Annotated in this window: 119 protein-coding genes (2 of these 119 cut by a window edge); 71 read left to right on the top strand and 48 right to left on the bottom strand. The window is 73.7% G+C overall.

What is annotated here, in order from left to right; all coding sequences use genetic code 11:
• Nucleotides 1-1,224, bottom strand: the start of a protein-coding gene (locus tag IE207_RS13975; protein WP_229873710.1) for an ATP-binding protein. The gene continues 2,163 nt to the left of window position 1, outside the view; the window shows 1,224 of its 3,387 coding nt (coding positions 1-1,224); the start codon lies at nt 1,222-1,224; its stop codon lies beyond the left edge, outside the window.
• 238 nt (nt 1,225-1,462) lie between these two features.
• Here IE207_RS13975 and IE207_RS13970 point away from each other — a divergent pair, with 238 nt between their 5' ends.
• The 6 genes from IE207_RS13970 to IE207_RS13945 all read left to right on the top strand — a co-directional run bounded on the left by IE207_RS13970 (nt 1,463) and on the right by IE207_RS13945 (nt 6,856).
• Entirely contained in the window at nt 1,463-2,161 is a 699-nt protein-coding gene (locus IE207_RS13970) for a hemerythrin domain-containing protein (protein ID WP_229873709.1), read from the top strand.
• The gene (locus tag IE207_RS13965) at nt 2,158-3,096 is read left to right on the top strand and encodes a pyridoxamine 5'-phosphate oxidase family protein (protein WP_190184470.1); all 939 of its coding nucleotides are present in this window, start codon (nt 2,158-2,160) and stop codon (nt 3,094-3,096) included. The genes IE207_RS13970 and IE207_RS13965 overlap by 4 nt, the downstream gene beginning before the upstream one ends.
• Before the next feature lie 272 nt (nt 3,097-3,368).
• Nucleotides 3,369-4,694 (top strand): molybdopterin-dependent oxidoreductase, encoded by a 1,326-nt coding sequence (locus IE207_RS13960; protein ID WP_190184469.1) that lies wholly within the window; start codon nt 3,369-3,371, stop codon nt 4,692-4,694.
• Entirely contained in the window at nt 4,691-5,182 is a 492-nt protein-coding gene (locus IE207_RS13955) for a hypothetical protein (protein ID WP_229873708.1), read from the top strand. Before IE207_RS13960 ends, IE207_RS13955 begins: the two co-directional genes overlap by 4 nt.
• Nucleotides 5,183-5,627: 445 nt before the next feature.
• On the top strand, nt 5,628-6,311 hold the full coding sequence (locus tag IE207_RS13950) for an esterase/lipase family protein (RefSeq protein WP_190184467.1): 684 nt from the start codon (nt 5,628-5,630) through the stop codon (nt 6,309-6,311).
• A gap of 149 nt (nt 6,312-6,460) precedes the next feature.
• Nucleotides 6,461-6,856 (top strand): DUF2267 domain-containing protein, encoded by a 396-nt coding sequence (locus IE207_RS13945; RefSeq protein WP_190184466.1) that lies wholly within the window; start codon nt 6,461-6,463, stop codon nt 6,854-6,856.
• Between the two features lie 17 nt (nt 6,857-6,873).
• Here the strand turns inward: IE207_RS13945 and IE207_RS13940 are convergent, their stop codons facing one another.
• Both IE207_RS13940 and IE207_RS13935 read right to left on the bottom strand, forming a co-directional pair.
• Nucleotides 6,874-7,638, bottom strand: a complete 765-nt coding sequence (locus IE207_RS13940; protein ID WP_190184465.1) for a hypothetical protein — start codon at nt 7,636-7,638, stop codon at nt 6,874-6,876.
• Nucleotides 7,639-7,756: 118 nt separating this feature from the next.
• Complete coding sequence (locus IE207_RS13935) at nt 7,757-9,130, bottom strand: MFS transporter (protein ID WP_229873746.1); 1,374 nt, start codon at nt 9,128-9,130, stop codon at nt 7,757-7,759.
• Between the two features lie 239 nt (nt 9,131-9,369).
• On the opposite strand from IE207_RS13935, the gene IE207_RS13930 reads away from it, so the two are divergent.
• The 5 genes from IE207_RS13930 (at nt 9,370) to IE207_RS13910 (ending at nt 14,753) form a co-directional block, all read left to right on the top strand.
• Nucleotides 9,370-10,224: an MmyB family transcriptional regulator gene (locus IE207_RS13930; RefSeq protein WP_190184464.1), complete on the top strand. Its 855-nt coding sequence runs from the start codon at nt 9,370-9,372 to the stop codon at nt 10,222-10,224.
• A gap of 67 nt (nt 10,225-10,291) precedes the next feature.
• Nucleotides 10,292-11,146 (top strand): DMT family transporter, encoded by an 855-nt coding sequence (locus IE207_RS13925; protein WP_190184463.1) that lies wholly within the window; start codon nt 10,292-10,294, stop codon nt 11,144-11,146.
• A 112-nt stretch (nt 11,147-11,258) separates the two neighbouring features.
• A complete protein-coding gene (locus IE207_RS13920) occupies nt 11,259-11,813 on the top strand; it encodes a hypothetical protein (RefSeq protein ID WP_190184462.1) in 555 nt (184 codons plus the stop codon).
• Entirely contained in the window at nt 11,810-11,965 is a 156-nt protein-coding gene (locus tag IE207_RS13915; RefSeq protein ID WP_190184461.1) for a hypothetical protein, read from the top strand. The genes IE207_RS13920 and IE207_RS13915 overlap by 4 nt, the downstream gene beginning before the upstream one ends.
• Nucleotides 11,966-12,356: 391 nt before the next feature.
• Entirely contained in the window at nt 12,357-14,753 is a 2,397-nt protein-coding gene (locus tag IE207_RS13910) for an ATP-binding cassette domain-containing protein (protein ID WP_190184460.1), read from the top strand.
• Between the two features lie 58 nt (nt 14,754-14,811).
• On the opposite strand, the gene IE207_RS13905 is transcribed toward IE207_RS13910, so the two are convergent.
• Nucleotides 14,812-15,843 (bottom strand): YncE family protein, encoded by a 1,032-nt coding sequence (locus IE207_RS13905; RefSeq protein WP_190184459.1) that lies wholly within the window; start codon nt 15,841-15,843, stop codon nt 14,812-14,814.
• A 109-nt stretch (nt 15,844-15,952) separates the two neighbouring features.
• On the opposite strand from IE207_RS13905, the gene IE207_RS13900 reads away from it, so the two are divergent.
• The 4 genes from IE207_RS13900 (at nt 15,953) to IE207_RS13885 (ending at nt 19,526) form a co-directional block, all read left to right on the top strand.
• Nucleotides 15,953-16,894 carry a LysR family transcriptional regulator gene (locus IE207_RS13900; protein WP_229873707.1) on the top strand — a complete coding sequence of 314 codons (942 nt, stop codon included), beginning with the start codon at nt 15,953-15,955 and terminating at the stop codon, nt 16,892-16,894.
• Between the two features lie 27 nt (nt 16,895-16,921).
• Nucleotides 16,922-17,791 carry a DUF72 domain-containing protein gene (locus tag IE207_RS13895; protein WP_190184458.1) on the top strand — a complete coding sequence of 290 codons (870 nt, stop codon included), beginning with the start codon at nt 16,922-16,924 and terminating at the stop codon, nt 17,789-17,791.
• Between the two features lie 414 nt (nt 17,792-18,205).
• The gene (locus IE207_RS13890; RefSeq protein ID WP_229873706.1) at nt 18,206-18,727 is read left to right on the top strand and encodes a SixA phosphatase family protein; all 522 of its coding nucleotides are present in this window, start codon (nt 18,206-18,208) and stop codon (nt 18,725-18,727) included.
• A gap of 64 nt (nt 18,728-18,791) precedes the next feature.
• Nucleotides 18,792-19,526 carry an SOS response-associated peptidase gene (locus IE207_RS13885; protein ID WP_190184456.1) on the top strand — a complete coding sequence of 245 codons (735 nt, stop codon included), beginning with the start codon at nt 18,792-18,794 and terminating at the stop codon, nt 19,524-19,526.
• Here the strand turns inward: IE207_RS13885 and IE207_RS13880 are convergent.
• From IE207_RS13880 to IE207_RS13845, 8 genes are all read right to left on the bottom strand, one after another.
• Entirely contained in the window at nt 19,471-20,310 is an 840-nt protein-coding gene (locus IE207_RS13880) for an alpha/beta fold hydrolase (RefSeq protein ID WP_190184455.1), read from the bottom strand. The genes IE207_RS13885 and IE207_RS13880 overlap by 56 nt on opposite strands.
• Before the next feature lie 53 nt (nt 20,311-20,363).
• On the bottom strand, nt 20,364-20,663 hold the full coding sequence (locus IE207_RS13875; RefSeq protein ID WP_190184454.1) for a DUF6479 family protein: 300 nt from the start codon (nt 20,661-20,663) through the stop codon (nt 20,364-20,366).
• Nucleotides 20,664-20,769: 106 nt separating this feature from the next.
• Entirely contained in the window at nt 20,770-21,522 is a 753-nt protein-coding gene (locus tag IE207_RS13870) for a metallophosphoesterase family protein (RefSeq protein ID WP_190184453.1), read from the bottom strand.
• Entirely contained in the window at nt 21,519-21,782 is a 264-nt protein-coding gene (locus IE207_RS13865; protein ID WP_190184452.1) for a hypothetical protein, read from the bottom strand. The genes IE207_RS13870 and IE207_RS13865 overlap by 4 nt, the downstream gene beginning before the upstream one ends.
• Nucleotides 21,783-21,810: 28 nt before the next feature.
• Nucleotides 21,811-22,533, bottom strand: a complete 723-nt coding sequence (locus IE207_RS13860; RefSeq protein ID WP_229873705.1) for a nucleotidyltransferase family protein — start codon at nt 22,531-22,533, stop codon at nt 21,811-21,813.
• Between the two features lie 490 nt (nt 22,534-23,023).
• Complete coding sequence (locus IE207_RS13855; protein WP_190184450.1) at nt 23,024-24,490, bottom strand: aminotransferase class I/II-fold pyridoxal phosphate-dependent enzyme; 1,467 nt, start codon at nt 24,488-24,490, stop codon at nt 23,024-23,026.
• 94 nt (nt 24,491-24,584) lie between these two features.
• Nucleotides 24,585-26,306, bottom strand: a complete 1,722-nt coding sequence (locus tag IE207_RS13850) for a PP2C family protein-serine/threonine phosphatase (protein WP_190184449.1) — start codon at nt 26,304-26,306, stop codon at nt 24,585-24,587.
• Nucleotides 26,303-27,289, bottom strand: coding sequence for an LLM class F420-dependent oxidoreductase (locus IE207_RS13845; RefSeq protein ID WP_190184448.1), 987 nt, complete (start codon nt 27,287-27,289; stop codon nt 26,303-26,305). The genes IE207_RS13850 and IE207_RS13845 overlap by 4 nt, the downstream gene beginning before the upstream one ends.
• 155 nt (nt 27,290-27,444) lie before the next feature.
• Here IE207_RS13845 and IE207_RS13840 point away from each other — a divergent pair, with 155 nt between their 5' ends.
• The 6 genes from IE207_RS13840 (at nt 27,445) to IE207_RS13815 (ending at nt 35,318) form a co-directional block, all read left to right on the top strand.
• Complete coding sequence (locus tag IE207_RS13840; RefSeq protein ID WP_190184447.1) at nt 27,445-28,098, top strand: 2Fe-2S iron-sulfur cluster-binding protein; 654 nt, start codon at nt 27,445-27,447, stop codon at nt 28,096-28,098.
• Nucleotides 28,095-29,096: an FAD binding domain-containing protein gene (locus IE207_RS13835; protein ID WP_190184446.1), complete on the top strand. Its 1,002-nt coding sequence runs from the start codon at nt 28,095-28,097 to the stop codon at nt 29,094-29,096. Before IE207_RS13840 ends, IE207_RS13835 begins: the two co-directional genes overlap by 4 nt.
• 31 nt (nt 29,097-29,127) lie before the next feature.
• Nucleotides 29,128-31,275, top strand: a complete 2,148-nt coding sequence (locus IE207_RS13830) for a xanthine dehydrogenase family protein molybdopterin-binding subunit (protein ID WP_190184445.1) — start codon at nt 29,128-29,130, stop codon at nt 31,273-31,275.
• A 282-nt stretch (nt 31,276-31,557) separates the two neighbouring features.
• Nucleotides 31,558-32,376: an SDR family oxidoreductase gene (locus IE207_RS13825; protein WP_190184444.1), complete on the top strand. Its 819-nt coding sequence runs from the start codon at nt 31,558-31,560 to the stop codon at nt 32,374-32,376.
• Between the two features lie 80 nt (nt 32,377-32,456).
• The gene (locus IE207_RS13820; protein WP_190184443.1) at nt 32,457-32,690 is read left to right on the top strand and encodes a DUF6480 family protein; all 234 of its coding nucleotides are present in this window, start codon (nt 32,457-32,459) and stop codon (nt 32,688-32,690) included.
• A 114-nt stretch (nt 32,691-32,804) separates the two neighbouring features.
• Entirely contained in the window at nt 32,805-35,318 is a 2,514-nt protein-coding gene (locus IE207_RS13815; RefSeq protein ID WP_229873704.1) for a SpoIIE family protein phosphatase, read from the top strand.
• 25 nt (nt 35,319-35,343) lie between these two features.
• Here the strand turns inward: IE207_RS13815 and IE207_RS13810 are convergent, their stop codons facing one another.
• Nucleotides 35,344-37,656 (bottom strand): catalase, encoded by a 2,313-nt coding sequence (locus IE207_RS13810; protein WP_190184442.1) that lies wholly within the window; start codon nt 37,654-37,656, stop codon nt 35,344-35,346.
• A 68-nt stretch (nt 37,657-37,724) separates the two neighbouring features.
• Nucleotides 37,725-38,054 (bottom strand): hypothetical protein, encoded by a 330-nt coding sequence (locus IE207_RS13805; RefSeq protein ID WP_229873703.1) that lies wholly within the window; start codon nt 38,052-38,054, stop codon nt 37,725-37,727.
• Nucleotides 38,055-38,324: 270 nt separating this feature from the next.
• Here IE207_RS13805 and IE207_RS13800 point away from each other — a divergent pair, with 270 nt between their 5' ends.
• Both IE207_RS13800 and IE207_RS13795 read left to right on the top strand, forming a co-directional pair.
• Nucleotides 38,325-38,657, top strand: coding sequence for a hypothetical protein (locus IE207_RS13800; RefSeq protein ID WP_229873702.1), 333 nt, complete (start codon nt 38,325-38,327; stop codon nt 38,655-38,657).
• Between the two features lie 132 nt (nt 38,658-38,789).
• Nucleotides 38,790-39,464, top strand: coding sequence for a DUF6766 family protein (locus tag IE207_RS13795; RefSeq protein ID WP_190184441.1), 675 nt, complete (start codon nt 38,790-38,792; stop codon nt 39,462-39,464).
• Between the two features lie 51 nt (nt 39,465-39,515).
• On the opposite strand, the gene IE207_RS13790 is transcribed toward IE207_RS13795, so the two are convergent.
• A complete protein-coding gene (locus IE207_RS13790) occupies nt 39,516-40,262 on the bottom strand; it encodes an SDR family oxidoreductase (protein ID WP_190184440.1) in 747 nt (248 codons plus the stop codon).
• A 560-nt stretch (nt 40,263-40,822) separates the two neighbouring features.
• Here IE207_RS13790 and IE207_RS13785 point away from each other — a divergent pair.
• Nucleotides 40,823-42,106 carry an MFS transporter gene (locus IE207_RS13785; protein ID WP_229873744.1) on the top strand — a complete coding sequence of 428 codons (1,284 nt, stop codon included), beginning with the start codon at nt 40,823-40,825 and terminating at the stop codon, nt 42,104-42,106.
• A 5-nt stretch (nt 42,107-42,111) separates the two neighbouring features.
• Here the strand turns inward: IE207_RS13785 and IE207_RS13780 are convergent, their stop codons facing one another.
• The 10 genes from IE207_RS13780 to IE207_RS13735 all read right to left on the bottom strand — a co-directional run bounded on the left by IE207_RS13780 (nt 42,112) and on the right by IE207_RS13735 (nt 53,134).
• On the bottom strand, nt 42,112-43,143 hold the full coding sequence (locus tag IE207_RS13780) for a glycosyltransferase family 9 protein (protein WP_190184438.1): 1,032 nt from the start codon (nt 43,141-43,143) through the stop codon (nt 42,112-42,114).
• Between the two features lie 28 nt (nt 43,144-43,171).
• On the bottom strand, nt 43,172-44,572 hold the full coding sequence (gene rfaE2, locus IE207_RS13775) for a D-glycero-beta-D-manno-heptose 1-phosphate adenylyltransferase (protein WP_190184437.1): 1,401 nt from the start codon (nt 44,570-44,572) through the stop codon (nt 43,172-43,174).
• Entirely contained in the window at nt 44,569-45,246 is a 678-nt protein-coding gene (locus IE207_RS13770) for a D-sedoheptulose-7-phosphate isomerase (protein ID WP_190184436.1), read from the bottom strand. Before IE207_RS13770 ends, rfaE2 begins: the two co-directional genes overlap by 4 nt.
• Nucleotides 45,247-45,443: 197 nt before the next feature.
• Nucleotides 45,444-46,688 (bottom strand): glycosyltransferase, encoded by a 1,245-nt coding sequence (locus IE207_RS13765; protein ID WP_190184435.1) that lies wholly within the window; start codon nt 46,686-46,688, stop codon nt 45,444-45,446.
• Nucleotides 46,685-47,650, bottom strand: coding sequence for a glycosyltransferase (locus IE207_RS13760; RefSeq protein ID WP_190184434.1), 966 nt, complete (start codon nt 47,648-47,650; stop codon nt 46,685-46,687). Before IE207_RS13760 ends, IE207_RS13765 begins: the two co-directional genes overlap by 4 nt.
• Complete coding sequence (locus tag IE207_RS13755) at nt 47,647-48,726, bottom strand: glycosyltransferase family 9 protein (RefSeq protein WP_190184433.1); 1,080 nt, start codon at nt 48,724-48,726, stop codon at nt 47,647-47,649. Before IE207_RS13755 ends, IE207_RS13760 begins: the two co-directional genes overlap by 4 nt.
• A complete protein-coding gene (locus tag IE207_RS13750) occupies nt 48,723-49,358 on the bottom strand; it encodes a D-glycero-alpha-D-manno-heptose-1,7-bisphosphate 7-phosphatase (protein ID WP_190184432.1) in 636 nt (211 codons plus the stop codon). Before IE207_RS13750 ends, IE207_RS13755 begins: the two co-directional genes overlap by 4 nt.
• Nucleotides 49,355-50,431 (bottom strand): glycosyltransferase family 2 protein, encoded by a 1,077-nt coding sequence (locus IE207_RS13745; RefSeq protein WP_190184431.1) that lies wholly within the window; start codon nt 50,429-50,431, stop codon nt 49,355-49,357. The genes IE207_RS13750 and IE207_RS13745 overlap by 4 nt, the downstream gene beginning before the upstream one ends.
• Nucleotides 50,428-52,104, bottom strand: a complete 1,677-nt coding sequence (locus tag IE207_RS13740) for a carbamoyltransferase family protein (RefSeq protein WP_190184430.1) — start codon at nt 52,102-52,104, stop codon at nt 50,428-50,430. The genes IE207_RS13745 and IE207_RS13740 overlap by 4 nt, the downstream gene beginning before the upstream one ends.
• Nucleotides 52,105-52,171: 67 nt before the next feature.
• The gene (locus tag IE207_RS13735) at nt 52,172-53,134 is read right to left on the bottom strand and encodes a UDP-glucuronic acid decarboxylase family protein (RefSeq protein ID WP_190184429.1); all 963 of its coding nucleotides are present in this window, start codon (nt 53,132-53,134) and stop codon (nt 52,172-52,174) included.
• Between the two features lie 258 nt (nt 53,135-53,392).
• On the opposite strand from IE207_RS13735, the gene IE207_RS13730 reads away from it, so the two are divergent.
• From IE207_RS13730 to IE207_RS13710, 5 genes are all read left to right on the top strand, one after another.
• A complete protein-coding gene (locus tag IE207_RS13730) occupies nt 53,393-54,379 on the top strand; it encodes an SDR family NAD(P)-dependent oxidoreductase (RefSeq protein WP_190184428.1) in 987 nt (328 codons plus the stop codon).
• A 78-nt stretch (nt 54,380-54,457) separates the two neighbouring features.
• On the top strand, nt 54,458-54,913 hold the full coding sequence (locus IE207_RS13725; RefSeq protein ID WP_190184427.1) for an SRPBCC family protein: 456 nt from the start codon (nt 54,458-54,460) through the stop codon (nt 54,911-54,913).
• Nucleotides 54,900-56,492 carry a phytoene desaturase family protein gene (locus IE207_RS13720; RefSeq protein WP_190184426.1) on the top strand — a complete coding sequence of 531 codons (1,593 nt, stop codon included), beginning with the start codon at nt 54,900-54,902 and terminating at the stop codon, nt 56,490-56,492. The genes IE207_RS13725 and IE207_RS13720 overlap by 14 nt, the downstream gene beginning before the upstream one ends.
• Before the next feature lie 98 nt (nt 56,493-56,590).
• Nucleotides 56,591-57,826, top strand: a complete 1,236-nt coding sequence (locus tag IE207_RS13715) for a PP2C family protein-serine/threonine phosphatase (RefSeq protein WP_190184720.1) — start codon at nt 56,591-56,593, stop codon at nt 57,824-57,826.
• Between the two features lie 61 nt (nt 57,827-57,887).
• The gene (locus IE207_RS13710) at nt 57,888-58,250 is read left to right on the top strand and encodes an STAS domain-containing protein (RefSeq protein WP_190184425.1); all 363 of its coding nucleotides are present in this window, start codon (nt 57,888-57,890) and stop codon (nt 58,248-58,250) included.
• A 4-nt stretch (nt 58,251-58,254) separates the two neighbouring features.
• On the opposite strand, the gene IE207_RS13705 is transcribed toward IE207_RS13710, so the two are convergent.
• Genes IE207_RS13705 through IE207_RS13695 form a run of 3 tightly spaced genes read right to left on the bottom strand, consistent with a single transcriptional unit; the run spans nt 58,255 to nt 60,832 of the window.
• Complete coding sequence (locus tag IE207_RS13705) at nt 58,255-58,758, bottom strand: metallophosphoesterase family protein (RefSeq protein WP_190184424.1); 504 nt, start codon at nt 58,756-58,758, stop codon at nt 58,255-58,257.
• 15 nt (nt 58,759-58,773) lie between these two features.
• Nucleotides 58,774-59,967 carry an amidohydrolase gene (locus tag IE207_RS13700; RefSeq protein WP_190184423.1) on the bottom strand — a complete coding sequence of 398 codons (1,194 nt, stop codon included), beginning with the start codon at nt 59,965-59,967 and terminating at the stop codon, nt 58,774-58,776.
• 13 nt (nt 59,968-59,980) lie between these two features.
• Nucleotides 59,981-60,832 carry an SDR family oxidoreductase gene (locus tag IE207_RS13695; protein WP_190184719.1) on the bottom strand — a complete coding sequence of 284 codons (852 nt, stop codon included), beginning with the start codon at nt 60,830-60,832 and terminating at the stop codon, nt 59,981-59,983.
• Nucleotides 60,833-61,142: 310 nt separating this feature from the next.
• On the opposite strand from IE207_RS13695, the gene pgm reads away from it, so the two are divergent.
• The 4 genes from pgm (at nt 61,143) to IE207_RS13675 (ending at nt 64,333) form a co-directional block, all read left to right on the top strand.
• Complete coding sequence (pgm, locus tag IE207_RS13690; RefSeq protein ID WP_190184422.1) at nt 61,143-62,783, top strand: phosphoglucomutase (alpha-D-glucose-1,6-bisphosphate-dependent); 1,641 nt, start codon at nt 61,143-61,145, stop codon at nt 62,781-62,783.
• Between the two features lie 56 nt (nt 62,784-62,839).
• Nucleotides 62,840-63,730 carry an oxygenase MpaB family protein gene (locus IE207_RS13685; RefSeq protein WP_190184421.1) on the top strand — a complete coding sequence of 297 codons (891 nt, stop codon included), beginning with the start codon at nt 62,840-62,842 and terminating at the stop codon, nt 63,728-63,730.
• 112 nt (nt 63,731-63,842) lie between these two features.
• Nucleotides 63,843-64,109, top strand: a complete 267-nt coding sequence (locus IE207_RS13680; RefSeq protein WP_190184420.1) for a DUF4235 domain-containing protein — start codon at nt 63,843-63,845, stop codon at nt 64,107-64,109.
• A 47-nt stretch (nt 64,110-64,156) separates the two neighbouring features.
• Nucleotides 64,157-64,333, top strand: coding sequence for a CsbD family protein (locus tag IE207_RS13675; protein WP_190184419.1), 177 nt, complete (start codon nt 64,157-64,159; stop codon nt 64,331-64,333).
• A gap of 77 nt (nt 64,334-64,410) precedes the next feature.
• Here IE207_RS13675 and IE207_RS33120 read toward each other — a convergent pair whose 3' ends face one another.
• The 3 genes from IE207_RS33120 to IE207_RS13660 form a co-directional block, all read right to left on the bottom strand.
• On the bottom strand, nt 64,411-64,944 hold the full coding sequence (locus IE207_RS33120) for a DUF5133 domain-containing protein (protein WP_229873701.1): 534 nt from the start codon (nt 64,942-64,944) through the stop codon (nt 64,411-64,413).
• Between the two features lie 119 nt (nt 64,945-65,063).
• Complete coding sequence (locus tag IE207_RS13665) at nt 65,064-65,468, bottom strand: ATP-binding protein (protein WP_190184418.1); 405 nt, start codon at nt 65,466-65,468, stop codon at nt 65,064-65,066.
• 203 nt (nt 65,469-65,671) lie between these two features.
• Nucleotides 65,672-66,232, bottom strand: coding sequence for a hemerythrin domain-containing protein (locus IE207_RS13660; protein ID WP_190184417.1), 561 nt, complete (start codon nt 66,230-66,232; stop codon nt 65,672-65,674).
• 166 nt (nt 66,233-66,398) lie between these two features.
• On the opposite strand from IE207_RS13660, the gene IE207_RS13655 reads away from it, so the two are divergent.
• Nucleotides 66,399-67,631 carry an FUSC family protein gene (locus IE207_RS13655; protein WP_190184416.1) on the top strand — a complete coding sequence of 411 codons (1,233 nt, stop codon included), beginning with the start codon at nt 66,399-66,401 and terminating at the stop codon, nt 67,629-67,631.
• A 107-nt stretch (nt 67,632-67,738) separates the two neighbouring features.
• On the opposite strand, the gene IE207_RS13650 is transcribed toward IE207_RS13655, so the two are convergent.
• The 7 genes from IE207_RS13650 to IE207_RS13620 form a co-directional block, all read right to left on the bottom strand.
• Complete coding sequence (locus IE207_RS13650; RefSeq protein WP_190184415.1) at nt 67,739-68,005, bottom strand: GlsB/YeaQ/YmgE family stress response membrane protein; 267 nt, start codon at nt 68,003-68,005, stop codon at nt 67,739-67,741.
• A 16-nt stretch (nt 68,006-68,021) separates the two neighbouring features.
• Nucleotides 68,022-68,555: a type 1 glutamine amidotransferase domain-containing protein gene (locus tag IE207_RS13645; protein ID WP_190184414.1), complete on the bottom strand. Its 534-nt coding sequence runs from the start codon at nt 68,553-68,555 to the stop codon at nt 68,022-68,024.
• An 81-nt stretch (nt 68,556-68,636) separates the two neighbouring features.
• Nucleotides 68,637-68,852, bottom strand: coding sequence for a hypothetical protein (locus IE207_RS13640; RefSeq protein ID WP_190184413.1), 216 nt, complete (start codon nt 68,850-68,852; stop codon nt 68,637-68,639).
• Nucleotides 68,853-68,941: 89 nt separating this feature from the next.
• A complete protein-coding gene (locus tag IE207_RS13635) occupies nt 68,942-69,097 on the bottom strand; it encodes a hypothetical protein (RefSeq protein ID WP_190184412.1) in 156 nt (51 codons plus the stop codon).
• Nucleotides 69,098-69,167: 70 nt separating this feature from the next.
• Nucleotides 69,168-69,386: a hypothetical protein gene (locus IE207_RS13630; RefSeq protein WP_190184411.1), complete on the bottom strand. Its 219-nt coding sequence runs from the start codon at nt 69,384-69,386 to the stop codon at nt 69,168-69,170.
• 187 nt (nt 69,387-69,573) lie between these two features.
• Nucleotides 69,574-70,107 carry a hypothetical protein gene (locus IE207_RS13625; RefSeq protein WP_190184410.1) on the bottom strand — a complete coding sequence of 178 codons (534 nt, stop codon included), beginning with the start codon at nt 70,105-70,107 and terminating at the stop codon, nt 69,574-69,576.
• A 153-nt stretch (nt 70,108-70,260) separates the two neighbouring features.
• Complete coding sequence (locus IE207_RS13620) at nt 70,261-70,647, bottom strand: VOC family protein (protein WP_190184409.1); 387 nt, start codon at nt 70,645-70,647, stop codon at nt 70,261-70,263.
• A 105-nt stretch (nt 70,648-70,752) separates the two neighbouring features.
• On the opposite strand from IE207_RS13620, the gene IE207_RS13615 reads away from it, so the two are divergent.
• Nucleotides 70,753-71,766, top strand: coding sequence for a DNA topoisomerase IB (locus tag IE207_RS13615; protein WP_190184717.1), 1,014 nt, complete (start codon nt 70,753-70,755; stop codon nt 71,764-71,766).
• 49 nt (nt 71,767-71,815) lie between these two features.
• On the opposite strand, the gene IE207_RS13610 is transcribed toward IE207_RS13615, so the two are convergent.
• Nucleotides 71,816-72,091 (bottom strand): isoamylase early set domain-containing protein, encoded by a 276-nt coding sequence (locus tag IE207_RS13610; protein ID WP_190184408.1) that lies wholly within the window; start codon nt 72,089-72,091, stop codon nt 71,816-71,818.
• Between the two features lie 253 nt (nt 72,092-72,344).
• Here IE207_RS13610 and IE207_RS13605 point away from each other — a divergent pair, with 253 nt between their 5' ends.
• The 3 genes from IE207_RS13605 to IE207_RS13595 all read left to right on the top strand — a co-directional run bounded on the left by IE207_RS13605 (nt 72,345) and on the right by IE207_RS13595 (nt 73,597).
• On the top strand, nt 72,345-72,653 hold the full coding sequence (locus IE207_RS13605) for a plasmid stabilization protein (protein ID WP_190184407.1): 309 nt from the start codon (nt 72,345-72,347) through the stop codon (nt 72,651-72,653).
• 115 nt (nt 72,654-72,768) lie between these two features.
• The gene (locus tag IE207_RS13600; RefSeq protein ID WP_190184406.1) at nt 72,769-73,143 is read left to right on the top strand and encodes a hypothetical protein; all 375 of its coding nucleotides are present in this window, start codon (nt 72,769-72,771) and stop codon (nt 73,141-73,143) included.
• 91 nt (nt 73,144-73,234) lie between these two features.
• Complete coding sequence (locus IE207_RS13595) at nt 73,235-73,597, top strand: GvpU-like protein (protein ID WP_190184405.1); 363 nt, start codon at nt 73,235-73,237, stop codon at nt 73,595-73,597.
• Between the two features lie 30 nt (nt 73,598-73,627).
• On the opposite strand, the gene IE207_RS13590 is transcribed toward IE207_RS13595, so the two are convergent.
• A complete protein-coding gene (locus IE207_RS13590; RefSeq protein WP_190184404.1) occupies nt 73,628-73,828 on the bottom strand; it encodes a hypothetical protein in 201 nt (66 codons plus the stop codon).
• A 149-nt stretch (nt 73,829-73,977) separates the two neighbouring features.
• Here IE207_RS13590 and IE207_RS13585 point away from each other — a divergent pair, with 149 nt between their 5' ends.
• The 4 genes from IE207_RS13585 to IE207_RS13570 are packed head-to-tail and all read left to right on the top strand — an operon-like array spanning nt 73,978 to nt 76,264.
• Nucleotides 73,978-74,475, top strand: a complete 498-nt coding sequence (locus tag IE207_RS13585; RefSeq protein WP_229873700.1) for a DUF5709 domain-containing protein — start codon at nt 73,978-73,980, stop codon at nt 74,473-74,475.
• Nucleotides 74,476-74,503: 28 nt separating this feature from the next.
• The gene (locus IE207_RS13580) at nt 74,504-75,424 is read left to right on the top strand and encodes a Rieske (2Fe-2S) protein (RefSeq protein ID WP_229873699.1); all 921 of its coding nucleotides are present in this window, start codon (nt 74,504-74,506) and stop codon (nt 75,422-75,424) included.
• Nucleotides 75,425-75,469: 45 nt separating this feature from the next.
• Nucleotides 75,470-75,871 carry a hypothetical protein gene (locus tag IE207_RS13575; protein ID WP_190184403.1) on the top strand — a complete coding sequence of 134 codons (402 nt, stop codon included), beginning with the start codon at nt 75,470-75,472 and terminating at the stop codon, nt 75,869-75,871.
• 36 nt (nt 75,872-75,907) lie between these two features.
• On the top strand, nt 75,908-76,264 hold the full coding sequence (locus IE207_RS13570; protein ID WP_190184402.1) for an STAS domain-containing protein: 357 nt from the start codon (nt 75,908-75,910) through the stop codon (nt 76,262-76,264).
• 73 nt (nt 76,265-76,337) lie between these two features.
• Here the strand turns inward: IE207_RS13570 and IE207_RS13565 are convergent, their stop codons facing one another.
• Together IE207_RS13565 and IE207_RS13560 are read right to left on the bottom strand one after the other, a co-directional pair.
• Nucleotides 76,338-77,030 carry a UdgX family uracil-DNA binding protein gene (locus tag IE207_RS13565; RefSeq protein ID WP_190184401.1) on the bottom strand — a complete coding sequence of 231 codons (693 nt, stop codon included), beginning with the start codon at nt 77,028-77,030 and terminating at the stop codon, nt 76,338-76,340.
• Between the two features lie 114 nt (nt 77,031-77,144).
• Nucleotides 77,145-77,354, bottom strand: a complete 210-nt coding sequence (locus IE207_RS13560) for a hypothetical protein (protein ID WP_190184400.1) — start codon at nt 77,352-77,354, stop codon at nt 77,145-77,147.
• A gap of 171 nt (nt 77,355-77,525) precedes the next feature.
• Here IE207_RS13560 and IE207_RS13555 point away from each other — a divergent pair, with 171 nt between their 5' ends.
• Nucleotides 77,526-77,819 (top strand): hypothetical protein, encoded by a 294-nt coding sequence (locus IE207_RS13555; protein ID WP_190184399.1) that lies wholly within the window; start codon nt 77,526-77,528, stop codon nt 77,817-77,819.
• 472 nt (nt 77,820-78,291) lie between these two features.
• On the opposite strand, the gene IE207_RS13550 is transcribed toward IE207_RS13555, so the two are convergent.
• From IE207_RS13550 to IE207_RS13540, 3 genes are all read right to left on the bottom strand, one after another.
• Nucleotides 78,292-78,606, bottom strand: coding sequence for a hypothetical protein (locus IE207_RS13550; protein WP_190184398.1), 315 nt, complete (start codon nt 78,604-78,606; stop codon nt 78,292-78,294).
• A gap of 295 nt (nt 78,607-78,901) precedes the next feature.
• Complete coding sequence (locus IE207_RS13545; RefSeq protein WP_136215879.1) at nt 78,902-79,105, bottom strand: cold-shock protein; 204 nt, start codon at nt 79,103-79,105, stop codon at nt 78,902-78,904.
• A gap of 176 nt (nt 79,106-79,281) precedes the next feature.
• The gene (locus IE207_RS13540) at nt 79,282-80,229 is read right to left on the bottom strand and encodes an NmrA/HSCARG family protein (protein ID WP_190184397.1); all 948 of its coding nucleotides are present in this window, start codon (nt 80,227-80,229) and stop codon (nt 79,282-79,284) included.
• A 292-nt stretch (nt 80,230-80,521) separates the two neighbouring features.
• Here IE207_RS13540 and IE207_RS13535 point away from each other — a divergent pair, with 292 nt between their 5' ends.
• From IE207_RS13535 to hypE, 15 genes are all read left to right on the top strand, one after another.
• Nucleotides 80,522-82,291, top strand: coding sequence for an enoyl-CoA hydratase-related protein (locus tag IE207_RS13535; protein WP_190184396.1), 1,770 nt, complete (start codon nt 80,522-80,524; stop codon nt 82,289-82,291).
• 69 nt (nt 82,292-82,360) lie between these two features.
• A complete protein-coding gene (locus IE207_RS13530) occupies nt 82,361-83,416 on the top strand; it encodes an NADH-quinone oxidoreductase subunit B family protein (RefSeq protein ID WP_190184395.1) in 1,056 nt (351 codons plus the stop codon).
• An 83-nt stretch (nt 83,417-83,499) separates the two neighbouring features.
• Nucleotides 83,500-85,278: a nickel-dependent hydrogenase large subunit gene (locus IE207_RS13525; protein WP_190184394.1), complete on the top strand. Its 1,779-nt coding sequence runs from the start codon at nt 83,500-83,502 to the stop codon at nt 85,276-85,278.
• Entirely contained in the window at nt 85,275-85,796 is a 522-nt protein-coding gene (locus IE207_RS13520) for a NifU-related iron-sulfur-binding protein (protein WP_190184393.1), read from the top strand. Before IE207_RS13525 ends, IE207_RS13520 begins: the two co-directional genes overlap by 4 nt.
• Complete coding sequence (locus IE207_RS13515; protein ID WP_229873698.1) at nt 85,793-86,461, top strand: DUF5947 family protein; 669 nt, start codon at nt 85,793-85,795, stop codon at nt 86,459-86,461. Before IE207_RS13520 ends, IE207_RS13515 begins: the two co-directional genes overlap by 4 nt.
• Nucleotides 86,458-87,177: a DUF6084 family protein gene (locus IE207_RS13510; RefSeq protein WP_190184392.1), complete on the top strand. Its 720-nt coding sequence runs from the start codon at nt 86,458-86,460 to the stop codon at nt 87,175-87,177. The genes IE207_RS13515 and IE207_RS13510 overlap by 4 nt, the downstream gene beginning before the upstream one ends.
• Entirely contained in the window at nt 87,174-88,622 is a 1,449-nt protein-coding gene (locus IE207_RS13505) for a hypothetical protein (protein WP_190184391.1), read from the top strand. Before IE207_RS13510 ends, IE207_RS13505 begins: the two co-directional genes overlap by 4 nt.
• The gene (locus tag IE207_RS13500; RefSeq protein WP_190184390.1) at nt 88,619-89,140 is read left to right on the top strand and encodes a hydrogenase maturation protease; all 522 of its coding nucleotides are present in this window, start codon (nt 88,619-88,621) and stop codon (nt 89,138-89,140) included. Before IE207_RS13505 ends, IE207_RS13500 begins: the two co-directional genes overlap by 4 nt.
• A complete protein-coding gene (locus IE207_RS34090) occupies nt 89,137-89,241 on the top strand; it encodes a DUF6893 family small protein (protein ID WP_373304708.1) in 105 nt (34 codons plus the stop codon). Before IE207_RS13500 ends, IE207_RS34090 begins: the two co-directional genes overlap by 4 nt.
• 142 nt (nt 89,242-89,383) lie before the next feature.
• Entirely contained in the window at nt 89,384-89,800 is a 417-nt protein-coding gene (gene hypA, locus IE207_RS13495) for a hydrogenase maturation nickel metallochaperone HypA (protein ID WP_190184389.1), read from the top strand.
• A 3-nt stretch (nt 89,801-89,803) separates the two neighbouring features.
• Entirely contained in the window at nt 89,804-90,676 is an 873-nt protein-coding gene (gene hypB, locus IE207_RS13490; protein ID WP_190184388.1) for a hydrogenase nickel incorporation protein HypB, read from the top strand.
• Nucleotides 90,676-93,066 carry a carbamoyltransferase HypF gene (gene hypF, locus IE207_RS13485; RefSeq protein ID WP_190184387.1) on the top strand — a complete coding sequence of 797 codons (2,391 nt, stop codon included), beginning with the start codon at nt 90,676-90,678 and terminating at the stop codon, nt 93,064-93,066. Before hypB ends, hypF begins: the two co-directional genes overlap by 1 nt.
• Nucleotides 93,035-93,403: a HypC/HybG/HupF family hydrogenase formation chaperone gene (locus IE207_RS13480; protein WP_229873697.1), complete on the top strand. Its 369-nt coding sequence runs from the start codon at nt 93,035-93,037 to the stop codon at nt 93,401-93,403. Before hypF ends, IE207_RS13480 begins: the two co-directional genes overlap by 32 nt.
• A complete protein-coding gene (gene hypD / locus IE207_RS13475; RefSeq protein WP_190184386.1) occupies nt 93,400-94,569 on the top strand; it encodes a hydrogenase formation protein HypD in 1,170 nt (389 codons plus the stop codon). The genes IE207_RS13480 and hypD overlap by 4 nt, the downstream gene beginning before the upstream one ends.
• Nucleotides 94,570-94,576: 7 nt before the next feature.
• Entirely contained in the window at nt 94,577-95,677 is a 1,101-nt protein-coding gene (gene hypE, locus IE207_RS13470) for a hydrogenase expression/formation protein HypE (protein WP_190184385.1), read from the top strand.
• Nucleotides 95,678-96,160: 483 nt separating this feature from the next.
• Here the strand turns inward: hypE and IE207_RS13465 are convergent, their stop codons facing one another.
• Nucleotides 96,161-96,934 (bottom strand): 3-hydroxybutyrate dehydrogenase, encoded by a 774-nt coding sequence (locus tag IE207_RS13465; protein ID WP_190184384.1) that lies wholly within the window; start codon nt 96,932-96,934, stop codon nt 96,161-96,163.
• 268 nt (nt 96,935-97,202) lie between these two features.
• Here IE207_RS13465 and IE207_RS13460 point away from each other — a divergent pair, with 268 nt between their 5' ends.
• The 8 genes from IE207_RS13460 to IE207_RS13425 all read left to right on the top strand — a co-directional run bounded on the left by IE207_RS13460 (nt 97,203) and on the right by IE207_RS13425 (nt 103,333).
• Nucleotides 97,203-97,442 (top strand): chaplin, encoded by a 240-nt coding sequence (locus tag IE207_RS13460; protein WP_229873696.1) that lies wholly within the window; start codon nt 97,203-97,205, stop codon nt 97,440-97,442.
• Nucleotides 97,443-97,588: 146 nt separating this feature from the next.
• Complete coding sequence (locus IE207_RS13455) at nt 97,589-98,536, top strand: ABC transporter ATP-binding protein (RefSeq protein ID WP_373304707.1); 948 nt, start codon at nt 97,589-97,591, stop codon at nt 98,534-98,536.
• Nucleotides 98,533-99,525, top strand: a complete 993-nt coding sequence (locus IE207_RS13450) for an ABC-2 membrane transporter-related protein (RefSeq protein ID WP_190184382.1) — start codon at nt 98,533-98,535, stop codon at nt 99,523-99,525. Before IE207_RS13455 ends, IE207_RS13450 begins: the two co-directional genes overlap by 4 nt.
• A gap of 42 nt (nt 99,526-99,567) precedes the next feature.
• On the top strand, nt 99,568-99,960 hold the full coding sequence (locus tag IE207_RS13445) for a GntR family transcriptional regulator (RefSeq protein ID WP_190184381.1): 393 nt from the start codon (nt 99,568-99,570) through the stop codon (nt 99,958-99,960).
• Nucleotides 99,961-100,013: 53 nt separating this feature from the next.
• On the top strand, nt 100,014-101,288 hold the full coding sequence (locus tag IE207_RS13440) for a VWA domain-containing protein (RefSeq protein ID WP_190184380.1): 1,275 nt from the start codon (nt 100,014-100,016) through the stop codon (nt 101,286-101,288).
• Nucleotides 101,288-102,067, top strand: coding sequence for a hypothetical protein (locus IE207_RS13435; protein WP_190184379.1), 780 nt, complete (start codon nt 101,288-101,290; stop codon nt 102,065-102,067). The genes IE207_RS13440 and IE207_RS13435 overlap by 1 nt, the downstream gene beginning before the upstream one ends.
• Before the next feature lie 123 nt (nt 102,068-102,190).
• On the top strand, nt 102,191-102,454 hold the full coding sequence (locus IE207_RS13430) for a hypothetical protein (RefSeq protein WP_190184378.1): 264 nt from the start codon (nt 102,191-102,193) through the stop codon (nt 102,452-102,454).
• 156 nt (nt 102,455-102,610) lie between these two features.
• Nucleotides 102,611-103,333, top strand: coding sequence for an XRE family transcriptional regulator (locus IE207_RS13425; protein WP_190184377.1), 723 nt, complete (start codon nt 102,611-102,613; stop codon nt 103,331-103,333).
• Nucleotides 103,334-103,417: 84 nt separating this feature from the next.
• Here IE207_RS13425 and IE207_RS13420 read toward each other — a convergent pair whose 3' ends face one another.
• Together IE207_RS13420 and IE207_RS13415 are read right to left on the bottom strand one after the other, a co-directional pair.
• Nucleotides 103,418-104,830, bottom strand: coding sequence for a nucleobase:cation symporter-2 family protein (locus tag IE207_RS13420; protein ID WP_190184376.1), 1,413 nt, complete (start codon nt 104,828-104,830; stop codon nt 103,418-103,420).
• A 324-nt stretch (nt 104,831-105,154) separates the two neighbouring features.
• On the bottom strand, nt 105,155-105,730 hold the full coding sequence (locus tag IE207_RS13415) for a helix-turn-helix domain-containing protein (RefSeq protein ID WP_229873695.1): 576 nt from the start codon (nt 105,728-105,730) through the stop codon (nt 105,155-105,157).
• A 146-nt stretch (nt 105,731-105,876) separates the two neighbouring features.
• On the opposite strand from IE207_RS13415, the gene IE207_RS13410 reads away from it, so the two are divergent.
• The 5 genes from IE207_RS13410 to IE207_RS13390 form a co-directional block, all read left to right on the top strand.
• Nucleotides 105,877-107,004: an aryl-sulfate sulfotransferase gene (locus IE207_RS13410; RefSeq protein WP_190184375.1), complete on the top strand. Its 1,128-nt coding sequence runs from the start codon at nt 105,877-105,879 to the stop codon at nt 107,002-107,004.
• Nucleotides 107,001-108,374 carry a uracil-xanthine permease family protein gene (locus IE207_RS13405; protein ID WP_190184374.1) on the top strand — a complete coding sequence of 458 codons (1,374 nt, stop codon included), beginning with the start codon at nt 107,001-107,003 and terminating at the stop codon, nt 108,372-108,374. The genes IE207_RS13410 and IE207_RS13405 overlap by 4 nt, the downstream gene beginning before the upstream one ends.
• Before the next feature lie 77 nt (nt 108,375-108,451).
• A complete protein-coding gene (locus tag IE207_RS13400) occupies nt 108,452-109,657 on the top strand; it encodes a serine hydrolase domain-containing protein (RefSeq protein WP_190184373.1) in 1,206 nt (401 codons plus the stop codon).
• 96 nt (nt 109,658-109,753) lie between these two features.
• Nucleotides 109,754-110,965, top strand: coding sequence for a sensor histidine kinase (locus tag IE207_RS13395; RefSeq protein WP_190184372.1), 1,212 nt, complete (start codon nt 109,754-109,756; stop codon nt 110,963-110,965).
• A protein-coding gene (locus tag IE207_RS13390; RefSeq protein ID WP_190184371.1) for a response regulator transcription factor crosses the window boundary here: on the top strand, nt 110,962-110,970 show its 5' portion. The gene runs 666 nt beyond the window's last position; 9 of the gene's 675 nt are visible here — the first part of the coding sequence; its start codon is at nt 110,962-110,964; its stop codon lies off the right edge, out of view. The genes IE207_RS13395 and IE207_RS13390 overlap by 4 nt, the downstream gene beginning before the upstream one ends.

Genomic DNA, 110,970 nt, shown 5'->3' with positions numbered 1-110,970 from the left:
GGTGAAGGCGCGGTGCATGCGGAAGCGTCCGGCGGTCGCCTCGTCGCGTGACGTGGCGGCCGTGCCGTCCGGTTCGTGCAGGAGGACCGCCAGGTCGTCGGGCCGCGCCGGCGGCGCCTCTTCGGCGAGCGCGGTGAGCGCCTCCGCCCACGCCCACGCGGGCGGCGCACCGTCGTGCTCCGGACAGCGGCCGATCACCACGGTCCAGCCCCCGTCCCGCAGCCGGCCGGCGAACCGGCGCAGGAAAGCGGACTTCCCCGCGCCCGCCTCGCCGGTGACCAGCACCAGGCCGCCGGCTCCGAGGGCCGCCCGCGCGGCCGCGTCGGCGGCGCCCAGCTCCGCGCTCCTGCCGACGAAGAGCTGGTGCGGGGTCCCGGGCGGTGCCGACACCTCCCGGGCCGGCAGGGCGACCGGCGGCACGGTGACCGGCGGCACGGTGACCGGCGACCCGCCGACCCGGGTCAGGACGACCGGGGGCACGACCACCGGAGGCACGACCACCGCCGCCACGGCGGGCGGTACGGCCGCGTGCAGTACGTCGAGCCGCTGGGTGAGGAGCGCCTGCTCCGTCTGTGCCAAGGCCGGCGAGGGGTCGCAGCCGAGTTCCTCGCGCAACACCGCCCTGGCGCGCCGGAGCGCCGCGAGGGCGTCGGCCTGCCGCCCGCAGGCCCAGTGGGCGAGCGCGAGCAGACGCCACCCCTCCTCCCGCAAGGGATGCCCCGCGACCAGGACTTCGGCCGCCGACGCCGCCTCGGACGCGTGCCCGGTACGCAGGTCGGCCGCGACGGCCAGCTCGCGGGCCTCGGCGAGCAGCGCGGTCAGGCGCACCGCTTCCGGCACGGCCCACGCCTCGTCCTCGTACCCCTGGAAGGCGGCACCCCGCCACCATGCCAGCGCCTCGGACAGCAGTTCCCGTGCCTGGGCCGCCGGGGCGCGCCGCGCCCGGTTCACGCGTGCCTCGAAGCGCCACGCGTCCACCGCGTCCTGCGGCAGGTGCAGGGCGTAGCCGGGGGGCGAGGTGACCAGGACGGCGGCGGGGGCGCGGGGCGGCCGTTCGGGTTCGAGCAGGCGGCGCAGGTTCGACACGTAGGCGTGCAAGGACGCGGTGGCCTTCGCCGGCGGCGTCCCGCACCACAGGTCCTGCGCCAAGCGGTCGACGGACACCACCGCACCGCGGGCTGCGAGCAGGTCCGCGAGTACGGCCCGCTGCCGCGGGGCTCCCAAATGGACCGGCCCACCACTCACATCGGCACCCAAGGAGCCCAGTACTCGTATTCGCAGCACGCGGCTGAAATCTACCGGAGCGACCTGCTCATCCGATCAACGGACGGTGAACGCCCAGGTCACGGGGACGCCAAGTGGTCGGCAGGCGAGCGCCAAGCCATCGCCAAGCCATGGCCAAGCAGGGGCGGACATGCTGTTGTCGTCCTCTTCCCGCCCCCGACTCCTGGAGCAAGTGAGCGTGTCCGGCAGCACTACCCCCCTCGAACGTCCCGCCGACGGGCGTCCCCACACCCACGAGATGGTGGTGGTCCACCGCGTCTTCCGCCGCGAGTCCGCCCTGCTGCCGCGTCTGGTGCGGGCCGTCCCTGACGGTGCGACGGCCCGAGCCGCCCAAGTCGGCGCTCATCTGGCCGAGTACGTGACGGGGCTGCACCACCACCACACCGTCGAGGACGAGACGCTCTGGCCACTGCTGCGCGAACGGGCCCCGGACGACGCACTCGTCGTACGGATGGAGGAGCAGCACCAGCGCATCGACCGGAGCCTGGCGGTGGTCGCGGACCGCACGCCCGCCTGGGAGCGCTCCGCCGGCCCGGCCGCGGCGAGGGAACTCGCCCTGGCGCTGGAGGAACACCGGTCGGCGCTCCTCGAACACCTCGACGACGAGGAGCGGCTCGTCCTCCCGCTGGTCGCCGAACACCTGAGCGTCGCCGAGTGGGACCTCGTCGGACGCCGCGGACTGGAAACCGTCCCCAAGAACAAGCTCCTGATCGCCCTCGGCGCGATCCTCGAAGAGGCGACGCCGCAGGAGCAGGCCTACTTCCTCGGCAAGGCCCCGTTCATCGGCCGTCTGATGTGGAAGGCAGTGGGACGTCGCCGGTACACCGCCTCCTGCCGCGCCCTGCGGGGGCCGCTGAACGGTGGGGCGGGACGATGACAGCACTCGACGCCGCCCCGCTCGACGTCCTCGACGCCTACCGGACCTGCGAGTTCGCCACCCTCGGCAGGGACGGTGCGCCGCTCGCCTGGCCGACGGCCGTGTCGCGGCGGCAGGACGGCACGCTCCTGCTCACCACCTCCCTCGCGTTCGCGCAGAAGGCACTCAACGTGCGCCGCGACGGCCGTGTCGCCCTCCTCTTCTCCGACCCCACCGGCAGCGGCCTCGATCCCGCTCCCCAGGTCTTCGTGGGCGGCCGGGCGCAGTGCCCCGACAAGATCATGACGGGCCCCCGAGGGGCCGAGGACTACTGGCGCACGCTCTTCGAGCGTCAGCCGCACAGCCGGTCGTACCTGTCGCCGCCCATGCGGCCGTTGATGCACTGGTACTACCTGCGGCTCCTCATCACGGTCACCGCCGAGCAGGTGACCGTACGGCCGCCCGTGGTGGCCCCGCCCCGACCGCGGGCGTCCGGCGTCCTGAGCGGAGCCCTGCCGGGGGCCGGGCTCCTGGCCCGCTACCCCACCGCGGTGCTGGCCGCCCGGGACGCGTCCGGGGCACCCGTACTCGCCCGGACCCGGCCGGCGCCGACGCAGGGCGGCTTCGCGGTGGACGTACCGCCCGACTGCGCCGTGGCCGCGGGGCCGGCCTCGCTGCTGGTGCACCGGCACGACGAGCGGCTGAACGGCATGCACAACGCCCTCGTGCGGGGAGAGCTGCGGCAGACCGCGGCGGGCTGGACCCTGCTGCCCACGACGGTGGTGGAACCGATGGGTTCGGGCCGCCCGGCGGACGCGCTGCGGGTCCTGCGCCACGCGAGGCGGTCCACGGACAGGTACCTGGACCGCAGGGGTCTGCGCCGGCCCCGGGTCCAGTGGGACCGGTTCCGCGACCTCGCGGCGCTCGCCCGGCAGCAGGAGCGGAGTCCGCGGTGACCACGGTCAGGCAAGCCCTGCAAGCCCTGCAAGCCCTGAAAGCCCTGATCGCGCGGGTCGTCCGGACCCCTCCCCGGGGAGGGGCCCGTGTGGTTGCGATGCGGCAGGTGATGCGTTCTCCCCACCACTGACCCCCGCGTCGAAGGCGTGACCCGGCGGAGGGGTACGGGCGCCACCGCGCGGCCCCGGAGGGCGTGTCACCGGTCCGGACGGGCCTCCGGTGCGGGATCGTCTCCCCGACGACCGGCGAGCGCGTACGCGGAGGTGTCCCGATGGAGGCGAACGACGGCGAGCAGGGCCGGCCGGCGCCCACCGCCCGGCCGCGACCGGGTCCTGCGGCCCGCTTGCTCGCCGCCCCGCCGCCGGGGCCCGCGCGTCCGCAATTCTGGCGCAGTCCGCTGCGGGGGCCGTGGCTGACCGCGGTGTTCGGGCTCGTCCTGCTGGTCGGAGTCACACTCCTGTTCCTGACCGGCCTGCTGTCGTACGCGGCGTACAACCCGGACCTGGCACCGGTCAACGACCAGACTCCCGGCAAGGGGTGGCTCGGGTTCTACCTGTTCTCCTGGCCGACCTCGCCGCACTGGCTCTACCGGCTGACCCAGGGCGTGCACGTCGTCGTCGGTGTCGTGCTCGTTCCCGTACTGCTGGCGAAACTGTGGTCGGTCATCCCCAAACTGTTCGAATGGCCACCCGTGCGGTCGGTCAGCCACGGCATCGAGCGCCTGTCCCTGCTCCTGCTGGTGGGCGGCGCGGGCTTCGAGTTCGTCACCGGCATCCTCAACGTGCAGCTGCACTACATCTTCCCGGGCTCCTTCTACACCCTGCACTTCTACGGGGCGTGGGTGTTCATCGGCGCCTTCGTCGTGCACGTCGCCTTCCGGCTGCCACGAGCGGTCCGCGCCGTACGCGCCCCGGGGGCGCGGCCTGCGGCCGGTACGCCGGAGGCGGCCGGGCTGGTCTCGCCCCGCCCGGCGGCGGCGACCGTCTCCCGCCGCGGAGCGGTCGCCATGGTCGGGCTGGGGTCCCTGGCGCTGTTCGTCGTGACGGCCGGGCAGAGCGTGGGCGGCTGGTGGCGCCACACCGCGCTGCTCGCCCCGCACGGCCGGGATCCCGGCTCCGGCCCGAACGGCTTCCAGATCAACAAGACCGCGGCGTCCGTGGGCATCCGCCCCAGTGACATCGGCCCCGCCTGGCGGCTGACCGTACGCGGGCCGGGCCGCCAAGTGGTGCTGACCCGCGAGGAACTGCTGGCCATGGAGCAGAACGAGGCGGCCCTGCCCATCGCCTGCGTGGAGGGCTGGTCCACCCCCGACCAGTTGTGGAGCGGCGTACGGCTCACCGCTCTGGCCGCGCTGGTCGGGCTGGGCACGGACGCCCCGCAGGTCCTGGTGGAATCGGTGCAGCGGGGCGGGTCGTTCAGCTCGGTGGCCCTGAGGGACAACCAGGTGCGCGACCACCGCTCGCTCCTGGCCGTACGGGTCAACGGGGCCGTCCTCTCGCCCGACCACGGCTACCCGGCCCGCGTCATCGTCCCCGGCGCACCCGGCGTCAACAACACCAAATGGGTCACTCGCCTCACCTTCGGAGAGCCGGTATGAGCGGTGCGACCGCGTTCCGCCGACGCTACGGGGCCTCCCCGCTGCACCTGCTGCTCGTACTGGCCTCCTTCGCCCTCACCGCCTACGCGGGCACGCGCCTCCTCAAGGGGGACGCGGTGGGCGTGGCCCTCTGGTTCGTCGGGGCGGCGCTCCTGCACGACCTCGTGCTGCTCCCCCTGTACTCCGTGCTCGACCGGGGCGCGCAACTCCCGGGAGCGCCGTGGCCGAGCGTGAACTACGTACGCGTCCCGGCGTTCGTCTCGGGGCTCCTGCTGCTGGTCTGGTGGCCGCTGGTCCTGCGCCGGGTCGGCCACTACACCGCGACCACGGGGCTCCCGGCCGGCGGTTTCCTGGGGCGCTGGCTGCTGATCACCGCGGCCCTCTTCGCGGCCTCGGCGGCGACCCTCCTGGTCCGAAGGTGGCACGCATCGGGACCCGCACGACGCGCGGCGCGCCGTCGGCGCCGCGACCGCGGCACTCCGCGCTGACCGCGGCGCCGGCGCCGTTGAGCCGACGCGGGCTCCGTGCCATGAGCCCTCGGCTGCCTGCGGATGCCTTCCGCGCGAGGTCTCCGAGGGCGGGGCCCCGCCGCGTACACCCGGGCGAGCCTCGAACGCGTCGCGGCGGGCACCAGTTCCCGGTGCCCGCCGAAGTGATGCCGTAGGGAGCCGATGCGGGCAGCCCTCGTCGGCGACGTTGCGCCGGGCGGCCTGCGCAACGCCGGGGCAGGCTCGACCAGGCGGGAGGCGGGGCGCAACCCTCGTCCGCGACGGGGCGAGGTCGCCGGCCGCGCGTGCCGTGCGCGAGCGGGGTACCGGCCGGGTCTGCCACGGCCCGCGCTGAAACGTTTCCTGGGTGAAGGACGGCAGCCAGTCGGGTGCGGTTCGGCCGGACCCGCGACCGGGCCGGGCGGCTGCGCTACAACCTGGCGGCGTGACCCCCAACCTCCTGCGGGCCCTCCCCGCCGCCGCACTCGCCTTCGCCGCGTTCATCCCCCAGGCCGCCGCCGCGCCGACGGCGCCCGCTGCCGGCGGCCCCGATCCGATCGTCTTCGTCCACGGCTGGAACAGCAGCGGTTCCACCTGGAACACCATGGCCGACCGCTTCCGGTCCGACGGCTGGCCGGCCGGCCGCCTGGACCAGTGGAGCTACCCGACCTCCCAGTCCAACGTCACGACCGCCCGCCAGCTCGCCGACGAGATCGACCGCGTCCTCGCCGCCACCGGCGCCACCAAGGTCGACCTGGTCACGCACTCCATGGGCTCCCTCTCCTCCCGCTACTACCTCAAGAACCTGGGCGGGGACAGCAAGGTCGACGCGTGGGTCTCCCTCGCCGGCCCCAACCACGGCACCAGCGCCGCCGTCCTGTGCGGCGGCGCGCCCTGCGCCGAGATGCGCCCCGGCTCGCGCTTCCTGAACGAGCTCAACGCCGGTGACGAGACCCCCGGCGCACCCCGCTACGCCACGTGGTGGTCGCCGTGCGACGGCATCATCAGCCCCGACAGCAGCACCGTCGCCCTCAGCGGCGCCGTGAACACCGAGACCGGGTGTCTGCGGCACACTGCCTTCCCCGTGGACGCCAGGGTCTACGAGGAGGTCAGGGCCCACGTCCGCTGACCGGCGCGGACCGCGTCCTCCCCGCCGAACGGGTGGGATCCGCGGGCCGGCCCCGGATGGATGCCGTGCCCGGAGGCTGCGGCGGGCGGTCCGGGGCAGGCTCGCCCTGTAAGCGAGTACGACACAGGACGTAGACGAGGAGGCCCACCGTGGCGATCGCATGGGACGAGTACCTGGCCCAGGTCCAGGAACGAGGCCAGTATCCGACCGCGCGCGAAGCCGAGCGTTCCACCCGTGCGGTGCTGGCCACCCTGGGCGGCCACCTGGCGGACACCGAACGCGAGGAACTCGCCGCCCAGCTGCCCGCTCCCTGCTCGCCGCCGCTCCTCGAAGCCGTGGCGGCGACCGCACCGCTGGACCCGCCGGAGTTCACGGAAGCGGTCGCGCTCCTGATCGAGGGCGCGACCCCTGACACCGCGCACTGGGACAGCGGCGCGGTCCTCAGCACCGTGGCCGACGTCGTGGACGCGGACGTGCTCCGGCGGGCGCTCGCCCAGCTTCCGCCCGGTTACGCGCTGCTGTTCGGCCGCACCGAACCGGTCTGAGGCGGGCCGTCCGTCGACTACGGCGCGGCGGTGGCGGTGTCCGTGGCGGTATCCGCGCCGGCTTCGGCTTCGGCGACCGCATCGGACGCCGCCCCCTGCGCGGCGGGCCGGACGGCGGTGTACATCACCGAACCCTGGCGGTGTTCCTTCTCGACCTGCCCCTTCTTGACGAGTCCTTCCAGGGTGTTGCGGACGACCTGACCGGAGGCCGTCCGGCCGGGGTGCGCCTGCGCCAGTTCCGCCGTGACCTCGCTCACCATGCGGGGCTCCGCGGCGTGGACCAGGAGGGCGTGGAGGAGTTCGCGCAGCGGGGGTTCGTCCGTCCTGGCCGGCTTCTTGGCGGGGGACGCGGCGGAGTCGGGCTTGCGGGCGGCCGGCTTGGCGGCGGCCTCGGCCTCCGTACCGGGGACGGCAGCCCCCGCGGCCTTCTTGGCCCGCGCCGCGCCGGCGGTGCTCTTCTTGGCCCGCGCCGCGCCGGCGGTGCCCTTCTTGGCCCGCGCCGCGCCGGCCGTGCTCTTCTTCGCCCGGCGGGGTCCGGGAACGGTGGCCGCCCCCGGCCCCGCCGGCGCCGCCTTGGCGGCCTCGACGGCATCGGCCGGGGGCAGTACGCCCTGCACACCGCAGAGCCAGTTCTCGTCCGACCGGAGCTGCCTCAGGCGGTCTTGGAGTTCCTCGATCTGCGCGGTGAGGTCCGCCTGTTCCTTGCGGTTGGTTTCGAGATCGGCGGCGAACCGCTGCGCGTACAGGTCGTGGATGGGCGTGGTGACAGGCTCGTTGGCCATGTGCGGCTCACTTTCCTCATACCTCACGGTGGTGCTTTCGGATGCTACCCAGGCGCAGGGCGTTCTTTACCCGAAATCCGCACCACGCTTCCCGCCGTGACCAGGAAACGCGCCCGCGTCAGCGCATGACGCGCGGGAGGCGGAGGCTGAGCAGTACCGTCAGTGCGATCAGAGCGAGTTGGACCAGCAGGGTCGTCATGAGGGCGTCCCGCATCCCGACCGACTCCGTGAGCGCGAGGAACAGGCTGCCCAGGGTCGCGACACCCAGGGCCAGCGCCGACTGCTGCGTGGTGACCATCACCCCGCCGCCCACGCCGGCCCGGTCGGCCGGTACGTCCGAGAGCATCAGGCGCATCAGCACCGGCAGTTGGAGCCCCTGGCCGAGGCCCGCGACGGCGACGCCCGGCGCGAGTGCGAGCAGCCCGAGTTCCGGCCAGTCGCCCCGGACCGCCAGCAGGAGCAAGCCGATGCCGATGGCCTGGAGTACGCCACCGGCGGTGACGACCCGGCTTCCGTACCGGCCGATCAGCCGCGGTCCGGCGAGCGAGGCGGAGAAGAAGGCGACCGCCATCGGCACCAGCGCGAGCCCCGCCGAGACGGGTCCCATCCGCAGACCCTGCTGGAGCGACACGGCGATGACGAACATGAAGCCGCTGAACCCGATGGAGAACGGCACCACCATCAGCAGGCCGCGTCGCAGCGATTCCAGACGCAGCAGGCTCGGCGGCACCAGCGGCGTCCGCCCCAGACGGTCGGCGCGGCGCTCGGTCAGGTAGAAGGCCGCGGCCGCCGGCGGGAAGACGCCCAGCGAGACCCACGTCCAGACGGGCCACCCGGCCGCCCGGCCCTCGGTCAGCGGCAGCAGCAGGGAGACCAGCGACAGGGCCAGCAGCAGCGTTCCCGGTACGTCGACCGAGGCGGGCCGCTGCGAACGGGTCTCCGGAACGGCGCGGACAGCCAGCACCAGCCCCACCAGCACGACCGGGACGTTGACGAGGAACACCGAACGCCAGCCCGAGCCGGCCACGTCGGCGGCCACCAGCACACCGCCGAGGATCTGCCCGGCGACCATCGACAGCCCGGCCGTCGCACCGTAGAGGCTCATCGCCCGGGCCCGGCGCGGCCCCTGCGTGGTGGCCTGGATGGTGGCGAGCACCTGCGGCAGCATGAGCGCCGCCGAAGCCCCCTGCGCCACCCGGGCCGCGACCAGCGTCCAGGCGGTCGGCGCGAGGCCGCACGCCAGGGAGGTGACGCCGAAGGCGGCCATGCCGGTCAGGAACAGCCGGCGGCGTCCGACCGTGTCACCGAGACGGCCGCCGAGGACGAGCAGTACGGCGTACGTGACCCCGTAGCCGCCGACGATCAGTTCCAGCAGGGCAGGGCCCGCGGCGAGGTCGCTGTCGATGGCCGGCAACGCCACGTTGACGATGAAGAAGTCGATCAGTGGGAGGGCCGCGCCCAGCAGTACGGTGAACAGCCCGAGGGTCCCCAGCGCCGCTTCGTGGCGGACGACGGGGACGGAGGCGGTTCCCGGGGTGGTGGCCGGGCCCGCGGGCGCCGGAGGCGGCGAGGGGTTCGTGCGCCGCGGGGTCGCCAGGGTCGCTTGGGTTGCATTGGTTGCTTCGCTCACGAGTAAGACGATCCACCCACGCTCAGCCTGGTACCAGAGTGTCCTTATCCTGGTACCAGGAGTACCTGGCAACGGGATGCGAGGTGCGGCACCCTGGACCCATGACCACTGTGGCCCCGGAAAGCGACATGCGCCGGCACGAACTGGCGGAATTCCTGCGCAGCCGCCGGGAGCGGATCACCCCCGAGCAGGTCGGCCTCGTACGCGGCCGCCGCCGCCGCACGCCGGGACTGCGCCGCGAGGAAGTCGCGCAGCTCGCCGCCGTCGGGGTCACCTGGTACACCTGGCTGGAGCAGGCGCGTGAGATCCAGGTGTCCCCGCAGGTGCTCGACGCCCTCGCCCGCGCCCTGCTGCTGGACCGCAGCGAACGCGCGCACCTGTTCGCCCTGGCCGGCGGCGTCGACCCGGCGCCGCTCACGCCCTGCCCGAGCGTGACGCCGGCCCTGCGGGCCATGCTCGACCAGTTGGACCCGATCCCGGCCGCCGTACAGAACAGCCGGTACGACATCCTCGCGTACAACCGGACGTACGGGCGGCTGCTGTGCGACCTCGACCGGGTGGCGCCCGAGGACCGCAACTGCATGTGGCTGGCGTTCACCGACCCGGACTGGCGGGACGCCGTCGTGGAACTCCCCGAGTCGAACCGGTTGATGGCCGCGAAGTTCCGCGCGTCGATGGCCGAGCACCTGGCCGAGCCGGCCTGGAAGGCGCTGCTGGCGCGGCTGGAGACGGCGTCGCCCGAATTCAGGGAGGTCTGGGCGCGGCACGAGGTCGTCGGCCAGGGCGGGAAGTCGAAGTACATCCGCAACCGCCACGTGGGCCTGCTGCACCTGGAGCACACCAACCTGTGGCTGGGCCCCGCGGCGGGCCCGCGGCTCGTCACCTACGTACCGCTGGACGAGGAGACGCGCGGGCGTCTGGAACGTCTGCGGTCCCTGTCGCCCGTCCCGGCCTGACGCAACGCCCGCGACGCGGCCGTGTCGCGGGCGCGGTGCAGTGGGCCGTTCCGTGAGGATCGGGGCCATGGGCTTCGTACTGCCGGTCCTCTTCGCGCTGTTCGCGGCGCTCGGCAACGCGCTCGCGACCGTGCTCCAGCGGCGGGCGGCGCTCACCGTGCCACAGGGCCGGGGCCTGCGCTTCGGCCTGATCCGCGACCTGCTGCGGCGGCCGGTGTGGCTCGCGGGGATCCTCGCGGTGATCGCGGCCGGCGTCGGGCAGGCCGCGGCGCTGGCCACGGGCCCGCTGTCCCTGGTGCAGCCGCTGTTCGTACTGGAACTGCCGCTCGCGCTCCTGATCGCCTCGCTGGTGACGCGGAGCCGGCTGCCGGGGCAGCTGTGGCTGGCCGTGGCGGGCGTGGTGGCGGGGCTCGCGATCGTACTGGTGGCCGCATCGCCGGCCGGGCAGCGCACGCACGTCCCGGTCGACCGCTGGGCGCCGGCCATGGCGGCGTGCGCGCTGGCGGTGGCCGGACTGGCGGTGGCCGGGCTCCGGCGGCCGCCCGGCCGCATGCGGGCCGGGTGTCTCGGCGCGGCGACCGCCGTCTGCTACGCGCTCACGGCCGCCCTGATGAAGTCGGCCGTGCGCGTACTGGACGAACGGGGTCCGCCCGCGTTCCTGACGACCTGGGAGACCTACGCCTTCGGTGCGACCGGCATCTGCGCCCTGCTGTTCCTCGAACACGCCATGCAGGGCGGCCCGCTGGTCGCATCGCAGCCCGCCCTGACCCTCGGCGACGCGGGCGTGAGCGTCGCGCTGGGGGTGCTGCTGTACGAGGAACACCTGCGCACCCACTGGTGGCTGCTTCCCCAACTGCTGGGCGTGGCCCTGATCGGCACCGGCGTACTGGCCCTGGCCCGCGCCGCCACGGAAGCCGACTGAGGGCGGCCGGCAACCGCGCGCGGGGCGGGGGGCGTCCTCGTGGGTGGGGGTGGTGGGAGTGCGCGATGGTGGGCGAAGGGTCCGGCGGGCCGGTACGGCGGCAGTGCCGTGGGTGGCCGCCGGCGGGGTGTACGGGTGGGCGAGCTGGTGCTACGGGGCTTCTTCGGCACCCTCGGGCGCCGTCGCGCTCGTGGGCGGCGCCGTCCTGGTCCTCGGGAGCTGCGCGGCGTACTTCGTGCTGGTCGGCGGCAGCGGCGGGTTCTTCGGGGGGCTGCTGCTGTCCCTGGGGATGCTCCTGACGGTGGCCGCCGCGGATCAGGCGGCGGCGCGGCCGGCCACCGCCACCTGCGCGGTGCGCGAGGTGCACACCAAGGTGCAGCAGTCCGCCGGTGACGGCGCTCCGCCGGCGCGGACGGTGTACCGCTTCGCCCTCGGCTGCCCGGGCGGCTACCCGGCGGAGCTGAAGGAGGACCGGGCCGTGGCGGCGGTCGGCGAGGAGATCCGGGTCGCCTACGATCCCGCGCACCGGGTCTCCGCGGAGCTGGAGGGGCGGACCGCTCCCTGGAAGCCCGCTGCCTGGGCCGCCGCCCTGCTCGCCCTCAGCGCGACGATCGCCTGGGCGAAGCGGGCCCCCGAGGGGCGGCCAGAGCGGCTCGGAACCAGTTGACGGTCAGGGCGAAGGCCGTGCCGGCGGTGGCCCCGGCGGAGCCGGTGGCGGACGCGCTCAGCCTGGAGGACACCCCCGTCCCCGCCGAACTGCAGAACCGTTCGGCCGGCCACTGCTCCAGCCCGTGCGCGGGTTCCTCGGCCGGCCCGTGACCGGTGAGCACGGCGTGGTGTTCCCCCACCCCCACGCCGACCCCCACCCCGACGACCGGTGACCTGAAACTGGCCGATCCGGGACCGCAGAGCTGCAAGCGGACGCCGGCTCCGGCCGGATCAGCGGCAGGCCGTGGTCCGTCGGCACGGTCCGGATCACCCCGACCGCCACCGACTCCACGGGCGCGACCGTCACCGCCGCGTTCCCCCTCACCGTCGCCTGGTTCCGACCCCGCGAGCCAGGGCCCCGGCCTCATGGAGGCCGGGGCCCTGGCGTCGTCTCCGTGACCGGGCAGGAATGGAGAAGCCGATCCCGTCCGCCGCCCCGTAGCGTGGCCCGCATGGACACCGGTCCGGTACGGCCGGTCGTGAGGACGGAGAAACGACAAGCATGGCCACGAGGACGGACACGCAGTCGCCCGCGCTGCACCTTGCCGACACCCACGACGTGATCCGCGTGCACGGCGCCCGCGAGAACAACCTCAAGGACGTCAGCATCGAGATCCCCAAGCGCCGGCTGACGGTGTTCACCGGCGTCTCCGGCTCCGGCAAGAGCTCCCTGGTGTTCAGCACGATCGCCGCCGAGTCGCAGCGGCTGATCAACGAGACGTACAGCGCGTTCGTCCAGGGCTTCATGCCGACGCTGGCGCGGCCCGAGGTCGACGTGCTCGACGGGCTGACGACCGTGATCACCGTCGACCAGCAGCGCATGGGCGGCGACCCCCGCTCCACCGTCGGTACCGCCACCGACGCCAACGCCATGCTCCGCATCCTCTTCAGCCGGCTCGGACAGCCGCACATCGGCCCGCCCGGCGCGTACGCCTTCAACGTCCCCTCCGTCCGGGCGAGCGGAGCGATCACCGTCGAGCGCGGCGCCAAGAAGGCGGTGAAGGCCACCTTCAACCGCACCGGCGGCATGTGCCCCCGGTGCGAAGGCCGCGGCACGGTCTCCGACCTCGACCTCACCCAGCTCTACGACGACACCAAGTCGCTCTCCGAGGGCGCCGTCACCATCCCCGGTTACGGCACGGACGGCTGGAACATGCGGCTCTACAAGGAGTCCGGCCTCCTCGACCCCGACAAGCCGATCCGCACGTACACCAAGAGGGAACTGCACGACTTCCTCCACCACGAGCCGACCCGGATGAAGATCGCGGGCATCAACATGACCTACGAGGGACTGGTCCCTCGGGTCCAGAAGTCGATGCTCTCCAAGGACAGGGAGGCGATGCAGCCGCACATCCGGGAGTTCGTGGACCGTGCGGTCACCTTCACCACCTGCCCCGAATGCGACGGCACCCGCCTCAGCGAGGGCGCCCGCTCCTCGAAGATCGAGGGCATCAGCATCGCCGACGCCTGCGCGATGCAGATCAGCGACCTCGCCGACTGGGTCCGCGGCCTCGAAGAGCCGTCGGTGGCGCCGCTGCTCGCCGCGCTGCGCCAGACCCTGGACTCCTTCGGGGAGATCGGCCTCGGCTACCTCTCGCTCGACCGGCCGTCGGGCACGCTGTCGGGCGGCGAGGCTCAGCGCGTCAAGATGATCCGCCACCTCGGCTCCTCGCTGACCGACGTGACCTACGTGTTCGACGAGCCCACCACGGGCCTGCACCCCCACGACATCCAGCGGATGAACGACCTGCTGCTACGGCTGCGGGACAAGGGCAACACGGTGCTCGTCGTGGAGCACAAACCGGAGACGATCGCGATCGCCGATCACGTCGTCGACCTCGGCCCCGGCGCCGGAACCGCGGGCGGCAGCGTCTGCTTCGAGGGGACCGTCGAGGCGCTGCGGGGCGCAGGCACCGTCACCGGCCGCCACTTCGACGACCGGGCCGCCCTCAAGGAGAAGCCGCGGACGCCCACCGGCACGCTGGAGATCCGCGGCGCGACGACGCACAACCTCCAGGGCGTCGACGTGGACATCCCGCTCGGGGTACTGGCCGTGGTCACCGGCGTCGCCGGCTCCGGCAAGAGCTCCCTCGTCCACGGCTCGCTCGTCAAGAGCAGGGGAGCCGCCGGCGAGGGCGTGGTGTCGGTCGACCAGGGCCCGATCCGCGGATCGCGGCGCAGCAACCCGGCGACGTACACCGGCCTGCTCGACCCGATCCGCAAGGCGTTCGCCAAGGCCAACGGCGTGAAGCCGGCGCTGTTCAGCTCGAACTCCGAAGGCGCCTGCCCCACTTGCAACGGCGCCGGGGTCGTGTACACCGACCTGGCGATGATGGCCGGTGTCGCCAGCACCTGCGAGGAGTGCGAGGGCAGGCGGTTCCAGGCGTCGGTACTGGAGTTCCGCCTCGGCGGCCGCGACATCAGCGAGGTCCTGGCGATGCCGGTGACCGAGGCCGCGGCGTTCTTCGGCGAGGGCGAGGCACGCACCCCGGCCGCGCACCGCATCCTCGAACGGCTCGCCGACGTCGGGCTGGGCTACCTGACCATCGGCCAGCCGCTCACCACCCTCTCCGGCGGTGAGCGGCAGCGGCTCAAGCTGGCCACCCACATGGCGGACAAGGGCGGCGTGTACGTCCTGGACGAGCCGACCGCCGGACTGCACCTCGCCGACGTCGAACAACTCCTCGGGCTGCTCGACCGGCTCGTGGACTCCGGCAAGTCGGTCATCGTGGTCGAACACCACCAGGCCGTCATGGCGCACGCCGACTGGATCATCGACCTCGGTCCCGGCGCCGGCCACGACGGCGGCCGGATCGTCTTCGAGGGCACCCCCGCCGACCTCGTCGCCGCCCGGTCCACCCTCACCGGCGAGCACCTCGCGGCGTACGTGGGCCGCTGACCGCCCTCACGGTCCACCGACCGGTGGCGCCCTTCGTGACCTCGACGTCCGAAGGGCGTCAGGCGGCGGGGGAGGGGATGTAGGCGAGGCCGTGGGCGCCCGGTTCGCCCGCCCGGTCGACGTGCAGGGTCGCCACCGCCTCCAGGCGCGGCAGGTCCACCACCGTCACCGTGCTGGACGAGACCGCCGCGGCGTAGCCGTACCGGCCGTCGGGCGAGGAGGTGATCGTCAGGGGGAACGCGCCGACCTCGACGCGGCCGAGCTCCCCGCCGTCCCTCCCGTACACGTGCAAGAGCCCCGGTGCCTGCTCGCCCGGCGCAGCGCCGCCCGCCCGCATGCGCAGCTCGCCGGCCAGCACCAGATCCGTGGCGGTCACGTGGACGGGGAAGACCGGGCCGTCCGTGCGGTGCGTGCGCACCACGGCTCCGGTGGCCGTGTCGATCACCCGGACCCCGGCGTCCGGTACCGGACGCGTGATCGTGAAGTCCCCCTTCGGCGCGGCCGCGTACACGTACCGTCCGTCGCGTGACGCCGCGATGCCCTCGCTCCCGGGCACCTCGATCCGGCCGGCCGGCGCTCCGGAAGCGATGTCGACGACCGAGAGGAACGGCGCTTCCTTGTTCGCGCTGTACGCGCGGCTCCCGTCCGGCGTGAGCGTGAACCAGTGCGGGCCGGGCGCCCCCACGGGCAGCCGGCGTACGGGTTTCAGCGAGTCCGCGTCGAGCGCCACCAGGGCGCCCTCCTCGGCGCCGTGCGCCTCCACGCTCACCCACAGCAGCCCGCCCGACGGGTCCAGGGCGATGCCGTGCGGCGCGCGCTCCGGTGCCAGGTCGACCACGTCGAGGATGCGGCGCCGGTCGGGATCGATCACCACCAGCTCATGGGCCCGGCCGGCATGGGCGTGGTAGTAGCCGGACCGGTAGGTGATCGTGGCGTACAGCCGCCGCCGCACCGGGTCGAAGCACAACTCGTGGGGCTCGCTGGGGACTTCCAGTACGTCGAGCCGGCGCAAGTCCACCGCGTCGAAGAAGGTGACCGTGGGGCCGCTCTGGCTCGCCACGGCGAGTACGTCGTTCGTGTTCCGTGTCATGGACCAGAGCCTGGACCGGCCCGCCGATTAACTCCAGTGCACTCGTGGCAAGGTGTGATTGCGTACGGCGAAAAGACACTGGCCGCGCCGGAACCGGGCGGCCCTTCGAGTGACGGGAGACACAGTGCGGGACGGCCCCGAACGGCAGCTGGACCTCAACCTGTTGGTCGCGCTCGACGCGCTCCTGGAGGAGGAGAGCGTCACGGGGGCCGCCGCGCGCCTGCACGTGTCCGCGCCCGCCATGAGCCGCACCCTCGGACGCATCCGTACGGTCCTCGGCGATCCCGTACTCGTACGCGCCGGGCGGCAGCTCGTCCCCACTCCGCGCGCCGTCGAACTGCGACCGGGCGTCCGCGCCCTCGTCCACCAGGCACGCGCCCTCCTCGTACCCGAGCCCGTCACCGACCCGGCCCGGCTGACGCGCGAGTTCACCGTCCAGGCCACCGAGATGGTCCTGCACGGACTCGCCCCCCGGCTCGTTCGCGCCGTCGTGCGCCAGGCCCCCGGGGTCACGCTGCGCTTCATGCCGGAAGCCCTGGAAGGAACACCCGCCCTGCGCGAGGGCCGGCTCGACCTCGAAATAGGCGTCATCGGCCACCCCGACCCGGAAACCCGCGTCGAACCCCTCGGCCGGACCCGCCTCCTCGCCGCCGTACGCGCCGGACATCCCCTGGCCCGCCGCAAGACGGTCACCGCCCGTGCCTTCGCCGCCGCCGACCACGTCGGAGTCTCCCGCCAGGGCCGGATCCGCGGCCCCGTGGACGAGGAACTGGCCGGACTCGGGCTGCGCCGCCGGGTGGTGGCCGTCGTACCGGGCTGGAACGCCGCACTGTTCCTCTGCCGGGAGAGCGACCTGGTCTGCCTCACCCCGGCCGGCGCCCCGTCCCACCACCTGGAACTGCTGGGCCTGCACACCTTCGAGGTACCGCTGGAACTGCCGCCCGTCGCCCTGGGCATGGCATGGCACCCGCGCAACGACGCGGATCCCGCGCACGGCTGGCTCCGCGACCAGGTCCGGCAAAGCTGGCGGACCGACAGCTTTTCGGGGTAGACGGGCCGCGAGGAAAGGACGGCCGGGATGGGCGAGGTGTTGGTCGGGACGTGTTCCTGGACGGACAAGGCGTTGGTGGGCAGCGGGTGGTACCCGCCTGGGCGGCGCGATCCGGAGGGGCGATTGCGGTACTACGCCGAGCGGTTCCCCGTCGTGGAAGTCGACGCGGGCTACTACGCGCTCCCCAGCCTGCGCAACAGCACGCTGTGGGCCGAACGCACACCACCCGGCTTCCGCTTCGACGTCAAGGCGTTCTCCCTCCTCACCGGCCACCCGACCCGCAAGGCCGCCCTGCCCGCCGACCTCAGGGGCTACGACAGCGGCGACCCGGAGCTCCTCGACGAGGTCTGGCACCGTTTCGGCGCGGCCCTGCGCCCGCTCGCGGAGGCCGGCCGGCTGGGGGCCGTACTGTTCCAGTTCCCGCCCTGGTTCACCCCGGGGGCCAGGGCCGAGGCCGTCTTGCACCGCATTCGGAAGCGGGCTCCCGAGTGGCCGGTGGCGGTGGAGTTCCGCCACCCCGACTGGTGGCGGGACGGCCAACGGGAGCGCACCGAGGCCCTGTTGAAGGATCTGGACGCCACCGCCGTGGCCGTGGACACGGCCCCGGAGCTGCCCACCTCCATACCGCCCGTCACACCGGTCACATCCCCGGAGCTCGCGGTGGTCCGGTTCCACGGCCGCAGCCCCGCCTGGGGCACCGGCAGCAAGGAGGACCGCTTCCGCCACACCTACACACAGGGCGAGTTGAGCGAATGGCTGCCGCGCCTGCGCACCCTGGCGGACCGGGTCGAGCAGCTGCACGTGCTGTTCAACAACTGCTGCGGCGATGCCGCCGTACGCGCCGCGCAGACCATGCGCGACCTGCTGGCCCTACGCGAGGGAGCGGACAGGGCATAGCCGGGCGCCGCCCTGAGACGGCCCGGCGCCGCCCTGTCCTGCGCCACCAGGAGCGCCCCGGAAGTGGCTCAGGCGCCGCCTGGGCACCACCGGGTCCGGCCGGAAGCCGCGCACGGCGGCGGAAGGTCCCGGTGCCCGGACGGGGCCTGCGCGATCACGGCCCGCACCGCCTGAACCGCCGGCCCGGGATGCTCCTGCGCGCCCCGCCGCAGGCGCGGCCCACGGCGACCCGCGAGGTCGGGCGGTGCGGCCTATCCTGGAAGCGGCGGCCGGCAGCGCGAGCGGCCTCCCGGCCGCCGGGCCCGGCCACGGGCGCGCACCCCTCTCCGAACCACCGCGCCCGCGTGCCGGCTCACCACCCGGGTCACGACGCGGCCCGGCGCCCGAATGGCCGACGCAGGCTGGAGGACGGACGTGCCGGAACAGGGTGAACGCCGGATCGTGCTCGTCCGGCATGCGAAGGCGGTACCCAAGGACGTCACCGAGGACTTCGAGCGCGCGCTTTCCGACCGTGGCTGCCATGACGCGCCGCAGGCGGGCAGCTGGCTGGAGCGGTCCGGCTTCGCCGTCGACCTGGCCCTGTGCTCCTCGGCCCGCAGGGCCCGCCAGACCTGGCAGCTGATGCTGTCCCGGCTGAGCCGGCCGCCGCCCACGCTCTACCAGGCCCGGCTCTACGAAGCCGAGGCGCACGACCTGCTCTCCGCCGTGGCGGAAGCCGCGGCCGAGGTGACCGGGCTCGTGCTGGTCGGCCACAACCCGGCCCTCCACGAGGTCGCCGTGAGCCTGTGCGGCGGCGGCCCGAAGAAGCTCGTCCAACGCCTCGGGACGGCCTTCCCGACCTCCGCCGTCGCCGTACTGACCGTGGAGGGCGGCTGGGAGGATGTGGCTCCGGGCGCGGCCCGCCTGGTCGCCTTCTGGGCGCCGGGCGACGACTGAATCCGGCGCACCGGCCGCCGTGGCCCGGCGCCCGTTACGGCTTCGCCGGTGGCACAGTGGGTGCATGTGTGGCCGTTATGCATCCACCCGCGCGCCCGCCGACCTGGCAGGCCTCTTCCAGGCCCGCTGGGATCCGCGCGAGACGCTCGCCCCGAGCTGGAACGTCGCTCCCACCGACCCGGTCTGGGCCGTCGTCGAACGCAAGGACCGGGGGACGCACACCGTGGAACGGAGGCTGCGCGCCGTGCGCTGGGGGCTGGTCCCCTCCTGGGCCAAGGATCCGGGCGTCGGCGCCCGGATGATCAACGCCCGGGTGGAGACGGTCCACGAGAAGCCCGCCTTCCGCCGGGCGCTCGCCAAGCGGCGGTGCCTGCTGCCGGCGGACGGCTTCTACGAGTGGCGGACGGAGCGGGCCGGGGACGACGGGAAGACCTACAAGCAGCCGTACTTCATCCGCCCCGAGGACGCGTCGGTGATGGCCATGGCAGGCCTGTACGAGTTCTGGCGCGACCGAGCCGTCGCCGACGACGACGATCCGGCGGCCTGGCTCACGACGGCGACCGTCATCACCACCGAGGCCGCGGACGCGGCCGGCCGCATCCACCCCCGGATGCCCCTCGCCCTGGACCCCGCCGACTACGAGGCCTGGCTCGACCCGGCCCACCAGGACGTCAACGCCCTGCGCGCCCTGCTGCACACCCCCGCCGACGGCCGGCTCGCGGTACGGGCGGTGTCCACGGAGGTCAACAGTGTCCGCAACAACGGCCCGCACCTGCTGGAGGACGCCCCCGCCCGGTGAGGAAGGAGGCCGCGCGCTCCCCCCACGTACCCACGTCGGCGCGGGTGCGGGAGACGTGGAGTTGCGCGTCGGGCAGGGACCGGGCCAGGGTCCGTGCGGTCGACAGCGGATGCCCGGGATCGCCCTCCCAGGCGAGGACCAAGGCCGGCAGGCGCAGCGTGGCGAGCGAGGCCGGGGCGGGCAGGTCGCAGAGCGCGAGCCCTCGCAGGACCGCCGGGAGGATCCGCCGCTGCGGTGTCGGCGGGAACCGGGGTACATCGGCCACCACCCGCGGGGGCGGCTGCGCCTGCCTTCCGGCGAGCCATGCGCCCGCCCCCTGCCGTTCGATGGTCTCGGCGGCCGCCCGGTTGGCCCGCGCGTGCGCCTCCCGGGTCGTCCACGCCGTGGGCGGGATCAGCAGCACGAGCGCGGAGAAACGCCGCGGCGCACGGAGCGCGGCGTGCAGAACGCTGCCACAGCCCATCGAGGAGCCCATGGCGTCGGCGGGCCCGTCTGCGCCCAGGTGGTCGAGGAGGGCGAGCAGGTCCTCGCCCAGGCTGGCGTACGTGTAATCGGTGTCCACGGCTTCGCCGGTGGACCGCCCGTGCCCCCGGGCGTCGTACCGGACCAGGCGCCGCCCCGCCCGCAGGAGCGGCGCCCAGTCGAACAGGCCCATCCGGTCCTCGACGGCCTGGCTGACGAAGCCGCCGTGCGCGTACACGGCGAGCGGGCCCGCCCCGAGGTCGTCGTAGACCAGTTCCGCCCCGCGGTAGCGGAAGCGGCCTTCGCGGCCGGTCGCGTTCATCACCGGACCCCCTCGTCCCAGGCCCCTCTCAGGCCGCTCGGCTCAAGGCCGCGTCAGGACCGCTCGTCCTCGGGGGAGCCGAAGTTGCCGTAGCCCTGGAGGTCGTGCGCCGTGCGGCGGCTGCCGTCGGTGGGGAACGTCTGTGCTTCGGCCTCGCGGTGCTCCTCGGCGCGCCCGGCGTCCGCCGGCCGCCGGGGCTGCTCGGCCGGGGTGGGCGGCTTGGGCTCGGCGGCGCGGCGTTTCATGCCCCACCACACCGCCCCGATCAGCACGACGACGACGATCACGCCTACGGTCGAGGCGAAGGCGGTTCCCGAGGCGCTCATCGCGAGCGCGGTGGCCGAGTTCATCATGGAGCCGTTTCCTTTCGTCGGGCGCCGCACGGTGCCGCCTGCGGCCCGGTGCGGACGTCCTCTTCTCCCCGGCGCGGCTGCCCAGCCCGCGGCCGGTGAAACGGCGCTAGCGGTGCGCTCCGTGCCGCATGTGCCCGTTGGCGGAGAGGTGGTAGACGGCGAAGGCCCGGTCGATCACGGGCATGGCGACGTTGCGCACCCGGATGCCGCCGGCGGTCATCCCGTGTTCCTTGCCGGCGTGGGCGTGGCCGTGGACGGCGAGGTCGGCGCCCGCATCGTCGACGGCTTCCGCCAGCAGATAGCTGCCGAGGAAGGGGTAGATCTCCCTGGGTTCGCCCGCGAGGGTGTCCTCGACGGGGGAGAAGTGCGTCAGCGCGATCCGGATGGCGCATCCGGCGCCGCGCAGTTCGTGCAGGGACTCCCGCAGGCTGTTCGCGCTGCGACGGGTGTACTGGACGAAGGACTTCATCTCGGGTTCGCCGAAATCGCTGGCGCAGCGCCCGGCGAAGCCCCCGCCGAAGCCCTTGGTGCCGGCGACGCCGACCTTCGTACCGTCGATGTCCAGGACCACGCCGTCGCCTTCCAGGACGTGCACCCCGACCCGGGCGAGTTCCTCGGCGACGGCGGCCTCCTGGTCGCTCTGGTAGTCGTGGTTGCCCAGCACGGCGGCGACGGGGACGGGCAGCCCCGCCACTTCGTGCGCGACGACGCGGGCTTCCTCGGCGGTGCCGTGCCGGGTGAGGTCCCCGGCGAGCAGCAGCAGGTCGGCGTGGGCGCCGACGGTCTCGAAGGCCGGCCTCAGCGTTCCCTCGCTGCCCGGTCCGAGGTGGATGTCCCCGACGGCCGCGACGCGGATCACGACAGCTCTTCCGAGTGGTCGGGCGGCGCCGCGCAGTTCACCGTCACGTCCTGGTGCCAGGCCACGCCCGCCAGTTCCTCACCCGCGATGCGCAGTACCTCTGCCCGGCAGTCGGCGCTGGCCACACTGCCCGAGAGGTGGGCGGTGGCCCCGTGCATCTCGATCCGTACGCCCAGCTCGGCGATGTCCTCACGGGCCAGCCGGTCCCGCAGGTGCTGGATGCGGTATTCGATCAGCTCGGCGGTGTTCATACCGTTCATGCGGGTCGTCCCCTCACTGTGCCCTCGTTCACCGGGCCCTCGCCGGGCTCATGACGTCCATGCCGTTCATGCCGTTCATGCGGTTCATGCGGTCCGGGTCGTCCCTGGGCGCGATGACCCGCAGCCGTTCGAGCAGGTAGAAGAACGCGTCCGCGAGGGGCGCGTCCTGGTGGTCCCGGAACATCCGGTCCCAGTCGATCTGCTCGCGCAGCATCCGGGCCATCGGCAGCAGGTCGCCGAAGTCGCAGTAGTGCTCGCACAGCGCGGCGAGCCGGCTGTCCATGAGGTCGGTGGGGGACAGGACCGGCATCCACACCGAGTCCACGGGCAGCACCACCGCGCGGTCGATCAGTTCCCGGCTCACCGGTCGACGGGCGAGTTCGAAGATCAGGTCGATCTCCTCGCCGCCCGAGCGGCCCTTGACCAGCCAGTCCTCGGGGGCCCGGCGCATGGAGATCCCGCCCTCCTCCAGCGCGTTGATCACGGTCTCGGCGTCCTCGCGGATGACACAGAAGTCGGTGTCGTGCTGGAAGCGCGGCGGCAGGCCGTGGGCGAACGCGGCCACGCTGCCGGCCAGCGCGAACGGCTGTCCCGAGGCTTTCAGCAGCGCCGCGACCCGTTTGGTGGTCTCCAGGATGGCCTGCGTGTGGTCGTGCGGCAGGGGCCCGTCGCTCTGTGCGGGACCGCGCAGGCCCGAGCGGGCCACGTCACCCTCGGGTGGGGCGGAAAGGTTCTTCGCAGAGTGGCTCACGGCAATCACTCACTCGTCCACTGGCTCGTTCCTGAGCGACCGCGGGGTGCCCGCAACCGCGGAGGCCGGCAGTCAGTCCTCATCGCGCACGATATTCCACTCGGTGACGCGGCGCGCGGGCTCGTCGTCCCGCCGGTTCTCCAGGGCGGGTGCCCGCTGGGCCGCGGCTCATTCGTCCGGCGGCCGCCTCCCGGCTCCGCCGGTCGGGCAGGACACGCCTCGCCACGGCGCCCCTCGGCCACCAGGGCGCGGCGCCGCCGTGTCCGACGCCCGCGTCGGGGGCGAATGCGCTCACCGTACGGCCCAGGCGCGAGATCTCCCGCAGAGCGTTTCGCCCCCTTCGCAGAGGGTGAACGGCCGACGCCAGGAGGCGCCGGTGAGGACGGCCCGAGGGCGAGCGGTGTCCGCGTCGCTGCGGTTACCCGTCGCCCGTGCGGGTACGCCCGGCCGGTGCGGGTACGCCCGGCCCGTGCCGGTGCGGCCCGGCCCGTCAGGCCCCGGCCGTCACCCGGACGCTCTTGACCTCGCTGTCCGCGGCGTCCGGCACGACCATGCCCGCCTCGACGCCCGTGCGCAGGTACCGCAGCACCTCTTCCGTCAGCCGGTCGCCGGGGACCACCACGGGGATGCCGGGCGGGTAAGGGGTCAGCATCTCCGCCGAGACCCGGCCCACGGCCCGCGCCAGCGGCACCTGCTCGGCCGGACCGAAGAAGGCGTCCCGGGGCAGCGCCGCGGACTCCATCCGCATCCCGGCCGGGTCGGGGACGTCCACCCGGCGGGCCGGGCGCAGGTCGTCCGCGTGCGCGACCAGGTCCCGCAGCGCCTCCAGGAGGCGGTCCGCGGTGTCCGGACCGTCGGCGTGCGTCAGCTGGGCGCTGATCCGGCGGTGGTCGGACAGGTGCAGGTTGATCTGCCGGTGCTCGCGCAGCCAGTCGGCGGCCCGGTACCCCGTCGTCCCGAGCTCCGTGATGTCGATGATGATCTGGAGGGGGTCGAGGTCGAAGGCCAGGCCCGGACCGCAGAAGTCGTCGCGGCCGTGCACGTGCATGCCGTCGATCCCGCCGATCCGCTTGCGGACCGACCCCGCCAGCGCCAGCGCGTCGTCGTACAGCGCCCGGCCGTGCTCGACCATCTGCCGGCGCCAGCCGTCCAGGGCGGCGTAGATCAGGACCGAGGGGCTCGTGGTCCCCAGCAGGTCCTCGCGGCTCTTGAGCACCTCCGGCCGTACGAGATCACCCTGGAGGTGGAACACCGATCCCTGTTCCAGCCCCGAGCCCATCTTGTGCACGGAGGTGACGCACACGTCGGCGCCGGCGTCCATCGCCCAGGTCGGCAGGTCCGGGTGGAACGGCAGGTGCGCTCCCCACGCCTCGTCCACGATCAGCGGCTTCCCGTGCCCGTGGCAGACCCGTGCGATCGCCGCCAGGTCGCTGCAGGTGCCGTACGGGGTGGGGCCGGTGACCAGGGCGCCCTTGACGTCCGGGTGCGCGGCGAAGGCGGCGGCGAACGCCTCGGCGGACGGCGGGTGCGCGATGTGGCGCTCCGCGTCCCAGCTGGGCTCCACCCACACCGGCCGGATGCCGGAGAGGATGAGTCCCGACACCACGGCCTTGTGGGCGTCACGGCCCACCAGCAGCTCCTCGTGCGGCCCGGCCACCGACAGCATGGCCGACTTGACCGACAGTGAGCTGCCGCAGGTGGAGAAGAAGGCGTGGTCCGCCCCGACGGCATCCGCCATGAGCTCCTGCGCACGCTCCAGAACGCCGTGCGAGGAGGTGCGGTCGTCGAGCCCGCTGGTCGCGAGGACGTCGGAGAGGAACACCGAGTCGCCCAGAACCGCGCGGACCCGGGGATCCGCGCCGCGCGCCTGCTTGTGCCCGGGGGGCGTGAACGGGGTCTGGCCACTGGCGTGGTAGGCCGCGAGAGCGTCGAGAACGGGGGCTTCTGACTGGTCCATGCGCCGCGCCTGCCCGGCCGGCACCGCCCGAAACGGCGCGCCGGGGCGGGACCACCCGTGGGGGTGAGGGTTCGAGCCCGTCCGGCCGGGCGGGTCAGTCGAGCCGGACCGCGAGCAGGCAGGCGTCGTCCTCGTGGTCCTCGGCCGGATAGGCCGACATCACCCGGCCGAGGGTTTCGGCCGCTCCCAGCCCGGCGCAGGACTCCAGCGCCTTGCGCAGCGTGTCGATCCCGTACGTGATGTCCTGCCCGCGCCGCTCCACCATGCCGTCGGTGTACAGCAGCAGCAGGTCGCCCGGGCGCAGCGGAACGGTCGCCGTCTCGTACGCGTGTCCGGGCAGCAGGCCGAACAGCGGCCCCCGGTGCTCCGTGTCGAGCGTCGCGGCCGTGTCCCCGCGCAGCAGCATGGGAGCGGGGTGCCCGGCGCACGCCCACCGCAGGTTCCGCGCGGCGTCGACGTGGCCGATGATCCCCGTGGCGGTCTCGGCGGCCGGGTCGGAGCACAGCAGCTCGTTCAGCCAGGTGGCCAGCTGACCGGCGTGCGTGCCGGGGGCGTGCGCCAGCCCCGCGAGCGCGTGCCGCTGCTGTGCCATCCGGGCCACCGCGTCCAGCCCGTGGCCGCAGGCGTCCCCGATCGCCAGCAGGATCCGGCCGTCCGGCAGCAGGCGGCACTTGTACCAGTCCCCGCCGACCGAGGCGTCCTCCTCCGCCGGCAGGTACGCGGCCGCCACCGAGATGCCCAGCGCCTCCAGTTCGGCGGAGTGGGTGGGCAGCAGGGCTTCGCGCAGCGCCGAAGCGACCCGGTGCTCGGCCGCCGCCTCCTCCCGCAGCCGCTCGCTCTGGCGGCGGGTCGCCGCCAGACGCTGCCGGCTGCGTACCTGAGCCGTGAGGTCGCGCGCGATGATCCGGAGCACCCACGGCAGGCCGTCCGTGGCGATGACCGGGTGTCCGACGAGGGTGAGGGTGCGGACTTCGCCGAGCACGGTGAAACGGACCTCGGTGCCCGGCGGCTCCTCCCCGTCGAGCAGGGCGGTCATCAGCTTCGCGAAGCGCGGGACGTCCTCCGGCAGTACCGCGTCGCACAGCTCCGTCAGGGACAGCGGCCGGGCCGGATCGGTGCGGAAGATCGAGGCGAGGCCCTCCGACCAGATGACGGTGCCCGACAGCAGGTCCCAGGTGCCCCACCCCATCGAGGCGATGTACTGGGCGTCGAGGGACATCGCCTCCGTCCGGTTCAGGGCCGGACGCCAGATCGCCAGCACCTTGTCCCCGCAGGAGGCGGCGTCGTACAGCAGCTTCGTGCGGTGCAGTCCGTCACGCTGCTGCTCGGTGTAGTCCACGGCGTACGAGTGGAGGGCGCTCCCGCTGTCCAGGACTGCGCTCAAGGCGCCCACCAGGCCGCCCGCCGCCGCGCCGGGCTGCACCTCCAGCAGCCGTCTGCCGACCTGCGCGTCGGGCGCGTCGAGCCACTGCGCGGAACGGACGTGGTTGCCCGCGCGCACCGTGAAGTCGACGACCCGGCCGTCCTCGTCCCGTACGGGGACCAGCAGCGCCGCCGAGACCGGGATCGCGGGCAGGGCCGCGCACACGCAGCCCCAGGGGTCGTGGCCGCCCGGCCCGTCGGGGTCCTCGGAGCAGGAGTGCGAGGCTCCCCGGCCCCCGCCGCACGGGCAGCTGCCCGGCGAGCCCGCGGCCCGCGTGGTGTCGTCCTCACGGCGTACCCCCGCGTCGCGGCGGGCGGCGGCCCGCAGAGCCGCCACCTCCCGTGTGATCAGCAGTTTCAGGGAGGCGGTGTCCTGCGGGACGACCGGGCTCATCCTGCGGCACCGTCCGTGCCCAGTTCCCGCAGCGCGGGGAGCAGGGTCGACTGGGCCCATTCCAGGAACGGCTCCTGGTGCTGGCCTCCGACCTGGACGAGCGCGACCTCGGTGAAGCCGGCTTCCACGAAGGGGCGTACGGCGTCCACGAAGACCTCCACGTCGTCCCCGCACGGCACGGACTGCGCGACGTCTTCGGGGCGGACGTGCTGGGCGGCCTGGTCGAAGGAGGCCGGTCCGGGCAGTTCCGCGTTGACCTTCCAGCCGCCCGCCGACCAGCGGAACTGCTCGTGGGCCCGTTTGACGGCCGCGTCCCGGTCCGGGTCGTAGCACACGGGCAGCTGGCCGACGCGGGGCTTCCCGTCGCCCCCGGCCCGGTCGAAGGCGTCCAGCAGTTCCCGCTCGGGTTCGATGGCGATGACCAGATCGGCGAGCCGCCCCGCGAGATCGCAGGACTTGTCCCCGGAGACGGCGATGCCGATGGGCGGCGGGTCGGCCGGCAGGTCCCACAGCCGGGCGTTCTCCACGTCGAAGTACCGGCCGTGGTGGTTGACCGAGCGGCCCTCGAAGAGGCCCCGGATGATCTCGACGGCCTCCTCCAGCATCTCCAGCCGGACGTGCGCCGCGGGCCATCCCGGCCCGACCACGTGCTCGTTCAGGTTCTCGCCCGAACCCAGGCCCAGCCGGAACCGCCCGCCGGACAGCAGCTGCATGGTCGCGGCCTTCTGGGCGACGACCGCCGGGTGGTAGCGCATCGTCGGACAGGTCACGTACGTCATAAGCGGGATGCGCGAAGTGGCCTGCGCCGCCGCGCCGAGGACGCTCCACGCGTACGGGGAGTGCCCCTGCTCCGCCAGCCAGGGGAAGTAGTGGTCGGAGGTGACGGAGAAGTCGAACCCCGCGCGCTCCGCGCCGACCACGTGTTCCACCAGTTCACGGGGGCCGGCCTGCTCGGTCATCATCGTGTACCCGATTCGCACCATGAGCCGCGTCTTACCGGTCTGCCCCGGCATGAAACCTGGCCGTGGGCCGTATGGAGGAGGCCCTCGGGGACGTGTGGCGCGCACGGGCGTGCGAGGGGCCAGGCTGGGCAGTCGAAGGGATATTCCCGCCGAAACGGACGACAAGGGAGTTCGCCGTGGCCCACGCAACCGACCCGCCCGCCCCCCGGCCGGCGCACGGCGGTGACCCCGGACCCGCGCCGCGCACACCGCAGGGCACGGCCGCCGGGCAGGCCCGCTCCCGCGTGACCCTGCGCGTCAACGGTGCCCCCCACGACCTCGACCTGGATAACCGGGTCACCCTCCTCGACGCGCTGCGCGAGCACCTGGACCTGACCGGCGCCAAGAAGGGCTGCGACCACGGACAGTGCGGCGCCTGCACCGTCCTGGTCGACGGCCGGCGCGCCAACAGCTGCCTGCTCCTCACCGTCGCCCTCGACGGCTGCGAGATCACCACCGTGGAGGGCCTGGCCGCTCCCGACGGCGCCCTCCACCCGCTCCAGCGCTCCTTCATCGAGCACGACGCCTTCCAGTGCGGCTACTGCACCCCCGGTCAGCTCTGCTCCGCCGTCGGCGCGCTCCGCGAAGCCGCCGCCGGGCACCCCTCGCACGTCACCGCGGCCCCGGCCCTGTCGGCGTCAGGCCCCGCCGTACTGACGGCCGAGGAGATCAGCGAACGGCTCAGCGGAAACCTGTGCCGCTGCGGCGCCTATCCCGCCATCGTCCGGGCCGTCGCCGAAGCGGGCACGGACACCGCGGCCACCACGACCGGCGCGGACGTGATCGCGTGAAGCCCTTCGCCTACGTACGCGCCACCACCCTCGAGGAGGCGGCCGACGCCTACGCCGCCCACCCCGGCTCCCGCTACCTCGCCGGCGGCACCAACCTGGTGGACCTGATGAAACTGGGCATCGAGGCCCCCGGCGCCCTCATCGACATCTCCCGGCTCCCCATGGAGGAGATCGGGGAGCTGCCCGGCGGCGGGCTGCGGGTCGGCGCCAACGTCCGCAACAGCGACCTGGCCGCCGATCCACGGGTGCGCGAGCGCTACCCGCTCCTGAGCCAGGCGCTGCTCTCCGGGGCCTCCGGTCAGCTGCGCAACGTCGCCACCACCGGCGGAAACCTGCTCCAGCGCACTCGCTGCGGCTACTTCCAGGACCTCTCCAAGCCGTGCAACAAGCGCGAACCCGGCAGCGGCTGCGGTGCCCGCGAGGGGATCCACCGCGACCATGCCGTACTCGGCCACTCCGAGCAGTGCATCGCCACCCAGCCCTCCGACATGGCCGTTGCCCTCGCCGCGCTGGACGCCGAAGTCGAGCTGTACGGCGGGGGCGGCACCACCCGTACCGTCGCGGTCACCGAGTTCCACCGGCTGCCCGGCGACCACCCCGAGCAGGACACCGTCATCCGCCCGGGGGAGATCATCACGGCGGTGGTCCTGCCCGCAGCGGCCCCCGGCGCCGTCTCGCTCTACCGCAAGGCCCGCGAGCGCACCTCGTACGCCTTCGCCCTCGCTTCGGTCGCCGTCCTCCTCGACCTCGACGACGGCCGCGTGCGCCGGGTCGCCCTCGCCTTCGGCGGCCTCGCCCACCGGCCCTGGCGCGCGACCACCGCCGAGGCCCGGCTGACCGGCGCCGCACCGCAACCCGACACCGTCCGCGCGGCCGTCGAGGCGGAACTCGCGCAGGCCAGGCCGCTGCGCGACAACGCGTACAAAGTCCCGCTCGCCCGCAACCTCGCCTGCCAAGCCATCGCCGCGCTGGCCCACTCCGCCGGCCCGGTGCCGTAGCCGGTTCCACCTGACCAGGAACAGGACCACGATGAGCCCGACCTCCACCACCCTGGACACCACCACCTCCGTCCTCGGCGCCCCCGTGCCGCGGCGCGAAGGCAGGGAGAAGGTGACCGGCGCCGCCCGGTACGCCGCCGAACAGCACCTGCCCCGGCGGGCCCACGCCTGGCCGGTGCCCGCGACCGTCGCCCGCGGCCGGGTCACCGCCGTCGACACCGCCGCCGCCCTGGCGCTTCCCGGCGTCCTGGGCGTCCTGACCCCTTACGACGCCCCGCGCCTGGGTCCCAGCGACGACCCCACGCTCCAACTGCTCCAGGACCTGCGGGTGCCGCACCGCGGCTGGTACGTGGCGCTGGCCATCGCCGACACCCTGGAGCAGGCCCGCGCCGCCGCCGACGCCGTACGCGTCACCTACGAGGCCGAACCGCACGACGTCACCCTGCGCGAAGGGCACCCGGGCCTGTACACGCCCGAGCAGGCGAACGGCGGCTACCCCGCGCACCGTGAACAGGGCGACCCCGACGCGGCGTTCGCCGCCGCGCCCGTACGCGTCGACGTCGTCTACTCGGTGCCGCCGCTGCACAACCACGCCATGGAGCCGCACGCGGCCACCGCCGACTGGGACGCCGGGAGCGGCCACCTCACCGTCTACGACTCCTGCCAGGGCACCACGGTGGTGCGAAGCGTCCTGGCCGGGCTGTTCGAATTGCCCGAGGACCGCATCACCGTCCTGTCCGAGCACGTCGGCGGCGGCTTCGGCTCCAAGGGCACCCCGCGCCCCCACGTCGTCCTCGCCGTCATGGCCACCCGGCACTGCGGACGCCCCGTCACCCTCGCGCTGCCCCGGCAGCACATGGCCGCCGTCGTCGGCCACCGCGCGCCCACCCTGCACCACGTGCGGCTGGGCGCCCGCCCCGACGGCACCCTCACCTCCCTCACCCACGAGGTCACCACCCACACCTCGCAGATCCGCGAGTTCGTCGAACAGGCGGCCGTGCCCGCCCGCGTCATGTACGCCGCCCCGGACAACCGCACCACCCACCGCGTCACCGCGCTCGACGTCCCCACGCCCTCGTGGATGCGGGCCCCCGGGGAAACCCCCGGCATGTACGCCCTGGAGTCGGCCATGGACGAACTGGCCGACGCCCTCGGCATGGACCCCGTCGAGCTGCGCGTACGCAACGACGCGGCCACCGAGCCCGACAGCGGCCGCCCGTTCAGCAGCCGCCACCTCGTGGAGTGCCTGCGCGACGGCGCACGCCGCTTCGGCTGGCCCGGCCGCCGTCCGCCCCGCCACGAGGGGCCGCTCCTGATCGGGGCCGGCGTGGCCGCCGCGACCTACCCCGTGTACATCGCCCCCGCGGGCGCCCGGGCCCACGCCCGCCCCGACGGGAGCTACCTCGTCGAGGTCAATGCCACCGACATCGGCACCGGCGCCCGTACGGTCCTCTCCCAGATCGCCGCCGACGCCCTGGGCGTCCCGCTCGACTCCGTCTCGGTGGCCATCGGCAACAGCTCGCTGCCCGCCGGCCCCGTCGCGGGCGGCTCCACCGGAACCGCGTCCTGGGGCTGGGCGGTGCACGACGCCTGCTCCGCCCTGACCGACCGGCTGGCCGGCCACCACGGGCCGCTGCCCGCCGCCGGGCTCTCCGCGTCCGCCGACACCACCCAGTCGGCGAAGCAGAAGTCCCCCTATGCGCGCCACGCGTTCGGGGCGCACTTCGCCGAGGTCCAGGCGGACACCGTCACCGGCGAGGTACGCGTGCGCCGACTGCTCGGCGTCTTCGCCGCCGGCCACATCCTCAACCCGCGCACCGCCCGCTCCCAGCTGGTCGGGGGGATGGTGATGGGGCTGGGCATGGCGCTGACCGAGCACAGCGCCCTCGACCCGGCGTTCGGCGACTTCGCGGAGCGGGACCTGGCCGCCTACCACGTGCCGGCGAACGCCGACGTCCCCGCCATCGAGGCCCACTGGATCGACGAGCACGACAAGCACCTCAACCCGATGGGCAGCAAGGGCATCGGGGAGATCGGCATCGTGGGCACCGCCGCGGCCATCGGCAACGCGGTGTGCCAGGCCACCGGCCGGCGCTTCCGCGAACTGCCCCTGACCCCGGACCGGGTCCTCGCCGCCCTCGAAGGCGAGCCGACGACGGCGGCCGGCGCCGCCGGATGACAGCCGGACGTACCCCGGCCGCCGCGCGGCGGCGTCAGTCGCAGGACAGCGCCTGGAGCAGGTCGCCGACGGCCGGGTCCGGCAGGACCCGGGCCCCCTCGGCCCGGGCGACCATCCCGGAGGGCCGGGCACTTGCGCATGGTGCGCAGGATCCCTTCCGCGTCGTCGTCCGCCGTCCCACCTCCGGCGCCCACCCGCTCCGGCATCCCTCGGCGCATCCGGGCGCCGCCCGGCGGCAGGCCCCACGAGACCACACCCGACCGAACGAGAAAGGGCACTCCCATGTCCGCTCCCCCCGCAAGCGCGGCGCGCCGGCCCACCACGGCCGTGGTCACCGGAGCCGATTCCGGGATCGGCCGGGCGACCGCCGTGCGACTCGCGGCCGCCGGGCTGGACGTCGGCATCACCTGGCACACCGACGAGGAGGGCGCCCGGGCCACGGCCGCCGAAGTGCGGGGCCACGGGCGCAACGCGGTCGTCGCCCGCCTCGACCTCACCGAGCTGCCCGGCGCCGCCGACGTGATCGACGCCCTCGCCGACGACCTCGGCCGGATCGACGTACTGGTCAACAACGCGGGCACCGGAACCGCCGAGCCGTTCCTCGACATCGGCCTCGACCGGCTCCGCCAGGTCCTGGACGTGGACCTGGCCGGACCGTTCCTCTGCTCCCAGCGTGCGGCGCGGCGCATGATCGACCAGGGCGACGGCGGCCGCATCGTCAACGTCACCTCGGTGCACGAACACCAGCCGCGCGTCGGGGCCGCCCCCTACTGCGCGGCAAAGGGCGGCCTCGGGCTGCTCACCCAGGTGATGGCGCTGGAACTCGCCGAGCACGGGATCACCGTCAACTCCGTCGCGCCCGGCGAGATCGCCACGCCGATGACCGGCCAGGAGGACCAGGACGTGCGCCGCGAGCGCCGGCCGGGCGTACCGCTGGGCCGCCCCGGGGACGCCCGGGAGGTGGCCGCGGTCATCGCCTTCCTCGCGGGCGAGGACGCCTCCTACGTCACCGGCGCCTCGTGGGCGGTGGACGGCGGCATGCTCCGCATGGGCCCGATGGCCGGCTCCCACCTGGAGAGCGACCGCTGGCGCACCCCCTGACCGCCCCGGCGCCCGCGCCGCTCCGGCCCCCGGACGGGGGCGGCGAGGTTTCACCGCCCCCCGATGGGCAGACGCCGGGCATGCACGCACACAACCCCGACCCCGATCCGAAGAACACCCCCGGACTCGAACCGGGTGGCGGAGTACCGCCCGGCGAGACCCCGCCGGCAGAGGCCAGCACCAGCTCCGGCGCCGGGCCCTACCGCCCGCTGAAGCGCGGCTGGGGCAACGGACCGCTGGTGGCCATCTGCGTCGTCGCCGTTCTTGGTGCGGCCTTCTTCCTCGCCTACGCGATCGTCCTCGTCACTCGGTGAACGACTGCCCTCCACCGCCGGGCCACCGGCCCTGACGGAGGTTCCTACCAGGCTGGGTTCCCTGATCAGGGGGGTAGTTCCGCTCCGGGGCCACCGCCGTGCCATGCTCAAAGGGTGCAGGCCGAATCCGCGGTTCCCCAAGACGGCGCGGTACCCGAACCGCTCGCGCCGACGGCTTCCGACGACGGCGCGGCGCCCGAGGTGCTGGCGCTGGCCAAGGTCGTGGCCCGGCTCCGCACGGAGATCGCGAGCCTGGAGGCGCTGGCTTCCACCGCGGCCGTGCTGGAGCGGGCCAAGGGCGGACTGATGGTGCGCCGGGAGCTCTCGGCCGACGAGGCGTACGAGGCGCTGGTGGAGTCTGCCGAGCGGCACGGCCGCACCCTCATGGAGGAGTGCTGGATCACCCTGGGATCCAGCCGCTCCCAGCGCGTCCCCGAGCCCGCTCCGGCCCCTGTCCTGCTGCCCTCCGAGGGGCCGGGGGAGACCGGATCGGTGTTCAGCTCCGGCCGCTACCTCACCCGCGGCCGCCGGGCCGGCTCACTTCCCGCGGTCGTAACGGACGCCCCCGGCGCACGCCGGCTGCTGGCCGCGCTGGCCGGCCGGCTGGCGGACGCGCGGACCGCCGACGACGTCGCCGAGTTCCTGCGCGAGGGCCTGGCCGACGCCCTCGGCGTCGACGGCGTGATGATCTACTCGATGGCCGAAGCCGGCCGGCTGGAGCTGACCGGTCACGCGGGCATCGACCGGGACGTCGTGGGTCAGTGGCGCGACATCCCGCCCCTGGCGAACATCGCCGCGGTGGACGCCGTGACCGGTGAGGAGCCCGTCTGGCTGGAAGACGCGGCCGCGGATGCCGAGCGCTACCAGCTCATCGGCGGCGACGCGCGCAGGTGGCCCACGCGCGCGTGGATCCCCGTAGCGGCCGCCGGCGGTCCGGCCGACCTCGCCGTGGGCTTCTTCCGCGGCCGGCCCGGGCCCTTCGACCCGCAGGCGCGCACCGTGCTCCTCGAGGCCGCGGCGCTGTGCGCCGGTCCCCTGCACGCCGTCCACAGCCCCCTCACCGTCCCCCCGGACCACGAGGTGGCCGCCATCCAGGCCGTCTTCGAGGCGCTGCCCGGCACGGCGATCCTGCTCTCGCCCCTGCGCACCGCGACGGGCGAGGTGGAGGACTACCGGATCGACGCGGCCGCCCCCGATTCGGTGGACGTCGCGGGCCGCCGGGGCAAGGAACTCATCGGCCGGCGCGTCCTGGAGACGTACCCCACCGTGGCCGGCACGGCCCTGTGGCAGGGCTACCTCGACGCCCTGACGACCGGGACGACGTACGTCGGCGAACCGTTCGCGTACCAGGAGGTGGTCGCGGGCGTACCCGAGCAGTCCACCTACTCCGTTCGGGCGACCCGGCTGGGCCGGCGGCTCGTCGTCACCTGGATCCGTCACGACGTCACACAGCGCGAGGCACGCCGGCTGGCGGCCATGGAGCGCCTGGGCAACCTCGGCTGGGCCGACTGGAACCTGGTGACGGACACCATCAACTGGTCCGACCACGTCTACGCCATCTTCCGCCGTGACCCGGAGCTGGGTCCCATGACGCTGGAGGAGCTGCCCGGACACCTGCTGCCCGACGACCTGCCCGCCCTCGGCGCGGACGTCGAGCGGCTGCTGCGCGACGGGGCCCCGATCGACCGGCAGTTCCGCATCGTGGTCCCGGACGGAATCCGGCACCTGCGCATCGTCGCCGAAGCCGAGACGGACGCCGAGGGCACCCCGGTGGAGGTGCACGGCTTCTTCCAGGACCTCACGGCGCAGCGCGACGCCGAACTGGCCCTGCGGGAGAGCGAACGGGCCGTACTCGTCCAGCGGGGCATGCTCCAGGCCGAACGCACCCTCGCCGCACGCCTCCAGCACGCCCTGCTGCCGACGCCGGAACGGTCGATGGACCTCGCCGGGCTGCGCGTCGACGTGGCCTACATGCCCTCCGACAGCGGGGTGAACGTCGGCGGCGACTGGTACAGCGCCATCGAACTCCCCGACCACAGCGCCCTCTTCGTCGTCGGTGACGTCGCCGGACACGGACTGGACGCGGTCGGCACGATGGCCCAGCTCAGGTTCACGGCCAAGGGCATGATCGTCACCGGCTCGGCGCTCGCCGACGCCCTGACCCGGCTCAACACCCTCCTGATCCACACGCCTCCGGACGGGCTCGGCGCCTCCGCCACCGCCACCATGATCATGGCCCGCTACCTGCCGCGGGAGCAGCGGCTGTCCTGGGTGCGTGCCGGACACCTGCCGCCCCTGCTGGTGCGCGACGGCCGCGCGCGGTACCTGCCGCTGCCCGAAGGCGGCCTGCTCGGGGCCGGGTTCGCCGGCGCCTACGAGGAGGTCTCGCTCCGCCTGGAGCCCGGCGACCACCTCCTGCTCTACACCGACGGGCTCATCGAGGTACCGGGGGAGAGCATCGACCGGGGGCTCGACCGGCTCGCGCGGGCCGCCGTCGACTGCGTGGCCGGAGAGCGGTCCGAACCGCTGGCCCGGCTGCTGGAGGCGCTGCGGCCGGGGCGGCGGGACGACGTCTGCGTCCTGGACATCCACCTGCCCGCCAACCGCGCCCCCGTGGAGGGCGGCTGACGGGCAGTAGGACCGTCCGGAGCCGTCAGGCCGATGCCGGGAAGCGCTCCCACACGCGGTGGGTGCCCAGCAGCCCGATCACCTCGGAGAGGGCCGTCGGGCCGTTCTTCGCAGTGACCAGGCCGGGCGCGCCGGCCGGCAGGCCCGCCTCCTGCCATACGGACTCGGCTCCGTCCCAGCCGCCGATCGCCTTCGCGTGCCGGAAGGCCTCCGCGACGAGCAGGAGCACCCGGGGGTCGGTGCCCGGGACGGCCGCTGCCGCCTTGCGCCCCGTCTTCTTCGCGCCGGCCTTGGCGTCCCGCGGGCCCTTCGCGTCCGCGGTGGCAGCCGGTGCGCCCGCCACCAGCAGGGCGTCGAACTCGACGGAGCGGGCATTGGCGAAGGTGCGCTGTACGGGCACGGCGTTCTTGCCGGTGCCCAGGGGCGCGGGGGTCGGCGCGATGACCAGGGGGACCATGCCGGAGTCGAGCACGCTCTGCCGCAGGGCGCGCAGTGCCTTCACGTCGCCGTCCGGTCCGGTGACGATCCCGACGACCCGCCCGTCCAGCGGCCAGGTCTGCCCGACCTGGGAGAGCGCCGGGCTCGGCTCGGGCTCGGCGAGCGGCTGCGTGGCGGCCGGGGCCGGCAGCCCCAGGCCCGCGGCGACCTGCTCGCACAGCTCCGTGTCGATGTTGGCGAGCACGCCCAGCACGCGTTGCCTGATGGTGGGCTCGTAGCACTTGCTCAGCTCGAAGGTGTAGGCCGAGATGATGTGTTCCCGCTCGACGGGCGTCATGCTGAGCCAGAACAGCCGGGGCTGGCGGAAGTGCTCCGCGAACGAGTCGGGCGCCTCGCGGACCTTGTGGGCCGCCGGTGTTTCGACCGGTACCTCGATGTAGGCGCCGGTGTCGGCCCCGGCGAGGAACGGGCAACCGCCGTCGAGGGAGTTGGGCCGGTAGGGCGCCGTCCCCGAGTGCACGGCGGTCTGGTGCATGCCGTCGCGCAGCATGTCGTTGACCGGCGCGTGCGGGCGGTTGACCGGGATCTGGGCGAAGTTGGGGCCGCCGAGCCGGCTGATCTGCGTGTCGAGGTAGGAGAAGAGCCGCCCCGCCAGCAGCGGGTCGTCCGTGATGTCGATCCCGGGCACCAGGTGACCGGGGTGGAAGGCGACCTGCTCCGTCTCGGCGAAGAAGTTCGACGGGTTCCGGTTCAGCGTCATCACGCCGATCGGCTGGACCGGCGCGAGCTCCTCCGGCACGATCTTCGTCGGGTCGAGCAGGTCGATCCCCTCGAACCTCTGGTCAGGGGTGTCGGGGAAGGTCTGGACGCCCAGTTCCCACTGCGGGTAGGCACCGGACTCGATGGCGTCGGCGAGGTCGCGCCGGTGGAAGTCGGGGTCGATGCCGTTCGTGATCTGCGCCTCCTCCCAGACCAGGGAGTGCACGCCCAGTTTCGGCTTCCAGTGGAACTTCACCAGGGTGGTCGCGCCCTTGGCGTTGACCAGCCGGAAGGTGTGGACGCCGAACCCCTCCATCATCCGGTAGGAGCGGGGGATGCCGCGGTCCGACATGTTCCACAGGGTGTGGTGCGTGGCCTCGGTGTGCAGGGACACGAAGTCCCAGAAGGTGTCGTGCGCGCTCTGCGCCTGGGGGATCTCCCGGTCGGGATGCGGCTTCCCGGCGTGGATGATGTCCGGGAACTTCACGGCGTCCTGGATGAAGAAGACCGGGATGTTGTTGCCCACCAGGTCGAAGGTGCCCTCGGAGGTGTAGAACTTCGTCGCGAAGCCCCGGGTGTCGCGGACGGTGTCGGCGGATCCGCGCGAGCCGAGAACGGTGGAGAACCGTACGAAGACCTCGGTCTCGGCGCCCTTCGCCAGGAAGGCCGCCTTGGTGATCCGCGCCGCCGTGCCGTACGCCTGGAACACGCCGTGCGCGGCCGCACCCCGGGCGTGGACCACGCGCTCCGGGATGCGCTCGTGGTCGAAATGGGTGATCTTCTCGCGCAGGTGGTGGTCCTGGAGCAGGACCGGCCCGCGCGGACCGGCCTTGAGCGAGTGGTCCGTGTCGTAGAGCCGGGCGCCCTGCGCGGTCGTCAGGTACGCGCCGCTCTGCGCAACCGACTCCCGGGGGACGCCGGTCGCCCGCCCGGTGGGGGTGAAGGTGTCCGGACCGCTCTGGTCCGCCTTGGGCGGCAGCGGCTCGCGGGGCTCGGTCGGCTCGTTGAGCGCCGGAGGCTCGGGCGCCGGGCGGCCGGGAGCGCCGTTGTTCTCCGCGGGGACGCCGGCCGGTTCGGCCGGAGGGGTCCTCGGAGCGCTCTTCTTCGCCACGATCGCCTTCTTCGCCTTCTTCTGAACCATTACGGATTGCCTTCCGGTCCGGTGGGTCTTGCAAAGGGGTAGGTCCTGCGGTGGGGTGTGGGCGCGGCTCACGCGGCGCTGGACTGCGGGCCGGGCGCGTCGTCCCGCGCCCGGGGCTGCGGCGGCCGCCCGGGGACGCCGGCGCCGCCGCCGGCGCGTACGGCCCCGACGACCCGGTCGTGCAGCAGGCGGCTCTGGTATCCCGACGGGCACGGGGCGGGGCTGCCGGCCACGGTGAACCACCGCTCCTCGCCGGCGTGCCGGACGGTGACGCGGGCGCGCCCGTCGGTCCAGCTCGTGTGGATGTCGAGGGTTCCCGTCAAGGCGCCCGCCTCCTGCGTCGCGACACCGCCCGGCCCTGCGGCGACGGAGTTCGTCGTCCACGATGCCCATCCCATGGTGCTGCCCTTCCTGTGCGCGTTGCCGGTGCCCCGAAGGGCGCCACCGATCGGCGGTTACCCCCTGCCGGGAAAGGCATGCGTATGGATGTATGGGCCGATATGGGAGGAAAGCGTAAGCGGCCGGGAAGCGGGTAGCGGCTCAACGTGGCCGCTTCGCGCACGGCGTCCGGGAAGAGGGCGGCTCGTCCCCGAGGGGCGGGCGCCGCCGCTTTGCTGGGCGCCGCACTCCTCGCCACGGGTCTGCTGAGTGGTTGCGGAACGCCGGGAGTGCGCGAGGACGACGCGCGGGCGGCCGCCGCCGACTTCGAAAGGGCGCTGGGCGCGAAGGACTTCACGGGCGCGTGCGCCCGCCTCGCCCCCCAGACCCGCGAAGAGGTGGAGGACTCCGAGGGGAAGGGCTGCGCGGACGCCGTCCCGGGCCTCTCCCTGCCCGTCGTCGGCGGCCCGGTACGGGTCACGGTGTACGGGCGCCAGGCGCAGGTCGCCGGGCCGGGCGACACCTTGTTCCTGTCCCTGTTCGACCACGGTTGGAAGGTGGTCGCCGCGGGCTGCGAACCCCGGCCGGGACAGCCGTACCAGTGCACGGTGAAGGGCGGATGAGGACGATGCGGACCCTGTTCGTGCTGTGTCTGCTCGTGGTGGTGGGCGGGGTCGTCTACTTCAGCGCCCTGGGCCTGATGCACCGGTGACCCCGATCGGTCCTTTCCGCCGGATAGTGGAGGAGTCGCCGGTATGCGCCGCTTCATCCGGGAGAATTCGCTCACGCTGGCGTTCGGACTCGCCTTCCTGCTCGCCCTCGTCGGTCAGGCCCTCGCGGGCTGGGCCGACTTCGACAACCAGCTCGCCACCGACGGCCTCCAGCAGGTCGGGTTCCTCGCTTATCTGGCGTCCTCCGACTTCGCGGTCGACGTGGCGGAGAACTGGCAGTCCGAGTACCTGCAGTTCTTCCTCTTCATCTCCGCCACCGTGTGGCTGGTGCAGCGCGGCTCACCGGAGTCCAAGGAACTGCACAAGGCGGGCACCGAGTCGGACGCGGAGCAGAAGGCGGGCCGCCACGCCGACGCGCGATCGCCGCACTGGGCCGGCGTGGCGGGGTGGCGGGGTGGCGTGTACTCGCGCTCCCTGGGCATCGTCATGGCCCTGTTCTTCCTGCTCTCCTGGCTCGCCCAGTCCATCGCCGGCACCGCCGCCTACGACGAACGGCAGCTGCGCGCCCTCCAGGACCCCATCGCCTGGCACCAGTACGTGGCCTCGGCGGACTTCTGGTCGCGGACCCTGCAGAACTGGCAGTCGGAGTTCCTGGCCGTGGCGTCCATGGCCATCCTCTCCGTCTACCTGCGCCAGCGCGGGTCCCCCGAATCCAAGCCCGTGGGGGCACCGCACGACGCCACCGGCGTGGAGGGGTGACCCGTCCCGCAGGGGTTCCCTCCCGTACGGGTCCCCTCCCTCACCGGCCCGTCACGGCCACGACGGCTCCAGGCGCGGCACCACCACCAGCTCGGAGACCACGCTCCCGGCCGGCGCCGACAGCGCGTACAGCACGGTGTCGGCGACGATGTCCGGGCTCTGGAGCATCGACACGTCGGCGTCCGGGAAGCGCTCCATGATGAACGGGGTCTGCATCCCGCCCGCGATGACGCCGGTGACACCGATCCCCGGGCAGTCCCGCTGGGCCTCCTTGAACAGGGTGTGCGTGAACGCCCGCAGCCCCGACTTGCTCGCCGAGTACGGGCCCGCCTCGGTCCAGGTGCGGTTGGACGCCGTGGAGAGGATGTTGACGATGTGGCCGCCGCCCCGGGCCACCATGCGCCGGTAGACCTCCAGGCACAGGTACATCGGCCCGAGCAGGTTCGTGGTGACCACCCGGGTCACTTCCGGAGCCGTCAGATGCTCGATGGGCTTGGAGACGTCCACGGCGGCGTTGTTCACCAGGACGTCCAGCGCCTGCCCGTCCGCGTCGAGATCGCGGAACAGGGCCGCCACCGCCCCGGCGTCACAGACGTCCAGCTCCACGAACCGGGCCTCGCAGCCGGCCACCACCAGATCGGCGCACAGCTCCTGCGCCAGGTCCTTGCGGACGTCCGCCACCAGGACGGACGCTCCCGCCCCCGCCAGGCGCCGGGCGATCGAGGCGCCCAGCCCGCGAGCCCCTCCGGTGACCAGTGCCCGCTTGCCGTGCAGTTCGACCTGTACCCGACTCTCCATCTCCTGCCCTTCCTCGCCCGGTACCGGTCGCGCTGGGTGAGCGTCCGGTCGCCCGTCGTCTCCCACTGTGGGTGCGACCCGCCCACCGGGCACGCCGGACTAGGCCGCCTGCGGCCGCGCGCCGGTGACCGGGGCCACAGCGCGGCGCCCCCGGACGCACGGGGCGGTTCCTGTGATGAAACCCACCAGAAGTCCACGGGCCTTACCGGGCAAGGGAGTCGGACGCACCCGGCGGACGGGGGACGCGGCTCACGCCCCGGCGGTGGTCCGCGTCTGCCACGATGTTCCGTCGGGACCGCACCGCCAGCGCCGCAGCACCGCCTGGGCCGGTGCGCCGGCCGCGCGGCTCGCGCGCACCCAGCCCGAACCGCCGCCCCCGGCCGTCCCACCCGGCCGCTCCACCCAAGCCTGCCGAGCCCCGGGCTGCTCCCACGAAGAAACCGACTGTGCCCTCCTCGACGACGCCCCTCGTGCCCGGCCCCCGCCCCGCGCCGGACGCCGCCCAGCCCTCCTCCACGTCCGCCTCCCGCTCCCCGTGGCGCTCCCTGCGTTACCGCAGCATGCGCTGGTGGTCCGTGGCCAACTTCGTCTCCAACGCCGGAACCTGGACGCAGTTGACGGTCCAGAACCTGCTGGTGCTCCAGATCACGGGCTCCGCGGCCGCCACCGGACTGTCCATGTCCGTCCAGGCGGCCCCCGGCCTGCTGATGGGCCTGGCCGGCGGCGCCGCCGTGGACCGCTGGCCCCGCAAGCTGACCGCCGCCGTCAGCCAGGCCCTGCTGGGCGCCGTCGCGTTCCTGACGGCGTTCCTCGTCGCGTTCGACCAGCTCAACCTGGCCGTCCTCATGGTCCTCGCCGCCACCACCGGGCTCATCGCCACCGTCGACGGCCCGGCCTGCGCCCTGCTCGGCAACGACCTCGTCCGCACCGAGGACGTCCCCTCCGCCATCGGCGTCGGCTCCCTCGTGCACAACGCCGGACGCCTCGCGGGAGCGGCCCTCGCCGGGGTCACGGTCGCCGTCCTCGGCACCGGCGCCGCCTACGCCGCCAACGGCGTGTCCTTCCTGTTCGTCGCCGCCGTCATCCCCTTCCTCAAGGCGGCCCGGCAGAGCGGCCCCGCCGCCGTGCCGTCCGCCGCAGCTCCCACCGCTCCCGCCGCTCCCGCCGTGCCGGAGAGCCGGGATGCCGGTGAGGGCATGAGCGCCCGCGAGGGCCTGACGTTCTTCCTGCGCCGGCCCCGCCTCGTCGCCCTCGCCGGCATCAGCGGCCTCAGCGCCCTGCTGGGACGCAACTACGGCCTGACCCTCGTCGTGCTCGTCACCGGCCCCCTCGCCGGCGACGCCGCGGCCTTCGGCACGGTCTCCACCGTCCTCGCCGTCGGCGGCATCCTGGGCGCGGTGCTCGGCGCCCGGCTGCGCAAGCCCACGGTGCGCTTCGTCGGCGTACTGGCCGCCGCCGGGGCGCTGCTCCAGGTACTCGCCGGGCTGTCGCCCTCGCTCGCCGTGCTGCTGGTGCTCGTCCTGCCGATGGCGGTGGCCGAGTCGGTGTCGGAGACGGCCGGGACCACGGTCCTGCAGACCGACCCGCCCGCCCACATGCGCGGGCGCGTGCTCGGCGTGTGGAGCACCGTGAAGACCCTCTGGGGCCTCGCCGCGCCCCCGACGCTCGGCCTGCTGATGGAGCTGGCCGGGGTGCGGGGCGCCCTCGTCGCGGGCGGCCTGGTCGTCTTCACCGTCCTCACCGCGGGCCTGCTGCTGCGCGGCCGCGGCAACGCCCCCGTCGTGGTCCCGGCGACCGGCGCGGTGCTCACGCCGGTCCACTCGGGCCTGGAGGCCGCGGCCTGACGCCGTCAGCCGGCCGGGGCCGGGGCCGGGGCCGGGGCCGGGAGGCCGCGCACCGCCTCGACGACCTCCTCCACGGTGATCCTCAGCAGCCGGGGATCGGGCAGCGAGCCGTGCGCGTCGCCCGGCCGCAGGGCGTCCTCACCCGGCCCCGGGTGCCACAGGACGCGGTGCCGGGCGCTCGGGGGCGGCCCCCACAGCCGGGGCGCCACGGGCCCGAACAGCACCACGGACGGTGTCCCGAGGGCCGTCGCGAGGTGCGCGAGACCCGTGTCCCCCACCACCAGGCAGCGCGCACCCGACACGAGTGCGCACAGCTCCGCGAACGGCACGTCGTCCGTGCCGCCCAGCACCGACCCGGGCGGCAGCCCCGCCTCCTGTGCCACCCGCCCGGCCAGCCGCGCCTCGCCCACGCCCGCCGTCACCACGACCTCCTCGCCCGAGGCCCGCAGCGTGCGCGCCACGGACGCGAACCGCTCCAGGGGCCACCGCCGGGCCCCGGCATCCGCACCGGGATGGATCACTACGGCCCCCGCCGCCGGCGACGGGCCGTCCGGCGCCGGGATCCGCAGGTCCTCGGGGTCGGCCCGGACCCCGTACCAGCCCAGCAGCCGGCACCAGCGCTCCCGCTCGTGCTCGTCCGCCAGCCACTCGGGGCCCTCGATGTCCGGCGTCTCGGGATGCCGGTAGGCGAAGAGCCGCCCCGGCCGCAAGCGCTGGAGCAGCAGGTGGCTCGGGGGGCCGTTGCCGTGCAGGTCCACGGCCAGCTCCGGCGGCGGCCCCTCCCACGCCAGCGCGTCGGGCACCGCCCGGCCGGGAGCCGAGGCGGGCAGCAGCCGGTCCACCAGGCCGGTGCCGGCCGCGGCCTGCGCCAGCCTGGCGGGCGCCGCCAGCACGATGTCCCGGCCGGGCAGGGCACCGCGCAGCGCCCGCAAGGAGGGCACGGCGGTCAGCAGGTCCCCCAGCCCGAGGGCCCGCAGTACCAGCACCGCGGGCCGGGGCGGGTTCCCGCGGGTGGTGTCGCGCAGGTGGTGGCTCATGAGGACCTCCCGGGGAAGCGGGCGCACGTCACGGCGTCGTCGGGGCCAGGGGCAGGGTGGCCCGGGCCGCCCGGTGGGCGAGCGAGGTGGTGGAGCGGCCGTCGAGGTACGGCAGGACGACCGCCTGGCCGCCCCACTGCCGCAGCACCTGCGCCTCCGGGAGCTCCCCGGCCGAGTAGTCGCCGCCCTTGACCCACACGTCGGGCCGCAGCCGCTCCAGCAGCCGCTCCGGGGTGTCCTCCTCGAACGGCGCGACGGCGTCGACGCTGCCGAGGGCCCCCAGCACCCGCATCCGGTCCGCGAGCGGGTTCAGCGGCCGCCCGGGCCCCTTGAGGCGGCCCAGCGAGGCGTCGGAGTTGACGCACACGATCAGGCAGTCGCCGATCCGCCGGGCGCTTTCCAGCAGCCCCACGTGCCCGGCGTGCAGCAGGTCGAAGCAGCCGCCCGTGGCCACCACCGTGCCGCCGCGCGCCCTGACGTCCCGGGCCAGCGCGAAGGCGTCCCGCTCCCGGTCCCGCCGCGTGGCCTCCGCGGGACCCGTCTGCCACAGCGCACGGTTGCCCGCCCCGCCGGCCGCGACGAAGGCGGCCGCCTCGGCCACCCCCCGCTCCACCGCCTCCTCCGGCAGCGCCCCGTCCGCCAGCGCCGCAGCCGTCGCGGCGGCGAAGCAGTCGCCCGCCCCGCACGGGTCGCCCTCGGCGCGGTACGGCGCGGGGACCAGCATCGGCGTCTGGGCGCCGGGCCGCGTCAGCAGCACCCCGCGCTCGCCCAGGGTCACCGCCACCGCGGCGGCCCGCCACAGGTCCGCCAGCTCGGCGCCGCGCTGCGCGTACGCCCGCAGGGAGACCCCCTCGACGCCGCTCAGCGCCCGGGCCTCGGACGCGTTCGGCGTGACCAGGCGGGCCCCGGGGACCGGGTCCTCCCCCTTGGGGTGCGGATCCCACACCAGCGGGACCCGCGGGGCCACCGCCTCCAGCAGCTCGCGTACGGCGCGCGCGGTCTGCCGCCCGTAGTCGGCGACGAGCACGGTCCCCGCCTGCTCCAGGGCTTCGCGTACCGCGCGGGCCGGGGAACCGGGGGTGCCGCCCCCGCGGTCGATGCGGACCAGGGGGCGCCCGCCGGCCAGGACGCGGGTCTTGACCGGGAGTTCGCCGTCGAGCGGGATCTCCACCACCCGGACCCGCCCGCGCAGTGCGCTGCGTACGGTTTCGCTCGCCTCGTCGTCGCCCAGCGCGGTGACCAGGACCACCTCGCGGCCGCCGCGCGCCGCCAGTGCGGCCGCGAGCCCCGCCCCGCCGGGCCGCCGCCGCTCGCCCGTGACGTCGACGACCGGCGCCGGGGCGTCGGGGGAGAGGCGGGTGGCGACGCCCTCGATGTCCTCGTCCAGCAGGGCGTCGCCCACCACCACCAGCGGCTGGTGCCCGCTCACGGCAGCCGCCGGAAAACGGGTACCGCCCCGGACCGCTTCGGCCCGGCGGCGCGTTCGCGGCCGCGGGCCGCCGCCGGGCGAGCGCCCCCGGGGGTGCCGGCGGCGGAGTCGAACGCCTCGCACAGCAGGTGCACCGCGACGAGGTGGGTCTCCTGCACGGTGGCGGTGGCGGGCGCGTCGACGTGCAGCGCCTCGTGCGCGGCCTCGGCCAACGGGTTCGGCCCGGGACCGGTCATCGCCCACACCTCCATCCCGGCGGTACGGCCCGCTATGGCGGCCGAGATGAGGTTGGGGCTGCGGCCCGAGGTGGACAGCAGCACGAGGACGTCACCCGGGCGGCCGTGCGCCGCCACCTGGCGGGCGAACACCTGGTCGAACCCGTAGTCGTTGCCGATGGCGGTGACGCTGGAGGTCTCCGCGTGCAGGGCGATGGCCGAGTAGGCCGGGCGTTCCTGCCGGTAGCGCCCCACCAGTTCGGCGGTCAGGTGCTGGGCCTGGGCGGCGCTGCCGCCGTTGCCCGCGGCCAGCAGCCGCCCGCCCGCGGGGAGTACGGACGCGAGCCGGGCGCCCCAGTCGCCGAGCCGGCCGAGGCCGTGGCTGCGCAACCGGTCCAGGGCGTCCTGGAGCGACTGGCAGTGCCGGTGCGCGCCGTCGAGTGCGAAGTGATCGGTCATGGCGGCCGGGGAGCGGCCAGGCCCGGGGGCCGCGGCCGTACCCGTCCCTCCTTCGGTAGTCGGTGGTGCGCGGTCGGGTCCGGACGGGGTGGAGGAGCACAGCCGAGCCGGAGCACAGGCTGCGGGTCCGCCCGAGGTACGAGGGCGGGCACGCGGCCGGAGCGGTAGCAAGGCGGAGCTCGACCGGGGATGGGGCGTCAGAGGGCTCCCGCCACCGTCATGCGGGCGCCGAGCACCGTGCGGTACGCCGTCTCGGTGGCCGCGGCGACGCTCGCCCAGCCGTACTGGCTCATCACACGGCGCCGGCCCGCGGCCCCGTACGCCTCCCGCAGGGCGGGATCGGCCAGCAGCTCACCGACGGCCGCGCTCAGGGCCCGCGCGTCGCCGGCCGGCACCAGCCGGCCGGTGACGCGGTCGGCGACGGTGTCCCGCTGCCCGCCCACGTCACTGGCGACGACCGGCCTGCCGCAGGCCATCGCCTCCAGCGGGACGATCCCGAACGGTTCGTAGACCGCGGGGCAGAGCACCACGTCGGCGCTGCGCAGCAGGGCCGGCACCTGCGAGCTGGGCACCCCGCCGGTGAAGCGGACGCGGTCGGCGACCCCCGCGGCCCGCGCCAGGTCCCGCAGGCGGCGGACCTCCGGGTCCGCGTCGACCCGCTCCGGCGGGGGGCCGCCCGCCACGACCAGCTCCGCGTCGGGCAGCCCGGCCAGGGCGGCGATGGCGACGGCGGCTCCCTTGCGGGGGACCAGCCGGCCCAGCTGGAGCAGCCGGTACCGGTAGGGGCCGCGCTCGGCGACCGGGCCCTCGGGGGAGAACTGCTGCGGATCCACCCCGCAGGGCACCACGTCGACCTTCTCGGCGGGCACCCCCATCCCCGCCAGCTCGGCGACTTCGTCCCGGCAGGTGGCGACGACCCGGTCGCAGCCGAGCCCGACCTGCACCTCGCAGGGGATCCGGGCCGGCGGGCTGGTGTCGGCGCGCCCCTGGTGGCGCCGCTTCACCGTGCCGAGCGCGTGGTAGGTGTGCAGCAGCGGCAGCCGCAGCTCCCGCGCGACCTGGAGCGAGGCCAGCCCCGACATCCAGAAGTGGGAGTGCACGAGATCGGGTCCCCGCTCCTGCCATTCCAGGGCGAGGTAGCGGGCGAACTCCAGCATGTGCGGCAGCAGTTCGTCCTTGGGCAGCTGCTCCGCCGGACCGGCCGGCACGTGGTGGACCAGTACGCCCGGCCGCAGCAGGGTGGTGACCGGCAGTTCCTTGGAGTCCCAGCGGGTGTACACGGTCACCCGGTGGCCGCGGTCGGCGAGCGCACCCGCGAGCCGGGCGACGTGCACGTTCTGGCCGCCCGCGTCGACCCCGCCCAGCGCGGCCAGGGGACTCGCATGCTCCGACACCAGGGCGATGGACAGGCTGCGCGCGGTGGGGCGGGTGCGCGGCGTCATGAGCAGACCTCCGTCATCACGCGCTCCCAGTCGGCCAGGAAGCGCTTGAGTCCGTACCGTTCCAAGACGGCCTGGCGGGCCCGCGCGCCGTCCTCGGCCGCGGCCTGCGGTTCCTCCCGGTAGAGCCGGGCGGCCCGTGCCAGCACCTCGGGGCGCGTCGACAGCATCCCCGTCCCGGGCGGTACGGCCTCCACCGCCTCGGTCGTGGCCAGGGCGATGACGGGCATCCCCAGGTGCATGGCCTCCAGCAGCGAGAGCCCCAGCGAGGTCCAGCGCACGGGATGGATGTACATCCTGCGCGCGGCCATCGCCTCGTGCAGGGCCTGCTGGGGGAGGTCGGCGCTGCGGCACCGGTCGGCCGGTACGCCCAGGTGCTCGGCGAGGCCCTCCGTCCGCATCCCGAAGACGTCGAGAGGCACCGCTTCGCCGAGCGCGGCCAGCAGGTCGGTGCCGGTGTAACGGCCCCGGCGGACGGGATCGTTGACGACGACGGCGGCCCGGGGGAGGTGGCCCGAGTACAGGTGCCCCGGGTCGACGATGCCGTGTTCGATCACCTCCGTCCGGGTGGAGCCGTTGTCCCAGAACAGCCGGTTGAAGTGCGTGACGTGTACGAGGGTCAGGTCGTCGCGGTCGGCGAAGGGGTGCCGGGTGCAGGGGACGTCCCCGTCGGGTGCGTTGTGCTCCAGGTAGACGGCCGGCACGTCCCGGCCCGGGCGACGGCCGCCCAGCCAGCGTTCGGCGAGCTCCGCCTCGTGCGGCCGCTGGAGGAGGACGAGGTCCACGGGGGTGTCGCGGAGTTCCCCGGGCGTCACCTCCTTCACCGAATCCGGCCAGGAGAAGGTGCGGGCCCGCCCCAGGCCGTCCGGATCGCGCCCCGGGGTCACGGGCACCAGATACGTGTGCGGCCCCTGGACGAAGGCGGTGGTCCAGGACCCGTGCACGTGCCACAGCAGGATGTTCATACCCTCGCTCCTCGCTCCGTTTCGGATGAGCCGCCCGGTCGGGCCGGCTGCGTGCCCAGTGCCGTCCCGCCACCCAGCGTCGCCACCGCCGCCAGCACCTCCACGTCGCTCACACCGTCCAGACAGGGGTGGCCCTCCACCGGACACCGGCGGGCCCTGGTGTCCGCGCAGCGGGCCCCCTGGTCGCCGAGCAGTACGTGCGGCACCCCGTACGGACGCCAGCGCTCGGCGGGGACCACCGGTGCGAACAGGCAGGCGACGGGGGTGCCCGCCGCCGCGGCGAGGTGCGCGGGACCGGTGTTGCCGGTGAGTACGACCCGGGCGCCCGCGAGGACGCCCGCCAGCTCCGCCAGATCGGCGGTGACGCCGCCGAGGTCCAGCGCGTGGTCACCCGCCACCCGTGCGGTCAGGTCCTTCTCGGACCGGCTGCCGGTGACCACCAGCCGGTAGCCGGCGCCGCTCAGCGCCTCGGCGGCCCGCGCGGCCCGCGCGGCGGTCCACGACCGCGCCGGTGCGGCCGCCCCGGGGTGCAGCACCACGTACGGCTCCGGCCCGGTCAGGTGCGCGGTGTCGGGCGGGGTGCGCACCCTCAGCGCCCCGTCGTCGCCGCGCGGCAGCGCGAAGCCGCAGTCCCGGGCCAGGTCCAGCGCTGCCAGCGCCTCGTGCCGGTGCGGCAGGCGGCGGTGGCGCACGTCCAGCAGGGAACCGGGGTAGTCCTCGCAGTCGGCGGCGGCCCACGGGACGCCCGCCAGTTTCAGCAGCAGTGCCGCCGGCAGCGGGCTCTGGTGGTAGGAGACCAGGATCAGCGCCCGGTCGAAGCCTCCGGCGGCGACAGCCTCCAGCAGCTCCGCGCACTCCCGGTAGCAGGCCGGGGCGGGGTCCAGCCCGACCCAGGGGGCGTCGTACACCAGTACCCCGTCCACGCCCGGCAGGATCCGGGCGGCCTGCTCGCCGAGCGGCCCGCAGAGCATCGCGGTGTACGAGGATGCCGCCGCGACCGCCCGCACGGCCGGCCCGGCCAGCAGCACGTCCCCCGCGCTGTCCAGCCGTACGACCAACGTGCGCGGCCCGCTCACGGGGCGCTCCCCGGACCGGTGGCCGCCACCGCCGGGGTACGGTCGCCCAGCACCAGCCGGACCGCCTCGAGCAGGTCCGGCGCCGTCTCGGCGGCCGCCGCGACCTCCTCCCGCCGGGTCCGCCCGGTCGGTACGAGGACGCCCCGCGCCCCGGCCGCGCGCGCCGCCTCCACGTCGGCCCCGATGTCACCGATGACGACGGTCCGTTCAGGGGCCACCCCGAGGTACCGGCAGGCGGCCAGCACCAGGCCCGGAGCGGGCTTGCGGCAGGTGCAGGCGTCGCGCGGCCCGTGCGGGCACACCGCCCACACCGCGAACGGCCCGAACAGCCCGTCGACCCGCTCGCGCACCGCCAGTACCTGGGAGCGCGTCAGAAGGCCGCGGGCCACGCCCGACTGGTTGCTCACCACACCCACGGGGATGCCGAGGGCGCGTACGGCGGCCACGGCCTCGCGCGCCGAGGGCATGGGCGCCACGCGCCGCGGGTCCCCGTTGTAGGGCACGTCGGCGACCAGGGTGCCGTCCCGGTCGAACAGCACGGCCCGCGGCAGGACCGGGTCCGCCTCGTGGCCCGGCCCGGTCCGCGGGGACGCCTCGAACAGCCAGGGGCCGGGCGGGAGCGGCCGGGTCATCGCGGTACCCGTTCCCGCAGTGGTGTGCGCGGCGCCCGGGCGGCCGCCGCCTCGGGCCGGGGGCGCCACGGGAGCGCCCCGCGGTGGCGCAACTGCCCCCGCAGCCAGTGCCAGGTGGCCACCGGCGGGATCAGCACGCTGGTCACCGCCATGGACAGGACCTCCTGCCGGGTTCGCGGGCCCGGCGCGATCCGCGCTCCCGCGAACTCCGCCGTACCGGCCAGCCACCCCGTCGCGCACGCGACGGCGGCGCCGCGTCTGCCGAGGACGGCGCAGGACACGGCCCCGGCGGCGGCGCCGGTCACCAGCAGGTGGCGCGGCAGCCGGCCCCGGGCGGCGCTCGCCCGGCTCCACCAGCCGCCGCCGTGCAGCCGGTTCATCAGGACGTCGTCGGCGTTGCCCGCCTGCTGGCGCACGGAGACCCAGCGGTCGGCCGTGCGCACCGGATGGGTGGTGCGGCGCAGGCCCTCGTCCAGGCTCCAGCCGGCGTCCAGGACCCGCAGCGCCAGATCGGCGTCCTCGCGGAAGGCCCGCCGGAACCGTTCGTCGAAGCCGCCGACGGCGTCCAGGACCTCCGGCCGGTAGGCCATGTCGGCGGTGATCCAGCGCGCGGTGGCCAGCCCTGCTGTACCGCGCTCCCAGTCGGTGGGGCGGCGGTCGCATGGCAGCGGCACCGCTATCCGGGCGGAGATCCCGCCGGTCCGCTCGGAGGCGGCCGCGAGGTCGCGGGCGAGTTCCTCGCCCCACTCGGGCCCGGGCACCACGTCGTCGTCGAGGAAGACGATCCAGTGCGCGACACCGCCCGCCTCGCGGCGGCCCGTGTTGCGGGCGGCGGCCGGCCCGCGGCCCCCGCCGGGCACGGTCACCGTGACGGGGCGCAGGGATTCGGGTACCTCGACCGGCAGGGGGGCGCCGCCGGCCCGGGGGCGGTCGTCCACGAGGACGACCCGGACCGGCTTGGGCCCGGTCGAGGCGGCCAGCGCCTCCAGGCACCGGCTCAGGCTCGGCCGGCCCAGGGTCGGCACCACCACTGCGTACGGGGGAGCCGTCCGGGGAGGGGCGTACGCGGTCATCGGGACCAGCCTTCGTCGTCGGAGCGGTCGTCGGTGCGGAAGAAGGAGCCGCGCCGGATCGCGTAGGGTCCGATCGCGAGGAGGTCGACGGGGGAGGAGCCGAAGCACTCCAGCGCGTCGCGCGGATCGTCCACCATCGGCCGGCCGGCCGTGTTCAGGCTGGTGTTGACCACCACTGGCAGCCCGGTGAGCCGCTCGAAGTGGCCGAGCATCCGCGCCACCAGCGGTTCGTACGCCGCGTCGACGGTCTGGATGCGGGCGGTGCCGTCGACGTGTACGACGGCGGGGATCCGCTCACGCCATTGGGGCGCCACGTCGTGCACGAACAGCATGTACGGGCTGGGGATGGGCCCGGTGAAGATCTCCGCGGCGCGCTCGGCGAGGACCATGGGTGCCACGGGCCGGAACTGCTCGCGCCCCTTCACGTCGTTGAGCCGCTCCAGGTTGCCCGCGTGCCCGGGGTGCGCGAGCAGCGACCGGTGGCCGAGGGCCCGCGGCCCGTACTCCGAACGCCCCTGGAACCAGGCGACGACGGCGTTGTCCGCGAGGGCCCGCGCGACGGTCTCGGCGATGTCCGGCGGCCGCTCGAAGGGGACGGCGGCCGTCTTGAGCCAGGCGCCGAGCTCGGCGTCGGACCAGTCGCGGCCCAGGTCCGCGCCTGCCATCGGCTCCGGGTCGTCCCCGGCGCCCGCGGCCAGCAGCAGCGCACCGCCCAGTGCGGTCCCCGCGTCACCGGCGGCGGGCTGTACCCACACCCGGTCGAAGGGCCCCTCGCGGGCGATCCGGGAGTTGGCGACGCAGTTCAACGCCACGCCGCCCGCCAGGGTCAGGACGCCGTCACGGGTCTTGCCGTGCAGCCAGCGCGCCAGGTCCAGCAGCGTCTCCTCCAGGACGGCCTGGGCACTGGCGGCGACATCGGCGTGGTCGCGCGTCCACGGCTCCTCCGGCCCGCGGGGGGCGCACAGTTCGTGCCAGGGGACGCCGCTCGCGCGGAACCCGCCGTCGCCGGTCGGGTACACGTGGCGGCGCAGTTCCGCCAGCATCCGCGGGGTGCCGTGCGAGGCGAGCGCCATCACCTTGAACTCGTCGGAGGAGCGCAGGAAGCCGAGGTGCGCCGTGAGTTCCTCGTAGACGAGGCCCAGGGAGTGCGGGAGTTCCTGCGAGTGCAGCGGCTCCAGCCGGTCGTGGATCCGGCGCGCCGCCAGGTGCGAGGCGCGCTCGCCGCGCCCGTCCAGGACCAGCACCGAGGAGGTCTCGGCACCGGAGGCGGCGAACGCGGCGGAAGCGGCGTGCGCCATGTGGTGCGGAACGAACCGGACCAGGGCGGGGTCGAGCCCGGGCAGGGCGCTGCCCAGGAAGCCCGGCGCCTCCCTGGCATAGGTCAGCCGCAGGTGGTCCCAGGGGTCGTCCAGGCCCATCTCCTCGGCCGGCCGGGCGAGCGCCGGGTCGAAGGAGTAGGCCACGGCGTCGAGGTCCTGGGGGCGCAGACCGGCCCGGTGCAGGCACCAGGAAGCGGCCTGCACGGGAAGTTCCCAGGCGGAGAAGGGCACCGGACGCTTGCCGTGCTTACGCCGGGAGAAACGTTCCTCCTCGGCGGCGGCGACGATGTGGCCGTCGATGACGAGCGCGGCGGCCGGGTCGTGGAAGAGGGCGTTGATTCCGAGGATGCGCATGTCTGTCGGGCCTTTCGGCGGATTGAGGCGCGGGCACCGGACGGGAACGCGCCCGGCTGCTTCGACGTCAGTCGTCCGGCTGGGCGCGGAACCAGGCGATGGTCCGCCGCAGGCCGTCTTCGGCGGCCACGCTCGGTTCCCACTGGAGCTTGTCGCGGGCCAGCGTGATGTCGGGACAGCGCACGCTCGGGTCGTCCGTGGGCCGTTCGATGAAGCGGATCTCGGAATCGGAACCGGTGAGTTCGAGGACCAGCCGGGCCAGCTCCAGCATCGTGATCTCGGTCGGATTGCCGATGTTGACCGGGCCCCGCATGCCGTGGGCGGCCATCGCGAGGATGCCCGCAACCGTGTCGTCGACGTAGCACAGCGACCTGGTCTGCAACCCGTCACCGGTGACCGTCAGCGGCTCGCCCGCCAGGGCCTGGCGGATGAAGGTGGGCACTGCCCGGCCGTCATAGCCGCGCATCCGCGGCCCGTAGGTGTTGAACAGCCGCACGATGGAGGTGTCCGTCCCGTGGAAACCGGCCTCGGCGGTCGTCAGCGCCTCGCCGAAGCGCTTCGCCTCGTCGTACACGCTGCGCGGGCCGACCGGGTTGACGTTGCCCCAGTAGCGCTCGTTCTGCGGGTGCTCCTGCGGATCGCCGTAGACCTCCGAGGTGGAGGCCAGCAGGAAGCGCGCCTCGCAGCGGTGGGCGAGTTCGAGGGCGTTGCGGGTCCCGAGGCTGCCCGCCTCCATCGTGTGCAGCGGCAGCCGCAGGTAGTCCGCCGGAGAGGCGGGGGAGGCCAGGTGCAGCACCAGGTCCGGCGGGCGGGGCACGGTGAACGGCTCCGAGACGTTGGCCCTCAGCAGCGTGAAGCCCGGCCTGTCCGCCAGCGCCGAGATGTTCTCCGCCCGGCCCGTGCTGAAATCGTCCACGCACGTCACCGCTGTGCCCGCGTCCAGCAGCGCGGTGCACAGGTGTGAACCGACGAAACCGGCGCCGCCGGTGACGACGGCGTGCTCCCAGCGTTGTGTCGAGACGGTGCTCATCGAAGGTCTCCTCTGGCGGGTGGGTCCGGCTCTCCACCGCCCGTGCGGCAGGTGGGGCGCTCTCTCAGCGGTCCGCGCCGGGCGGCGGGCCCCTGGAGCCCCGGGAATTGACATCAGCCTCCGCCAGCCGGGAGGAACGGGCACTCGGGAGCACTGCATTCCGGTGAATCACGGAACGTGAACACGCGCCGGCCCCGGCCGCGCCGTCCGCGCGCGGCGAGGCGGCATGAATCAGGCCGAACCGGTCAGACGCCGGGTGTGAAGCTCAAGAAGCGGGTCGTCGTCATCACCGGGGCGTCCAGCGGCATCGGCCGTGCCACCGCCCTGGCCTGCGCGCGGCGCGGAGCGCACGTCGTCCTCGCCGCCCGCAGCGCCCGGGAACTCGACCGCGTGGCGCAGCAGTGCGAGCGCCGCGGCGGTCGGGCGCTGGCCGTCCCCACCGACGTGACCGACCCCGGCTCCGTGACCGCCCTCGCCGCGGCTGCCACCGCCCGGTTCGGCCGGATCGACGTGTGGGCCAACGCGGCCGGCGTGGGCGTCCTCGGCCGGTTCGACCAGACGCCCCCCGGTGAACTGCGCCGCCTCCTCGACGTCAACGTCATCGGCGCCGTCAACGGGGCCCGGGCCGCCGTGCCCGTCATGCGCGGGCAGGGCGAAGGCATCCTCATCGACGTAGCCTCCCTGCTCGGCGCCGTGGTCCAGGCCCCCTACATGTCCGGATACGCGATGTCCAAGGCCGCCCTCGTCACCTTCGACGACGTGCTGCGCACGGAACTCGCCCTCATGGGCGCGAGCGGCATCAGCGTGTGCACCGTGCTCCCCGCCGGCGTCGACACGCCCTTCTTCCGGCACGCCGCCAACCACACCGGCCGCGAGCTGCGTTCCCTGCCGCCCGTGGCCACCCCGGAGCGGGTCGCGCGCGCCCTCACCGGCGCGATGCGCCGCCCGAGGCCGCGCGTGCTGGTGGGCCCCTACGCCCGGTCCCTGGCGGCCGCCCACACCCTCGCCCCGGGCCTGACCCGCGCCGCGCTCGCCCGGCGCACCGAGCACCGGTACCTGGATCCCGCCGGCGACGCGCCCGACTCCCCGGGCAACCTGCACGTGCCCTCCGGGCGGAGTTCGGCGGTCCGCGGCGGCCGCGGCAGCGGCTGGCGCACGGCGGCCCGCAGGACGGCCGCGGCCACGGCGCTGACCTGCACCGCACTGCTCGGCGCCCGGGCCGCCGGCCGTCGGCGGCCCACCTGACATCGGCCCGGCGCCGTATGAACCCCCGCTGCCCGGGGTAGGCGCCGGGCACCTGTGCCACCGAGCCCTGGAGGAGCCATGGCAGTGCAGCACCGGCTCGTACACCGTCCGCCCGCCTGGGTGTGGGACGTCCTGCGGGACGGCAGCCGGTACGCCGACTGGGTGGTCGGCACCAAGGAGTCCTGGGAGGCCGGCGGACACTGGCCGATGGAGGGCGCCACCATCGGCTACAAGGTCAAGGTCGGCCCCCTCACCTACGAGGGACGGACGGTCGTACGCATCTGCGAGCCGCCCGAGAGGCTCGAACTGGAGGCGATGGCGGGAAAGGGCGGCAGCGCCCGCATCGCCATCGAGATCAAACCCTGGGGCAAGGACACGCTCGTCATCATCGACGAACACCCCCTGCGCGGCCGCAACGGCTCCTTCCACAACGCCGCCATCGACGTCCTCGTCCAGCTCCGCCACCGCAGCATGCTCGGGCGCCTGGCCCGGGCCGTCGAGTCCAAGGGGGCCCGGCCCGATGGCGACTCCTGACGCGGTGGTCATCGGCGCCGGTCCCAACGGCCTGGTCGCCGCCAACATTCTGGCCGACGCGGGCTGGCGGGTCGTCGTCCTGGAGGCGGCTCCCGAGCCCGGCGGGGCGGTCCGCAGCGACCGCGGCCTCGACCCCGACTACGTGCACGACCTGTTCAGCGCGTTCTACCCGCTCGCGGCCGCCTCCCCGGTCATCCGCGACCTGCACCTGGAGCGGCACGGCCTGCGCTGGAGCCGGGCCCCCGCCGTCGTCGCCCACCCCCTCGAAGACGGCAGGTGCGCCGTTCTCGGCAGCGGCGTCCACGACACCGCGGCCTCCCTCGAAGCCTTCGCGCCGGGGGACGGAGCCGCCTGGGAGCGGCTCTACGCCCTCTGGCAGCGCATCGGGGACGACGTGCTCGGCTGCCTGTTCACCCCGTTCCCGCCCGTCCGCGCGGGCCTGAGGCTCGCGGCCCGGTTGCGCGCGGCCGAGGGACTGCGGGTGGCGCGCACCATGCTGCTGCCCGCGCGCAGGCTCGGCGAGGAGGAGTTCTCCGGAGAGGGCGCCCGGCTGCTGATCGCCGGCAACGCGCTGCACGCCGACCTCGGCCCCGAGTCCGCGCTCGGCGGCGGCTTCGGCTGGCTGATGTGCATGCTGGGCCAGGCGTACGGCTTCCCCGTGCCCGTCGGCGGCGCCCGCGCCCTCACCGAGGCCCTGGTGCGCAGGCTGGAGGCGCGCGGCGGCACCCTGCACTGCTCGCGGGCCGCCACCCGCGTCGTGGTCCGGGGCGGCCGCGCCGTCGCGGTGCGCACCGAGGACGGCGTCGAGATCCCCGCCCGGCGGGCCGTCCTCGCCGACGTCCCCGCCCCGCTCCTGTACGAACGGCTGGTGGGGGAGGAGCACCTGCCCGCACGCCTGCGCTCCGACCTGAGGCGCTTCCAGTGGGACTTCGCCACCGTCAAAGTGGACTGGGCCCTGTCCGGCCCGATCCCCTGGCGATCCGAGGGGGCCCGGCGCGCCGGAACCGTCCACCTCGCCGAGGGCCTGGACGAACTCACCCTCTTCTCCGCTCAGATCGCCATGAGCCAGGTGCCGCGGGTTCCGTTCGTGATCGTCGGCCAGATGACCACGGCGGATCCCACCCGCTCCCCGGCGGGCACCGAATCCGCGTGGGCCTACACCCACGTCCCGCAGGCCATCACCGGCGACGCCGGCCAGGACGGCGCGGGCGCCATCACCGGCAAGTGGGACGAACGGGAGAAGGAGGAGATCGCCGCCCGCGTCGAAGCGCAGATCGAACGCTACGCCCCCGGCTTCGGCGCCACCGTCCGGGCCCGCCGCGTCCTCGCACCCCCCGACCTGGAGCGCCTCAACCCCGCCCTGGTCGGCGGCGCCGTCAACCAGGGCACCACCAACCTGCACCAGCAGCTGCTCTTTCGCCCCGTCCCCGGCACCGGCCGCCCCCGCACCCCGGTCCGCGGCCTCTACCTCGCCTCGGCCACGGCGCACCCCGGTGGTGGCGTGCACGGAGCCCCCGGGGCCAACGCCGCCCGTACGGCCCTGCGCGCCCTGAACCTGCGGGGCACCCCCGCGCCCTGAGAGGCGACGGTCCGCCCCTTGTGCTGCACTGGGCTGTGGACGGGCGGCCTGCGAGAGAGGACTCCGTGACCACCGAGCGCGAGCGAGGCAGCCGACGCATGCTGACGGGCCTGCTCGCGGCCAGCCACCTCATGCCGATGGAACTCGTACCGGTCCAGGCCCGCGCCCACGCCGAACACGCCGGATTCAGCGACCTGTCCGTCTACGTGACCGACGTACAGGGCCGCGTGCTGCGACTGCTCACCGGCGGGGGAGTGGGCGGGCCCCCGTCCACCGCCCGGGCCGCGGACGCCGAGGTCCCGGTAGAAGGCACCCTGGCGGGCCGCTCCTACCAGCACAGCGAGATCGTGCCCGTGGCGGGGCAGAACGGCCTCCAGTGGTGGGTGCCCATGCTGGACGGCACCGAGCGCCTCGGCCTCCTCAGACTGACCACCCCCTACGACGACGACATGGCCCGGCAGGACGCCGAATCCCTCGCCTCGCTCCTCGCCCTGCTGATCGTCACCAAACGGGACCACAGCGACTCCTACGCCCGCCTCGTGCGCTCCGCACCCATGAACGTCGCCGCGGAGATGCAGTGGCACCTGATGCCCCCGCGCACCTACGCGGACGGCCGGGTGGTGATCTCGGCCGCCATGGAACCCGCGTACCAGATCAGCGGCGACGCCTTCGACTACGCCATGGACGGCCCGGTCGTGCACCTGTCGATCTTCGACGCCATGGGCCACGACACGGCCGCCGGGCTGGCTGCCAACCTCGCCGTCGGCGCCTGCCGCAACTCGCGCAGACAGGGCTCGGACCTCGTCGGCATCAGCCAACGGGTGGAGGAACTGCTGATCGAGCAGTTCAGCCACCACTCGTACGTGACGGGGATCCTGGCCGACCTCGACACCGCGACCGGCGAGCTGACCTGGGTCAACCGCGGCCACCACCCGCCCCTCGTCATCAGGGCCGGCCGGTGGCCCAGCCAGCCGGCCTGCCCGCCGGCCCACCCCATGGGCACCGACCTCGGACTGCCGGTCACGCTCTGCCGGGAGCAGCTGGAGCCCGGCGACCGGCTGGTGCTGTACACCGACGGCATCACCGAGGCCCGCCGCCGCCCCGGCTCGAACGAGTTCGGCCTGGAACGGTTCACCGACTTCCTCATCCGCCGGCACGCCGACGGCCTGCCCGTTCCCGAAACCCTGCGCCGCCTCATCCAGGCGGTCATGGACCACCACGACGGACATCTGGGCGACGACGCCACCATCTTGCTGTGCGAATGGCTCGGACCGAGCGCCGAGCGGACGCGGGAGGCGGCGGAGCACACCGGCCTGACCGGCCAGGACCAGTGAGACGACACCCGAAAACCCTTTCCCGGCACACCGGTTCCGGGAGTCCGTCAGGAGTCAGCCCGTGAACCACAGCGTCCTGCGCCTGAACGTCCGGGAGGGGGACGGTACCCGGCTGGTCGTCGCGCTCGCCGGCGCCATGGACTGGCACACCGCCCCGCAGCTGCGCGAGGAGGGCATGAGGCTGCTCGCCGAAAGCCCGCACCTCGTCCTGGACGTCTCCGCGGTCACCTTCTGCGACTCCTCCGGTCTCAGCGTCCTGGTGCAGCTGCGCCGCCACGCCCAGGACACGGGCGGATCGGTGACCCTGACGAGCGTGCCCGCACACCTGGTGCGGCTCCTGGAGATCAGCGGGCTGGGCCGGGTCTTCCTCGCGGACGGAGCCGGGCACTTCCCCGAGCGGGGCGCGCCCCCCGAGCCCCGGTGAGCCGTCAGCCCCGGGGCGGCAGCCGGTGCAAGCGGACCCCGGTCAGCTCACCGTCGGCGGCCACGGCCGTCATGTACGTGTGGAAGGGCTGGCGGCGTCGGTCGGTGGGGGAGCCGGGGTTCAGCAGCCGCAGGCCCCCGGGGGCGGTGGTGTCCCAGGGGATGTGGCTGTGGCCGAACACGAGGACGTCCAGATCCGGGAACCGCCGCTCGCACCGCGCCTCCCGCCCCGCGGCGGCTCCGGTCTCGTGCACCACCCCGACGCGCACGCCTTCCAGCACCACCCGAGCCACTTCGGGCAGCCGCCGGCACAGCGCAGGGCTGTCGTTGTTGCCGTGCACCCCCACCAGCTCGCGGGCGTGGCCCGCGAGCTGCGCGTAGGCGTCCTCGTCGACCCAGTCACCCGCATGGATCACGACGTCCGCCCGCCCGCACTCCTCGACCAGGGCGGCGGGCAGGGCCTTGGCCCGGGTCGGCAGGTGCGTGTCGGAGATCAGCAGCAGGCGCATGCCGCCACCGTACGGTCATCCGCCCGAAGCGGCCTGCGACCGCAGCTGCGCCCAGGCCGTCTCCTTGAGCGCCGGGTCCAGCAGCACGTCCGCCGCCGTGCAGGCCAGGGCGCGCGCCGAGGCGAGCATCGCCCGCCGTCCCCGGGGGGCGGCCGCGGCGAGCGCGAAACCGGGGGTGTGGTCGGAGCCCGGCTCGTCCATGATGGCCACGAACGGGTGGATGGCCGGGACCCGGTGGCTGACGTCGCCGATGTCCGACGAGCCCAGGTACACCCCCGGCGCCGGATCCCCGAGCGCGATCCCGGCCCGCCCGATGTGGTGGGTGAACCGGTCGGACAGCGCCCGGTTGTTGCGGAAGTGCCGGTACCCCGTGCCGACCGGGGTGACCTCGGCCTTGGTGCCCGTCGCCTTGGCCACCCCCTGGGCGCAGGACTCGAGTTCCGCCGCCAGGTCCTCCAGCGCGCCCGTCGTCGCGCCGCGCAGCCCGAAAAGGCCCTCCGCGTAGGCGGGTACGACGTTGGTGGACTCGCCGCCGTCCGTCACGATGCCCTGGACGTGCGAGCCGGCGGGCAGCCGCCGGCTGAGGACGGCGGTCGTGTTGAACAGCTGCACCAGAGCGGCGAGCGCGTCGACGCCCTCCGTCGGGTTGCCGGTGGGGTGGGCGGCGCGGCCGTGGAACCCGATCCGGAGCTGACGCTGCGCCGTCAGCGGCGCCCACGCCCAGCTGTGGACCCCCGGGTGGAACATCAGCGCGGCGTCGACCCCGTCGAACACCCCCGCCGACACCAGCTCCACCTTGCCGCCGCCCCGCTCCTCGGCCGGCGTCCCCACGGCGAGGACCGTGCCCCCGCCGTCGCCGAGGGCCGCCCGTACTGCGGCCGCCGCACCCAGCCCGGCCGCCGCGATCAGGTTGTGGCCGCAGGCGTGGCCCAGACCGGGCAGCGCGTCGTACTCCATCAGCAGGGCCACCCGGGGCCCCGCCCCGCTGCCGGACCGGGCGACGAACGCGGTCGGCAGTGCGGCCGTGCCCCGCTCGACGGTGAATCCCTCACGCTCGAACTCCGCGCTCAGCAGCGCCGACGAGCGGTGCTCCGCGTAGGCGGTCTCGGGGTCCCGGTGCAGGGTGCAGCTGATGTCCCAGAGCCGGTCGGCGCGGCGGGCCACCTCCTCCTCGATCCGGGTGTACAGGGCCTCGTGGTCGTGTGACACATGTCCTCCGATGTCAGGGGAGCGGGGTCCCGCCGGTGGCGTTGAGGATCTCCGCGGTGAGATAGCTCGCCTGCGTCGAGGCGAGGAAGACGTAGGCGGGCGCCAGCTCCGCGGGCTGGGCCGGACGCCCCAGCGGCGACTGCGCGCCGAACTCGGCGGTGTCGGGCATGGTGGCCGGGATCAGCGGGGTCCAGACGGGCCCGGGTGCGACGGCGTTGACCCGGATCCCGTCGGACGCCGTCATCTGCGCCAGCCCCTGGGTGAAGGTGACGATGGCGCCCTTGGTCATCGCGTAGTCCAGCAGCGGCGGGCTCGGCTGGTAGGCCTGCACGGAGGTGGTGTTGATGATGCTGCCCCCGGACGGGATGTGGGGGAGGGCCATCTTCGAGAGCCAGAACATCCCGTAGAGGTTGGTGCGCACGACCCGGTCGAACTGTTCGGTGGTGATCGCTGAGATCCCCTCCGGCTGCGCCATCTGGTAGGCGGCGTTGTTCACCAGCACGTCGATCCGGCCGAACTCGGTGACTGCCCGGTCCACCAGCGCCCGGCACTGCTCCTCCTCACGGATGTCACAGACCACGGCCACCGCCTTGCGGCCCGCCTCCTCCACCAGGCGCTCGGTCTGCCGGGCGTCTTCCTCCTCCTCGGGAAGGTAGGTGAAGAGCACGTCGGCGCCCTCGCGGGCGTACGCGATCGCGACCGCCCGGCCGATGCCGGAGTCCCCGCCCGTGATCACGGTCTTGCGGTCCTCCAGCAGGCCGTGGCCCCGGTAGGACGTCTCGCCGTGGTCGGGCACGGGATCCATCGACCCGGACCGTCCCGGGTGCTCCTGCTCCTGCTGCGGGAATTCCGGCCGGGGGTACATGGTGGTGGGGTCAGGGGCCCCGCTGCTGCGTTCCACGTGGCACAACCTCCTCGGTGAGCGCTCCACCGCCCCCGTCCGGGGGGGCAGGCCGGAGCGCGCGGATGCTGCCGCGCGTGCCCCGGCACGGTGCGGCTAACCGCTGACCGATGTCCCAAACCCGGACGAACGCAGCGAAGCCGGCCGGTAGGAGTCGCCGCCGCTGGGTAGGCCCTGGGGGAGGGAAGCCCTCAGCAGGAAGTCCCGGCAGTGGAATCCCCAGCAGTCCAGCAGTACGGACCAGCAGTGACCAGCAGTACGGAGGAGCTAACGGATGCCGAACGAGCGAGCGGGCCAGCAGGCGCGAGCGGAGGACCTCATCGACGTGCCCCGGCTGGTGACCGCGTACTACGCGCTGCACCCGGATCCCGCCGATCCGGACCAGCGTGTCAGTTTCGGCACCTCGGGGCACCGCGGGTCCTCCCTCGCCACGGCCTTCAACGAGGACCACATCGCCGCGACGAGCCAGGCCATCTGCGAGTACCGGGCCCGGCAGGGCGTGGACGGGCCGCTGTTCCTCGGCGCCGACACGCACGCGCTGTCCGAACCCGCCCGGGTCACGGCCATCGAGGTGTTCGCCGCCAACGGCGTGAGCGTCCTCATCGACACCGCCGACGGCTACACCCCCACGCCCGCGGTCTCCCACGCCATCTTGACCCACAACCGGGGCCGTACCGCAGCCCTGGCGGACGGGGTGGTCGTCACCCCCTCGCACAACCCGCCCGCCGACGGCGGGTTCAAGTACAACCCGCCCCACGGCGGACCCGCCGGCTCCGAGGTGACCGGCTGGATCCAGGAGCGGGCCAACGAGATCATCGCCGGCGGCTCGAAAGAGGTGCGCAGACTCCCGTACGCCCGGGCGCTGGCGGCCGCCACCACCGGCAGGTACGACTTCCTCGGCGCCTACGTCCGCGACCTGCCCTCCGTGCTCGACCTGGACGCCGTCCGAGCGGCCGGCGTACGCATCGGCGCCGATCCGCTGGGGGGAGCCTCCGTCGCCTACTGGGGGCGCATCGCCGAGGAACACCGGCTCGACCTGACCGTCGTCAACCCGGAAACCGACCCCACCTGGCGGTTCATGACGCTGGACTGGGACGGGAAGATCCGCATGGACTGCTCCTCCCCGTACGCGATGGCCTCCCTGATCGAGGGCCGCGACCGGTTCGACGTGACGACCGGCAACGACGCCGACGCCGACCGGCACGGCATCGTGACGCCGGACGGCGGCCTGATGAACCCCAACCACTACCTGGCCACCGCGATCGACTACCTCTACCGCCACCGCGAGGGGTGGCCGGGCTCCGCGGGCATCGGCAAGACGCTCGTGTCCTCCGGGATGATCGACCGGGTGGCCGCCGACCTCGGCCGTGAACTGGTGGAAGTGCCCGTCGGCTTCAAGTGGTTCGTGGACGGACTGGCGGGCGGGACCCTCGGGTTCGGCGGCGAGGAATCGGCCGGCGCCTCCTTCCTGCGCCGCGACGGCTCGGTGTGGACCACCGACAAGGACGGCATCCTCCTCGCCCTGCTCGCCTCGGAGATCCTCGCGGTGACGGGACAGAGCCCCTCGGAGCGGTACGCCGCGCTCACCGCCCGGTTCGGCGAGCCCGCGTACGCGCGCGTCGACGCCCCGGCCACCCGGGAGGAGAAGGCGGTGCTCGCCCGGCTGTCCCCGCAGCAGGTCACCGCGGACACGCTCGCCGGTGACCCGGTCACCGGTGTGCTGACCAGCGCCCCGGGCAACGGCGCGGCGTTCGGCGGGATCAAGGTGACCACCGACCACGCCTGGTTCGCGGCCCGCCCCTCCGGCACCGAGGACGTGTACAAGATCTACGCGGAATCGTTCCGCGGCCCCGGACACCTCGCCGAAGTCCAGGACGCGGCGCGGTCGGTGGTCTCCGCGGCCCTTTCCGCCTAGTGCTGTGGCCGGGCGGGGACTCCCCGGCCCGCCCGGGCGCGCGGCAAGATGGGAGCATGGACATGTCGCAGCGGCCGGCCCAGGGCCTGCGGGAACGGGTCGGCACCAGCCTGTTCACCCACGTGGCGGGGCCCGCGGGCCGGCAGAACCGCGCCCGCATCCACGGCACTCCCGGCCCGCGCTGGTTCGGCCCCGAGCGGCCCATCCGCACCGTCCACGGCGACGCCTCCATGTTCATCGGCGGCCTCAGCGCACTCCTCCTGCAGTCCCTGCACCCCCGCGCGATGGCTGCCGTCGCCGCGCACTCCGGCTTCCGCGGCGACCCCTGGGGGCGGCTCCAGCGCACCAGCACCTTCCTCGCGGTCACCACCTACGGCACCGCCGAGGACGCCCAGCGCGCCGTCGACCACGTACGCGAGGTGCACGAGCGGGTCCGGGGGACCACGGCGGCCGGGGAGCCCTACCACGCCGCCGACCCGCACCTGCTGTGCTGGGTGCACGTGGCGGAGGTCGACAGCTTCCTCCGTGCCCACCAGCGCTACGGGGCCCACCCCCTGGACGGCGCGGGCTGCGACGCGTACATCGCCGACACCGCCCGGGTCGCACGCGCGCTCGGCGTACCCGCCCCGCCCGTCGACCGCGCCTCCCTCGCGGCCCGGCTCGCCGGCTACCGGCCCGAACTGCGAGCCACCCCGCAGGCCCTGGACGCGGCCCGCTTCATACTCCGCGAGCCGCCGCTGCCGTGGATCGCCCGCGGCCCCTACGCCCTCCTGGCGGCCAACGCGGTCCGCATGCTGCCGCCGTGGGCCCGCGCGGCGCTCGGACTGCGCGCGGCGCCGTACGTGCCGCAAGACCTCGTACGCCTGTCCGGGCGGGCGCTGACGGGGACGATCCGGTGGGCGATGGGGGCACTCCCGCCCCGCGAGGAGCCCGCCGGGCCCCGCTGAGCCGTAGGCGGAAAACCACCCGCCACCGGGCTTATCCCGGCGGCGGCGGGGAAGACGCCGCTGCGGAAGTGCTCCGGACATCAGCACGGGGCCGACGGAGGGAGCGCGGACGGTGAACAAGTCCAAGATCGCCTACAAGCCGGTGGGACTGGCGCTCGGCGCCGGCGCCGGCATGCTGGCGGGTGTGACGTTCAAGCAGGTCTGGAAACTGGCGGGCCATGAGGACGACGCGCCGGACGCCACGGACGAGGGCAGGACCTGGCGGGAGATCCTGCTCGCGGCCGCCCTGCAAGGGGCGATCTTCGCCGTCGTCAAGGCCGCGGTCGAACGCGGCGGGGCGACCGCCGTACGGCGCATCTCGGGCACCTGGCCCGCCTGACGGTCGGGCACGCCGACACCGAAGAACACCAAGCCAAGGAGGTCACCATGGCCGGCAAGGGCGGCATGGACAAGGCAAAGGGCAAGGTCAAGGAAGCCACGGGCAAGGCCACCGGCAACGACAAGATGGCCGCCGAAGGCAAGATGGACCAGGCCAAGGGCAAGGCGAAGAGCGCGCTGGAAGAAACCAAGACCCGGACCAAGGGCAGCAAGCGTTCGCTGTGACACCAGCCGGAACCTGACACGACGAGTGAGAACGGACGGCTCCGCCCGGTACCAGCCGGGCGGAGCCGTCTGCTTCCTCAGCCGCCCTGCTCCGGCCGGGGCCGCGCGCCGATCAGCGTCTCGGCGGCCTTGAGCGCATCGTGCGGAGTCCGGCGGCCCATCATCACGCACAACGTGTACACGGCGTCGTCCAGCCCGCGCCGGAGGGCCGCGTCCCCCGGGGACTTGAGCACCTCCCGGCGCAGCGCCCGGAAGCGTGCCACCTGCTCGCGCAGCACGTCCGCCCCGGGCAGCAGCCGCGCCCCGGCTTCCTGCTGCGGCCCGGACCTGGCCCGGCGCATGGCAGTGCGCAGCGCCTGCTGGACGGCGGTGGGTTCGTCCGGGCCCGAAAGCAGCGCGACGGCCGCTGCGGCGCCCTCCTCCGCCGTGGTGCCCGCCTCCTCCGCGGCCGCCGTGAGCAGTCGGCGGGCGGTCTCGGCGCTGCACGGCACCAGTGCCATGAGGATCCCCGTCGCCACCTCGGCGCGGGCGCGGGCCGCCGCCGCGGCGCCGACGGCGGGACCGGAGGCCGCGGGCGTGCGGCGGCGCTGGGGTAGGGGTGTCTCGGTCATCCGCTCGTCGCCTCCGCTTCTCCTGCCGCTTCGGGCCGGAGTGTGCCCGGTATGAGGCATGCCGTATCCCGGTATGCGGTCAAATCGCGGTCAGCGGCGCGTTCCGGCCGGGCCCGGCGTTACTCCAGGGCGATACGGGCGTGGATGGTCTTCCCCCCGTCCGCGGTCGGCCGGATCTCGACGGCTTCCGTCAGGTGGTGCACGAGGTTCCACCCCCAGCCTCCGCGCCCCGTGTGGTCGGGGGTCCGGGGCACCGGCGGGTGCGGGCTGGTGTCCGTGACGTCGACGTCGATGGCGGCCGGCTGCAACGTCAGGCAGAGGGTGCAGGGGCCGTCGGTGTGGCGCAGCGCGTTCGTGACGAGCTCGGTCACCAGGAGCAGCAGGGTGTCCTGGGCCGGGTCCGGTACGGCACCGCCGTGGTCCCTCGCGTCGGCCAGGAAGCGGTGGGCAGTGTCGCGGGCGGCCGCCCCCACCCCCGGCTCCGGTGCGAGCGTGATGCGGTGCTGGACGAGTGCGGTGTCCATGAACGCTGTCTCCCTGCGCGCGCCTTGCGGGTTACGTTTTCCGCCTGCCCGTGGCCCGACCCTCCATGTATCGGGCATGCGTCACTTTTCCCGCCGCTTTTCCCTTTCCTTCGAATTCCTTCGGAAAGGCGCCGCTCGGCCGGACCGACGGCGCCCCGGAGGCCGGACGTCCCGGTCTCCGGAGCCGCCGGTCACGGGCCGTGTCAGTCCTTGCCCCGTCCGCTCATCGCGTCGCGCAGCCGGTCGACCAGGCCGACGCCAGGGGCGAGCAGCTTGTTGGCCGGCGGCTTGTCGGGCGCGGAGGGGTGCGGGCGGGTGGGGGCCATCTTCTTCGCCTGGCGGACCTTGTCGCCGAGCTTCATGAGCATGTCCGGGGTACAGGCGGCGCGCAGCTGCGGGAAGAGGTTGTTCTCCTCGTCGGCCACGTGGGCGCGGATCTCGGCCATGAGCTTGGTCATCAGGGCGTCGAAACGGGGGTCGTCCGCGTCGCAGCCCTCAAGGTCCTTCATGGTGCGCTCGGCCATCGCGTGGTCCTCCAGCTCCTTGTCCGCGATGCTGTCCCCCTGGGGCAGGTGCTCGCGGACGGCCGGGTAGAGGTAGGACTCCTCGGCCACGGAGTGCCGGACCAGCTCCATGATCGCCTGGTCCGCGTAGTGCTTCCTGCGCGCGTCGCCCGACGGCAGTTCCTGGATGTTGGTGAAGAGCTCCTCCACCTCCTCGTGATCCGTGGTGAGTTCCGCGATGACGTCGCCGCCGTGTCCCATGCCGCTCTCCTCGCTCGTGCCGATGGTCCGATTCAGGCCACCCAGTGAACCGCCGCGCAGCGAGCCGTCGGGGCATTGGTCCTCACGTAGCGTGTCGTGACATATCCGGTGTGTACTGCGCGCGCCGTACCGCGTTGATCTTCACGCGAAGGGGAAAGGGCGGGTCATGTCACTCTCTGCTCCACTGCGCCAGCTGGTGCGCCGGCACCGGGAGCCCGCCGTCGTCCAGACCGTCCGCTCCACCGCGGCCGCCGTGATCTCGTACGTCGTCGCCCTGCGGCTCAGCGGCGAACCCGCCCCGCTGACCGCTCCGCTCACCGCGCTGCTCGTCGTACAGGTCACCCTCTACTCGACCCTCACCACAGGCATCCGCCGGGTCAACTCCGTTGTGGCCGGAGTGCTGCTCGCGATCGGGTTCAGCGCACTGGTGGGCCTGACCTGGTGGAGCCTCGGCCTGATCATCCTGGTTTCGCTCACCATCGGACCGCTGGTGAAGGCCGGGGAGTTCGTCCCCGAGGTCGCGATCAGCGCCATGCTGGTCCTCGGTGTCACCCGGGTCGCGGACACCGCCTGGGACCGGGTGCTGGAGACCCTGATCGGCGCCGCCGTCGGCCTGCTGTTCAACGTCCTGTTCGTGCCGCCCGTGTGGGTCGGGCCGGCGAGCGAGGCGATCACCGACCTGGCCCGTCGGATCCGTGCCCTGATGGTGCACATCACCGACGAACTCGACGAGCACACCCCGGTGGAGAAGGCCGCCGCCCGCCTGCACGAGGCGCGCCGGCTCGACAACGACATCGCCCAGGTCGACGCCGCCCTGCGGCAGGCGGAGGACAGCCTGCGGCTGAACCCGCGCGTACGCGAAGGGCTCTTGTTCCGTCTGGTGCTGCGCACGGGACTGGACACCCTGGAGATCTGCGCGGTGGTGCTGCGCGTCACCTGCCGGACCCTGACCGACCTGGCCCAGGCGCGGCCCGAGGGGCCGCTGTTTCCGGCGCACATCGCGCAGGCGCTGCGGGAGCTCTACGCACACACGGCCATCGCCGTCGAGAGCTTCGCCCAGCTGATCACCGCGCAGGTCAGTGCCAACGCCGAGGAAGCCGAGAGCAGGCTGACCGAGGAGCTCAAGACCGCCCGCGTGAGCCGGGACCGGCTCGCGGAACTGCTCCTGGAACAGGTCCGCACCGAGCCCGGCCAGTGGCAGCTCTCAGGAGCCCTGCTCGCCGAGGCGGACCGGGTCCTGGACGAACTCGGCGTGGAGAAACGTTCCGAGCGGCTCATCGAGGAACTCGACCGCCACTCGCAGCTGCGGCGCGAGCGCTTCCCCCGCCTGCACCGCCTGGCCGGCCAGCTGCGTGCCCGCCCCACGGACGACGAGGGCCGCCGGCCGCGCCGGTGGTGAGGTGACCCGAGGAGCCGCACCCGAAGGGCGGACGGGCGCCGGCACGGACGGACGAAAGCCGGCCCCCACCGCGAGCGGTGGGGGCCGGCTTTCGGGCGGGAGCGCCGTCAGGCGCCCCTGCGCCCGGCGATCAGCCGGTAGACCAGCAGCACGATGACGGAACCGACGACGGCCGCGATCCACGTCGAAAGGTGGAAGAAGCCGTTGATCGAGTCCACGCCGAAGATCACCTTGCCGAGCCACCCGCCGAGCAGGCCGCCGACGATGCCGATCACCATGGTGATCAGGCAGCCGCCGGGGTCCCTGCCCGGGGTGATGGCCTTGGCGATGAGCCCGGCCAGCAGGCCGATCAGGATCCAGGCGATGATGCCCATGCGGATGGGTGTCCTCTCAGCGGTTGAACTCGGTCAGGAAGGTCTTGCAGAACACCGGCAGGTCATCGGGCTTGCGGCTGGTGACGAGCGTGTTGGGGCCGGCCGTGCACACCTGTACGGCTTCGTCGACCCAGGTCGCGCCGGCGTTGCGGAGATCCGTGCGCAGGCTCGGCCACGAGGTCATCGTGCGGCCGCGGACGCGGTCGGCTTCCACCAGGGTCCACGGGGCGTGGCAGATCGCCGCGACCGGCTTGCCGGCGTCGAAGAAGCTCTGTACGAAGGCCACCGCTTCGGCGTTCGTCCGCAACGCGTCCGGGTTGGCGACACCACCCGGAAGGACCAGTCCGTCGAAGTCCTCCGCCGAGGCCTGCGAGACGACGAGGTCGACGGGGAAGGTGTCCGCCTTGTCGAGGTGGTTGAACGCCTGGACGCGGCCCGGCTCCGTCGAGACGAGCTGGGGGTTGCCGCCGGCGTCGATCACTGCTTGCCACGGCTGGGTGAGCTCGACCTGCTCGATGCCCTCCGTAGCCGTCAAAAACGCCACACGCATGGGTCGGTCCTTCCTGTGCGAATCGGGATGAGACACGTAATTCGTCCGTCGTCTGTCGCCCCTTGCCGGGGAGGAGCCATCTCAAACCAGCTCGTTTCGCACGGGGAAGCGGGTGACCCTGCCCACGGCCACGCGACGGTGCGCGCCGGGCGGCCGGTGGACCCGCGGGGGAGGGGCCGGCGCGGGCCGGCGGGCGGGCCCGGCGGCCGGCGCGCCCAGGAGACGTTCTTCGTACCGCCCGAGGGCCAGCACGGCGGCCAGCATGACGGGGGGAGTGAGCAGCGCGACGACGAGCATGGGGATCCTTTGCGTCGGACGAGCGTGTCCCCGTCACGCGTGCCCCGTCGCGCCGCACGGAACCTGCCGCAAGGCTCCCGGGAACGGCACTAGGAGCGGCAGCGGCGCCGGTGGGCCAGGAAGGCCGCGGCCACGGCGAGGGCGCCGGCCGCCGTCGCCATCACGGTCCGGCGGCTGTCCTGGAGGGAAAGGGCGACCTGGGCCGCCTTCTCGCGGGCCGGCTCGTTCTCGTTCGGCTGTTCCATCGCGCGGGCCTCCTCTCGTACGCCGGCCGCAACGTCGGCCGGGATGTCGGCGGGCGTCTCCGGGTCGTGCTCACGGGGGCGACTCCGCCCACGATTCGGGTCCGGGGCCGCGCCACTCGACGAGCTCGGGATCGGTGAGGTCCAGGTCCCCGGGATCCTCCATCCCGGCCGCACTGAGGAAGACGAGGATGTCGGAGGGCTTGTGGGCCACGCCGATGGCGACGCCGTCGTAACGCACCCGGCGCCAGCCGTTCTCGTCCGGAGGGTAGATCACAAGTCGGGCGGACATGCTCCCATCCTCGGTCGTGTCGCCGAGTGCGTCGCCCGCTGCGCGCGTACGGGTGCACCCGCGGCGCGGCCCCCGGGCTGCGGGCGGAATGCGGCCTCCGTCGCGGCCGGGACGGCCAAGACCGCACCCCGCGCGACGGCGCCTACCCTGCTCGATGCCCGGGAAACGGACCCGGCGCGCGCTGCGCTCAGCCCGTCAGCGCGGTGTCCGCCCCGAGGCAGTCCAGCAGGCCCGGGCGGTGCAGGTCCGCTATCGGTGCCAGCAGGTCCGGGTGGCGCAGCAGCGCCGCCGCGCAGCGGTCGTCCACCGCGGGGTCCGTCAGGCGGCGGAAGGCCACCGGGACGGCGTCGGCGTGCTCCGTCGAGGCCAGCGCGGCGACCGCCGCCGAAGCCAGCGACGGTGTGGTCAGCAGGCATGCCGCCCAGCTGGCCACGACCTCGTCGACCCAGCAGCGCCAGACGTCGTCGCGCTCCTCGTCCTCGCAGTGGGCGTCCGCACCGGTGATCCAGTCCAGGCGGCCGGAGCCGCCCGGCCCCGTCAGCGCGACCAGCTGCGCGTCGAGGTCCGTCGGGTACCGCAGCCACGCGGCGACCGTGACGGCCTGCCGGGCCTGGGCCTCCGCCAGGCTCCGCTGGAGCGCGCCGCTGCCGGCGGGGTAGGCGCGGGTCAGCCAGTGCGTCGTCGCCGCCATGAGCGGGGACAGGGAGGTGTCTGCGGGCACTGGAGACCATCCGGGCGGATAGGGAAGCGGGTGAATCGTCACGATAACGGCCGCATCAGCCCCATTGGAATGCCCCGGCCCGGATCGTGGCGCACGACACGGCCGCCGCGGCGGGCACGCCCCCGACGCTCACGTCAGGCGCGCGCCCGACGCTCACGGGCGCAGCCGCAGCGGATGGTCCGCCGGCACCTCCACGACGGCGATCCGCACACCGTCCGGGTCCTCGATCCACATCTCGATCAGCCCCCACGGCTCTCGCAGCGGCGGCCGCAGCACCCCGACCCCCCGCTCCAGCAGCTCCTCGTACGCCGCCCGCACATCGGCGACCTGAAGCCACAGCCGCAGCCCCGGGGCAGGCGGGGTCGGTGAACGGCCCGACACCTCCAGGAATCCGCCGCCGAGGAAATAGACCGTCCCGCGCTCGGGACCCGTACCGAACTCCCGATACACGGCGAGGCCCAGGGCCCCGCCGTAGAACGCGCGGGACCGGTCGGGATCCGTGGGGGTCAGCAGGACCCTGCTGCCCAGTACGTGCACCATGCGGACGAATCTAGAGGCCGCCCGCCCCGTCCGGGCGCAGACACGTGTACCGGGGGTATCCGTGCCGGAACCGGGCAGACGCCCGGCATCATGCCGAAGAGGACCATGCGGCTGCGCACGAGCCGCCCCGACCGGCCCGGGTACGCCCGCGTACGCCACGGCCGCGGATTCCGCTACCTGGACCTGACGGGAGCGCCGCTCACCGAGCCGTCGGAGCGGGAGCGGCTGCGCTCACTGGTGATCCCGCCCGCCTGGACCGACGTATGGATCTGCCCGTGGCCCGGCGGCCACATCCAGGCCATGGGAACCGACGAGGCGGGCCGCCGGCAGTACCTCTACCACGCGGCGTTCCGGGAGCGGCAGGAAGCCGCCAAACACGAACACGTGCTGGACGTCGCGACACGGCTTCCGAGGCTGCGCCAGGGCATCGAAGCGGACCTCGGGACCCGGGGGCTCGGCCGGGACCGGGTCCTGGCCTGCTCGGCCCGCCTGCTCGACCTGGGCTTCTTCCGCGTGGGCGGGGCCGCGTACCGGCGCGACCACCAGGCGTACGGGCTGACCACGCTGCTGCGGGAACACGCCGTCTGCAGCCGCGGCGAGGTCTGTTTCCGCTACCCCGGCAAATCCGGCCAGGAGCAGACCCGCGCCCTGGTGGACCCCGCCGCGTACGCCGTCGTCAGGTCCCTGCTGCGCCGGTGCGACGGGCAGTCGCAGCTCTTCGTGTACCGGCAGGGCGGTATCTGGCACGACGTGCGCGCCGGCGACGTCAACGACTATCTGCGCAGCCGGTCCGGTGCGGACATCACCGCCAAGGACTTCCGGACCTGGCACGCCACGGTCCTGGCCGCGGTCGCCCTCGCCGTCTCGGCCGACGTCGCCGGGGAGTCCCGGGCCCGGCGTACGAAGGCGGTGGCGCGGGCGGTGCGCGAGGTGAGCGGCTACCTGGGGAACACGCCGGCGGTCTGCCGCTCCTCGTACATCAACCCGAGGCTCTTCGAGCTCTACGAGAGCGGTGTCACGATCAAGCCCGCGCTGGACCGGCTCGGCGCGGACGTCGTCTACGGGCACCCGGCCACCCACGGCGAGGTGGAGGCGGCGGTACTGGAACTTCTCGGCTGAACCGGCGGGTACCCGCCGGACCTCCGGTGCGGGGCCGGGTGCCGCGGCCTCAGGTGCGCAGGTGGCTGTTGGTGCCGTCGTGGCCGTCGGCCTGCTCCTCGTCGAACCAGTAGTCGCCCGCGGCGAGGTACCGGAACGTGTGTGTCTTCTTCCCGCTCAGTTCGACGGTCACGGCGCGCAGACCGTCCTCGCGGGGAGCCAGTACGTGGGTGCCCGGCTGCCAGTCGTTGAAGTCGCCCACCACGCTGACCGGCCCGGGCGGATTGTCGGCCGGAAGGACGAAGGTGACCTCGGTCCCGTTCTTGCGCCGCTTGCGTTCGAGCACGTGGATCTCCTTTGGCCGAAGTGGGTGCGGCCACTGTGCCAGTGGGGTGACCGGCGACGGCCTGGGGCGCGTGAAACAGGGAAAGGTTTCACCCGTACGCCAATCCCGTTGAAAACGCCGTGGTTTGCGGGTGGGGCGCGCAAGGGTGCCGCCGCCGGGGCGGCGTACCTCCGGGTGGCCGCTCCGGGGGTGCGGGAGCCGGCGCCGGCCCGCAGCATGGCCGTGTCCACCCCTATGCGTGAGGAGAACTGCGATGCCCCGAGGATCCAGCGGGAAGCGCGAGCGCCAGTACGAGCACATCAAGGAGTCCGGCCAGGAGCGCGGCATGTCGGAGGGCCGGGCGAAGGAAATGGCCGGCCGTACGGTGAACAAGGAGCGGGCCCGCTCCGGCGAGACGAAGTCGTCGGGCCGCAGCTCCTCCGGTTCGGGCCGCAGCACCGGCTCCGGCAGCGGCTCCTCGGGGCCCACCCGCGACGCGCTGTACGAAGAGGCGAAGAAGCGGGGCATCGAGGGACGCTCCGCGATGAACAAGGACCAGCTCAAGAAGGCTCTCGGGCGCTGAGCGGTGGAGCGCCGCCGCCGCGGCGGACCGGCCCCCGCCGGTCCGCCGCGCCGCGCGTGACCGCCCTCGCGAGGGCCGCGGAGTACGGGCAAGGACCCTGAGGAAAGGCGACGTGATGAACAGCGAAGCGCGGCACGCGGACGACGCGGTGCTGGTGACGGCCACCGACTGCTCGCCGGAGTGTGCCCGTACCCTCATCGGGTTCCTGGAACGGGCGTTCCCGGACGGCGGGGCGGAGGGCATGGAGACGCATGCCCGGGACCACCAGGGGCAGCCCACCGTCTGGAGCACGACCATCGACGCCGGAAGACCGGCCGCGCCGACGGGCCCCGTCGCACTCGACGGCACGGTCCGGGTCGGATTGCAGGGCGGCCCGCGCGCGGTGGACCGGGTCCTGTCCGCGCTGACGGAGGCCTTCACGGTCGAGGCGAAGGGCACCGTCGCCGGGGACCAGGAACGGGAAGTCGAGCTGCTGTTGCGCTCTTCGTGAGCCCCGCACTCCGCCAACCCCGGCCCGGCGCGGCCCGGTTCCGGCGTACCGGGCTGGGCCCCCGGAGTCGGACCTTGTAGACTCCGTACCCATGTCGAAGCCTGACGACCTCCTTGTCGCCATCGCCGCTGCCGTGGAGTCGGAGCCGACCAATCAGATGGCCCTCACCGTCGTGGTGCACGGCGCCGTGATCACGGGCCGCCTCGCGCCGGAGAGCGTGTGGCGCCAGCGCGTCGCCGAGGTCCTCAAGGACTCGGACCAGCTCGGCGCCTTCGCGAACATCTTCCTGGACTCGCACACGATGTCCCCCTCCCCGCCGGCCCACCTCCACTTCCACGTGGCCCGGATCCTGCAGGGCACCGTCGGCATCCCCGAGACCGGCGGAATGTACCGCATCGCGATCAAGGACGTCAGCGCCTGGACGATGGGCGATTTCAGCTTCTCCGAGCGCTGAGGACCCGTCGCCGGGACTCTGCCCCCCGATCTACTCGGGGCCCTTGGCCGGGCCCTTCCCCTCACGGTTGCGGTCCTGGTCCCCTTCGGTCCGTTCGGACCGCCGGTCCTGCGGCTCGCCGCTCTTCGCGGGCCGTTCCCTCGCCGGCTGGTCCGCGCGAGGTGCCCGGCGCTTCGCCTCGCCTTCGTCGTGGTGGAGTGGGACGCCGCCCGCGCCGCCCTGGTCGTCCATGGCTCGCTCCCTCCGTACGTTCCGGTTCCCGGCGGCTACCCGCCTGCGGGCCGGCCATGCGGGAGCTCGTCGGCTGCCGTGTGAGGCCCGCGGGACGGGGTAGGCGCCCGCCGAGGGCCGTCTCACGAGACCCGGGAAAGGCGACGATCATGGCCGACGACAGCAACACGCAGGGCGACGAGGTGTACCAGCCGCAGAACGGTGACCAGCGCGCCGAATACCAGCCCGACATGGAGAACGCGCTCGACGAGCCGGACGCCGACCAGCGCCTCGACGAGGGTTACGAGACCCCCGACCGGCCCCGCGCCGTATCCCGCCACGGCACCACGGCGGCCGAGCAGCGCGAGGGCGAAACCCTGGACCAGCGCCTCGCCCAGGAGACCCCCGACGTGGGCCAGGACGGCCGGGACACCGGTCCCCGCCCCGAGCCCCTCCCAGGCGACACCGTCGGCCGGCTCGCGCCCGTGGAGGACGACCACCCCCGGCGGGCCTTCGACGTACTGGCCCACGACGTGGGCACCGACGGCGGAGCCGAATCAGCGGAAGAGGCCGCGATGCACGTGGTGGGCCGCAACACCGCCCCCGAGTACGGCGGGGACCCGCGCGAGCGGGAAGAGTCCGGACCGCCCCGCGGCGGAACCCCATAGCGTCCCCGACTCGGGGTAGGCGCCCGCCATGGACCTACGAAACACCGCACTCGGCACCGCAGGCAACGGCCCCGGGCCGGTTCTGACCGCGATGGAGCGGCTGGAGCAGACCCCGGTGGCCGACGGGGCCATCGAAGCCATCCGCCGCGCCGTACGCGCCCTCCCGCTGGGAGCGGCCCGGGACGTCCTTCACGGCCGCCCCATCGGCCACCCGGCGCACCCGCCGCTCGTCCAGGTGCCGCTCGGGGCCTGGTTCTCCTCCGCCGTCCTGGACCTGCTGCCCGGCCAGCGCCGCGCGGCGCACGCCCTCATCGGGGTGGGAGTGGTCACCGCCGTCCCCGCTGCCCTGGCGGGCTGGACGGACTGGGCCGAGCTGCCCCCCGAGCAGGCCCGCGTAGGGCTCGTGCACGCCCTCACCAACAGCGTCGGCCTCTGCTTGTACGCCGGCTCGTTCCTGGCCCGGGCACGGGGCCGGACCTGGCGGGGCAGGGCACTGTCTGCGGCGGGGCTGGCGGCCGTCTCGGCGGGCGGCGCACTGGGCGGCCACCTCGCCTACCGGCAGGCCGCGGGCGCCAACCACGCCGAAGGCGTCACCCACCTGGTGGGGGAGGGCTGGCACCGCGTCGGACCGGTCGCTGACTTCGCCGTGGACCGGCCGGTCCGCGCGAGCGTGGACGGGGTGGACGTACTCGTCGTCCGCGCGGCGGGCGGCGCCGTGCACGTCCTCGCGGATCGCTGCTCCCACATGGCCGGACCGCTGTCCGAAGGCGAGATCGCCGACGGCTGCGTACGCTGCCCCTGGCACGGCAGTGTGTTCAGGCTCTCGGACGGCTGGAACGTCAAGGGGCCGGCCACCGCCCCGCAGCCGTCTTTCGAGACGCGCGTCGTCGACGGTCACGTCGAGGCGCGGCTGCGTCCCTTCCACACCCCACGGCCGTCCTCCCCCTGATGAATCCGGGGCACCGGCCGCGCACGAGCCCAGGAGGTGCAGTGCATGTCCAAGAACAGGAAATCCGGACACCCGTCACACGGTGAGGGTCCCAGTCGCCACGAAGGGACCGAGCAGCACGGATGGGCCCCGGACGTGGACTCCACCCGTCAGCAGGACAACCCGAGCGCGCACCGCTCGTTCCACACCGACGAGTACGCGACCGACGGCCCGGACCGCCGCTCGCCGACCAAGGCCTCACCGGTCAAGGCCGACGAGGGCACCCCGGTCAAGACCGGCGGGCGGCGCGGCGAACACAAGAGCAAGGGGTCGGGCTCCGGCGACAAGGGTCACCACGACATGGGAGAGAAAGGCGCCTCCCGGCGCCCCAGCGGAACCAAGGACGCCTCCGCGTACACCGGTGTCGACCCCCAGGACCCGCCGGCCGGCGGACGCCGTGGCAGCTGAACGGGCAGGTGCACCCGAGGTCGCACCGACGGCGCCATGACCTACGACCACCCGAGAATCCAGGTCCTCCTCGACGAGGACGGGGTCCGGGTGGTCGTGCTGTCGGGCGAGTTCGACGTCGACAGCGTCGGTCCGCTGGCGCAAGTGCTCGCCGACGCGGCCCGGGAGGGCGTGCGCCGGGTGGTGGACATCGCCCGCGTCACCTTCGCCGACTCCTCGCTGCTGAACATCCTGCTCGCCGGCGACCGCGAGGACCACCTGATCGTGGCCGGCCCCGTGCCGGAGCAGTTCGCGCAACTGCTGCGGCTCTTCGCCGCCGAAATGGAGCTGGAGATCGCCCCGACCCTCGCCGAGGCCCGCGGCCGGTCCACCCGCTCGTCCTCGTCCGAGTGAGGCCGCCTCGTCTGGGTGGGGCCGCCTCGTCTGGGTGGGGTCGCCTCGTCTGCGTGAGGCTCCCGGCCCGGCCCTAGGCCAGCGCGGCCGCGGCCACCGAAAGGTCGCCGACCAGCCCCCGGAACGCCGCCTCCCGGTCGTCGGAGCGCAGTACGGAGGAGGGGTGGACGGTCGCCAGCAGTTGCCCCGGCCAGGAGTCCGAGGGGTCCTCGCCCAGAGCGGGCATCGGCCTCAGCACACCACGCTGCTCCCCCACCTTGAAAGAACTTCCGAGCAGGGCGCGGCCCGCCGTGGCGCCGAGCACGACCACCACCTCGGGCTCCACCAGGCGCAGTTCCGCCACCAGCCAGGGCCTGCACGCGGACATCTCCCGCAGGTTCGGGGCCTTGTGGATACGGCGTTTGCCCCGCGCGGCGGTCGTGAACTTGAAGTGCTTGACCGCGTTCGTCACGTACGTGTCCTCGTCGCCGAGGCCGGCCTCCTCCAGCGCCCGGTGCAGCAGCCGCCCCGCGGGGCCGACGAACGGCTCGCCCTGGCGGTCCTCCTGGTCCCCGGGCTGCTCACCGACCAGCAGCAGCCGGGCGTGCGCCGGTCCGGCGCCGAAGACCGTCTGGGTGGCGTGCTCGAACAGGGGGCAGCCCTGGCAGCCGGCGGCGGCCCGGCGCAGGGCGCCGAGGCCGCCGTGGCGGGGCAGGTAGGGGCCGGCGTCGTACTGCCGTCCGACGGAGGGCAGGGTCCCGGGGTTGGCACTCGTGCCGTCGGCCATGGGTCCCACCTCCCTGCCCTGCCACGCCTGGTCCGCCCTGCGTTCGTCACCACGGGGCGGCACGCGGCTTCTGCCCGGCGGTACTGCGGCAAAACCCGTCCCCCGGGCCGGCGGCTACTGATCGGCGACGGCCTCGGCGCGTGCCCGGACAGCGTGCATGCAGGCGGTGCAGTAGTGGTCGGCGGAGGGCTCGATCGCAGGGGGCGGCACGTGGCCGGGGCTCAGGAGGGACCCGCACAGCGTGCTGAGGGTGGTGTCCTTCGCTATCACGTGCCAGAGCAGGTGGCCCTGCTCGGCGCTGGACTCGGCGCGCATCTCGTACATGGGCGTACCTCTTTCATGCTCGACGCCGCAGAGGGAACGGCCTGATGTCCATGAGAGCGCCCCGTGCGTGAAGGGGCCAATGGGGGTAGACCAGGAGGAGGAAAACAAGGTGGGGGAGGTTTGACGGGCGTCGGCACCGCCGGCGGCATCGGCACGGGAGGAGCGTGGCCTATGGCCTGGGCGTCGTGGACGACGACGGGGATCTATCCGGGGGCCGGCGGTGTCCGTACGGAGGAAGCGGGTGTCATCTCCGGCAACCTGACGCTGCACACCACCTGGACGGGAGCGGCGGCCCAGGTCGCCGTCCAGTTCAGCGGCTCGTCCGACTGGTTCACCCTGTCGGGCAGCCCCGTCGAATGCGATTCGGAGCAGGACAGCCGGGACCTTCACCAAGCGGTGGTCGAGGCGCTCCGCAGCGGAGGCGGCGGCGGCGTCCCGGCCGAATGGGCCGGGCGCGCGGCCTGAGAGCGGGGCCGCCTCCGCACGGGCGGCCTCAGGTCACGGGATCCGGAACCGGGACCGGGCCGGGCAGCGGCCCGGGCGCCGGGTGCGGATCGGGACCCGGCGCGGGCTCGGGCCGCGGGTCCGGCTGCGGCTGCGGCGGCGCCGGCGGCACCGGGTCGGGGCCGCCCGGCCCGGGAACCGGACCCGGCAGGGGTCCCGGTTGCGGTCCGGGGCCCGGACCGGGCGCGGGAGTCGGGTTGGGAGGTACGGGATCGTTCGGAGGGGTGGTCATGGCGCCCTTCTCGACTCGGGCCGGTCACGCGGGGCCGGCTCTCCGACGGGTGAACTCTCGTCAGGCGGTTACCCGGAGCTCGCGGCCTGACACGAAGCCGGGCACGACGGCCGGTCACCCGGCGCCGCCTCGACGCCGGTCACGAGGGGCACCCGCGGCTCGCTCCCGCCCGGACGGGGGGTTCACGGACCGCGACCGGCCTCAGTCGTCCCCGGCGGCGAGTTCGAGGGCGAGCGCCTGGAGGATCTCCTGCGCGGACATCTCGGGGTCCGCCTCGTCGTAAGCGTCCGCGACCGCTTCGAAGGCCAGCACGAAACCGGAGACCAGAGCGCTCCACGGCCCCGACAGCTGCTCCAGCAGGGCGAGTCCGATCTCCGCCGGATCGGCTTCGGCGGGTACCAGGAACTCCGCCGGCGTCACCTCGCTGAGCAGGGCGGAGACGTAGTCCGTGCCGACGTCGCCGCGCATCCCGGTGAGCACCGCGATGGCCTTCAGCTTGATCTCGTTCTCGGTCATCCGGCGAGAGTAGGGGGAATCGGCCGCAGTGCCCCGCTGGCATGCCGGGCGCCGGTGCGGGCGAAGGCGACTGCCCCGCCGCCCCGGGGCACGGGGGCTGCGGGGCAGTCGCCGAAGAGGCGGGAATCGCCGGTCGCCGGGCGGTACCGGCCGTCGATGCGCGAATGGCACATGATGACGAAGAGCGGGCCCCCGGACCCCGAGACCCGAGGGTCCGCTCCCGGGGCGGACCGGCCCCCGTCCTGCGGCCGGTGACGGGGGACCGGTCCGGCGCGCGACCGGGGGCGGACCGGGATCAAGCCGGCACGATGTTCTCGGCCTGCGGTCCCTTCTGGCCCTGGGTGACGTCGAAGGTCACCGCTTGCCCCTCCCACAGTTCCCGAAAACCGGTAGCGTTGATCGCTGAGTAGTGGGCGAAGACATCGGGGCCGCCCCCGTCCTGCGCGATGAAGCCGAAGCCCTTCTCCGCGCTGAACCACTTCACCGTTCCGGTAGCCACACAGGTCCCTCTCCTCGACGGTCGGCCCTCCGCACCATGCGGAACGCCCGAACGACGGGAAGGTACAACGCGGACGCAGCGGTTCCGAACACAAAACGACGCCACACGCGACCTCACCCGTCCGGCCCACCTCCGGCGTTGGTGTTCCCCGGCCCGCTCCCGGGCGCCGTCGTCCCTCACAGGGACCGGAACGCCCCGCGGTGCGCAGCGAGCCAGGTCGCGAAGTCCTGGAGCGAGGGGTTGAGCGCCCGGATGGCTGTCAGATCCCTCGCATGGGTGAACCGGTCCTCGCAGTCGGCGTAGTACTGGAACATGTTGCCGACCTCCTCCGCTGCGGGGAATCCGAGCGCGCGGTAGGCGGCCGGTTCCATCGGGGAGTACCGCACCGGCTCGCCGACGGTCTCGGTCAGCGCCGCCGCCATGTCCGCGACGGGCAGGTGCTCACCGGCGATGCTCACCGTCGCGCCGATGAGGTCGGTGCCCCGCTTGAACACGGCCAGCGCCGTCTTGCCGATGTCGTCGACGGCGATGCCCGACAGCCGGCTGTCGCCCATCGGGAAGACCAGCCGCAAGACGCCGTCCTCGCCCCGTTGCGGCGCGAACGTCGTGAGCAGGTTCTCCCAGTAGAAGGTCGTGCGCAGGAAGGTGGTCGGAGCGCCGGCCTCGGGGAAGTAGTGGTCGGCCTCCGCCTTGGCGTCGAAGTGCGGCACCTTGTACGTGCCCTGGAGCGTGGGCATGCGGTCGTCCTCGAGCGGGATGCACTCGCGGGTGTCCTCCAGGGTCGACCAGATGGCGTGCTGCACGCCGGCGTGGCCGGTCGCCGCGGCGAGGGAGGCGGCCTGCCGCTTCTCCCGCTCGGCCGACATGTGCTCCCAGAAGTTGGTCACCAGGTACGCCCCGTAGGCACCTTCGAGGACGGCCCCCAGGCCGGCGTCGTCGTCCATGTCGGCGCGGACCACCTCCGCGCCGAGCCGCGCCAGTTCCCGGGCCCGGTCCGATTCCGGATGGCGGGTGACCGCGCGCGCCGAGAACCCGCTGTCGGGGTCGTCGAGGATCGCCCGTACCAGGCTTCCGCCTTGCGCGCCCGTCGCGCCGAACACCGTGATGACGCGTGTACCGGCCATCGCCGACCTCCCTCTCGTAACGATCCGCGTCCGATCGGACGGATGGTCACGGACTGTATGCGCGGGCCGCGGCCGGTTCGGGAACGGGCGCGCACGACGCACGGGACTCCACTCCATCGCCCGGCTCCGCCGGGCGCGGCCGCACCGCCGAGTGGCGGCGCGCCCCGTCCGCTTTCGAGTGACGTCAGCGCTCGGCCTCGCGCCGCCGCGCCCGGCGGTCACCGAGCATCGCAGGCGGCCGGACAACCTCCGGCCCACCGTGCGCGAAGGCGCCTGGCCGCTGGGAGACCGAGTGCGCATCCTGCTCGTCGCGAGCGCGTTCAACAGCCTGACGCAGCGCGTCCACGCGGAGCTGCGCGACCACGGTCATCATGTCGCCGTCGAACTCGCCCTGCCCGGCGGCTCGCTGGCCGACGTCACGCGCCGCCACCGGCCCGATCTGATCATCGCGCCGATGCTGAAGACGGCGGTGCCCCGCGAGGTGTGGTCCGTCCACACCTGTCTGATCGTCCACCCGGGACCGGTCGGGGACCGCGGCCCCTCCTCGCTCGACCGGGCCGTCCAGGAGGGCGCCACCCGCTGGGGCGTCACCGTCCTGCAAGCGGACGCCGAGATGGACGCCGGCGACGTCTGGGCCTTCGCCGAATGCCCGGTGCCCGAGCTGGCCAAGAGCGACCTCTACCGCGGTGAGATCGCCGACGCGGCGCTGCGGGCCGTCCTGCTCGCCGTCGAGCGCTTCGCCTCGGGGACGTACACCCCCACCCCGCAGACCACCCACCACACCCGGCCCTACATGCGGCAGGAAGAGCGCCGCATCGACTGGGCGGCGGACTCCACCGACCGGGTCCTGCGCGTCCTGCGGGCCGCCGACTCGCAGCCGGGCGTACGGGACGAACTGCTCAGCGGGGTCTGGTTCCTGCACGGGGGCCACTTCGAGGACCGGCTGCGCGGCCGCCCCGGCGAGCTGCTCGCCACCCGTGCGGGCGCGGTCTGCCGGGCGACCACCGACGGCGCGGTGTGGATCCCGGAGCTGCGGGCCTGCCGGGTGCCGGGCGAGCCCGTCCCGGTGAAGCTGCCGGCCACCCTGGCGCTCGGCGACCGGCTGCCCCCGCTGCCGCAAGACCCCGTGCCGCCGTACGCCGGCCCCCCGCGCCGTACGTGGTCCGACATCACCTACCGGGAGGAGGGGCGGGCCGGTTTCCTGTCGTTCTCCTTCCCCGGCGGCGCGATGAGCACCGACCGCTGCCGGCGCCTGCTGGACGCCTACCGGGCCGCTTGTGAGCGCCCCACCTCCGTCCTGGTCCTCGGCGGTGGCCGCGACTTCTTCTCCAACGGCATCCACCTCGGGGTCATCGAGGCGGCCGCCGATCCCGCCGCCGAGTCCTGGGCGAACATCACGGCGATGGACGACCTCGTCGAGGCCGTCCTGACCACCACGGACCGTCTCGTCGTCGCGGCCCTCGGCGGCAACGCCGCCGCGGGGGGCGCGATGCTCGCGCTGGCGGCCGACGAGGTCTGGTGCCGCTCGGGCGTGGTCCTCAACCCGCACTACCGGCTGATGGGCCTCTACGGCTCGGAGTACTGGACGTACACGCTGCCCCGCCGCGTCGGGGCAGCCGTCGCCGAGCGGCTCACCACCGACGCCCTGCCGCTGAGCGCCGCGGCGGCGGCCGCGCTGGGCCTGGTCGACCGTACGGTGCCCTGCGCGCCCGCGGAGTTCGCCGGCGAGGCGGCCCGGCTGGCCGGGCTGCTGGCCGGGTCTCCCACCGTCCAGTCCCGGATCGCCGGGAAGAAGGCACGACGGGAGCGGGACGAGGCCGAAACCCCGCTGGCCGCCTACCGGGATGCGGAGCTGGCCCGGATGCGGGCCACTTTCCTCGACCCGAAGGCCCCGTACCACGCCCTGCGCCGCGCCTTCGTCCGCAAGGAGCCGGTCGCCGCCACCCCGGCGCACCTGGTCCGCACGGTCCCGGTCGGCCAGGACCGCAGGCGGGGCGCAGTCACCGGACTGGCCGTACAAGACAGCACACCGCCGGCCGGCTCCTGTTACGAAGAAGGATGAGAGCGGAGTGCCCCTCATCGGCTCCCCCTCGGCCCACCTCCCCGATTTCCTGCCCAAGGAGGCATCCTCATGGATGCACAAGCACCGAGCACGGTAGAGGACCCCCCCATCCACATCCTCTGGATCAACGCGGGGCTGAGCTGCGACGGCGACTCGGTGTCCCTGACGGCGGCGATGCAGCCGAGCATCGAAGAGATCGTGATGGGTGTGCTGCCGGGGCTGCCCAAGATCGCGGTGCACTGGCCCCTGATCGACTTCGAATGCGGCCCCGTCGGCGGCGCGGACACGTTCATCGAGTGGTTCTTCAAGGGTGAGCGCGGTGAGATCGACCCCTTCGTCCTCGTGATCGAGGGGTCCATCCCCAACGAGAAGATCAAGGCCGACGGTTACTGGTGCGGCTTCGGGGACAACCCCGAGACGGGCCAGCCCATCACGACCAGCGAGTGGATCGACCGGCTGGCGCCGAAAGCCCTCGCCGTCGTGGCCATCGGCACCTGCGCCACGTACGGCGGCATCCACGCGATGGAGGGCAACCCCACCGGCGCCATGGGCGTACCGGACTACCTGGGCTGGGACTGGACGTCGAAGGCCGGCATCCCGATCGTGTGCGTACCGGGCTGCCCCATCCAGCCGGACAACTTCTCCGAGACGCTCACCTACCTGCTCTACCAGGCGGCCGGCTCCGCGCCGATGATCCCGCTCGACGACAAGCTGCGCCCGACCTGGTTGTTCGGTGCCACCGTCCACGAGGGCTGCGACCGGGCCGGCTACTACGAGCAGGGCCAGTTCGCGCACACCTACGACTCGCCGCAGTGCCTGGTCAAACTGGGCTGCTGGGGTCCCGTCGTCAAGTGCAACGTGCCCAAGCGCGGCTGGATGAACGGCATCGGCGGCTGCCCGAACGTCGGCGGCATCTGCATCGCCTGCACCATGCCCGGCTTCCCGGACAAGTTCATGCCGTTCATGGACGAGCCGCCCGGTGCCAAGGTGTCCAGCAAGGCCAGCGGCGCGTACGGCGCCGTCGTCCGCAAGCTGCGGCAGATGACCGCGCAGACCGTGGACCGGGAGCCGAAGTGGCGGCACACGGGCCAGACGCTGACCACCGGCTACCGCCCGCCCTGGTGACCGGCGGGCGCGAGGCCCGCCCCACGCCCGTCCCACGCACACCCCCGCAGAGCCCGCTCCGAAGAAGGGACACGGCAGACACGATGGCACCGAAGACGAAGGCGTCCGGCGACGGCTTGGTGGAGATGGCCTGGGATCCGATCACCCGGATCGTGGGCAGTCTCGGGATCCACACGAAGATCGACTTCAAGCAGAAGCGCGTGGCGGAGTGCTACAGCACCTCGTCGGTCTTCCGCGGCTACAGCGTCTTCATGCGCGGCAAGGACCCCCGCGACGCGCACTTCATCACCAGCCGCATCTGCGGGATCTGCGGCGACAACCACGCCACCTGTTCCGTCTACACCCAGAACATGGCCTACGGGGTGAAGCCGCCCCACCTCGCCGAGTGGATCATCAACCTCGGGGAGTCGGCGGAGTACATGTTCGACCACAACATCTTCCAGGAGAACCTGGTCGGGGTCGACTACTGCGAGAAGATGGTCCGCGAGACCAACCCCGGCGTCCTGGAGCTGGCCGAGCGCACCGAGGCACCGCACGCCGGCGACCACGGCTACCGCACCATCGCCGACATCATGCGCTCGCTCAACCCCATCGAGGGCGAGTTCTACCGCGAGGCACTCCAGGTCAGCCGCTACACGCGCGAGATGTTCTGCCTGATGGAGGGCCGCCACGTGCACCCCTCCACCCTGTACCCGGGCGGCGTCGGCACCATCGCCTCGGTGCAGCTCTTCACGGACTACATGAGCCGCCTCATGAGGTACGTCGAGTTCATGAAGCGCGTCGTCCCCCTCCACGACGACCTCTTCGACTTCTTCTACGAGGCCCTGCCCGGCTACGAGGAGGTCGGCCGGCGCCGCGTGCTGCTCGGCTGCTGGGGCGCCCTCAACGACCCCGAGTACTGCGACTTCACGTACGCCAACATGTCCGACTGGGGCCGGAAGATGTTCGTCACCCCGGGCGTGGTCGTGGACGGCAAACTCGTCACCAACGACCTCACCGAGATCAACCTCGGCATCCGCATCCTGCTGGGCAGCTCGTACTACGACGACTGGGCCGGGCAGGAGCAGTTCGTCACCCGCGACCCGCTCGGCAACCCGGTCGACCCCCGCCACCCCTGGAACCAGCACACCATCCCCGCCCCGCAGAAGCGCGACTTCGACGGCAAGTACAGCTGGGTGATGTCACCGCGCTGGTTCGACGGCAAGGACCACCTGGCCCTCGACACCGGCGGCGGCCCCATCGCCCGCCTGTGGTCCACGGCGCTGTCCGGGCTCGTCGACGTCGGCTACGTCAAGGCCACCGGCCACAGCATCGTCATCAACCTGCCCCGGACGATGACCAAGCCGGAGACCACCTTCGAGTGGAAGATCCCCAAGTGGAGCAACGCGCTGGAGCGCAACCGCGCCCGCACGTACTTCCAGGCCTACGCCGCCGCCATCGCCCTGCACTGCGCCGAGAAGGGACTGGAGGAGGTCCGCGCCGGACGCACCCAGACCTGGGAGAAGTTCGAGGTCCCGGACGAGTCCATCGGAGTCGGCTTCACCGAGGCCGTGCGCGGCGTCCTCTCCCACCACATGGTGATCCGCGACGGCAAGATCGCCAACTACCACCCCTACCCGCCGACCCCGTGGAACGCCAGCACCCGGGACACCTTCGGCACACCGGGCCCCTACGAGGACGCCGTGCAGAACACACCGATCTTCGAGGAGAACACCCCGGAGAACTTCAAGGGCATCGACATCATGCGCGCCGTGCGCAGCTTCGACCCCTGCCTGCCCTGCGGCGTGCACATGTACGTCGGCAACGGCCAGACCGTGAAGCAGATGCACGTGCCCACCGGTCTGAGCGGACTGGGCGGATGAGCGCCCCCGCCGACTCCCTCCAGACCGGCCGCCGGGTCGAGGAGGTCCTCGGCCGGCTGGCCGACACCGGCGACCGGGAGGTCTGCGCCGCCGCCGAGGAACTGGTGCGCGTCCTGATGGACTTCTACGGCTGTGGGCTCGCCCGGATCACCTCCCGGCTCGACGCCGAGGCCCTCGCCCCGCTGCTGGACGACGAACTCGTCTCCAGCCTGCTGGCCCTGCACGACCTGCACCCCGAGGACGTGCACACCAGGATCGCCCGCGCCCTGGACGCCGTGGGCGAGCCGGTGCAACTCCTCGGCTTCGACGAGGCCTCGGGCACGCTGCGGCTGCGGGCCGCCGCGGGCGGTGGCTGCGGCTGCGGCGGCACCGGGGACGGTGTGCGGTCGGCCGCGGAGGCCGCGCTGGCCTCCTTCGCACCCGAGGTGACCACCGTCGAAGTGGAGCCGGCCGGGGCTCCGCCGCAGCCGCTGCTCCAGATCGGCACCCGCCCGCAGGCCCCGGTCCGGGTGCCGTGAGCGCGCCCCGCACCTGGGCACCGCCGTCCGCGCGGACGGCGGGGCCGTCCGGCCTGCGCCGCTTCGCGGTGCCGCGCGAACCACGGCCGCAGAGCTGCGAACTGTGCGGGGTGGCCGTCGCCGAGGACGGCCACCGCCACCTGGTCGAGACCGAGAAGCGGGCGCTCGTGTGCGCCTGCACCGCCTGCGCCCTGCTGTTCGACCGGCCGGGCGCCGCCACCGGCCGCTTCCGTGCCGTTCCCGACCGCTACCTCCACGACCCGGGCCACCGTCTCGACGACGGCGCCTGGGAACTCCTCCAGATCCCCGTCGGCGTCGCGTTCTTCTTCCGCAACGCCGCGCTGGACCGGCTCGTCGCGCTCTACCCGAGCCCGGCCGGAGCCACCGAGAGCGAACTCGACCCCGACACCTGGCAGGCGGCGCTCGGCGAAAGCGCCCTGGCCGGCTTGCTGCGACCGGACGTGGAGGCGCTGCTGCTGCGGCGCCGCGAGGGACGCACCGACTGCTACCTCGTTCCGATCGACGTCTGCTACGAACTGGTGGGCCGGATGCGCCTGCTGTGGCAGGGCTTCGACGGCGGCGCCGAGGCCCGCGCGGCGCTCGACTCGTTCTTCGACGGCGTCGAACGCCGTGCCAAGGTCCCGGCGGGGGAGGCCGCGCCGTGACGGAGTTCGGCTTCACCTGCACCGGCGTGCGCGCGGACCCGTACGCCGCCGGTCCCACGCTCGTCTTCCGCCTCACCATCACCGCCTCCGGGGACACTCGGGTGCACGCGCTGGCCCTGCGCTGCCAGATCCGGATCGAACCGGCCCGCCGGCGCTACGGGCAGGCGGAGGCCGAAGGCCTGGCCGACCTGTTCGGCGAGCGCTCCCGTTGGGGCAACACCCTCCAGCCCGTGCAGTTCGCGCAGGTGACGCTGATGGTGCCGAGCTTCACCGGCTCCACCGAGGTCGACCTGGCCGTGCCCTGCACCTACGACATGGACATCGCCGCGAGCCGCTACTTCGCCGCCCTGGACGACGGTGAGGCACCCCTGCTCATGCTGTTCTCCGGCACCGCCTTCACCGGGGCCGGCGGATTCCACGTCGAGCCCGTCCCCTGGGACCGCGAGGCGGCGTACCGGATGCCGGTGCGGGTGTGGCAGGAGATGATCGAGCAGCACTTCCCCGGCTGCGGCTGGCTGCGGCTGCCCCGCGACGCCATGGACGAACTGCTCGCCTACCGCTCCCGGCACGCGCTGGCCTCCTGGGAGGCGACCGTACGCGCCCTGCTCGCCGAGGCCGGGGCCGCCGCCACGGCCGCCAAGAACGCCCGGCCCTCCGCGCCCGAGCGGCTGCGCGCGGGACTGCTGCCCCGAGCCGGCGAAAGGACGGCGCCATGACGACCGCCGCACTCGACGCGCGCTTCGAGACCGCCCGTCAGGTGGCCGACGCCGTCCTCTTCGAGGGGTACGTGCTCTACCCCTACCGGGCCTCGGCCGCCAAGAACCGGCTGCGCTGGCAGTTCGGCGTACTCGTGCCCCCGGCGTGGGCGCCCGAGCACGGCGAGCACTGCCTCCAGCAGACCCAGCTGCTGATGGAACCCAAGGGGGACGCCACCCTCACCGTCGAACTCCGGTTCCTGCACGCTCAGCGCCGTACCGTCCAACAGGCCGCGCCCGACGGCACGTTCACCGACGTCGGGGAACTGCACCTCGCCGACCGCGTCCTCGTCCCCTGGGACGAGGGCACCGAGGAACGCGTCGAGCTCGCCCTCACCGTCGCGGAACTGGCGGGCGACGGCGTGACCCTGCCCTTCACCCGACCCGCCGGCGAGGAGAGCGAACCGGTCCTCGACGCCGACGGCGCCGTGGTCGGCCGCCTGGTGCGGCGGACCGAGGCGATCAGCGGCGTCCTGCGCCTGCGCGCGAGCGAACTCGACTGCGCCTACCGCGCCTTCAAGCTCACCGCCGTCGTGGAGAACACCAGCGGCTGGCGGCCCGGGGACGGGGGAACGGGCCGGGACGCGGCGCTGTCCCGCTCCCTGGTCGCCGCCCACCTCCTGCTCGGCCTCGACGCGGGCCGGTTCCTGTCGATGACCGACCCGCCCGAGTGGGCCAAGGGCGCCACCGCCACCTGCGTCAACCGCCACACCTGGCCCGTCCTCGCCGCGGAAGCCGGCCGCGCGGACGTGGTCCTGTCCTCCCCGATCATCCTGGAGGACCACCCCGGCATCGCCCCCGAGAGCATCGGCGCGATGTACGACGCCACCGAGATCGACGAGATCCTCGCCCTGCGCACCGCGGCCCTGACCGACCAGGAGAAGCGCGAGGCACGCGGGACGGACCCCCGTGCCGCGGCCGTGATCGACCTCGCCGAATCCATGCCGCCCGAGGTTCTCGAACGCCTGCACGGCGCGGTGCGGGCGCTGCGCGAGATCACCGACCCCGGTGTGCCGCCGGACGCCCCGACCGGCCTCGAAGACCTGCAAGTCGTGGACGGGGAGGCGGTGTTCAAGCCCGACACCCCGTGGTGGGACCCGGCGCACGCGGACACCGCCGGGCCGGCCCCCGACCACGTCCTCGTCGACGGCGTCCCGGTGGGCGTGGGCAGCCGCGTCCTGTTGCGGCCCGGACTGCGGCGCACCGATGCCCAGGACCTGTTCGTCCGGGGCCGCGCCGCCCACGTGGAAGCCGTCCTCCACGACGTCGACGGCGGCGTGCACCTCGCGGTCACCGTCGAAGGGGACCCCGGGGCCGACATCCGGCGCGAGCAGGGCCGGTTCCTCTACTTCCAGCCCGACGAGGTCGCACCCCTCGCCGGGGCCGCGCCCCTGGAGGAGCGGTGAGGGGCGGGACGCTGGTCGCCGGGATCGGCAACGTGTTCCTCGGCGACGACGGGTTCGGCGTCGAGACGGTACGCCGACTGGCGGAGCACGCGCTGCCCGGGCACGTCGAAGCGGTCGACTTTGGCGTCCGCGGCGTCCACCTCGCCTACCAGCTCCTCGACGGCTACGACACCCTCGTCCTGGTCGACGCCACCGCGCGCGGCGGCGCCCCCGGCACCCTCTACCTGATCGAGGTCGAAGGAGCGGGCGCCATCACGGGCGGCGCCGTCCTGGACGGCCACCACATGTCCCCGGACGCCGTACTGGCCCTGCTCGACACCCTGTGCGCCGGTACGGGGGGCACCCCGCCCCGCCGCACGCTGGTCGTCGGCTGCGAACCGCAGACCGTCGAGGAGGGCATCGGCCTGAGCGACCCGGTGGCCGCGGCGGTGCCGGAGGCCGTACGGATGCTCCTGGAACTCGTGCACCCACACGATCCGGCCGCGGAGCCGGCCCGAACCGAGGAGACAATGCGATGAAGAAGGCCGTCCTCTGCGGCGTGACCCTCGCCGCCCTGCTGGCGGTGGCCGTGCAGCTCGCCCCCGACCTCAAACGCTACCTGCGCATCCGCAGCATGTGAGCCCCGCGCGCACCCGCGCCGTGTGACACCTCGCCCGCCCGCCCCGGCGCCCGAATGGCGTACGGGGCGGGCGGGCGACGGCGTGCCCGACCGCTCCGCCTCCGCCCTGCCGCTCTAATGGGGCCCGGCAGAACGGAGCCCGATGCACGAGATGTCGATCGCCATGGCCGTGGTGAGCCAGGTGGAAGAAGCGGCCGCAGCCGCCGGAGCGCACACGGTGAGCGCCGTCCGGCTCCAAGTGGGGGAACTGGCCGGAGTGGTCCCGGACGCCCTCGCCTTCTGCTTCGAACTGGCCTGCGCCGACACGGTTCTGGAAGGCGCCGCCCTCACGGCCGAAGCGGTCCCGGCCCGTGCCCGCTGCACCTCCTGTACGGGTGAATGGGCCGTCGGCATGCCCCCCGACCTGTGCTGTCCCGCATGCGGCGGCGCCACCGGCACCGAACTGGTCTCGGGACGCGAGCTGCGGATCCTCGACGTCACCTGGGACGACGACGGGCCCCAGGACGCCGCGGTCCCCGCCCCCGCGCACACCCGCCAACCGATCTCCGAGGAGCGCTGAACCATGTGCCGAGTGGTCGACCTGCAACAGGCGGTACTGGCCAAGAACGAGGCGGCCGCGCAGACCCTGCGCGCCGGGCTCACCGCTCGCGGCACGACCGTCGTCAACCTGCTCTCCAGCCCCGGCAGCGGGAAGACGGCCCTGCTGGAGCGCGAGCTCGGCCTCGCCCGCGAGCGCGGAGTGAGCGTCGCGGCCCTCACCGCCGACCTCGCCACCGAGAACGACGCGCTGCGCCTGGGCCGTTCCGGCGTCCCGGTGAAGCAGGTCCTCACCGACGGGCTGTGTCATCTGGAGGCCGCGATGCTGGGCCGGCACCTGGAGGGGTGGCTGCCGCAGGGCACCCGGCTGCTCTTCGTGGAAAACGTCGGCAACCTGGTGTGCCCGGCCTCCTACGACCTCGGGGAATCCCTGCGGGTCGTCCTGGCCTCCGTCACCGAGGGCGAGGACAAGCCGCTCAAGTACCCGACCGCCTTCGGACTCGCCCAACTGGTGGTGGTCACCAAGACCGACATCGCCGAAGCCGTCGAGTTCGACGAGAGGGCCTTCCGGGCCAACGTCCGGCAGGTCAACCCCGGTGTGGAGGTGGTGCTCACCTCCGCCCGCACGGGTCAGGGCCTCGGCGCCCTGCTGGGGCGGGCGCTCGCCGTCGCCGACGGCGATCCGGCGCACACGCCGGTGATGGCCGCCCAAGGCCACGGCCACCACCACGGCGCCGACCATGACCACGGCGCCGACCATGACCATGACCACGGGCCCGACCATGACCACGACGCCGGGCACGACCACCACCACGGGCCCGACCATGACCACGACGCCGGCCACGTCCACGGCCACGGCCACGGCCACGTCCACCCTCCCGTGGTACGGACCCGCTGATGGAGGCCGTCGAACGCCGCCGGGTCACGGTACGGGGCGTGGTCCAGGGCGTCGGCTTCCGCCCGTACGTCTACGGCCGCGCCACCGCGCTCGGACTGGCCGGCCACGTCACGAACACCCCGGAGGGAGTGGTCGCGGAGGTCGAAGGCGCCCGGGCGGCGGTCACCGAGTTCTGCGACCGGCTCGCGAGCGACGCCCCGCCCCTCGCGCTCATCGACGCCGTCGACCACTGCGAGGTAGCCCTGGCGGGCGGCGCGGGCTTCACCATCATCGCCTCCCGGAGCGGCGGCCCCGCCCGTACCCTGGTCTCCCCGGACGTCGCCACCTGCGCCGACTGCCTCGCCGAGCTGGCCGACCCCGCCGACCGCCGCCACCGCCACCCGTTCATCACCTGCACCCACTGCGGCCCCCGCTTCACCATCGTCACCGGACTGCCGTACGACCGCGCCCACACCACCATGGCGCCCTTCCCGATGTGCCCGGACTGCGCCCGCGAGTACGCCGACCCCGCCGACCGCCGCTTCCACGCCCAGCCCGTCGCCTGCCCCGCCTGCGGACCCCGGCTGCGGCTGCTGGCCGGGACACCGCCGCGGGAGGTGGCGGAGACCGACCCGGTGGCCGCGGCCCGCCGGCTCCTGGCCGCGGGCGCGGTCCTCGCGGTCAAGGGCCTCGGCGGCTACCACCTGGCCTGCGACGCCTCCAACGAGGAAGCCGTGGCCACCCTGCGCCGCCGCAAGGCCCGCGGCGACAAGCCGTTCGCCCTCATGGTCCGCGACCTCGCCGACGTCGCGGACCTCGTCGCGGCCGGCCCCGAGGAACGCGCCCTGCTCACCGGAGGCGTCCGCCCCATCGTGCTGCTGCGCCGCCGCCCCGGAGCGGCGGGCGGCCCGGTGGTCGCCGAAAGCGTCGCCCCGGGCAGCCCCGACCTCGGCGTGATGCTCCCTTACACGCCCGTGCACCACCTGCTGTTCGGCCTGCCCGGCGACCCTCCCGGACCCGGCGTGCTCGTCCTGACCAGCGGTAACCTTTCGGGCGAACCGATCGTCACCGACGACGCCGAGGCCCTGGAGCGGCTGGCCGGGCTGGCCGACGCCTGGCTCACGCACGACCGCCCCATCCACGTGCCCTGCGACGACTCCGTGGTCCGCGTCTGCGACGGTGAACTGCTCGTCCTGCGGCGCTCCCGCGGCTACGCGCCGCTGCCCCTCACCCTCCCCGTGCCGGTCCCGGCGACGCTGGCCGTCGGGGGAGACCTCAAGAACACCTTCTGTCTCGGTGAGGGGCGCCGGGCCTGGCCGTCCGCCCACATCGGGGACATGGACGACCTCGCCACGCAGTACGCCTTCGAGCGCGCGGCCGGCCAGCTGGGGTCCATCACCGGGGTCACCCCCGGCCTGCTCGCCGCCGACCGGCACCCCGGCTACCGCTCCGGACGATGGGCGGCCCGCAACGCCGGTTCCCGGCCGCTGCTCCGCGTCCAGCACCACCACGCGCACATCGCCTCCGCGATGGCCGAACACGGCCTGACCGGAAGCCGGCAGGTCATCGGCGTGGCGTTCGACGGCACCGGCTACGGCGACGACGGCGCCGTGTGGGGCGGCGAGTTCCTCCTCGCCGACTACACCGGATACACCCGCTTCGCGCACCTGGCCTACGTGCCCCTGCCCGGCGGGGACGCCGCCGTACGGCGCCCCTACCGCATGGCGCTCTCCCACCTGCGCGCGGCGGGCATCGACTGGAGCAGCGACCTGCCGTGCGTCGCAACCTGTCCCGCAGACGAACTACGGCTGCTGGCCGTCCAGTTGAGTCGCAACCTGAACTGCGCCCCCACCTCCAGCATGGGCCGGCTCTTCGACGCCGTCTCCTCACTGGCGGGCATCCGCCACCACGCGGGCTACGAGGCCCAGGCCGCGATCGAGCTGGAGGCCGCGGCGCTGAACGCCACCGGGGCGGAACCCGGATACGCCTTCACGCTGACGCCGGCGCGGCCCGCCGGCGCGGACGGCCCTCTGACCGCCGACCCGGCCCCCGTACTGCGGGCCGTCGTGGCCGACCTGCGGGCGGGCGCCGAACCGCCGCTGATCGCGGCCCGCTTCCACACATCGGTCGCTTCCCTGGTCACCGCCGTCTGCACGGCGGCGCGCGAACGCCACGGCCTGGACACCGTCGCCCTCAGCGGCGGGGTCTTCGGCAACGCCCTGCTGTCCTCGGCCTGCGCCGCCGGGCTGCGTGCGGAGGGCTTCACCGTACTGCGCCACGGTCTGGTCCCGCCGGGCGACGGGGGACTCGCGCTCGGCCAGCTCATGGTGGCCGCGGCCCGCGGCACCACCACGGAACACCCACAGCGAGGAGAAGCCCATGTGTCTGGCGGTACCCGGCAGAGTGCTTGAGATCGCGGAGGAGAACGGCACCCGCATGGCCACCGTCGACTTCGGCGGCGTCGTCAAGGAGGTGTGCCTGGAGTACCTGCCGGACCTCCAGGTGGGCGAGTACGCCATCGTCCACGTCGGCTTCGCCCTCCAGCGCCTGGACGAGGAATCCGCCCGCCAGACGCTGGAGCTGTTCAGCGAGCTCGGCATGCTCCAGGAGGAGTTCGGCGACCCCTGGGAGCAGGCGGCGCAGGCGGGCGGAGCCCCCTGGCCCTTCGAGGCGGACATCCAGGACGGGGCCGAGGGCCGGACCGAGGGCCCGGCCGCAGGGCACGTAGCGCAGGAGGCGCGGAAGTGAAGTACATCGAAGAGTTCCAGGACCCCGACCTCGCCCGCAGGCTCCTGGACGACATCCACGCCACGGTTACCCGGCCGTGGGCGCTGATGGAGGTCTGCGGCGGTCAGACCCACACCATCATCCGGCACGGCATCGACCAGCTCCTGCCCGAACAAGTGGAGTTGATCCACGGCCCGGGCTGTCCGGTGTGCGTCACGCCCCTGGAGGTCATCGACAAGGCGCTGGAGATCGCCTCCCGCCCCGACGTGATCTTCTGCTCCTTCGGTGACATGCTCCGCGTGCCCGGGACGGGCCGGGACCTGTTCCAGGTCCGCAGCGAGGGGGGTGACGTACGGGTCGTCTACTCCCCGCTCGACGCCCTGAAAGTCGCACGCCGGAACCCGGGACGCGAGGTCGTCTTCTTCGGCATCGGCTTCGAGACCACCGCGCCGCCGAACGCGATGACGGTGTACCAGGCGAAGCGGCTCGGCATCCCCAATTTCAGCCTGCTGGTCTCCCATGTCCGGGTGCCCCCGGCGATCGAGGCGATCATGCGTTCGCCGAGCTGCCGGGTGCAGGGCTTCCTCGCCGCCGGGCACGTGTGCAGCGTGATGGGCATGGGCGAGTACCCCGAACTGGCCGCCCGCCACCGGGTGCCGATCGTGGTCACCGGCTTCGAGCCGCTGGACATCCTGGAAGGCGTACGCCGCGCCGTCCGGCAGCTGGAACGCGGCGAGCACACCGTGGACAACGCCTACGCGCGTGCCGTGCGCCCGGAGGGCAACCCGGCCGCACTGGCCATGCTGGAGGACGTCTTCGAGGTCACCGACCGGGCCTGGCGCGGCATCGGCGTCATCCCCGACAGCGGCTGGCGGCTGTCCGAGCGCTACCGGGAGTTCGACGCCGAGCACCGCTTCGCGGTCACCGGCATCACCACCCGCGAGCCGGCCGAGTGCCGCAGCGGCGAGGTCCTCCAGGGCCTCATCAAGCCGCACCAGTGCGAGGCCTTCGGCACCACCTGTACGCCGCGCACCCCGCTGGGGGCCACCATGGTCTCCAGCGAGGGCGCCTGCGCCGCGTACTACCTCTACCGGCGCCTCGAACTCACCCCGGCCCGTACGGCGCCCCCCGCACCGGCGACCCCGCACGAGAGCACCGCACCGCTGGAGGCGAGCCCCGTTGCCTGACACCACGATGCCCGACAGCACACTGTCCGGGACCGGGCTGCCGGCGCAGTCGGCGACCGCACTGGACGTCACCGGCTGGACCTGCCCGGCCCCGCTGCGGGACCGCCCCCGCGTGGTGATGGGCCACGGCGGCGGCGGGGCGCTCTCCGCCGAACTGGTCCAGCACCTCTTCGCGCCCGCCTACGGAGGCGAGGCGCTGGCCCAGCTCGGCGACTCGGCCGCGCTCTCGCTGGGCGGCGCCAGGCTCGCCTTCTCCACCGACTCCTACGTGGTGCGGCCGCTGTTCTTCCCCGGCGGCAGCATCGGCGACCTCGCCGTCAACGGCACCGTGAACGACCTGGCGATGAGCGGAGCCCGCGCCGCCTACCTGTCGTGCGGCTTCATCCTCGAAGAGGGCGTCGAGATGTCGGTGGTGGCCGGGGTGGCCCGGGCCCTCGGCGACGCGGCGCGCGCGGCCGGTGTGGAGGTGGCGACCGGCGACACGAAGGTGGTCGAGGCCGGGCACGGCGACGGCATCTACGTCAACACGGCCGGAATCGGACTGATCCCGGACGGCGTCGATCTGCGCCCGCAGCGGGTGGTCCCCGGCGACGTCGTGATCGTCAGCGGTGAGATCGGACTGCACGGCGTGGCCATCATGAGCGTGCGCGAGGGCCTTGAGTTCGCGGTGGACGTCGAGAGCGACTGCGCTCCGCTCGGTGGCCTCGTGGACGCCATGCTCGCGGTCACCCCGGACCTCCACGTCCTGCGGGACCCCACCCGCGGCGGTATGGCGGCCGCCCTGAACGAGATCGCTGCCGCCTCGGGCACGGGCGTCGTCATCCGTGAGGGCGCGGTCCCGGTCCCCGACGCGGTCGCCAACGCCTGCGCGATCCTCGGCCTCGACCCCTTGTACGTGGCCAACGAGGGCAAGCTCGTCGCGTTCGTGCCGCGGGAGCACGCCGACGCCGTGCTGGAGGCGATGCGCGCCCACCCCATGGGCCGCCGCGCGGCGGTGATCGGCGAGGCGGTGGAGAGCCACCCGGGCCTTGTCGTCGCCCGTACGGGCCTCGGCGGCACCCGAGTGGTGGACCTGCCGATCGGCGAACAGCTGCCGCGCATCTGCTGAGCCGGACCGCCGTACGGGCGGCCCCGGGAACGCGGGTCGCCCGTACGGCGGATACAGCGCGGTCCGGCGGACGGGAGGCTCAGCCGGTGGCCAACGCCGCCTCCAGGAGCGGTACGCAGCCGACGAGGTCCCGCGCCCGGCAGCCGTACTCGTGGCCACCGTGGCAGCTGTCGCCCCAGCCGGATCCGTTCCCGTGGTCGGCGTAGTGGCACGGGTGCCCGAGCGCGTCCTTCGCGTGGTGGGTCGCGGACTCGACCCGGAACCCGGGGTCGGCGGGGCTGCCGGCGCCGTCGCCGGGTACGGGGCGCTGCCCATGCCGGACCGCGCCGCCGTGTGCGCGCTCGGATCCGCCTCGCTCCAGCGCCGGTCAGCGTCGGAGAACGGGTACGGAGTGCCGAACACCGCGTCACTGTCGACGGTGGGCCCAAGTCCAGCGAGCAGGCGTGCGCGGGCGCAACGCCCGGCAGCAGCCCGGACGGCGCGTCAGCGCGCCGTCCACCCGCCGTCGATGACCAATGAGGTCCCGGTGATGGAGCCCGAGTGCGGTCCGCACAGCATGAGCGCCGCCGACGCCACCTCTTCCGGCTCGATGAGCCGCTTGACCGGGGACCGCGCGAGCAGCACCTCGCTCAGTACGTCCTCGGCGCTGACCCCGTGGGCCAGTGCCTGGTCCTGGATCTGCCCCTCCACCAGGGGGGTGCGGACATAGCCGGGGCTCACGCAGTTGCTGGTGACGCCGTACGCGGCGCCCTCCAGCGCGGCCACCTTGCTCAACCCCTCCAGGGCGTGCTTCGCGGCGACGTAGGCCGATTTGTAGGCGCTCGCCCGCAGCCCGTGCACGCTGGAGATGTTGACCACCCGGCCCCAGCCGCCCGCGTACATGTGCGGCAGTACGTGGCGCAGCAGCAGGAACGGCGCCGTCACCATGACCTGCTGGATGAGGGCGAAGCGCTCCGGGGCGAACTCGGTGATCGGGGCGACGTGCTGGAGCCCCGCACTGTTGACCAGGACGTCCACTTGGCGGGGCAGGGCGCCGATCGCCGCCGCGTCCGCCAGGTCCACGGCGTGCGCCCGGCCGCCGACCGACGCCGCGACGCTCTTCGCGGCCTCCTCGGCGACGTCCACGACGTGTACGGTCGCGCCGGCCGCGGCCAGGGCGAGGGCGCAGGCCCGCCCGATGCCGCTGCCGGCCCCGGTCACCAGGGCCACCCGCCCGCTCAGATCCGCGGCGGGGGAGGTGGGATGTGTGCTCGTCATGGCTGCACACAGTAGGCGCGGCGCCGGGCGGCGCCCATGGCGTACGGCCACACAGCCGTCGGGGCCGCTGTGGCGCACACCGCCATCCGTGGCGGGGGATCCGGACGCGTGTCCGAGGCTGCGCCGGTCGGGCTCATCCCTTCGCGGGAAAGCGGCTCCAGAGGTAAAGCCGGGGGCCGGTCGCAGACGAATGAAGGAGTGCGGACCTGAACCGGGCCGTGCGACGCGCACCTCGCGGGTCGCTGGATGCATTTGAAGGAGACACCTCGTGTCGCGTGTTCTGAAGAGTGTCGCGATGGCTCTGGCAGCCGGTGCCCTCGTGGTCGGCGGAGCCTCGGCGGCTTCGGCCGACGCCCATGCGGAGGGCGTCGCCGTCGGTTCGCCGGGAGTGCTCTCCGGCAACGTGGTCCAGATTCCGATCCACATCCCGATCAACATCTGCGGTAACTCGGTCAGCATCATCGGCGCGCTGAACCCGGCGGGCGGCACCGTCTGCGTCAACGACTGACCATCGGCAGGCCGTGACCCACGGGCCCGTCACCGGCCGCTTCGGCGACGGGTGGCGGGCCCGCTGCACGGGAGCCGGTTGACAGGCCCCCTGCCGCACTCCATGATTCCATTAATCATTTAATGGAATCATGGAGGGGGAGAGGTGTGGGGGAGATGACCGTTCCCGGCCCCGCCGGCACCCGGTGGGCGCTCGAAGCGCACGGGCTCGGGAAGAAGTACCGCCGGGGGTGGGCGCTGCGCGACTGCTCGTTCCGGATCCCCGCCGGCCGCGTCTGCGCCCTCGTGGGCCCCAACGGCGCGGGCAAGAGCACGCTGCTGAGCATGGCGACCCGCCTGACCCGGCCCTCGGCCGGTGAACTGCGGATCTTCGGCGCCCCGGCGGGCGGGCGCGACGCGATGCCGCGCTGGGCCTACCTGGCGCAGGACAAGCCGCTGTTCAAGCGGTTCACGGTGGGACAGACCCTGCGCATGGGCGAGGAGCTCAACCCCGGCTGGGACCGGGCGGTCGCCGAACGGATCGTGCGGGCCGGGCGGATTCCGCCGCAGGCCCGCGTCGCCGAGCTGTCGGGCGGCCAGCGCACCCGCGTCGCCTTCGCGCTCGCCTTCGGCAAACGCCCCGAACTGCTCCTGCTGGACGAACCGATGGCGGACCTCGACCCGGTCGCCCGGGACGAGATGGGCGCGCTGCTGATGTCGGAGGCCGCCGAACACGGCACGACCGTCCTGATGTCCTCACACCTCCTCGGCGAGCTGGAGCAGATGTGCGACTTCCTGCTCGTCCTCGACGGCGGACGCATCCGCATGGCCGGTGAGACCGACGAACTCGTGCCCATGCACACGCTGGTCACCGGGGTGACCACTCCCGAGGGCGCCCTGCCCGACGCGCTGGCCGCCCACACCGTCATCGAGACCCGCACCGCCGGAAGGCAGTTCACCGCCCTCGTCCTGCGCCAAGGACCGCTGAACGAGGAATGGCAGCTCACCGAGCCCGGTATGGAGGACGTGCTCCTCGGCTACCTCCGCTCGCCCCGGGCCCCCGCGCTGATCGCCCCGACGGCGGCGCCCGCACACCGAGAGGACCACGCGGCATGACCACCCTCACCCACCCCGAGGCCGCCTGGAACACCCGGGGCGCCCGGCGCCCGGGGCCGCGCGGACTGCTCTGGCTGATGGCGCGCCAGCACCGGACCGCCCTGCTCGCCTGCCTCGCCGTGACCGTCCTCGGCGCCGCCTGGATCGTGTACCAGCGCGGCGCGATGCTCGACACGCTGCACGGTGCCGGCTGGCCCGCGCAATCCGCCGACACCCTCGACAGCGCAGTGACCAACCGGGTCATCAACCGCTTCGACTCCTACGCGAACACCCTCGCCGCCCTGCCCGCGCTGCTGGGAGTGGGCCTGGGCGCCTCGCTCATCGCCTCCGACCTGGAGCACGGCACCGCCCGCCTGGTCACCACCCAGTCCGTGTCCCGCGACCGGTGGCTCCTGGCGAAGGCCGGCTTCGCCCTGACCGTCGTCACCCTCACGACCCTGCCGCTGAGCCTGCTCTTCGGCTGGTGGCGCGACTCCATCGGCCCCTTCGCCGCCACCGACTGGCTGCACGACTCCGTTTTCGACGCCTCGGCCCCGGTCCTGGTCCCGACGGCCCTCTTCACCACCTCGCTCGGCCTCGCCATCGGAGCTCTCACCCGCCGGGTGGTCAGCGCGATCGTCCTGACCCTCCTGGCCTCGTGGGCGGCCATCGTCGTGGGCGACATGTTCAAGGACGAGCTGGCGACGCCCCGGCGGACCTCCTTCCCGCTCGGCGCCGACCAGCCGGCCGCACTCGACCACGTGGTGCAGGTCGACCAGTGGGTGGGCACCGCGTCCGGCAAGCTCTACGGATGGGGCACCTGCGTCCCCGAAGCCTCCTCCGAGGCCTGCCGGGCGCGCCTGGGCATCGTCAACTCGGTGTGGGAGTACTTCGGCGAAGACCAGCGGGCGGGCATGCAGTGGACGGCCGCCGCGGTGCTGGTGGCGGCGAGCGCGGTCCTCATCGCCGTGTTCCTCTGGCGCCTGCGCCGCGCTCCGCTCACGCCATAGGCTACGAACCACCACACGGCAACCACGAAGGAGGCGGGCACCATGGTCGTATTCCACATCGAACGGCGCGGCGGGCTGCCCGCCTACCTGCAGATCGTCCGGCAGGTGGAACGGGCCCTGCGGATGGGGGCCCTGACCGAGGGCGACAAACTCCCCACCGCCGCACAGGTCGCCGCGGCCACCAAGGTCAACCCCAACACCACCCTCAAGGCCTACCGCGAACTGGAACGCGCCGGTCTCGTCGAAGTCCGCCAGGGTGCCGGTACGTTCGTCACGCACGTCCCCCAACCACCCGCGTCGCAGCCACAGTCACGGCTGCGCGACGGGCTCACCGCCTGGATGCGGGAAGCGCGCGAAGAGGGCCTCGACGCGCCCGGCGTGATCGCCCTGTTCGACACCGTCCTCGCCGAGGCCTTTCCGGCGAACACCCCGTAGGGCCCTTGTCCGGACGTTTTGGTTTGGCGGACCATCCTCAATACGATCCGGCGATGATCACAAGAAAATGGGTGGCGGCCGGGGCCTGTGGCCTGCTGGCCACACTGGCCGTCGGGCTCCTCCCGACGACCGCTTCCGCCGGTGAACCCGTATCCAAGGAACCCCCCAAGGTCGAACTGGTCCTGGACGTCAGCGGTTCCATGAGAGCCACCGACATCGACGGCCAGTCCCGGATGTCCGCGGCGAAGCAGGCGTTCAACGAGGTGCTCGACGCCGTACCCGGCGAAGTACGGCTCGGCATAAGGACCCTGGGCGCCACCTACCCCGGCGACGACCGCAACGTCGGCTGCAAGGACACCAAGGCGCTCTACCCCGTCGGCCCCCTCAACCGGTCCGAGGCGAAGACGGCGGTGGCCACCCTCGCCCCCACCGGCTGGACGCCGATCGGGCCGGCCCTGCTGGGAGCCGCCGACGACCTCAAGGGCGGTGACGCGACCCGCCGGATCGTGCTCATCACCGACGGCGAGGACACCTGCGCCCCGCTCGACCCGTGCGAAGTGGCCCGGGACATCGCCGCCCAGGGCATCCACCTGACCATCGACACGCTCGGCCTCGTCCCGGACGCCAAGACGCGCGACCAGCTCGTCTGCATCGCCGAGGCCACCGGCGGCACCTACACCTCCGTACAGCACAAGGACGAACTCTCCGGGCGCGTACGGCAACTCGTGGACCGGGCGGCGGCTCCCGTCGTCACCCCCGTCGCCGCCCAGGGCGCCAAGGAGTGCCAGAGCGCGCCGAAGCTGGGCGCGGGCCTCTACAGCGACCGCGAGACGTTCGGCGAGCACCGCTGGTACAAGGTCGACGTCAAGCCCGGCCAGGAACTGCGCGCCTCGGTGAGCCTCGCCGCGGACCGCGCCGTCAACAACGACTACGGCGTGATGCTGCGCGCCTCGACGGTCCATGGGCGGGAGATCGTCCGCGGCTCCGAGGCGGGCGACGGACGTACCGACCTGATCTCCACGGGCCTGCGCTACCCGAAGGCCGTCCTCGACGACGCGGACGGCGACGCCGAAACGGCGCCCGAGACCGTCTGCCTCCAGGTCAGCAACTCCTTCTCGGCGCCCGCGTCGGTGAAGACCACCCCGGGCATGCCCGTGGAGCTGACGATCGACCTGGTCGACGGCCCCGCCCACGCGTCCGACGCGGCGGCCTTCGGTCTGGGCCGGGGCTGGTGGCTGCTCGGCGTGCTGGTCCTCACCGGCCTCGTCGCCGGTCTGGTCTGGGGCTGGATCTCCCGCTGGCGTATCTCGGTCTGGAGGACCAACTGATGCCCGCCGTACGCGTACTCGCCGCCGCCCTGCTGACCGGCGCCGCACTGCTCGCTCCGGCGGGCGCCGCCCTGGCCGCCGGCCCCTCGCCGAAGCCCGGCGGATCCGCCGCCGCACCGACCGAGGCGGGCACCGCCTTCCGTACCGCCACACCGGTCAAACTCGGCCAGGAGGCCACCGCGGACGCCTCCACGGGCGACTACCTCTACTGGTCCTTCCCGCTCGACGCGGGGCAGCGCGGCACGGTGCGGGCCAAGGTGGCGCTGCCGCCGTCCGCCTCCCGGCACGCCACCTCCACGTGGCGGATCGACGTCTACGACGGCCTGCGCCGCCGCCAGCCCTGCATGTACGGGGTCCAGGCGGCGCCGGCGCCCAAGGAGAGCGCCACGCTGGCACTGTCCTGCACGCTGCGCCCGGTCCGTACCGGCGCCGACACCTGGTCCGACGACCCGCTGCCGGGCACCTACTACCTGCGCCTGACGGTCGTCGACCTGGCCCAGGAGGACCTCGGCCAGCCCGTACGGGCGCAGGTCCAGGCCGACGCGAAGGACACCGGCGGCGCCTACGCCGTCGACGGCGCCCTCGCGGCCCCGCTGGTCCCCGGCATCACCGCGGCCCGGCAGACCGCGGCGGGGACCGGACCCGAGGACGGCTGGTCCGGCCCATGGTGGTCCGACCGGTGGATCTGGACCGCGGCCGGGGGACTGCTCGGCGGCCTCGCCGGCATCGCCGGGTACCGCCTCACCCGCGGCTCGGGCCGCACCGCACCCCGCGCCTGACGGGGCAGGGGCGGCCACGGCACCACGCCGTGGCCGCCCCTCCCGCCGCACACGCGGCGCCGGGCGGCGCGGGGTGTACTGGAGGTGTACCGGTACCCGCCGCCCTGCGAGGAGGGCCCGCACATGACCACCGCAGAGACCGCCCGTGACGCCGTCCGCCGGATCCTCGGCGAGGAGGCGCACGCGGACGTGACCACCTTCCCGGCCGGGAACCTGGCCATCACGGTGACCAGTGGCGAGCACACCGCCACCATCGACGGCGACGACTCCTCCGGGTGGGGATGGACCGTCGACCCCGGTACGGACGACGGGTTCACCGGCCACGAGACGATCGCACCGACGCTCGAAGAGGCACTGGACGGCGTACGCGGGACCATCGGCGCCTGAACCGGGCGGAGCACGTATCACACCTTCATTTCCAAGGGGTATGGGCAGTTACGCCGAAGGAAACGTCTGTTAGTGTGCCCGCTCCTGGATGTTCATCCACCGATCCGTCTCCCCTCGGACGCTCCGCGCTTCGAGGCGTTGCGAGGTGTCTCGTACTTGCACAGCACTCCGTTCTCCCCCGCCGAGGCCCGCTCGGCGCGCCAACGCGTAGGCCTGACGCCCGCCCAGGTGGCCCAGTCGATGGCGGCCTGCGGCACCCCCGTCCACCCAGAACTGGTCGCCGCCTGGGAGCTGGGCTCCTACGCACCGACCGACCAGCAGCTCTTCGCGCTCGCCAACGCCCTGTGGTGCGACACCACGACGCTGATGGGCGTCACGCCGCGCACCCTCGCCGAGTTCCGCCTCGCCCGCCAGCTGACGGTCGAACGGCTGGCCTACCGCATAGGCATGGACCCGCACGAGTACCGCGCGGCGGAAGCCGGACGAACCTGGCACGGGGACACCTGGCAGACCCGGGCGCTGGTGGAAGCGCTGGGCCTGTCGCTGCGCGCGCTGACCGGGCTCACGGGCCGCGACGACGAACTGGCCGGCCTCCTGCGCACGGCCGTCGAGGGACGGTGGAAGGCCCATGTGGGGGCGGTGGCCGAACTCGTGGTGGTCGACGCGACGAGCGTGGGGGACGCGCTGCGCACGATGCACGCCGAGTTCTCGGACTTCGCCGAGCGGTACATGGGCCACCTGGTGGCCCGCAACGACGACGCCCGGCTCAAGGAGATAGCCGCCGAGAGGTCCGCGTACCTGCGCCGGCTCGTCGACCACTTCTGGGAGTTGATCGGCGAGGCGGGCGAAGCGTCGCCGTTCCCGCTCGGCGGCCGCTGAGCCGAGCCGCCGTCCGGGCCGGGAGGAACCCACGGGTCCCTCCCGGCCCTTCGGCGCGAGCCGCAACGACCGTCCGGACGGGGCCTAGGGCGCGTAGCGCGGCCGGAGCGGGACGTCGTCCTCGACGTCGTCCCAGTCGATCTCCATCGTGGAGCGGCTGGTGAAGACGTTGAAGAGGAGGTTCAGGGATATCGCCGTCAGCGCGCCCAGCGTGATGCCACTGTCGAGCACGGCCCGGACGTCGTCCGGCATCCGCTCGAAGAACGGCGCCACCGTGGTCGGCAGCAGCGCGGCGCCCAGACTGACCGCCAGGATCAGGGCGTTGCGCTCCTCGCGCAGGTCCACCTTCCCCAGGATCTGGATGCCGACCGCCGCCACCATGCCGAACATGGACAGCGCGGCCCCGCCGAGCACCGGGTTCGGGATCGAAGCGACCAGGCTGCCCGCCTTGGGCAGCAGCCCCAGCACGACCATGAACACCCCCGCCGCGACGACCACGTACCGGCTCATCACCTTGGACATCCGCACCAGGCCGATGTTCTCGGCGAACGCCACGTACGGGAAGGAGTTGAGGATCCCGCCGAGCACCGTCGCGGCGCCGTCGGCCCGCAGCGCCCGGGCGACCGTGTCGGTGTCGACCCGCTTGCGGGTGATCTCGCCGATGGCGTACACGTCGCCGGTGGTCTCCACCATCGTGATCAGCATGACGACGAGCATGGCGATCATCGGCAGCGGTTCGAACCGGGGCATGCCGTAGTGGAAGGGGGTGGTGACCCCGAGCCAGTCGCTGTCGCCCACCGCCGAGAAGTCGGCGTCCCCGAGCAGCCAGGCGACGGCGGTGCCGCCGACCAGGCCGAGCAGCACGGCGACGCTGCTCAGGAACGGCTTGCCGACGCGGGCCATGGCCAGGATGAAGAGCAGGGTGCCCAGGGCGTACGCGAGGTTCTTCGGCTCCCCGTAGGCGGGGGTGCCGATCAGCCGCGCACCGCCGGCCGCGTCCTGCAGGGCCACCGGGACGAGGGTGATCCCGATGATCGTGAGGATCGTGCCGATGACGACGGGCGGGAAGTACGGGACCAGCTTGCTGAACACGGGCGCGAACAGGAAGGTCGCGATGCCCGCGGTGATGACCGCGCCGTACACGACGAGCAGGCCGGCGGTGCCGCCGCCCGCCCCGAGCCCGATGGCGATCATGGGGGAGACGGCGGTGAAGGTGACGCCCTGGACCAGCGGCAGCCGGGCGCCTATCTTCCAGACCCCGAGCGCTTGGATGATCGAGGCGATACCGCAGGTCAGCAGGTCCGCGTTGATGAGGTGGACGAGCTCCGGGCGGGAGAGGCCCAGAGCGCTGCCGAGGAGGACGGGAACGATGACGGCCGCCGCGTAGAAGGCCAGGACGTGCTGGAAGCCGTACAGGGCGAGTTGGGGGAACGGCAGCAACTCGTCGACGGGATGCGTCTGCTGCTGCCGGGAGGACTGTCGGGTGACTCGTGCCATCTCTGCCTTGCCTTCGCGAGGTAGGTGAATGAGAAGACCGCCGCCCTCCAGCCCCGGGGATGACGGGGCGAGGGCGAGTCGGCTCGTACCGAGCCGACGCCGGGCGGTGTTGCCGACAGCACGTCGCTCTGCACTGGAATACGGGCCCTGGAGTGGCAGGTTGCCCTTCGATCGGCGCGCAAAGACGCGCTTCTCCTTGGGATCCGAAGGAGTCTTTGACCGAGGGCGCTCACCATAGCCACATGTGGGCTTTCCTCGCGAGTAACCTGCGGGCCCCGGCGGGGGAGGCACCGGCGGGCGGCGCCCCCGAGCATTCCGGCCGGGTCAGGCGCGGGGGTCCGGGGCGGCCTCGATGTGGTCGGCCACGGCGACGAGCAGTACGCGCGTGCCCTGTTCCAGGGCACGCCAGCGATGGCGGACCCCGCCCGAGAGGTAGAGCGTGTCGCCCCGGCCCAAGTGGTGCGTGCGGCCGTCCGCCTCGACCTCCACGGAGCCGTCGGCGACGTACATCAGCTCGTCGTTGCGGTGCTCGAACGCCCGGTCCGCGTCGTGGTCCCCGGTGAACTCCAGGGCGTGCATCTGGTGGTGGCCGCGCACCAGCGGACGGACCCGGGCCACCGGATCCAGTCCGGTGTCGGCGCCGGCGCGCACGACGTCCACCCGGCGGGGGGCTTCGGCGGCGGCCATCAGCTGGACGGCGGTCGTCTCCAGGGCGTCCGCGATGAGCTGGAGCGAGCGCATGCTGGGGCGGGCCCGGTCGTTCTCGACCTGGCTGAGGAACGGAGAGGAGAGGCCGCTCAGGGACGCCACCTCGGCCAGCGTGAGGTCGAGGCTCCTGCGCCGCCGGCGGATGCCCGCGCCGATCCGTGGTGCGGGCGCTGCGGGCGCTTCGTCTGTCACGTGACTCCTCGGTTCCGGTCTGCTCTGCGGATCATCTTCTCGCAGCCCGCGGGCGGCTTCGCACGGCCGTCACGCTGCCGCAACATTGCGCCGCTACCTTCTCATCCAGTTGGTGTCATCAAAGAAAGTTTCATAGGAGGACCCCCATGTCCGCAGTCGACCAGAACGCACGCCGCCGCCGGGGCACCGGCCTGATCGCCTTCGACCCCGACGTCAGCGAAGGCGGCTACACCCTCTTCGCCCCGCTCACCGGCACCGGCGAGGTGTACCTGATCGACGCGTTCGGCACGGTCGTGCACCAGTGGAAGCTCCCCTACCGCCCCGGCCGCCACGCCCGCATCCTCGGCAACGGCAATCTCGCCTACAGCGGCGTACTCCCGGGCGAGCCGGCCCTCTTCCCCATGTGGCACAAGTACCGGGGCGGCGTCATGCTCGAAGCCGCCCCGGACGGCACGGTCCTGCGCGAGTACCGCGACCCGCTCCAGCACCACGACGCCCACCACTTCGGCGACGGCCGCCTCCTGTACACAGCGCTCGAACCGCTGCGCGGCGCCGACGCCGACGGCGTACGAGGCGGCGTACCCGGCTCCGAGACGGACGCCACCGTATGGGCCGACACCATCCGCGAGGTCGACGCGGACGGGGCCGTGACCTGGGCGTGGAGCGCCGCCGAACACCTCGACCGCGAAGAGTACGCGCTCCACCCCGCCTACTCGCGCGAGCACTGGCCCCTCATCAACAGCGTGCTGCCGCTCGCCGACGGCAACATCCTGGCCAGCCTGCGCAGCGTCTCCGCCGTCGTCGTCATCAGCCGGGAGACCGGTGAGATCCTGTGGCGCACCGAGCCGGGCGTCGTCTCCCAGCAGCACGCGCCGACCGAACTCGCGGACGGCAACCTGCTCGTCTTCGACAACGGCGTCTTCCGGCCCCACTCGGACGTACCGTACTCACGCGTCATCGAGATCGAGCGGTCGTCGGGCAAGGTCGTCTGGGAGTACCACGACCCGGCGCGCGAGGCGTTCTTCGCACCGTTCATGGGCAGCGCGCAGCGCCTTCCGGGCGGCAACACGCTCGTCACGGACTCGCCGTCCGGGCGGCTCTTCGAGGTGACCCCCGAGGGCTACCTGTGCTGGGAGTACGTGGTCCCGTACTTCGGCGGCTACCGCGAGTCCGAGGTGCGCGGGCTGTTCCCCTCCGAGCCCAACGCCGTCTTCCGCGCCTACCGTTACTCCGCGCGGGAACTGCCGTGGCTGGACGCGGGGAACGCGTCGTGAGCGCCCCGTCCTCCCTCGCGGCGGCGCGCTCGCCGGAGCCGACGCTGCCCGTGGACGAGCGGCTGCCGCTGCGCCGGCTGGTACCGCTGTCCACGCAGCACGTCCTGGCGATGATCGCAGCCCCGGTCTCCACCACCTTCCTGACGGGCCAGGCCCTCGGACTCGACGCCGCCCGCACCGCGTCCCTGCTCAGCGCCACCCTCCTGCTGTGCGGAGCGGGTGCGCTGCTCCAGTCCCTCGGGCTCTGGCGGATCGGGGCCCGGCTGCCGTTCGTCATGCTGCCCGGCGGGGCGGCGACCGCCCTCTTCCTCCAGATCGCCAAGGAACACGGTCCCGCGACCGCCACCGGGTCCGTCCTCCTCGCCGCGGCCCTGCTGCTCGCCGTGCTCCCGTTCTACGCGAGGATCGTGCGCCTCTTCCCGCCGCTGGTCATGGGCACCACGGTGCTCCTGATCGGCATCGCGATGATCCGGGTCGCCGCCCAGCTGATCACCGGCCCGCGCGGCGCCCCCGGGTACGCCGCCCCCTCGGCGGTGGTCCTGGCCGCCGCCACCATCGGATGCACCGTGCTGCTGCTCCTGGTCCTGCGCGGGGTCTGGCGGCAGACCGCGGTACTGCTCGGCATGGGCGCCGGCGCCCTGATCGCGCTCACCACGGGGCTGGGTGCCTTCGCGCCGGCCGGCGGCGGGAGCCTCGGCGCCCTGGCGCTGCCGCACCTCCTCCCGTACGGGGCACCCCACTTCGACGTGCTCGCCGCCCTGCCGTTGCTCGTGTTCGGCCTCACCACCCTCGCCGAAGTCACCGGACAGACCGTCCTCAACAGCGAGACGGTGGGCCGGGACAGCAATCCCGGTCGCGACGTGCCGAGGGTCGCCGGGGCCGACGCACTGGTTTCGGTGTTCGGCGCCCTGTTCGGAACGTCCCTGCTGGTCACCAGCGCGGAGAACATCGGCATCGGCCGCCTGACGGGTGTGCGCAGCCGGTTCGTCACGGCGGGGGCGGGCGTGCTGCTGGTCCTGGTGGGTCTGCTCGCCCCGCTGTCCCGGCTGCTCGCGGCCATCCCGGCGGCGGTCGTCGGGGGCTCGGCCCTCGTGATCTACGGGATCATCGCGGTCATGGGCGTCACCATGCTGGGGCGGGCGTTGCCGGCCGCCGCCGACGAGACCCCGGGCGGGAGCTCGTACCCGACAGTGGCGGCACTGGCCCTGACGGCCGGTCTGCTGCCGGTGGTCGCGCCCGACCTCTACCAGGGGTTCCCCGGCTGGGCCCGGACGGTCCTGGGCAGCGGGGTCGTGGCGGGCACCCTCGCCGCGGTGCTGCTCCACGCGCTCCTGCACCGGTCCGCCCCGGTCCGGCGGGCCGCCCCGTAACGGAAGGCGCAAGCCGGTCCCGTACGGCGTGAGGGGGCGCGGTGCGCAGTGGAGGGCTTGCGCTGATACTGAGGAGCGTGAGGCGTACCCGAACGGCGTTGCTCGGCGTTGCCGGAATCGTCGCCGCGATCCTCCCCACCGGCATCCCCTCCACGGCGGCCGCCGCGAGCGAGCCGCAGGCCTGCGTCTCCTCCCCGCCGACCGTGGGCGGTCAGGCGGCCCGGGTCCGGGACGTCGTCCGGAAGGCGTCCCAGGACCTGCACCTGAACTCGGTGATCTTCAAGGTGGTCTCGGGCGACCGGGACGTCGTCACCGGCGCCACGGGGGAGTCCATGACGGGCGTCCCCGCCGACCCCGCCATGCACTTCCGCTCCGGTTCCGTCGCCATCGAGTACATGGCCACCGTCCTGCTCCAGCTGGTCGACGAAGGAAAGGTGAGCCTGGACGATCCGGTCTCGCGCTGGCTGCCCACGCTGCCGCACGCCTCCGAGATCACCCTGCGCATGCTGGGCAGCTCCACCTCCGGGCTCCACGACTACGTCACCGACAAGAAGTTCCTCGCCGAACTCGAAGCCGCGCCCTTCCGGCACTGGACCTTCTCCGACGTGGTCGACATCGCCACCGCCCCACCGCTGTGGTACAAGCCGGGCACCAGCTGGAGCTACTCGCACGCCAACTTCCAGATCCTGGGCGTCGCACTGGAGAAGATCACCGGCACCCGCCTGGACCGGCTGCTGAGCGAGCGGATCCTGACCCCGCTCGCACTGCACGGGACGCACAACGGCTTCACCCCCGAGATCCCGGCCCCAGCGCTCCACGCCTTCACCTCCGAACGCGGCGTCTACGAGGAGTCCAGCTACTGGAACCCGTCCTGGACGACCGCGGCGGGCGCGGTCCTCACCAGCGACATCTGCGACGTCGCCCGCTCCGCCAGGGCCATCGGCAGCGGTGAACTCCTCTCCCCGCAGGGCCTCAAGACGCTGCTCGACCCCGGCACGGTCGGCCTCGGCGGCAAGAGCGACACCTGCCCCGCCGACGTCTGCCTGAGCAACACCGCCGCGCAGCACTTCGGTTTCGGCGTCCTCGTCGTCCACGACTGGATCATCCAGAACCCGTCGTTCAGCGGCTACGCGGCCGTGCAGGCCTACTTGCCGGCGCAGAAGCTGTCCATCGCCGTCACCACCACGCAAGGTCCCAAGGCCACCGAAGAGAACCCGGGCCAGACGGTGGCCGCCCGCATCGCCCGGGCCCTCGCCCCGGACCACCCGCTGACCACCCACTGAACGCGCCGCCCGGAGCGGGCGTACTCCCCGGGGAGTACGCCCGCCCGCCCCGTCCGGCGGACGACGGGGACACGCCCGCGCGTCTAGCGTGGCCGCATGGCGGAGTTGCGGCGGCACGGCGCGGCGCGGTGGACAGGTCGGGCGGGGCGGGGCGGCCACGGCGGGCTGCCGTGGCGGTCCTCGCTGCTGGTCGCCGTGATCGCCGTGGCAGGCAGCGGATGGGCCGGGCGCCTCCAGCCCGGCAGCGAGCCGCTCGGCGTCACCGGCCGGGTCCTGCTGCTGACCGGCCCCGCCCTGCTGGTCCTGCGCCACCGCCGTCCCGTGCCCGTCCTGGCGGGCGTCTGCGCCGTCACCCTCGCCTACCTGGCGGGCGGCTACCCCTACGGCCCGGTGTTCATCAGCGTGGCCCTGGCCTGCCTCGCCGCCGTCCTCGCCGGCCACCGGTACGCGGCCTGGACCGCCGCCGCCCTGCTGTGGACGGGGCACCTCCTCATCGGGCACTGGCTCTACCGGTGGCTCCCGCCGCCCGGCGACGGACCCGCCGGCTGGGGCACCGAGGCCGGCGTCACCGCCTGGGTGGCGGCCGTGCTCGCCGCCTGCGAACTGATCCGCTTGCGCCGCGAGCAGTGGGCCCGCGACCGCGCCGAGCGGGCGGCCGCCGAACACCGCCGGGCCGGCGAGGAGCGGCTGCGCATCGCCCGCGAACTCCACGACGTCCTGGCCCACAGCCTCTCCGTCATCCACGTCCAGGCGGGCGTGGGCCTGGCGCTGCTCGACTCCGACCGCGAGCAGGCCCGTACCGCGCTGACCACCATCAAAGCGGCGAGCAAGGAGGCACTGGGCGAGGTCCGGCAGGTCCTCGACACCCTGCGCGCCCCGGGCGAGGCGCCCCGCGCGCCCGCCCCCGGCCTCGGCCGGCTCGACGAACTCGTCGCCCAGGCGGCCTCGGCCGGACTCACCGTCACCGTCGAAGGCGAACCCGGCGCCCTGCCCGCGGCCACGGACCTCGCGGCCTTCCGCATCGTGCAAGAGGCCCTGACCAACGTGGTCCGGCACTCCGCCTCCCGCACCGCGCGGGTCCGCATCGCCCGCGGGCCCGGCCGCCTGGAGCTCGGCGTGGACGACGACGGCCCCGCCACCGGCGACGAGGCGGGCGGCAGCGGCACCGGACTGATCGGCATGCGCGAGCGGGCCGCGGCCCAGGGCGGCACCATGGAGGCCGGGCCGCGCCCCGACGGCGGGTTCCGGGTGCTGGCCAGGCTCCCCCTGACCGGCCCCGCAAGCCCCGTACCCGGGGAGGACCGATGATCCGC

Origin of the sequence: Streptomyces cirratus, assembly GCF_014650775.1 — a bacterium.
In the GTDB taxonomy this organism is placed as follows: domain Bacteria; phylum Actinomycetota; class Actinomycetes; order Streptomycetales; family Streptomycetaceae; genus Streptomyces; species Streptomyces cirratus.
The sequence above is the reverse complement of the archived record's forward strand: the minus strand, read 5'-3'. Positions and strand labels throughout refer to the sequence as shown.

Coding starts and splice junctions, on each gene's coding strand:
- IE207_RS13395 (WP_190184372.1), top strand. CDS start 109,754: ATGGCGGAGTTGCGGCGGCACGGCGCGGCGCGGTGGACAGGTCGGGCG.
- IE207_RS13650 (WP_190184415.1), bottom strand. CDS start 68,005: ATGGGCATCATCGCCTGGATCCTGATCGGCCTGCTGGCCGGGCTCATC.
- IE207_RS13955 (WP_229873708.1), top strand. CDS start 4,691: ATGAGCGGTGCGACCGCGTTCCGCCGACGCTACGGGGCCTCCCCGCTG.
- IE207_RS13550 (WP_190184398.1), bottom strand. CDS start 78,606: ATGACCGAGAACGAGATCAAGCTGAAGGCCATCGCGGTGCTCACCGGG.
- IE207_RS13725 (WP_190184427.1), top strand. CDS start 54,458: ATGGCAGTGCAGCACCGGCTCGTACACCGTCCGCCCGCCTGGGTGTGG.
- IE207_RS13790 (WP_190184440.1), bottom strand. CDS start 40,262: ATGGAGAGTCGGGTACAGGTCGAACTGCACGGCAAGCGGGCACTGGTC.
- IE207_RS13825 (WP_190184444.1), top strand. CDS start 31,558: ATGTCCGCTCCCCCCGCAAGCGCGGCGCGCCGGCCCACCACGGCCGTG.
- IE207_RS13575 (WP_190184403.1), top strand. CDS start 75,470: ATGTCCAAGAACAGGAAATCCGGACACCCGTCACACGGTGAGGGTCCC.
- IE207_RS13435 (WP_190184379.1), top strand. CDS start 101,288: ATGCCCGCCGTACGCGTACTCGCCGCCGCCCTGCTGACCGGCGCCGCA.
- IE207_RS13505 (WP_190184391.1), top strand. CDS start 87,174: ATGACGACCGCCGCACTCGACGCGCGCTTCGAGACCGCCCGTCAGGTG.
- IE207_RS13865 (WP_190184452.1), bottom strand. CDS start 21,782: ATGAACGGTATGAACACCGCCGAGCTGATCGAATACCGCATCCAGCAC.
- IE207_RS13590 (WP_190184404.1), bottom strand. CDS start 73,828: ATGGACGACCAGGGCGGCGCGGGCGGCGTCCCACTCCACCACGACGAA.
- hypB (WP_190184388.1), top strand. CDS start 89,804: ATGTGCCGAGTGGTCGACCTGCAACAGGCGGTACTGGCCAAGAACGAG.
- IE207_RS13740 (WP_190184430.1), bottom strand. CDS start 52,104: ATGCGCATCCTCGGAATCAACGCCCTCTTCCACGACCCGGCCGCCGCG.
- IE207_RS13695 (WP_190184719.1), bottom strand. CDS start 60,832: ATGTACCCCCGGCCGGAATTCCCGCAGCAGGAGCAGGAGCACCCGGGA.
- IE207_RS13750 (WP_190184432.1), bottom strand. CDS start 49,358: ATGACCCGGCCGCTCCCGCCCGGCCCCTGGCTGTTCGAGGCGTCCCCG.
- IE207_RS13570 (WP_190184402.1), top strand. CDS start 75,908: ATGACCTACGACCACCCGAGAATCCAGGTCCTCCTCGACGAGGACGGG.
- IE207_RS13630 (WP_190184411.1), bottom strand. CDS start 69,386: ATGTCCGCCCGACTTGTGATCTACCCTCCGGACGAGAACGGCTGGCGC.
- IE207_RS13810 (WP_190184442.1), bottom strand. CDS start 37,656: ATGGTTCAGAAGAAGGCGAAGAAGGCGATCGTGGCGAAGAAGAGCGCT.
- IE207_RS13765 (WP_190184435.1), bottom strand. CDS start 46,688: ATGACGCCGCGCACCCGCCCCACCGCGCGCAGCCTGTCCATCGCCCTG.
- IE207_RS13530 (WP_190184395.1), top strand. CDS start 82,361: ATGGATGCACAAGCACCGAGCACGGTAGAGGACCCCCCCATCCACATC.
- IE207_RS13930 (WP_190184464.1), top strand. CDS start 9,370: ATGACCACTGTGGCCCCGGAAAGCGACATGCGCCGGCACGAACTGGCG.
- IE207_RS13525 (WP_190184394.1), top strand. CDS start 83,500: ATGGCACCGAAGACGAAGGCGTCCGGCGACGGCTTGGTGGAGATGGCC.
- IE207_RS13720 (WP_190184426.1), top strand. CDS start 54,900: ATGGCGACTCCTGACGCGGTGGTCATCGGCGCCGGTCCCAACGGCCTG.
- IE207_RS13895 (WP_190184458.1), top strand. CDS start 16,922: ATGGGCGAGGTGTTGGTCGGGACGTGTTCCTGGACGGACAAGGCGTTG.
- IE207_RS13795 (WP_190184441.1), top strand. CDS start 38,790: ATGCGCCGCTTCATCCGGGAGAATTCGCTCACGCTGGCGTTCGGACTC.
- IE207_RS13960 (WP_190184469.1), top strand. CDS start 3,369: ATGGAGGCGAACGACGGCGAGCAGGGCCGGCCGGCGCCCACCGCCCGG.
- IE207_RS13885 (WP_190184456.1), top strand. CDS start 18,792: ATGTGTGGCCGTTATGCATCCACCCGCGCGCCCGCCGACCTGGCAGGC.
- IE207_RS13540 (WP_190184397.1), bottom strand. CDS start 80,229: ATGGCCGGTACACGCGTCATCACGGTGTTCGGCGCGACGGGCGCGCAA.
- IE207_RS13760 (WP_190184434.1), bottom strand. CDS start 47,650: ATGAACATCCTGCTGTGGCACGTGCACGGGTCCTGGACCACCGCCTTC.
- IE207_RS13785 (WP_229873744.1), top strand. CDS start 40,823: ATGCGCTGGTGGTCCGTGGCCAACTTCGTCTCCAACGCCGGAACCTGG.
- IE207_RS13770 (WP_190184436.1), bottom strand. CDS start 45,246: ATGACCGATCACTTCGCACTCGACGGCGCGCACCGGCACTGCCAGTCG.
- IE207_RS13440 (WP_190184380.1), top strand. CDS start 100,014: ATGATCACAAGAAAATGGGTGGCGGCCGGGGCCTGTGGCCTGCTGGCC.
- IE207_RS13735 (WP_190184429.1), bottom strand. CDS start 53,134: ATGAGCACCGTCTCGACACAACGCTGGGAGCACGCCGTCGTCACCGGC.
- IE207_RS13655 (WP_190184416.1), top strand. CDS start 66,399: ATGTCACTCTCTGCTCCACTGCGCCAGCTGGTGCGCCGGCACCGGGAG.
- IE207_RS13640 (WP_190184413.1), bottom strand. CDS start 68,852: ATGCTCGTCGTCGCGCTGCTCACTCCCCCCGTCATGCTGGCCGCCGTG.
- IE207_RS13445 (WP_190184381.1), top strand. CDS start 99,568: ATGGTCGTATTCCACATCGAACGGCGCGGCGGGCTGCCCGCCTACCTG.
- hypE (WP_190184385.1), top strand. CDS start 94,577: ATGCCCGACAGCACACTGTCCGGGACCGGGCTGCCGGCGCAGTCGGCG.
- IE207_RS13635 (WP_190184412.1), bottom strand. CDS start 69,097: ATGGAACAGCCGAACGAGAACGAGCCGGCCCGCGAGAAGGCGGCCCAG.
- IE207_RS13560 (WP_190184400.1), bottom strand. CDS start 77,354: ATGTACGAGATGCGCGCCGAGTCCAGCGCCGAGCAGGGCCACCTGCTC.
- IE207_RS13715 (WP_190184720.1), top strand. CDS start 56,591: ATGCTGACGGGCCTGCTCGCGGCCAGCCACCTCATGCCGATGGAACTC.
- IE207_RS13875 (WP_190184454.1), bottom strand. CDS start 20,663: ATGATGAACTCGGCCACCGCGCTCGCGATGAGCGCCTCGGGAACCGCC.
- IE207_RS13940 (WP_190184465.1), bottom strand. CDS start 7,638: ATGGCCAACGAGCCTGTCACCACGCCCATCCACGACCTGTACGCGCAG.
- pgm (WP_190184422.1), top strand. CDS start 61,143: ATGCCGAACGAGCGAGCGGGCCAGCAGGCGCGAGCGGAGGACCTCATC.
- IE207_RS33120 (WP_229873701.1), bottom strand. CDS start 64,944: ATGACCGAGACACCCCTACCCCAGCGCCGCCGCACGCCCGCGGCCTCC.
- IE207_RS13450 (WP_190184382.1), top strand. CDS start 98,533: ATGACCACCCTCACCCACCCCGAGGCCGCCTGGAACACCCGGGGCGCC.
- IE207_RS13705 (WP_190184424.1), bottom strand. CDS start 58,758: ATGCGCCTGCTGCTGATCTCCGACACGCACCTGCCGACCCGGGCCAAG.
- IE207_RS13620 (WP_190184409.1), bottom strand. CDS start 70,647: ATGGTGCACGTACTGGGCAGCAGGGTCCTGCTGACCCCCACGGATCCC.
- hypA (WP_190184389.1), top strand. CDS start 89,384: ATGCACGAGATGTCGATCGCCATGGCCGTGGTGAGCCAGGTGGAAGAA.
- IE207_RS13675 (WP_190184419.1), top strand. CDS start 64,157: ATGGCCGGCAAGGGCGGCATGGACAAGGCAAAGGGCAAGGTCAAGGAA.
- IE207_RS13580 (WP_229873699.1), top strand. CDS start 74,504: ATGGACCTACGAAACACCGCACTCGGCACCGCAGGCAACGGCCCCGGG.
- IE207_RS13745 (WP_190184431.1), bottom strand. CDS start 50,431: ATGACCGCGTACGCCCCTCCCCGGACGGCTCCCCCGTACGCAGTGGTG.
- IE207_RS13685 (WP_190184421.1), top strand. CDS start 62,840: ATGGACATGTCGCAGCGGCCGGCCCAGGGCCTGCGGGAACGGGTCGGC.
- IE207_RS13430 (WP_190184378.1), top strand. CDS start 102,191: ATGACCACCGCAGAGACCGCCCGTGACGCCGTCCGCCGGATCCTCGGC.
- IE207_RS13465 (WP_190184384.1), bottom strand. CDS start 96,934: ATGACGAGCACACATCCCACCTCCCCCGCCGCGGATCTGAGCGGGCGG.
- IE207_RS13520 (WP_190184393.1), top strand. CDS start 85,275: ATGAGCGCCCCCGCCGACTCCCTCCAGACCGGCCGCCGGGTCGAGGAG.
- IE207_RS13615 (WP_190184717.1), top strand. CDS start 70,753: ATGCGGCTGCGCACGAGCCGCCCCGACCGGCCCGGGTACGCCCGCGTA.
- IE207_RS13410 (WP_190184375.1), top strand. CDS start 105,877: ATGTCCGCAGTCGACCAGAACGCACGCCGCCGCCGGGGCACCGGCCTG.
- IE207_RS13965 (WP_190184470.1), top strand. CDS start 2,158: ATGACAGCACTCGACGCCGCCCCGCTCGACGTCCTCGACGCCTACCGG.
- IE207_RS13665 (WP_190184418.1), bottom strand. CDS start 65,468: ATGGACACCGCACTCGTCCAGCACCGCATCACGCTCGCACCGGAGCCG.
- IE207_RS13850 (WP_190184449.1), bottom strand. CDS start 26,306: ATGAGCCCGGTCGTCCCGCAGGACACCGCCTCCCTGAAACTGCTGATC.
- IE207_RS13805 (WP_229873703.1), bottom strand. CDS start 38,054: ATGGGATGGGCATCGTGGACGACGAACTCCGTCGCCGCAGGGCCGGGC.
- IE207_RS13600 (WP_190184406.1), top strand. CDS start 72,769: ATGAACAGCGAAGCGCGGCACGCGGACGACGCGGTGCTGGTGACGGCC.
- IE207_RS13830 (WP_190184445.1), top strand. CDS start 29,128: ATGAGCCCGACCTCCACCACCCTGGACACCACCACCTCCGTCCTCGGC.
- IE207_RS13855 (WP_190184450.1), bottom strand. CDS start 24,490: ATGGACCAGTCAGAAGCCCCCGTTCTCGACGCTCTCGCGGCCTACCAC.
- hypF (WP_190184387.1), top strand. CDS start 90,676: ATGGAGGCCGTCGAACGCCGCCGGGTCACGGTACGGGGCGTGGTCCAG.
- IE207_RS13910 (WP_190184460.1), top strand. CDS start 12,357: ATGGCCACGAGGACGGACACGCAGTCGCCCGCGCTGCACCTTGCCGAC.
- IE207_RS13585 (WP_229873700.1), top strand. CDS start 73,978: ATGGCCGACGACAGCAACACGCAGGGCGACGAGGTGTACCAGCCGCAG.
- IE207_RS34090 (WP_373304708.1), top strand. CDS start 89,137: ATGAAGAAGGCCGTCCTCTGCGGCGTGACCCTCGCCGCCCTGCTGGCG.
- IE207_RS13480 (WP_229873697.1), top strand. CDS start 93,035: ATGTGTCTGGCGGTACCCGGCAGAGTGCTTGAGATCGCGGAGGAGAAC.
- IE207_RS13925 (WP_190184463.1), top strand. CDS start 10,292: ATGGGCTTCGTACTGCCGGTCCTCTTCGCGCTGTTCGCGGCGCTCGGC.
- IE207_RS13820 (WP_190184443.1), top strand. CDS start 32,457: ATGCACGCACACAACCCCGACCCCGATCCGAAGAACACCCCCGGACTC.
- IE207_RS13595 (WP_190184405.1), top strand. CDS start 73,235: ATGTCGAAGCCTGACGACCTCCTTGTCGCCATCGCCGCTGCCGTGGAG.
- IE207_RS13645 (WP_190184414.1), bottom strand. CDS start 68,555: ATGCGTGTGGCGTTTTTGACGGCTACGGAGGGCATCGAGCAGGTCGAG.
- IE207_RS13905 (WP_190184459.1), bottom strand. CDS start 15,843: ATGACACGGAACACGAACGACGTACTCGCCGTGGCGAGCCAGAGCGGC.
- IE207_RS13420 (WP_190184376.1), bottom strand. CDS start 104,830: ATGGCACGAGTCACCCGACAGTCCTCCCGGCAGCAGCAGACGCATCCC.
- IE207_RS13660 (WP_190184417.1), bottom strand. CDS start 66,232: ATGGGACACGGCGGCGACGTCATCGCGGAACTCACCACGGATCACGAG.
- IE207_RS13780 (WP_190184438.1), bottom strand. CDS start 43,143: ATGAGCCACCACCTGCGCGACACCACCCGCGGGAACCCGCCCCGGCCC.
- IE207_RS13565 (WP_190184401.1), bottom strand. CDS start 77,030: ATGGCCGACGGCACGAGTGCCAACCCCGGGACCCTGCCCTCCGTCGGA.
- IE207_RS13845 (WP_190184448.1), bottom strand. CDS start 27,289: ATGGTGCGAATCGGGTACACGATGATGACCGAGCAGGCCGGCCCCCGT.
- IE207_RS13605 (WP_190184407.1), top strand. CDS start 72,345: ATGCCCCGAGGATCCAGCGGGAAGCGCGAGCGCCAGTACGAGCACATC.
- IE207_RS13880 (WP_190184455.1), bottom strand. CDS start 20,310: ATGAACGCGACCGGCCGCGAAGGCCGCTTCCGCTACCGCGGGGCGGAA.
- IE207_RS13555 (WP_190184399.1), top strand. CDS start 77,526: ATGGCCTGGGCGTCGTGGACGACGACGGGGATCTATCCGGGGGCCGGC.